Source organism: bacterium (assembly GCA_035308905.1).
GTDB lineage: Bacteria > Sysuimicrobiota > Sysuimicrobiia > Sysuimicrobiales > Segetimicrobiaceae > DASSJF01.
The window spans coordinates 113,632-218,604 of record DATGFS010000030.1 but is presented as its reverse complement, the minus strand read 5'-3'; the positions used below and the strand labels follow the sequence as shown (position 1 = coordinate 218,604).

95 protein-coding genes, 5 tRNA genes and 1 other RNA gene (1 of these 101 only partly in view) are annotated in these 104,973 nt (G+C 70.2%); 87 read left to right on the top strand and 14 right to left on the bottom strand.

What is annotated here, in order from left to right; genetic code table 11:
- The 12 genes from VKT83_09495 to VKT83_09440 all read left to right on the top strand — a co-directional run.
- Nucleotides 1-1,099, top strand: a 1,099-nt coding sequence (locus tag VKT83_09495; GenBank protein ID HLY22684.1) for a hypothetical protein, incomplete at its 5' end; no start/stop codon positions are given.
- Nucleotides 1,100-1,205: 106 nt separating this feature from the next.
- Nucleotides 1,206-2,084, top strand: a complete 879-nt coding sequence (locus tag VKT83_09490) for an ABC transporter permease (GenBank protein HLY22683.1) — start codon at nucleotides 1,206-1,208, stop codon at nucleotides 2,082-2,084.
- A gap of 21 nt (nucleotides 2,085-2,105) precedes the next feature.
- Entirely contained in the window at nucleotides 2,106-3,179 is a 1,074-nt protein-coding gene (locus VKT83_09485) for an ABC transporter ATP-binding protein (GenBank protein HLY22682.1), read from the top strand.
- Between the two features lie 5 nt (nucleotides 3,180-3,184).
- Nucleotides 3,185-4,240 carry an extracellular solute-binding protein gene (locus VKT83_09480; protein HLY22681.1) on the top strand — a complete coding sequence of 352 codons (1,056 nt, stop codon included), beginning with the start codon at nucleotides 3,185-3,187 and terminating at the stop codon, nucleotides 4,238-4,240.
- A 222-nt stretch (nucleotides 4,241-4,462) separates the two neighbouring features.
- Nucleotides 4,463-5,476, top strand: a complete 1,014-nt coding sequence (locus VKT83_09475) for an AAA family ATPase (GenBank protein HLY22680.1) — start codon at nucleotides 4,463-4,465, stop codon at nucleotides 5,474-5,476.
- 14 nt (nucleotides 5,477-5,490) lie between these two features.
- A complete protein-coding gene (locus tag VKT83_09470) occupies nucleotides 5,491-6,519 on the top strand; it encodes a DUF58 domain-containing protein (GenBank protein HLY22679.1) in 1,029 nt (342 codons plus the stop codon).
- Nucleotides 6,498-7,601 (top strand): VWA domain-containing protein, encoded by a 1,104-nt coding sequence (locus tag VKT83_09465; protein HLY22678.1) that lies wholly within the window; start codon nucleotides 6,498-6,500, stop codon nucleotides 7,599-7,601. Before VKT83_09470 ends, VKT83_09465 begins: the two co-directional genes overlap by 22 nt.
- Nucleotides 7,598-8,590, top strand: coding sequence for a VWA domain-containing protein (locus VKT83_09460; protein HLY22677.1), 993 nt, complete (start codon nucleotides 7,598-7,600; stop codon nucleotides 8,588-8,590). Before VKT83_09465 ends, VKT83_09460 begins: the two co-directional genes overlap by 4 nt.
- A gap of 256 nt (nucleotides 8,591-8,846) precedes the next feature.
- Entirely contained in the window at nucleotides 8,847-9,062 is a 216-nt protein-coding gene (locus VKT83_09455; protein ID HLY22676.1) for a hypothetical protein, read from the top strand.
- Nucleotides 9,063-9,088: 26 nt separating this feature from the next.
- Complete coding sequence (locus VKT83_09450) at nucleotides 9,089-9,358, top strand: GlsB/YeaQ/YmgE family stress response membrane protein (protein ID HLY22675.1); 270 nt, start codon at nucleotides 9,089-9,091, stop codon at nucleotides 9,356-9,358.
- A 126-nt stretch (nucleotides 9,359-9,484) separates the two neighbouring features.
- Complete coding sequence (locus VKT83_09445; protein HLY22674.1) at nucleotides 9,485-10,429, top strand: UDP-glucuronic acid decarboxylase family protein; 945 nt, start codon at nucleotides 9,485-9,487, stop codon at nucleotides 10,427-10,429.
- 10 nt (nucleotides 10,430-10,439) lie between these two features.
- A tRNA-Arg gene (locus VKT83_09440) sits at nucleotides 10,440-10,515 on the top strand.
- A gap of 41 nt (nucleotides 10,516-10,556) precedes the next feature.
- Here the strand turns inward: VKT83_09440 and VKT83_09435 are convergent.
- Nucleotides 10,557-12,860 carry a LuxR C-terminal-related transcriptional regulator gene (locus VKT83_09435; GenBank protein ID HLY22673.1) on the bottom strand — a complete coding sequence of 768 codons (2,304 nt, stop codon included), beginning with the start codon at nucleotides 12,858-12,860 and terminating at the stop codon, nucleotides 10,557-10,559.
- A gap of 417 nt (nucleotides 12,861-13,277) precedes the next feature.
- Between VKT83_09435 and VKT83_09430 the strand changes: the two genes are divergently transcribed.
- The 5 genes from VKT83_09430 (at nucleotide 13,278) to VKT83_09410 (ending at nucleotide 20,877) form a co-directional block, all read left to right on the top strand.
- Complete coding sequence (locus VKT83_09430) at nucleotides 13,278-14,147, top strand: hypothetical protein (GenBank protein ID HLY22672.1); 870 nt, start codon at nucleotides 13,278-13,280, stop codon at nucleotides 14,145-14,147.
- Between the two features lie 378 nt (nucleotides 14,148-14,525).
- On the top strand, nucleotides 14,526-15,359 hold the full coding sequence (locus VKT83_09425; protein ID HLY22671.1) for a hypothetical protein: 834 nt from the start codon (nucleotides 14,526-14,528) through the stop codon (nucleotides 15,357-15,359).
- 287 nt (nucleotides 15,360-15,646) lie between these two features.
- Complete coding sequence (locus VKT83_09420) at nucleotides 15,647-17,239, top strand: DUF2167 domain-containing protein (GenBank protein ID HLY22670.1); 1,593 nt, start codon at nucleotides 15,647-15,649, stop codon at nucleotides 17,237-17,239.
- Nucleotides 17,240-17,552: 313 nt separating this feature from the next.
- The gene (locus VKT83_09415) at nucleotides 17,553-19,058 is read left to right on the top strand and encodes a hypothetical protein (GenBank protein HLY22669.1); all 1,506 of its coding nucleotides are present in this window, start codon (nucleotides 17,553-17,555) and stop codon (nucleotides 19,056-19,058) included.
- Between the two features lie 403 nt (nucleotides 19,059-19,461).
- Nucleotides 19,462-20,877, top strand: a complete 1,416-nt coding sequence (locus tag VKT83_09410) for an amidase family protein (GenBank protein HLY22668.1) — start codon at nucleotides 19,462-19,464, stop codon at nucleotides 20,875-20,877.
- Nucleotides 20,878-20,885: 8 nt separating this feature from the next.
- Here VKT83_09410 and VKT83_09405 read toward each other — a convergent pair whose 3' ends face one another.
- Together VKT83_09405 and VKT83_09400 are read right to left on the bottom strand one after the other, a co-directional pair.
- Nucleotides 20,886-21,290: a 4a-hydroxytetrahydrobiopterin dehydratase gene (locus tag VKT83_09405; protein ID HLY22667.1), complete on the bottom strand. Its 405-nt coding sequence runs from the start codon at nucleotides 21,288-21,290 to the stop codon at nucleotides 20,886-20,888.
- Nucleotides 21,291-21,332: 42 nt separating this feature from the next.
- Entirely contained in the window at nucleotides 21,333-21,476 is a 144-nt protein-coding gene (locus VKT83_09400) for a hypothetical protein (protein ID HLY22666.1), read from the bottom strand.
- A gap of 62 nt (nucleotides 21,477-21,538) precedes the next feature.
- Between VKT83_09400 and VKT83_09395 the strand changes: the two genes are divergently transcribed.
- The 5 genes from VKT83_09395 (at nucleotide 21,539) to VKT83_09375 (ending at nucleotide 26,119) form a co-directional block, all read left to right on the top strand.
- Nucleotides 21,539-22,480: a VOC family protein gene (locus VKT83_09395; protein ID HLY22665.1), complete on the top strand. Its 942-nt coding sequence runs from the start codon at nucleotides 21,539-21,541 to the stop codon at nucleotides 22,478-22,480.
- Nucleotides 22,481-22,525: 45 nt separating this feature from the next.
- Nucleotides 22,526-25,459 carry an FAD-linked oxidase C-terminal domain-containing protein gene (locus VKT83_09390; protein ID HLY22664.1) on the top strand — a complete coding sequence of 978 codons (2,934 nt, stop codon included), beginning with the start codon at nucleotides 22,526-22,528 and terminating at the stop codon, nucleotides 25,457-25,459.
- A 14-nt stretch (nucleotides 25,460-25,473) separates the two neighbouring features.
- Complete coding sequence (locus VKT83_09385) at nucleotides 25,474-25,707, top strand: DUF167 domain-containing protein (GenBank protein ID HLY22663.1); 234 nt, start codon at nucleotides 25,474-25,476, stop codon at nucleotides 25,705-25,707.
- A gap of 98 nt (nucleotides 25,708-25,805) precedes the next feature.
- Nucleotides 25,806-25,880: transfer RNA gene (locus tag VKT83_09380), tRNA-His, on the top strand.
- Between the two features lie 23 nt (nucleotides 25,881-25,903).
- The gene (locus tag VKT83_09375) at nucleotides 25,904-26,119 is read left to right on the top strand and encodes a hypothetical protein (GenBank protein ID HLY22662.1); all 216 of its coding nucleotides are present in this window, start codon (nucleotides 25,904-25,906) and stop codon (nucleotides 26,117-26,119) included.
- On the opposite strand, the gene VKT83_09370 is transcribed toward VKT83_09375, so the two are convergent.
- Both VKT83_09370 and VKT83_09365 read right to left on the bottom strand, forming a co-directional pair.
- Nucleotides 26,116-27,330: a cation:proton antiporter gene (locus VKT83_09370; GenBank protein HLY22661.1), complete on the bottom strand. Its 1,215-nt coding sequence runs from the start codon at nucleotides 27,328-27,330 to the stop codon at nucleotides 26,116-26,118. The genes VKT83_09375 and VKT83_09370 overlap by 4 nt on opposite strands.
- Nucleotides 27,331-27,458: 128 nt before the next feature.
- Entirely contained in the window at nucleotides 27,459-27,833 is a 375-nt protein-coding gene (locus VKT83_09365; GenBank protein HLY22660.1) for a hypothetical protein, read from the bottom strand.
- Nucleotides 27,834-27,962: 129 nt separating this feature from the next.
- Here VKT83_09365 and VKT83_09360 point away from each other — a divergent pair, with 129 nt between their 5' ends.
- Both VKT83_09360 and VKT83_09355 read left to right on the top strand, forming a co-directional pair.
- Complete coding sequence (locus VKT83_09360; GenBank protein ID HLY22659.1) at nucleotides 27,963-28,763, top strand: MBL fold metallo-hydrolase; 801 nt, start codon at nucleotides 27,963-27,965, stop codon at nucleotides 28,761-28,763.
- Nucleotides 28,764-28,791: 28 nt separating this feature from the next.
- A complete protein-coding gene (locus tag VKT83_09355; GenBank protein HLY22658.1) occupies nucleotides 28,792-29,004 on the top strand; it encodes a hypothetical protein in 213 nt (70 codons plus the stop codon).
- Between the two features lie 94 nt (nucleotides 29,005-29,098).
- On the opposite strand, the gene groL is transcribed toward VKT83_09355, so the two are convergent.
- Entirely contained in the window at nucleotides 29,099-30,736 is a 1,638-nt protein-coding gene (groL, locus tag VKT83_09350) for a chaperonin GroEL (GenBank protein HLY22657.1), read from the bottom strand.
- A 259-nt stretch (nucleotides 30,737-30,995) separates the two neighbouring features.
- Here groL and VKT83_09345 point away from each other — a divergent pair, with 259 nt between their 5' ends.
- The 3 genes from VKT83_09345 (at nucleotide 30,996) to VKT83_09335 (ending at nucleotide 33,858) form a co-directional block, all read left to right on the top strand.
- Nucleotides 30,996-31,694, top strand: a complete 699-nt coding sequence (locus VKT83_09345) for a DUF881 domain-containing protein (protein ID HLY22656.1) — start codon at nucleotides 30,996-30,998, stop codon at nucleotides 31,692-31,694.
- A 308-nt stretch (nucleotides 31,695-32,002) separates the two neighbouring features.
- On the top strand, nucleotides 32,003-33,262 hold the full coding sequence (locus tag VKT83_09340; protein ID HLY22655.1) for a GH116 family glycosyl hydrolase: 1,260 nt from the start codon (nucleotides 32,003-32,005) through the stop codon (nucleotides 33,260-33,262).
- Nucleotides 33,259-33,858, top strand: a complete 600-nt coding sequence (locus VKT83_09335; GenBank protein HLY22654.1) for a TlpA disulfide reductase family protein — start codon at nucleotides 33,259-33,261, stop codon at nucleotides 33,856-33,858. Before VKT83_09340 ends, VKT83_09335 begins: the two co-directional genes overlap by 4 nt.
- On the opposite strand, the gene VKT83_09330 is transcribed toward VKT83_09335, so the two are convergent.
- Nucleotides 33,855-34,964, bottom strand: coding sequence for a PQQ-binding-like beta-propeller repeat protein (locus VKT83_09330; GenBank protein ID HLY22653.1), 1,110 nt, complete (start codon nucleotides 34,962-34,964; stop codon nucleotides 33,855-33,857). The two genes, VKT83_09335 and VKT83_09330, sit on opposite strands and share 4 nt — an antisense overlap.
- A 191-nt stretch (nucleotides 34,965-35,155) precedes the next feature.
- Between VKT83_09330 and VKT83_09325 the strand changes: the two genes are divergently transcribed.
- The 4 genes from VKT83_09325 to VKT83_09310 all read left to right on the top strand — a co-directional run bounded on the left by VKT83_09325 (nucleotide 35,156) and on the right by VKT83_09310 (nucleotide 38,331).
- Nucleotides 35,156-35,743, top strand: coding sequence for a TetR family transcriptional regulator C-terminal domain-containing protein (locus VKT83_09325; GenBank protein ID HLY22652.1), 588 nt, complete (start codon nucleotides 35,156-35,158; stop codon nucleotides 35,741-35,743).
- A gap of 5 nt (nucleotides 35,744-35,748) precedes the next feature.
- Nucleotides 35,749-36,393, top strand: a complete 645-nt coding sequence (locus VKT83_09320) for a sigma-70 family RNA polymerase sigma factor (GenBank protein ID HLY22651.1) — start codon at nucleotides 35,749-35,751, stop codon at nucleotides 36,391-36,393.
- A 144-nt stretch (nucleotides 36,394-36,537) separates the two neighbouring features.
- Nucleotides 36,538-37,542, top strand: coding sequence for a dihydrodipicolinate reductase (locus tag VKT83_09315; GenBank protein ID HLY22650.1), 1,005 nt, complete (start codon nucleotides 36,538-36,540; stop codon nucleotides 37,540-37,542).
- A 354-nt stretch (nucleotides 37,543-37,896) separates the two neighbouring features.
- Nucleotides 37,897-38,331: an STAS domain-containing protein gene (locus VKT83_09310; protein HLY22649.1), complete on the top strand. Its 435-nt coding sequence runs from the start codon at nucleotides 37,897-37,899 to the stop codon at nucleotides 38,329-38,331.
- On the opposite strand, the gene VKT83_09305 is transcribed toward VKT83_09310, so the two are convergent.
- Entirely contained in the window at nucleotides 38,328-39,245 is a 918-nt protein-coding gene (locus VKT83_09305) for a VOC family protein (GenBank protein HLY22648.1), read from the bottom strand. The genes VKT83_09310 and VKT83_09305 overlap by 4 nt on opposite strands.
- A gap of 193 nt (nucleotides 39,246-39,438) precedes the next feature.
- On the opposite strand from VKT83_09305, the gene VKT83_09300 reads away from it, so the two are divergent.
- From VKT83_09300 to VKT83_09270, 7 genes are all read left to right on the top strand, one after another.
- Nucleotides 39,439-40,335 (top strand): fumarate hydratase, encoded by an 897-nt coding sequence (locus VKT83_09300; protein ID HLY22647.1) that lies wholly within the window; start codon nucleotides 39,439-39,441, stop codon nucleotides 40,333-40,335.
- 15 nt (nucleotides 40,336-40,350) lie between these two features.
- Nucleotides 40,351-40,950: a fumarate hydratase C-terminal domain-containing protein gene (locus tag VKT83_09295; GenBank protein HLY22646.1), complete on the top strand. Its 600-nt coding sequence runs from the start codon at nucleotides 40,351-40,353 to the stop codon at nucleotides 40,948-40,950.
- Nucleotides 40,947-42,695, top strand: a complete 1,749-nt coding sequence (locus tag VKT83_09290) for an FAD-binding protein (GenBank protein HLY22645.1) — start codon at nucleotides 40,947-40,949, stop codon at nucleotides 42,693-42,695. Before VKT83_09295 ends, VKT83_09290 begins: the two co-directional genes overlap by 4 nt.
- Nucleotides 42,692-43,396: a succinate dehydrogenase iron-sulfur subunit gene (gene sdhB / locus VKT83_09285; protein ID HLY22644.1), complete on the top strand. Its 705-nt coding sequence runs from the start codon at nucleotides 42,692-42,694 to the stop codon at nucleotides 43,394-43,396. The genes VKT83_09290 and sdhB overlap by 4 nt, the downstream gene beginning before the upstream one ends.
- Nucleotides 43,397-43,481: 85 nt before the next feature.
- Nucleotides 43,482-44,294, top strand: a complete 813-nt coding sequence (locus tag VKT83_09280) for a hypothetical protein (protein HLY22643.1) — start codon at nucleotides 43,482-43,484, stop codon at nucleotides 44,292-44,294.
- A 101-nt stretch (nucleotides 44,295-44,395) separates the two neighbouring features.
- A complete protein-coding gene (locus VKT83_09275) occupies nucleotides 44,396-45,292 on the top strand; it encodes a DUF5996 family protein (GenBank protein HLY22642.1) in 897 nt (298 codons plus the stop codon).
- Between the two features lie 54 nt (nucleotides 45,293-45,346).
- Nucleotides 45,347-45,601, top strand: coding sequence for a UBP-type zinc finger domain-containing protein (locus VKT83_09270; protein ID HLY22641.1), 255 nt, complete (start codon nucleotides 45,347-45,349; stop codon nucleotides 45,599-45,601).
- Between the two features lie 32 nt (nucleotides 45,602-45,633).
- Here VKT83_09270 and VKT83_09265 read toward each other — a convergent pair.
- Nucleotides 45,634-45,709 (bottom strand) — tRNA-Lys (locus tag VKT83_09265).
- 65 nt (nucleotides 45,710-45,774) lie between these two features.
- Here VKT83_09265 and VKT83_09260 point away from each other — a divergent pair.
- From VKT83_09260 to VKT83_09245, 4 genes are all read left to right on the top strand, one after another.
- Nucleotides 45,775-45,864: transfer RNA gene (locus VKT83_09260), tRNA-Leu, on the top strand.
- A 56-nt stretch (nucleotides 45,865-45,920) separates the two neighbouring features.
- A tRNA-Arg gene (locus VKT83_09255) sits at nucleotides 45,921-45,997 on the top strand.
- 271 nt (nucleotides 45,998-46,268) lie between these two features.
- Nucleotides 46,269-46,502, top strand: a complete 234-nt coding sequence (locus tag VKT83_09250; protein HLY22640.1) for a hypothetical protein — start codon at nucleotides 46,269-46,271, stop codon at nucleotides 46,500-46,502.
- Between the two features lie 96 nt (nucleotides 46,503-46,598).
- Entirely contained in the window at nucleotides 46,599-46,907 is a 309-nt protein-coding gene (locus VKT83_09245; GenBank protein HLY22639.1) for a hypothetical protein, read from the top strand.
- 65 nt (nucleotides 46,908-46,972) lie between these two features.
- On the opposite strand, the gene VKT83_09240 is transcribed toward VKT83_09245, so the two are convergent.
- On the bottom strand, nucleotides 46,973-48,247 hold the full coding sequence (locus VKT83_09240; GenBank protein HLY22638.1) for an ArgE/DapE family deacylase: 1,275 nt from the start codon (nucleotides 48,245-48,247) through the stop codon (nucleotides 46,973-46,975).
- Nucleotides 48,248-48,367: 120 nt separating this feature from the next.
- Nucleotides 48,368-48,511: a hypothetical protein gene (locus tag VKT83_09235; GenBank protein ID HLY22637.1), complete on the bottom strand. Its 144-nt coding sequence runs from the start codon at nucleotides 48,509-48,511 to the stop codon at nucleotides 48,368-48,370.
- Nucleotides 48,512-48,718: 207 nt separating this feature from the next.
- Between VKT83_09235 and VKT83_09230 the strand changes: the two genes are divergently transcribed.
- From VKT83_09230 to VKT83_09200, 7 genes are all read left to right on the top strand, one after another.
- Nucleotides 48,719-49,822: a Zn-dependent alcohol dehydrogenase gene (locus VKT83_09230; GenBank protein HLY22636.1), complete on the top strand. Its 1,104-nt coding sequence runs from the start codon at nucleotides 48,719-48,721 to the stop codon at nucleotides 49,820-49,822.
- Between the two features lie 77 nt (nucleotides 49,823-49,899).
- Nucleotides 49,900-51,201, top strand: coding sequence for a trigger factor (gene tig, locus VKT83_09225; protein HLY22635.1), 1,302 nt, complete (start codon nucleotides 49,900-49,902; stop codon nucleotides 51,199-51,201).
- A 90-nt stretch (nucleotides 51,202-51,291) separates the two neighbouring features.
- Entirely contained in the window at nucleotides 51,292-51,897 is a 606-nt protein-coding gene (locus VKT83_09220) for an ATP-dependent Clp protease proteolytic subunit (protein HLY22634.1), read from the top strand.
- A gap of 23 nt (nucleotides 51,898-51,920) precedes the next feature.
- Complete coding sequence (gene clpX / locus VKT83_09215; GenBank protein ID HLY22633.1) at nucleotides 51,921-53,192, top strand: ATP-dependent Clp protease ATP-binding subunit ClpX; 1,272 nt, start codon at nucleotides 51,921-51,923, stop codon at nucleotides 53,190-53,192.
- Between the two features lie 262 nt (nucleotides 53,193-53,454).
- Nucleotides 53,455-55,923 (top strand): endopeptidase La, encoded by a 2,469-nt coding sequence (gene lon / locus VKT83_09210; GenBank protein ID HLY22632.1) that lies wholly within the window; start codon nucleotides 53,455-53,457, stop codon nucleotides 55,921-55,923.
- Between the two features lie 171 nt (nucleotides 55,924-56,094).
- Nucleotides 56,095-57,075: an ATP-binding cassette domain-containing protein gene (locus VKT83_09205; GenBank protein HLY22631.1), complete on the top strand. Its 981-nt coding sequence runs from the start codon at nucleotides 56,095-56,097 to the stop codon at nucleotides 57,073-57,075.
- Nucleotides 57,075-57,950 (top strand): ABC transporter permease, encoded by an 876-nt coding sequence (locus tag VKT83_09200; protein HLY22630.1) that lies wholly within the window; start codon nucleotides 57,075-57,077, stop codon nucleotides 57,948-57,950. The genes VKT83_09205 and VKT83_09200 overlap by 1 nt, the downstream gene beginning before the upstream one ends.
- 80 nt (nucleotides 57,951-58,030) lie before the next feature.
- On the opposite strand, the gene VKT83_09195 is transcribed toward VKT83_09200, so the two are convergent.
- Together VKT83_09195 and VKT83_09190 are read right to left on the bottom strand one after the other, a co-directional pair.
- Complete coding sequence (locus tag VKT83_09195; protein HLY22629.1) at nucleotides 58,031-59,017, bottom strand: D-2-hydroxyacid dehydrogenase; 987 nt, start codon at nucleotides 59,015-59,017, stop codon at nucleotides 58,031-58,033.
- On the bottom strand, nucleotides 59,014-63,321 hold the full coding sequence (locus tag VKT83_09190) for a DEAD/DEAH box helicase (protein ID HLY22628.1): 4,308 nt from the start codon (nucleotides 63,319-63,321) through the stop codon (nucleotides 59,014-59,016). Before VKT83_09190 ends, VKT83_09195 begins: the two co-directional genes overlap by 4 nt.
- A 385-nt stretch (nucleotides 63,322-63,706) precedes the next feature.
- On the opposite strand from VKT83_09190, the gene VKT83_09185 reads away from it, so the two are divergent.
- The 31 genes from VKT83_09185 to VKT83_09035 all read left to right on the top strand — a co-directional run bounded on the left by VKT83_09185 (nucleotide 63,707) and on the right by VKT83_09035 (nucleotide 98,623).
- Entirely contained in the window at nucleotides 63,707-66,490 is a 2,784-nt protein-coding gene (locus tag VKT83_09185; GenBank protein HLY22627.1) for a valine--tRNA ligase, read from the top strand.
- Nucleotides 66,487-67,536 carry a lysylphosphatidylglycerol synthase transmembrane domain-containing protein gene (locus tag VKT83_09180; GenBank protein ID HLY22626.1) on the top strand — a complete coding sequence of 350 codons (1,050 nt, stop codon included), beginning with the start codon at nucleotides 66,487-66,489 and terminating at the stop codon, nucleotides 67,534-67,536. Before VKT83_09185 ends, VKT83_09180 begins: the two co-directional genes overlap by 4 nt.
- A 67-nt stretch (nucleotides 67,537-67,603) precedes the next feature.
- Nucleotides 67,604-68,230: an SPOR domain-containing protein gene (locus VKT83_09175; protein ID HLY22625.1), complete on the top strand. Its 627-nt coding sequence runs from the start codon at nucleotides 67,604-67,606 to the stop codon at nucleotides 68,228-68,230.
- A gap of 4 nt (nucleotides 68,231-68,234) precedes the next feature.
- A complete protein-coding gene (locus VKT83_09170) occupies nucleotides 68,235-69,008 on the top strand; it encodes an enoyl-CoA hydratase-related protein (GenBank protein HLY22624.1) in 774 nt (257 codons plus the stop codon).
- On the top strand, nucleotides 69,005-69,775 hold the full coding sequence (locus VKT83_09165; GenBank protein HLY22623.1) for a uracil-DNA glycosylase: 771 nt from the start codon (nucleotides 69,005-69,007) through the stop codon (nucleotides 69,773-69,775). Before VKT83_09170 ends, VKT83_09165 begins: the two co-directional genes overlap by 4 nt.
- 28 nt (nucleotides 69,776-69,803) lie before the next feature.
- Complete coding sequence (locus tag VKT83_09160; protein HLY22622.1) at nucleotides 69,804-70,580, top strand: enoyl-CoA hydratase-related protein; 777 nt, start codon at nucleotides 69,804-69,806, stop codon at nucleotides 70,578-70,580.
- Between the two features lie 51 nt (nucleotides 70,581-70,631).
- Nucleotides 70,632-71,834 carry an acetyl-CoA C-acyltransferase gene (locus tag VKT83_09155; GenBank protein HLY22621.1) on the top strand — a complete coding sequence of 401 codons (1,203 nt, stop codon included), beginning with the start codon at nucleotides 70,632-70,634 and terminating at the stop codon, nucleotides 71,832-71,834.
- A 15-nt stretch (nucleotides 71,835-71,849) separates the two neighbouring features.
- Nucleotides 71,850-72,818 carry a PaaX family transcriptional regulator C-terminal domain-containing protein gene (locus VKT83_09150; protein ID HLY22620.1) on the top strand — a complete coding sequence of 323 codons (969 nt, stop codon included), beginning with the start codon at nucleotides 71,850-71,852 and terminating at the stop codon, nucleotides 72,816-72,818.
- 156 nt (nucleotides 72,819-72,974) lie between these two features.
- A complete protein-coding gene (secD, locus tag VKT83_09145; protein HLY22619.1) occupies nucleotides 72,975-74,360 on the top strand; it encodes a protein translocase subunit SecD in 1,386 nt (461 codons plus the stop codon).
- Complete coding sequence (secF, locus tag VKT83_09140; GenBank protein ID HLY22618.1) at nucleotides 74,353-75,399, top strand: protein translocase subunit SecF; 1,047 nt, start codon at nucleotides 74,353-74,355, stop codon at nucleotides 75,397-75,399. Before secD ends, secF begins: the two co-directional genes overlap by 8 nt.
- A gap of 10 nt (nucleotides 75,400-75,409) precedes the next feature.
- The gene (locus VKT83_09135; GenBank protein HLY22617.1) at nucleotides 75,410-75,751 is read left to right on the top strand and encodes a LapA family protein; all 342 of its coding nucleotides are present in this window, start codon (nucleotides 75,410-75,412) and stop codon (nucleotides 75,749-75,751) included.
- A gap of 60 nt (nucleotides 75,752-75,811) precedes the next feature.
- Nucleotides 75,812-79,384, top strand: a complete 3,573-nt coding sequence (gene recJ, locus VKT83_09130) for a single-stranded-DNA-specific exonuclease RecJ (GenBank protein HLY22616.1) — start codon at nucleotides 75,812-75,814, stop codon at nucleotides 79,382-79,384.
- Entirely contained in the window at nucleotides 79,381-81,591 is a 2,211-nt protein-coding gene (locus tag VKT83_09125; protein ID HLY22615.1) for a bifunctional (p)ppGpp synthetase/guanosine-3',5'-bis(diphosphate) 3'-pyrophosphohydrolase, read from the top strand. Before recJ ends, VKT83_09125 begins: the two co-directional genes overlap by 4 nt.
- An 87-nt stretch (nucleotides 81,592-81,678) precedes the next feature.
- Entirely contained in the window at nucleotides 81,679-82,881 is a 1,203-nt protein-coding gene (locus VKT83_09120) for an aminotransferase class I/II-fold pyridoxal phosphate-dependent enzyme (protein HLY22614.1), read from the top strand.
- Complete coding sequence (locus VKT83_09115; protein HLY22613.1) at nucleotides 82,878-84,077, top strand: aminotransferase class V-fold PLP-dependent enzyme; 1,200 nt, start codon at nucleotides 82,878-82,880, stop codon at nucleotides 84,075-84,077. Before VKT83_09120 ends, VKT83_09115 begins: the two co-directional genes overlap by 4 nt.
- 9 nt (nucleotides 84,078-84,086) lie before the next feature.
- On the top strand, nucleotides 84,087-84,563 hold the full coding sequence (dtd, locus tag VKT83_09110) for a D-aminoacyl-tRNA deacylase (GenBank protein ID HLY22612.1): 477 nt from the start codon (nucleotides 84,087-84,089) through the stop codon (nucleotides 84,561-84,563).
- Between the two features lie 14 nt (nucleotides 84,564-84,577).
- Nucleotides 84,578-85,198 (top strand): hypothetical protein, encoded by a 621-nt coding sequence (locus VKT83_09105; GenBank protein ID HLY22611.1) that lies wholly within the window; start codon nucleotides 84,578-84,580, stop codon nucleotides 85,196-85,198.
- On the top strand, nucleotides 85,188-86,486 hold the full coding sequence (gene hisS / locus VKT83_09100; protein ID HLY22610.1) for a histidine--tRNA ligase: 1,299 nt from the start codon (nucleotides 85,188-85,190) through the stop codon (nucleotides 86,484-86,486). The genes VKT83_09105 and hisS overlap by 11 nt, the downstream gene beginning before the upstream one ends.
- Nucleotides 86,483-88,288: an aspartate--tRNA ligase gene (aspS, locus tag VKT83_09095; protein HLY22609.1), complete on the top strand. Its 1,806-nt coding sequence runs from the start codon at nucleotides 86,483-86,485 to the stop codon at nucleotides 88,286-88,288. The genes hisS and aspS overlap by 4 nt, the downstream gene beginning before the upstream one ends.
- Before the next feature lie 88 nt (nucleotides 88,289-88,376).
- Nucleotides 88,377-88,564: non-coding RNA, 6S RNA (gene ssrS / locus VKT83_09090), on the top strand.
- Between the two features lie 167 nt (nucleotides 88,565-88,731).
- Entirely contained in the window at nucleotides 88,732-89,955 is a 1,224-nt protein-coding gene (locus VKT83_09085) for a Glu/Leu/Phe/Val dehydrogenase (protein HLY22608.1), read from the top strand.
- A gap of 86 nt (nucleotides 89,956-90,041) precedes the next feature.
- Nucleotides 90,042-91,379 carry a replication-associated recombination protein A gene (locus VKT83_09080; protein ID HLY22607.1) on the top strand — a complete coding sequence of 446 codons (1,338 nt, stop codon included), beginning with the start codon at nucleotides 90,042-90,044 and terminating at the stop codon, nucleotides 91,377-91,379.
- A 3-nt stretch (nucleotides 91,380-91,382) separates the two neighbouring features.
- Nucleotides 91,383-92,486 (top strand): tRNA 2-thiouridine(34) synthase MnmA, encoded by a 1,104-nt coding sequence (gene mnmA / locus VKT83_09075; GenBank protein HLY22606.1) that lies wholly within the window; start codon nucleotides 91,383-91,385, stop codon nucleotides 92,484-92,486.
- Nucleotides 92,470-92,895, top strand: a complete 426-nt coding sequence (locus VKT83_09070) for a hypothetical protein (protein ID HLY22605.1) — start codon at nucleotides 92,470-92,472, stop codon at nucleotides 92,893-92,895. The genes mnmA and VKT83_09070 overlap by 17 nt, the downstream gene beginning before the upstream one ends.
- Nucleotides 92,879-93,265 carry a YtxH domain-containing protein gene (locus tag VKT83_09065; protein ID HLY22604.1) on the top strand — a complete coding sequence of 129 codons (387 nt, stop codon included), beginning with the start codon at nucleotides 92,879-92,881 and terminating at the stop codon, nucleotides 93,263-93,265. Before VKT83_09070 ends, VKT83_09065 begins: the two co-directional genes overlap by 17 nt.
- 1 nt (nucleotide 93,266) lies before the next feature.
- A complete protein-coding gene (locus VKT83_09060; GenBank protein HLY22603.1) occupies nucleotides 93,267-93,713 on the top strand; it encodes an ATP-binding protein in 447 nt (148 codons plus the stop codon).
- A gap of 4 nt (nucleotides 93,714-93,717) precedes the next feature.
- The gene (locus VKT83_09055; GenBank protein ID HLY22602.1) at nucleotides 93,718-94,512 is read left to right on the top strand and encodes a SigB/SigF/SigG family RNA polymerase sigma factor; all 795 of its coding nucleotides are present in this window, start codon (nucleotides 93,718-93,720) and stop codon (nucleotides 94,510-94,512) included.
- Between the two features lie 64 nt (nucleotides 94,513-94,576).
- Nucleotides 94,577-95,944 carry a CCA tRNA nucleotidyltransferase gene (locus tag VKT83_09050; GenBank protein HLY22601.1) on the top strand — a complete coding sequence of 456 codons (1,368 nt, stop codon included), beginning with the start codon at nucleotides 94,577-94,579 and terminating at the stop codon, nucleotides 95,942-95,944.
- 16 nt (nucleotides 95,945-95,960) lie between these two features.
- Nucleotides 95,961-96,833: a ParA family protein gene (locus VKT83_09045; GenBank protein ID HLY22600.1), complete on the top strand. Its 873-nt coding sequence runs from the start codon at nucleotides 95,961-95,963 to the stop codon at nucleotides 96,831-96,833.
- Nucleotides 96,796-97,623: a hypothetical protein gene (locus VKT83_09040; GenBank protein HLY22599.1), complete on the top strand. Its 828-nt coding sequence runs from the start codon at nucleotides 96,796-96,798 to the stop codon at nucleotides 97,621-97,623. Before VKT83_09045 ends, VKT83_09040 begins: the two co-directional genes overlap by 38 nt.
- A gap of 34 nt (nucleotides 97,624-97,657) precedes the next feature.
- Nucleotides 97,658-98,623: a TIGR03560 family F420-dependent LLM class oxidoreductase gene (locus VKT83_09035; GenBank protein ID HLY22598.1), complete on the top strand. Its 966-nt coding sequence runs from the start codon at nucleotides 97,658-97,660 to the stop codon at nucleotides 98,621-98,623.
- 9 nt (nucleotides 98,624-98,632) lie between these two features.
- Here VKT83_09035 and VKT83_09030 read toward each other — a convergent pair whose 3' ends face one another.
- Nucleotides 98,633-99,304: an HAD-IA family hydrolase gene (locus VKT83_09030; protein ID HLY22597.1), complete on the bottom strand. Its 672-nt coding sequence runs from the start codon at nucleotides 99,302-99,304 to the stop codon at nucleotides 98,633-98,635.
- 88 nt (nucleotides 99,305-99,392) lie between these two features.
- Here VKT83_09030 and VKT83_09025 point away from each other — a divergent pair, with 88 nt between their 5' ends.
- From VKT83_09025 to VKT83_08995, 7 genes are all read left to right on the top strand, one after another.
- Nucleotides 99,393-99,920: a hypothetical protein gene (locus VKT83_09025; protein ID HLY22596.1), complete on the top strand. Its 528-nt coding sequence runs from the start codon at nucleotides 99,393-99,395 to the stop codon at nucleotides 99,918-99,920.
- A gap of 26 nt (nucleotides 99,921-99,946) precedes the next feature.
- Nucleotides 99,947-101,239 carry an asparagine--tRNA ligase gene (gene asnS / locus VKT83_09020; GenBank protein HLY22595.1) on the top strand — a complete coding sequence of 431 codons (1,293 nt, stop codon included), beginning with the start codon at nucleotides 99,947-99,949 and terminating at the stop codon, nucleotides 101,237-101,239.
- 12 nt (nucleotides 101,240-101,251) lie between these two features.
- Entirely contained in the window at nucleotides 101,252-102,553 is a 1,302-nt protein-coding gene (locus VKT83_09015; GenBank protein ID HLY22594.1) for an alpha/beta fold hydrolase, read from the top strand.
- On the top strand, nucleotides 102,525-102,839 hold the full coding sequence (locus tag VKT83_09010) for a putative quinol monooxygenase (protein HLY22593.1): 315 nt from the start codon (nucleotides 102,525-102,527) through the stop codon (nucleotides 102,837-102,839). The genes VKT83_09015 and VKT83_09010 overlap by 29 nt, the downstream gene beginning before the upstream one ends.
- Before the next feature lie 236 nt (nucleotides 102,840-103,075).
- Nucleotides 103,076-103,576 (top strand): ribosome maturation factor RimP, encoded by a 501-nt coding sequence (gene rimP / locus VKT83_09005; protein HLY22592.1) that lies wholly within the window; start codon nucleotides 103,076-103,078, stop codon nucleotides 103,574-103,576.
- Between the two features lie 102 nt (nucleotides 103,577-103,678).
- On the top strand, nucleotides 103,679-104,908 hold the full coding sequence (nusA, locus tag VKT83_09000; GenBank protein HLY22591.1) for a transcription termination factor NusA: 1,230 nt from the start codon (nucleotides 103,679-103,681) through the stop codon (nucleotides 104,906-104,908).
- Nucleotides 104,909-104,912: 4 nt separating this feature from the next.
- On the top strand, nucleotides 104,913-104,973 hold the 5' portion of the coding sequence (locus VKT83_08995; GenBank protein ID HLY22590.1) for a YlxR family protein. It continues 263 nt past the right edge of the window; only the first 61 of its 324 coding nucleotides appear in the window; its start codon is at nucleotides 104,913-104,915; its stop codon lies off the right edge, out of view.

The following is a 104,973-nucleotide window of genomic DNA, read 5'->3' as shown; positions in this document are numbered from 1 at the left end:
CGCGCCGCCCGCAACCGGCGCGCCGCAGACTATCACCGGCACCGTCGTGCAGGTCAACGCGTCGGCGTATCCCGGCCAGCTCACCGTGCAGGGTGCCAACGGCGGGGTGTTCACGTATCAGGTCGCCTCCGGGACCGCCGTCACACGAACCGATACGGCCACCGGGACGAGCGGCCCGGTCGCGCTGAGCGCCATCGCGCCGGGTGACGCCGTCACCGTCACGGCCGACCCGACCGGAGCGGCGCAGACGATTCAGGATATCTACAGCGTCGTGAACGGGACCGTCCGCTCGATCGGATACAACCGGATCGTGCTCCAAAGCGGCCAAGCGTACCCGCTGTCGCCGGTCGTGCGCGTAACCCGTGGCGGCCTCAGTGTCGCCGCCGCGGCGCTTCAGCCCGGAGATGTGGTCGCGCTGCGCATCAGTCCGACCACCGGCCTCGTGTACGGCATCGACGCCGGCCGGGCGGCCGCGGGACCGGCTCCGATTAGCGCCGTGACCATTTCGCCCACCGGGCGTCCGCTCGTGCCGGGCGACGTGATGACCGTCGTGGCCACCGGCCCGTTGGGCGGCGCCGCGACGTTCTCGATCGACGGCGTGCGGGCCGGACTGCCGATGCGGGAGTCGATTGCCCAGCCGGGAACCTACATCGGCACGTATGCGATCCAACCCGGCGATCGCGTCACGAATACCGACGTCGTGGTGTCGATCACGGCGCCCAACAATCGAGTGCTGACGGCGACGGCGCCGATGCAGGTCTCGATCAACTCCGCGGCGCAGGCGCCGGCCGGCGCGCCCATGATCAACAGCCCGACGCCGGGCGCGGGGATCCGGGCGCCGTTCACGGTTGCGGGGACGGCGCCGCCCGGGTCGCTGGTCAGAGTCGGGGCGGATTACGCCGGACCCGGGACGCCGCCCGCCGTGCGCGGTACGCTCGGCACGCAGACGGTGACGGCCGATGCGAACGGCAACTGGTCGGCAACCTTCAATCCGACGCCCCCGCTGCGCGGCGTGACCGTGACGATCTCCGCGGTCCTGGTGGACAGCACCGGCGCGGCGCGGACACCGTCGATGACGATCAACACCACCCTGCAGTAAGGCCGCACGGGTTTCGGTAGCGGACACGGGCCGGGGCGGCCGGCGATGGCCGGCCGCCCCGGCGCACTTTTTCACGCGGCGCCGCGTCAAGTATACTGGCAAGGCGATGGCACGACCGAGGGCGTCCGACATCATAGACCCGCTGGACCGGGCAGAGGCGGATTCGCGTCTCGCCGGGCGCTCTCACGCGGGCGCCGCCGAGGCCGCGCGGGCGTCCCGGCGTCTTCCCGCGATCCTCGCCGCGCTCGGCGCGGTGCTCGTGCTCTATCTCGCGGTTCCGTTCCTCGTCGGCTTCGCCTCCCTCGACCGTGCCGATACGATCGCCGCGGCGCGGGACGCGATCAACGCCGGCGCCGTCGGCGTGTCGGTCGCGACGGCGACCGCCTCGACCGCGATCGCGATGGTCCTAGGAGTGCCGCTCGCCTACGTTCTCGCCCGCGGCGACTTCCGCGGCAAGGCCCTCGTCGCCGGGGCGGTCTACCTGCCGCTCGTGGTGCCGCCGCTCGCCGGAGGGCTGCTACTCCTGACCGTCTTCGGTCCGCGCGGGGTCCTTGGCTGGTGGTTCGACGCCCGGAGCATTCAGATCGCCGACGCGTGGCCGGGTATCGTGCTCGCCCAGGTCTTCGTCGCCGCGCCGTTTCTGATCGTGGCGGCGCAGGTGGCCTTCGCCGGGGTCGATCCGGCGCTCGAGCGGGTTTCGTACGCGCTCGGCGTTCCCCCGCTGCGGACGTTCTTCCGTGTGTCGCTCCCGCTCGCGTGGCCCGGCATCCTCGCCGGCCTGCCGCTTGCCTGGCTGCGCGCGCTCGGCGAGTTCGGTGCGACGGTCATGCTGGCGTATCATCCGTACTCGCTCCCGGTGTACCTATTCGTCCAGTTCGGCGCTCAAGGACTGCGCGCGGCGCTCCCGATCGCGGCGCTCCTCGGGGTGCTCGGGATCGCGGCCCTCGCGGTCGTCCGGGCGGCCGGCGCTGCGGCGCGGCGGTGATGTCTTGGTGAGACGCCGCCCGTGCTGACCGTCGCCGCCGCCTGCCGTCTGGGCAACTTCACGCTTGACGTGTCGTTCCGCTCGGCGCACCGGCGGACCGTGCTCTTCGGTCCCTCGGGCGCGGGAAAGACCATGACGCTGCAGTGTATGGCGGGACTCCTCGTGCCGCCGCGCGGCTACGTCGCCATCGGGAAAACGGTGCTGCTCGACACGGAACGGGGCATCAACGTCCCGCCGTGGCGCCGGCGAACCGGCGCCGTGCTGCAGGGCGACGGCCTGTTTCCGCACCTCGACGCGGCCGCAAACGTCGCGTTCGGGATGCGCCGGGTCTGGCGCGGCCGCGAGCCGACGCGGGCGCTCGCTCTCCTTGCCGCGGTCGGGCTGCCCGGGTACGGAGAGCGCCGGCCGGCCGATCTGTCCGCGGGCGAGCGGCAGCGGGTGGCGCTGGCCCGCGCGCTGGCGACCGACCCGCGGGCCCTGCTGCTCGACGAGCCGTTTTCGGCGGTCGACGCACCGGTGCGCGAGCAGCTGCGCCGCGACCTCATCGCCCTCGTCGAGGCGCGCGACCTGCCGGCGGTGATCGTGACGCACGACTTCGACGAGGCCCACGTGCTCGGCGAGATGATCGTGGTGCTGGTCGCCGGACGGGTCGTGCAGAGCGGGGCACCGGCCGACGTGGCCGCGCGTCCGCGCACCGCCACGGTGGCGCGCCTCGTGGGTGCGGCGAACGTGCTCAGCGGCCGGGTGGTGGGACGGGAGGACGGCGCCGCGGTGGTGCGCGCCGAGCCGTTCCTGCTGCGCCTCGCGAACCCGGCCGGAGGGGAGCGCGTCCAAGTCTGCGTGCGCCCGGAAGGACTGCGGGTTGGGCCCGCCGGCTCCGGGGGTGTGGAGGCGCGCGTTCTCCGAGTTCTTCCGCGGCGCGTCGGCGCGACCGTCTTGCTCGCGGCCGGCGGGACGCAGCTCGAAGCCTGGACCGCGGACCGGCCGCCCGAGCCGGGAACCCTGGTCGACGTATCCATCCCGGATGGCGCGGCCCACGCGCTCGAGCCGGAAGAACCGCGGACGGCGACGATGCAATCAACGCCGGCGAGGTGACACATATGACGGTCCCGCGTGGTGCTCCCGCCCGGCGCACTGTTCTCGTCGCGGCCCTGGTGACGGCGCTTGTGGCCGCGGGACGCGGGGGAGGCGCCGGACACCTGCCGCAGGCGGTGTTCGCGGCGGCCGCGGCGGTGCGGGTCCTCTACGCGGGGTCGCTCGTCAACGTTTTCGAACGCGATCTCGGCCCGGCGTTCACCCGCCGCTCCGGCATTCCCGTCCTCGGCCGGGCCGGGGGGTCGACGGCGCTCGCCCATCTCATCCGGGACGGCCTCACGCCGGCCGACGTGTTCGTAAGCGCCGATCCGGCCGTCAACCGCATCCTGGCCCCCAGGGCCGGGGCGCCATCGGTCCCGTGGTTTTTGACCTTCGGCAGCACGTCGATGGTTGTCGCGTACGCGCCCGGTAGCCGGTTCGCGCCGGCGCTTCGCGGGGCGGCGGATCCCGGGCCGGGCGGGCGGAGCGATCCGACGCTGCGGCGGCGCGCGTGGTTTCGGGTGCTGGCATCGCCGGGACTACGCCTCGGACGTACCGATCCGGCGCTCGACCCCAAGGGCTACCGGACCCTGTTCGTCCTCCGTCTCGCCGAGCGGTATTACCGGGACCCCGGCTTGGCGGGGCGGCTGCTCGGCACCGAGGAGAATCCGCAGCAGATCTTCCCGGAGGAGGCGCTGATCGGCCGGCTCGCGTCCGGGCAGCTCGACGCCGGGTTCTTCTACCTTGTCGAGGCGATCGCCCAGCGGCTGCCGTACCTCACATTTCCCCCGGCCCTCAACCTCGCGGACCCGGCCTTCGCGGCGTTCTACGCGGACGTGAGCTACGTTGACCCGAAGGGCGTGACGTACCGGGGCGCCCCGATCGTGTATACGGTCGCGATCCCGTCCTCCTCGCGCAACACGGACGGGGCGGCGCGCTTTACCGCGTTTCTCCTCGGCCGGGAAGGCCGCGCACTCCTCGCCGGGCGCGGCATCCTCGCCGTCCCGGTCCGCGCCGGAGGCCGGGCCGCGGACGTCCCGGCGTCGTTGAGGCCGTTCGTGGCCGGGCCCTATCATGAATGAAGGCCGGGAGAACGCACGCCGCCGTCCGAGGAGGTTAATGGAAAGACCATCACGACCGGCGGCGGGGCAAGAAACGAAGAGGAAGGGGACGCGCGCCCGACTCCCTAAATACCCGGAGCATCCAACTTCACTGAGGTGATCAACGTGACCGACCAGGCGCCGCGGGAGCGGATGCGTGTCCTCCGCTATCCCACCGAAACCTACACCCAGGCCGCGAGCACCATGCGCAACGTCCTGTACGAGATCAAGAAGGTGATCGTCGGACAGGATCTGATGCTCGAGCGGATTCTCGTCGCGCTGCTTTCGCGCGGGCACATCCTCATCGAAGGCGTGCCGGGGCTCGCGAAGACACTCGCGATCAAGACGACCGCGCAGGTCCTCGACTGCCAGTTCAAGCGCATCCAGTTCACGCCTGACCTCGTCCCGGCGGACCTGGTCGGCACGCGGATCTACAACCAGCAGTCCGGCACCTTTGAGGTCGAACTGGGTCCGGTGTTCGCCAACCTGGTCCTCGCGGACGAGATCAACCGCGCGCCGGCCAAGGTGCAGTCCGCGCTCCTCGAGTCGATGCAGGAGCGGCAGGTGACGATCGGCAAGCAGACGTTCTCGCTGCCCGACCCGTTCCTCGTGCTCGCGACGCAGAACCCGATCGAGAGCGAAGGGACGTATCCGCTGCCCGAGGCGCAGGTCGACCGGTTCATGTTCAAAGTGGTCATCTCCTATCCGACGTTCCACGAGGAGATGACGGTGATCGACCGCGTCACCGATCAGGTCCCGACCGTCAACCGCGTCATCGGCGTCCAGGAGCTCTTCGACCTCCAGAAGGTCGCCGACGCGGTGTACGTCGACCCGCGGCTCCACGAGTACGCCGTAAGCCTCGTCACGGCGACGCGGCGGCCGCAGGAGTTCGGGCTCGGGGAGCTGTCGCGCTACGTCGCCTACGGCAGCAGCCCGCGGGGCTCGCTCAACCTGATCATCGGCGCGAAGGCCCTGGCGCTCCTGCGGGGCCGGGAATACGCGATGCCGGAAGACGTGCGGGACCTTGCGCCGGAAGTGCTGCGGCACCGCTTCCTGCTCTCGTACGAGGCGCTGGCTCAGGACATGACGCCGGACCAGCTGCTGCAGCGGATGATGGACGCGGTGCCCGTGCCGCGCGTCCACATCGGCGATCCGTACGGCGAGACGAAGACCGCCGCGGCCGTGACGTCCCGCGAAGCCGGGACGCTCGAGAAGTAGCCCCGGCGCCGTCCGTGCGTCTCCCGCTCGTCCGCAACGGCCCGCCCGCCCGCCCGCGGCCGCAACGCGCCGCGGGGCACCTCGGCGGCCCGGCCCGCTCATCCGCGCCCGCCCCGGTTGTCCCAGGGACGTCCGGCCCCGGCGTCGAGACCCCGGAGCGCATTCTCCGCCGGCTCGAGTTCAAGGTCGTGCGCCGGCTCGACGGCTTCCTCTTCGGCGACTACCGCGGCATCTTCTACGGGCCGAGCCTCGACCTCGCCGAGGTGCGTGAGTACCAGCCGGGTGACGAGGTCCGCCGGATCGACTGGAACGTGACCGCCCGGATGAACCAGCTGTTCGTGCGGCAGTACCGCGAAGAAAAAGAGCTGACCGCGTGGCTGCTCGTCGATCTGTCGCCTTCGATGCAGTTCGGGACGGTGCGGCAGTTCAAGCGGGAGCTGGCCGTGGAATTCGCCGGCGTCGCCGCCTACATCATCACGCGCCACGGCGACAAGGTGGGCGGCCTCGTGTTTCCGACCCCGACGGGCGTCAGCTTCATTCCGCCCCGCACCGGCCGGCTGCACGCGTTGCGCGTCGTGCGCGATCTCGCCACGGTTCCGGCGATGAGCGGCGGCGGGCAGACGGACCTCGGCGCGGTGCTGCGGCAGCTCGGGCGTCTCGCGAAGCGCCGTGCGCTCGTCTTTCTGATCTCCGATTTCCACGCGCCCGCGGGGTGGGAGCGGCCGCTCGCGGAGCTCGGCCGGCGCCATGAGATCATCGCCGTGCGGATCGAAGATCCGCGGGAGCGCGAGCTGCCGGACGTCGGCGGCGTTTATCTGCACGACCCGGAGACCGGGCAGCAGCTCTGGATCGACACGTCGGACCGGCGCGTGCGGCAGGCGCACCGCGCGCTCGTGGCCGAGCGGGACGCGCATCTCACCGAGGCGTTGACCAGGACCGGGGTCGACCTCCTCACCCTGTCGACCGGGGCGGGCCTCGTCGACGATCTGCTGCGGTTCATCACCCTTCGAAGGCGGCGGCGATGGAGTTTACCTGGCCGGTAATGCTGTGGGCCTTGGCCCTGCTGCCGCTGTCCGTGGCCTGGTACGTCCTCGGCGTGCGCCGGATCCGGCGCACGACCGCGCGGCGTTTTGCGGAAGCGCCGCTTTTTGCGCAGATCGCGGTGCGCCTGCCCGCGGTGCGCCGCCACATCAGCATGGGACTGTACTTCGCGGCGCTCGCGCTGCTGCTCGGCGCCGCCGCGCGCCCTGTCATGGCCGTGCCGCTGCCGGTCAACCGCGCGACGGTAATCCTGGCCATCGACACGAGCGGCAGCATGGCCGCGCCCGATCTGCAGCCGACGCGCCTCGAGGCCGCGCGGCAGGCGGCGCTGGGCTTCCTCGACGCCTTTCCGCCGGGCCCGCGGGTGGGCCTCGTGACGTTCAGCACCTACGCGACGTTGATGGTGCCGCCGACCGACGATCGCGGCGCGATCCGCGACGCGCTCGCGACGATCAAGACGCAGGAAGCCACCGCCATCGGCGACGGCATCGCGGTGTCGCTGCGGGCCATCCCGGGCCGGGCGTCGAGCGTGCCGGGATCGTCCGGACCGGCGCCGGGCCAGGGCCAGCCGCCGCTCGGACAGTCCCCCTTCGGCCAGTCGCCGTTCGCGGCGCCGCCGGGGCAGACGCAGCCGCCGGCCGCGACCCCGGGGCCGGGGCAGTCCGGCCCGTCGGGGCAGCCCGAGGACATGCCGCCCGCCGCGGTCATCTTGTTGACCGACGGCGGACAGAACGCGGGCACCGCCGACCCGATTCGCATGGCGGCGCTCGCCAAACAGCTGAAGGTGAAGATCTACACGATCGGGCTCGGCACGCCCGGCGGCGGCGTCTTCCAATATCAGGGGCAGATGGTGCTGGTGCCGTTTGATCCGACGCTGCTGCAGCAGGTCGCCGCGATCACGGACGGCAAGTTCTTCATCTCGCCCACCGCGGGCGATCTGAAGCGGATCTACCGCGAGCTCGGCCAGACGATCGGGTGGGAGAAGCGGAAGACCGAGGTCTCGGCCCTCTTCGTCGCCGGCGCCGGGACGCTCATGCTGGGCGGCGGCGCGCTGTCGCTCTTGTGGATGGGACGCCTGCCGTGAGCTTCCTCTGGCCGCGCCTGCTGTGGCTGTACGCGATCGTGCCCGTGCTGGTGCTGACCTATGTCTGGATCCTGCGCCGTCCGGCGCGGGAGCGCGTTCAGTACCCGACCCTGGATCTCGCGCGCATCGCCGCGGCCGCGGGCGGACGGTGGCGCCGCCACGTCGCGGCGGTCCTGTACCTCCTCACGCTCTGCGCGGTGATCTTCACCGTGGCGCGGCCGGTCGCGCCGGTCCCAGTGCCCGACAACCGCGCCGTGGTGATGCTGAGCATCGACGTAAGCCGCAGCATGATGGCGCGCGACGTCGTGCCGACCCGGCTGGACGCCGCGAAAAAGGCGGCGCTCGAGTTTGTGCACAACCTGCCGCGCGGCGCGAAAGTCGGCTTGGTCTCGTTCAGCAGCTATGCGACTCTGATCACGCCGCCCACGGACGATCACGACCGGGTCGTCCAGGCGATCAACAGCCTGAACTTGGAATTCGCGACGGCGATCGGCGACGGATTGCTCGAGGCGGTGTACGCGCTGCCCGGCCGGCCGCGGCCCCCGGCCAGCCTGCTGCCCGGGCTCCCGCCGCCTCCGCCGCCCGACGCGGACCGCCTGCCGCCGGCGACCGTCGTGCTGCTGAGCGACGGCCAAAGCAACCGGGGCACGCCGCCCGAAGACGCGGCCACGGTCGCGCGGCAGCTGCACGTGCGGGTCTACACGATCGGCCTCGGGTCGCCCGAGGGAACGTTCCTCGAGCTCGGCGGCCGCGGCATTTTCGTCCGGCTCGACGAGGAGACGCTCAAGCAGATCGCGGAGGTCACCGGCGGCGCCTACTGGCGCGTCTCCTCCGCGGCCGAACTGAGCCGCGTGTACTCACGACTCGGCCGTGTGATCGGCTGGCGGCGCACGCCCGTGGAAGTCAGCGGCCTCGCCGCGGTCGGGGTCGCCGCGCTCTTCCTCAGCACCGTCGCGACGTCGCTCTTCTGGATGCACCGTCTGGGGTAGCCCTCCCAAGCCCCGCATCCTCGCACGAAAAATCCGTCTACGCCCTGGTTCGGCCCGTGTCCCGCGCGGGAAGAATACGCCCGAGAACGAGCTTTTGGCCGCGTGGAACACGATCGTGGCGGAGCTCGAGCCCGGCGCGCTCGAAGTGGAGGAAACCGAGATGGACGACAGCACGGAGGGCCCGTCCTCGGGGCCGAAAGCCGCGGGGCACCGAGGGGTAAAACCTGTCGGGGAGCAACGATGAGGGGTAGCCCGCATGATGCACGGCCGTCCGTTCTACCTGCTGCATTACGAATGCGCGAAGTGCCAGACTCCGTACGACGTCGTATGGGACTCGATGCGGGAGCAGGAGCCGCCGTCGCGGTGCCCGGCGTGTGGAAGCCCGGTGCGGCGGTTCGTCGGCTCCTCGTACCGCGCCCGGCCTGAGGAACGACGGTCGGTCCGGGCGAAGCCCGAACGGCGGACGGCCTAGCGCCGGCCCGGAAGGGAGCAGTACTCATGAGTCTTCTGGCGTGGATCGTCGTCGGCATCGTTGCCGGCTGGCTCGCGAAGACGGTCGTCCCCGGAGAGGGGCCGGGGGGCCTGCTCGGCGATCTGCTGATCGGCGTGATCGGCGCGGTGATCGGCGGCTGGATCTTCCGGACCTTCGGACACGCCGGCGTCACCGGGCTGAACCTGTGGTCGATCGTCGTGGCGGCCGTCGGCGCGATCGTCCTGCTGTGGCTCTTGAGGATGTTCACCGGCAGACGGCCGATCCGCACGCTGTAGCTGGATAGATCCTGACGCCGGCGCCCGGTCTCCGGGCGCCGGCTCGCGTTTCATCGATGCCGGCCGCCGGCGCGGCCGGCATCGGGCTGTCTCGCGCCCGCCCGAAGGTGTTATGATGGCTGCGGCATGAAGGTCGTCATCACCGGCGGCGCCGGGTTTGTCGGATCGCACCTATGCGAGCGTCTGCTCGCCGACGGCGCGAACGTCCTGTGCCTCGACAACCTGCTCACCGGGCGCCGCGAGAACATCGCGCACCTTACGAGTCCGCGCTTCGAGTTCCGTCACCACGACGTCACGACGCCGGTCGAGATCGCGGGCCCGGTCGACTTTATCCTGCACTTCGCGAGCGCGGCCAGCCCCGTCGACTACTTGGCCCATCCGATTCAAACCCTGAAGGCTGGAGCGCTCGGCAGCTGGATCACGCTCGGCCTCGCGCGGGCGAAGGGCGCGCGGTTTCTCCTGGCGTCCACCTCGGAGGTCTACGGCGATCCGGCGGTGTCGCCCCAGCCGGAGACGTACTGGGGGCACGTCAACCCGGTCGGGCCGCGCGGCTGCTACGACGAGGCGAAGCGGTTCGCCGAGGCCATGACGATGGCGTACCATCGGTCCCACGGCGTCAATACCGGGATCGTCCGCATCTTCAACACCTACGGACCGCGGAATAGGCCGGACGACGGCCGCGCGGTGCCGGCGTTCATCACGCAGGCGATCCGCGGCGAGCCGCTCACCATCCACGGCGACGGCACACAGACCCGCAGCTTTTGCTACGTGTCCGATCTCGTCGACGGGATCGTGCGGCTCATGCGCTCAGAGGTTCACGATCCGGTGAACATCGGCAACCCGGAGGAGATCCGCGTCCTCGATCTGGCGCGGCTCGTGCTCGACATCACCGGGAGCCGCAGCGCGATCGTCCACCGCCCTCGGCCGGAAGACGATCCCTCCCGGCGGTGCCCGGACACGACGCGGGCGCGCACGCTGCTTGGTTGGGAGCCCCGCGTGCCGCTCCGCGACGGGCTCATACGGACGTGGGAGTGGTTCGCGAGTTGTCGGTCCGCCCGGACCGGGGTATGATGATCGCAACGCGCCCGTAGCTCAGGGGATAGAGCAGCTGCCTTCTAAGCAGCGGGTCGCAGGTTCGAATCCTGCCGGGCGCGCCAAGTCTTAATACACTCGCGTGTCCAGCGGGCCGGTCTCTTGGTTATTCAGCATTTCCGTCTGATGTCAGCAGGCCGTGCTCCACTGCCCACACGGCGATCTGCGCGCGAGAGTTGACGCCGAGTTTGTTCAAAATGTGCTGTACGTGGGTCTCGGCGGTTCGCTCTGCAATGAACAAAGCCCGCGCGATCTGCCGGCTCGTCTTCCCCCGCGCGATGAGCGCGGCGACTTGTTGCTCCCGCAGGCTGAGGGTCCCTGGCAGCCTATGAAGCGAGGCCGGGCCCTTGGCTTCCGTCGTGACCGATTCTCCGACGCCGACCGCATACTGAATGGCTTGATCCGGCCGCATCGCCGCGCCCTTTGCCCACGCGGCGGCAATGTCCGCCTCGCTCAAGGCAGCACGGGCGGCAGCGAGCGTACGCTCGAGATCAGCGCGCTCCGACGGTGTGAGCGGCGTGTTGATGACCTTGCGCAGCGCATCCGCCGCGCCCAGCAGACGCGCCGCTCGTTCGTGGTCCCCGGCCGTTACCGCGACCGCCGCCAGCCCTTCGAGGTTCCAGGCGATGCCCCATTGATCTCCGAGATCTCGGGCGAGGCCGAGGCTGTCGTTGAAATGCTTGGCCGCCGGGACGGCATCCCGCTGATGCAGCGAGACGACGCCGAGACTGGTGTGCAGCAGGCTCACGAGCCAACGGTCTCCTATGCCGTCGGCAAGGCGCAGGCCTTCGTCCAGGTGCTGACGCGCGAGCGCCGGATCGCCGCGGCGATCCACCGTGCGCCCGAGAATATTGAGGACCAGGCTCACAAGCCACTTGTCCTGCAGCTCACGCGCCAGACGAAGGCTCCGGTCGAGACACTGGGCCGCCTCCTCGAGGTCGCCCTTGAGATACGCGTGTAGCCCCAGGCTGGCGACTCCGAAGGCGATGCCGTATCTGTCCCCGAGATCTTGCGACAGCGTCAGACTCTGCTCGGAGAGCTGCTTCGCGCGCTCATAGTCGCCCTGGATCCAGAGCAGGTGGGCGAAGCCGCGGAGGGTTTTGGCTCGTATCAGCGTTGCGTCGGCCGTCGCCGCGAGGACCCGCTCCGCCCACATCCTCGCCTCCGCATAGTATGCTTTCATGAGCCAGAATCGCATGAGCGTTGCAACCAGCCGCAGCGCTGTCTGCGCCTCAGCGCGTCCGAGCGCCCATCGCAGCGCCGCCCTGAGGTTATCGTGCTCGCGCTCGAGCCAATCGAGCCATGCGGGCTGTGCGGCCGTCGCCAGCCCGACCTCGGCCCGCTCGGCGACCGTGATGAAGAACGCGGCGTGGCGCTCTCGCACGGCCTCGAACTCTCCGGTCGCGCGCAGGCGGTCCAATCCGAATTCCTGGATCGTTTCGAGCATGCGGAACCGCGGCTGGGCGGCTCCGCCTGCCTCTTGCTGGAGGAGGCTCTTGTCGATCAACGACCTCAGAATGTCCAGGGTATCGGCCCGATCCTGAGCGTCGGCAGTGCAGACCGCTTCAATCCCGTCAGACGGACAGCCGCCCATGAATCCGGACAGTCGATTGAACCACGTTTTCTCGGTCGGATCCAGCAGGTCGTAACTCCAGGCAATCGCCCTCCGCAGCGTTTGCTGCCGCGCGGGCAGATCCCGGGTGCCGCCCGTCAGAAAGTCGAGTCGGCTCTCGAGCCGCGTCAAGATCGCCGGCGGCGGCAATTCTTTGATACGTGCGGCCGCCAGCTCAATGGCCAGTGGAAGTCCGTCCAGGCGCGCGCAGACCCTCGCCACCGCCTCCGCGGTCGAGGCGGTCAGTCGAAACGAGGGGCTTACCGCGCGGGCACGCTCCACAAAAAGCGCGATTGCGGGATACTCGGACATGATATCCGCGCCGGGCAGATGGGCCGGATCAGGCACGCCCAGCGGCGGGACCGGGAACTCGTGCTCCCAACTCAAACGCAGGGCGGCCCGGCTCGTCACCATCATTTTCACTGCCGGACATGCTTCCAACAGGTCGGCGAGCTCAACGGCCGCGCCGGTCACCTGCTCAAAATTGTCAAGGACGAGAAGATTGTGTTTGTCGCGCAGGTCCCGTTTCACGAGCTTCAGCAGCGCCTGCGGAGCGGCTTCCCGAATGCGTAACACGTGCGCGATCGCCGGCACGACGAGCGCGGAATCGGCGATCGAAGCCAGGTCCACGAACCACACGCCGTCCTCGAAGCGGTCCCGCACGTCCGTCGCGACGGCAATCGCCAGGCGCGTCTTTCCAATACCCGGTGGCCCCGTCAGCGTGAGGAGGCGTACCTCCGGACGCAGCAGTTCCTCACGCACCAAGGCGATTTCCTTATCACGGCCGATGAACGGCATGGGCCGTGCCGGCAGCCCGACGTCCGGTTGGCGAGAAGGAGCGTGCGCAGAGGCAACGCCGGTCCCATGACGGCGCCGGCGGATGTCGAGGCGCCGCCGCGCGGTGCGGCGACGGAGACGACCGGATGCCATTATGGACGCCAGGCTCTCCTCCCGCGCGTCTAATTGATCGTATCGGCCCGGGTCTCCTCCGCCGCCCGGCCCGCAAATTACGTACCGCCGTTACGTATTTCTGTCGATTTCCCGCGCCCGCTGACCGAGTACGCTGATCGCGCTTTCAAAAAAGTCGGCCAGGCCAAAAACGATGTGTGCGGGGTGGGGGGTATGCGTCGCGTCAGCACGGTCCTGACATGCTTGTTCATCGCCGCTCTCTTGTCGGTGTCGGCCGCCGCCGGTTCCGCGGCGGAGACCACGTCTATGCCGCAGGATCCGTTGATCACGTATCTGGAAACGATTGTTGTCCCGGCGATCAAGGGCCGGCCTCTCAGCGACGAGACGCTGAAGGCGTTCTACACCGAAGGTCTTCTGCCGAGCACGCATGTGCGGGTGGCCGAGGACCAGTTTGCCCAGTATTGGAAGAATGCCGCCAAATCCCATACACCGGGGGCCATCTATACGGCCGACGTTCGCTACACATTGGCCGAGCCTGTGTTCAATGACGCGAATGACGAGGCCGACATCAATTCGGACATGACGGTCACAATGTCGCAGAATCCGGCACTGACCTTCCTGGCGATCTTAGTGGTGACCGTGTGCGCCGCGAGTGGAGAGTACTGCCCTCCAATGGCGATCGGCGGAAAGCGCGAGACGACCACGGCCAGCACATACCATCTCATCAAATTGCACGGAAAGTGGAGACTCGATCTACCGCCAAAAGCCGTCAGCGAGATGCGCAAACTCGCAACGGCGGATACCGCGACGCGATACGCGCCGAACGCCTCCGTGGCCGAGGGGGGGCTGACCCTGTGGGCGCCGGACGTCGCCCTGGCGCGTGATGGCACCACCGTGCATCTGACCGTTGAGAACGGCACCGACGGCGAGCTGAGCCTCTTCACCGCGGCGGCTCTCGCGACGCTCACGGACGAGCACGGGAAGACCTATGGGGTGCGCGCATTGCGCACGTTCTATCCGGACCACGTGCCGCCGCAGGATTCCATCGAGGGCGATTTAGTCTTCGAGCCCGTGCCGCCCGGAACGAGCAAACTGCTGCTCGCGCTTCCCGACGTCGCCGTGGCGGATCGCATGCTGACCTTGACGCTGGAAATCACGTTGGCGCCGGAGCGATAGTGTGTTACGCCAGGCCCGTGACGCGGCCTGCGAGGAGACAGGCAGTGGTGTGGAACTCGGCCAGCACTGTCTTTGGGTCGACCCGGGACGGTGCCGATCAAATTTACGTCATGAATGCCGACGGCTCAAATGTTTGGAGACCCACGCCGCCCTGGCTACAGCGGGTATCCGAAGTGCAGTCCCGATGGCCGGACGATTGTGTTTCATCATGCCAACCGCACGAGCAGCGAGGGCGCGCAGGTATACGTCATGGACTTTGGCGGGAAGTTCACCAGGATCGATGTACCCGGCGCGACTGTGCGACGATCCCCGGCCGTGTCCGAGCGGTGAAACAGCGGGGGATGGATAATGCGGCGATCTTGGGCTTGGCTGGGGATCATGATCGTCTGCTGCACGCTCGGTGTCACGCTTCCAGCCCAAGCAGTTTCACTAACGTTTGTCACGATCGATGTCCCGGGGGTGGCAGCGACCAGTGCCAGCGGCATCAACGCTGCCGGGCAAATCGTGGGCGTGTTCTGGGACGTGAGTGGCAAGACTCATGGCTATCTACGCATAGCCGAGAGCACCTTCACGACGATCGATCCTCCGGGCTCGACGGCGACCCTTGCCACTGGGATCAACGCCGCCGGACAGATCGTGGGATCCTTCAGGGACGCGGGCGGTAAGTTCCATGGCTTTTTGCGAACCTCTGCGGGCACCTTTACCACGTTGGATGTTCCGAAGGCAAGGGGGACCGGTGCCGCGGGCATCAATACCGCCGGGCAGATCGTGGGCGTCTTCAACGACGCGGGCGGCAAGACCCATGGCTACCTGCGCACCTCCGGCGGCACCTTTACCACGTTCGATGTTCCCGGCGCGATGGCGACCTTCGCCTACGGGATCAACGACTCGGCGGAGATCGTGGGCGAGGTTGCGGACGCAGGCTTTTTGCGAACTGCTGGGGGCACCTTCACTACGATCGATGTTCCAGGCGCGGCCTGGACCGATGCCGCCGGGATCAATGACGCCGGACAGATCGTGGGCGAGTTCAAGGACGCGGACAACAAGACCCATGGCTACCTGCGGACCTCCGAGGGCACGTTCACCACGTTCGATCCCCCGGGCTCGACGGGGACCTCTACCAACGGTATCAACGCCGCTGGACAAATCGTGGGATCCTTTAGGGATGCGGGCGGCAAGGAGCATGGCTATATCGCAACCCCAACTCCATGATGCAGGGTGTTCTCTCTTCGTTTCCAGCACAATGCCGGTTGGGAGCGTTCGCTGCAACCCGGCGACTGAATACTGATATGGAGTGTGCTCGCATGTGGAAAATGTCGATAATAGGCTGAGGAGTCGAATGCGGTGAACGATGTCGGAATGCAACTCAACGGATAGCGAGGAAGCAAGGGCGTTTCAACTGAATTGAGCTGACAGGTTAGCGCTGGCGAGATCGTACGGTCAGTAAGGTCTTCTTGATTGGCCGCTCCCCGGGGAGAGGGGTTCACGTCGATGGAGTGGTGGCCGTCTATCGTCTTGCTGATTTTTTAGTGACTCTCTCGTTCGCCAGGACGTACCGGAGAGCGTTACGGGAAGAAACGGATGCCAAGAGCAAAAACTATGCAATCGTAGGGAAGAAAACGATGCCCTACCCGCGCGGCGATGCCGCTGTCGGTATGGACTACCGCTACGTTCGAAGCCACCTTGAGTGGACAGCAGGGAGATATAAGATTTTCGGCCAGACGCAACGATACTTGCCTGTGAAATTCGAACGTGGCTTGACAGACCAAGAACTCGACGACCTCGAGCGCAAATTTGACTTCCGCTTTCCTCCTGACTTGCGACTATTTTTGTCTCTGGGCTTGCCTGTCGACACGCGGATGAGCAAACCGCGAGGTCGGTTGTCGGGATGGCTGAACTGGCGACGGGCGAGTGAGGCGGAGATTCGCGAAAGACTAAATCATCCGTATGAAGGCATCTGCTTTGATGTCAAAAACGGCATTTGGCTTGAGGCATGGGGGGAAAAACCGCCAATCTTAGAGGACCGCTTGGGAAAAATCAAGCAATTGATGACCGAAGCGCCAAGATTGATTCCCATCTACGGCCACCGGTACATTCCCGATCGCCCGCACGAAGAGGGCAACCCCATATTTTCCGTCTGGCAGACGGACATAATCCATTGCGGTTCAGATCTGGAAGGCTACCTGGAAAACGAATTCCCGTATCGTTTCGGGATCTCTTTGGAAACGCATACCCAGACGCCTTCTCTCAAGAGGCCTGCCAAAGCGATTGAGTTTTGGGCAGACATCGTTGACGCCAATACGCCCGCGGCTCGGCCGGACTACCAGGAAGAACCTTCTGTCTCTTCCTCTCCGGGTGTCCCGAAGACGGATGCCGAGCGACAGAATGTTCTGCAGCAGCTGCCGTGGCAGCGGGGCGGCACGTTCCCTCTCACTGAATCAAGGGCGACGCTCATTGTCGACGAAAGCCGGGCTGTGCTTACCGGGGCGGCGGCTACCGCCCGCTTTTGGATGACCACCCAGGGCATCGGACCTTTTCGGCAGACGGCCCAGGGCACACGATTCAGGTTGCCCACGGATGTCGTCGTTCTCAATCGAGAAACAGGGGAGTTTGTCACGTTCCGGCACGTCAGAGGCGGGTATGTCCGCCTGGACGATTGGATTGGGAACACCCTCGATGCCGGCGGCATCCTCAAGAGAGTAAATGCGGCGACCAAAGCCAACAACAAAAGGCGGGCAGCCAAAGGACTGGGTCCGTATGAACTCATCGGTTGGCGGGACAAGCCGACTCTTGATCTGGAGACCCACAGTGTCCACTGGGCCATAAGTACGAGAGACGCCGACACGGGCACGATTCTTACCGATGCGGTGACGGTCGTTTTGGGCCGGTTCGAATATGAGGAACTGAGATGGTTTGGAAAAGCCGGCCAAGATCCAGCAGTGTTTCTGGCGGAGATGCGCCACGGTTTTCACTTCGACCCCGGAGCGCAATATGCGGACTTCCAGCCCGGCGATGTGACGCACCCATCTGGTATTGCCGCGCTCGTCGCCGTGTTGGCAGGGGCAGAGGTCACGGAGAGGCCCGATCCTTAGCACCCATAATGGGGCATTTTGAAGCGATTGGGCTCTTTAGCTGATGCCCACTCATTTATGTCATGGCCCCCCAGCGATCAGCGGCGACGGTAGGAGAATTGCGGGAGCGGACATCATGAGAGTTTTTCTGGACGAACTTGTCTTCTGCATTCAGTGGTTGCTGGCGACTGCTGGGGGCCTAGTCGCCGGTGCTGTATGGATGTTAGTAGTATCCCTCCTATTCCCCGCGCTCGGATACAACGGCGTCGTCTTTGCCGTGGCTCTCGGAGCCACTGGGAGCGGACTCCCTGTTGCAGGCGCCGCGGTGGGAGTAATGCAATGGCTTGTCATCCGGCGACGGCACGCCCTCCGGTGTTCGCCGTGGCTGGCTGCGAATGCCTTGGGCTTTGCAGCAGGCGATTACGCGAATCGTCTTCTAGGCACGCCCTTAGCTAACTGGCTAGCCCATATCGTCCATGCAGGCCATATGGGAGATTGGGCATACTGGCCAAGTTATGGCTTCCTCATAGGGTTGGTCGTCGGGACTCTCGAAGGACTGGTCCTCCGCTGGCAGCTTTCCCGGGCAGGTCTGTGGGTGTTGGCGAATGTCATCGGCTTCGCTGCGGGTTACGGTGTTGGAATCGTCATTGGCTTTGGTACCGGCGTTCGCTACGGTGCGAACATAGGCGAGCTTGCGGGCTATGCCGCGGGCGGAGCAGTAATGGGGGCGGTCACGGGGATCGCCTTCGTGCTGCTGTTGCGGCGCCCCGGCTGGATCTTGTGGACTGAACGTTGGGGGCCAGCCATTGCTTGGAGGGCGACGGCATCTCTGGCGCTGCTGGTCGCCTTGATGGAGAGCCCCCTCTGCGGGGTGCAGGGACCCTTGCTGGTCGGACACACCCGACCGGTCCCGGGGCGCATCGTTTTCTTGTCTGATTGTGACGGGAGCTCCCAGTTCTATGTCATCAATGCGGACGGGTCCAGCCTGGCCCGCTTTCCCAGGGTTCCCGATGTTCCTAAACAAATTGCGTTCAGCCCCGACGGTCGCAGGATCGCCTTCACCTCCGGCCAGAACCGGATCGGCCGAACCGATCAAATCTACATCATGGGTGCGGACGGGTCGCATGTGACCCGCCTGACGACTCCTCCCAGAACAAACGACAACCCGACGTTCAGCCCGGATGGCGCGAGGATTGCGTTTGACTCCGATCGAGACGGGAGCACGCAAATCTATATGATGAACGCCGATGGCTCCCGCGTAGTCCGCTTGACATCCCCCCCGGGGAGCAGCTCTTCTCCTGAGTTCAGTCCGGACGGTCGGAAGATGGTGTTCGACTCCGATCGAGGCGGAAGCACCCAGATCTATATGATGAACGCTGATGGCGCCAACGTAGTCCGCTTGACCGACCTGCGCGGAAAAACCAACTCCCTTCAATTTAACAGTGTTTCACTCAGTCCGGACGGTCGGAAGATAGCATTCACCTCGCAGCGCGATCGAGGACTGCCCGAGATTTACGTCATGAGCCTCGACGGAACGAATGCGATCTTGCTGACCAAGACCACGGGCGGAGGTTTTGAACCCGTGTTCAGCCCGGATAGTCGCCAGATCGCGTTCCTCTCTTGGAACGATGGGCAAATCCACGTGATGAATACAAATGGCACAAAGGACACACGTCTCACTAACCTCCACGAAGTTGACGCGCCCATATTCAACCCAGACGGCACCAAAATAGCGTTCACGGCTTGGTCGCACATCTACATGATGAATACAAACGGATCGCATTTGATTCGCCTAGACACACCACCAGGGAACAGCTGGAGCCCCGCTTTCAGCCCATGATGGAAACTTCAACCGAAGCGATGAACATCTGACAACTCTGGGGGTGGTGACAGAAATCGTGCTTTCGTAGACTGACACGTTTGACCCAAAGACCGGAAGACCCATCTGGCTCTTCCGGATCACGGTCGGGCTGATACTGGTTGAGATCATGATGCTGGCGTGGTGGGTCAGGTCCGACTGCCCCTTCGCGCGGTTTGCGGGTGGAAGAACGGTGAGCCAGGTTCTCCGGAAGATTCGAGTACTCGTCGCCGACGACGAGAATATGTTTCGCCATGCCCTTGCGAGCCTGCTGACCTTGACGCTGGAAATCACGTTGGCGCCGGAGCGATAGTGTGTTACGGCGGGACATGTGATTGCGACGGTAGAACCACGGTGGCAGCCAGCGTGGGCTATGGAGGCATCTATGGCGGCGAACGATCTGTGCTTCACCCCCGTGCTCGAACTGGACCGTCTCATCCGGGCCGGCGACGTCTCGCCGGTCGAGATCACGGAGGCGGTGCTCGCGCGGATCGGGCGCGTCAATCCCGCGCTCAACGCCTACATCACGGTGACCGCCGACCTTGCCCGCGCCCAGGCGCGCGACGCGGAGGCACGCGCGCGGCGCGGCGAGCGCAAGGGACCGCTCGACGGCATTCCGTACTCGGTGAAGGACCTCGAGGACACGGCCGGCGTGCGGACCACCTACGGCTCCCGGTGGTTCGAACGCCACGTCCCATCGACAGACGGCGCGGCGGCCGGGCGGCTGCGCGCGACCGGCGGCGTGCTTGTCGGCAAGACCAACACGCCGCACTTCGGGCACAAGGACATGAGCGACAACTTGATCGGTCCGCCGTGCCGCAATCCGTGGGGGCGGGATCGGACGTCCGGCGGATCGTCGGGAGGCGCCGCGGCCGGGGTCGCGGCCGGGCTGGGGCCGCTGGCCCACGGTTCGGACGGCGCCGGCTCAATCCGGTGCCCGGCGTCGCTGTGCGGCGTCGTCGGTCTCAAGCCCTCGTTCGGCCGGGTGCCGTACCACCCGAGTCCCGATTACTGGGCGTCGCGCTCCCACAACGGACCGATCACGCGAACCGTGCGCGACGCGGCGCTCATGCTTGCCGCGCTCGCCGGCCCGGACCCGCGCGATCCCTTATCGATCGACGCGCCGGCCGAGGACTACGTCGCTGCCTGCGATCGTGATCTTCGCGGACTGCGGGTCGCGTGGAGCGCGGACCTCGGCTGTCTTCCCGTGGACCCGGAGGTGCGGACGATCACGGAGACGTCGGCGCGCCGGTTCGCCGATTTGGGCTGCGCGCTCGACGCGCCGGATCTCGGATGGCCGGACATGCGCGAGCCGCACCGGTACATCTGGCACGTCGGCGTCGCGGCGCGCCATCAGGATCGGGCGCGCGAGCATCCCGACTGGATCGAGCCGTCGCTCATGCGCATGATCGTCGACGCCGGCCGCATGAGCGCGCTCGACTACGGCCGCGCCCTGCTCGCCCGGGCGCCGTTCTACCAGGCGGTGGGACGGTTGTTTGAGGACTACGATCTGCTGCTGACGCCGACGATGCCGGTCGCGGCCTGGCCGGTCGAACCGGACAGCGGCGCCGTCATCGACGGCCGCCCGGCGCCGACCCTCTTGGAGCGGCTCACGTTTACCTTTCCGTTCAACCTGACGGGGCACCCGGCCGTGTCGGTGCCGTGCGGATGGACGCGGGCGGGGCTGCCGGTGGGACTGCAGATCATCGGCCGCTGGCACGCCGACGCGACGGTGCTGTGCGCCGCCGCCGGGTTCGAGGCCGTTCAGCCCTGGGCCGGCCGGCGCCCGCCGCTCGATTAGCGCCGGAGCTAACTTCCGCCCGCCGCGGCGGACGGCCGCGCGTAGACCCGGTCGATCTTCGCCGCCATCACGAAGTCCGCTTCGCTGAGGCCGTTGATCTTGTGCGTCCACAACTCCACCCGCACCTGTCCCCAGCTCACGCGCAGGTCGGGATGGTGATTTTCCGCCTCCGCCACCGGCGTGATCGCGTTCACAAACTCGACGGCCTGGACGAAGTTCTTGGACCGGAAGACCTTCACGAGCATCCGCTCGTCCTCCACCTGCCACCCGTCGAGTTGCGCGAGCAGGGGCGCGAACTCGGCGCGGGTGAGCGGCGGCGTGCCTCCCTGGCAGGGGACGCACCGCCGGTCGGCCAGACCGGTTGCGCCGGCCGGCTGGTTTGTCTGTCCGCGCTTCGCGGGATCCGTCGCCATGGATCAATCACTCCTTTCGCGGTGGACCGCACACGCGGTCCGTCAGACGTCTTCGGGATCGACGTACTCTTCCTCGTCGGGCACGAACCGGCGGTGACAGTGCGGACATTCGACGGGCTCGTCCCCGTCCGGCGCCTCGAGCCGCAGAAACTGCACGCCGCAGTGCGGGCAGACGAGGCGAATCATGGCCGGGCGCCCGCGGCCCGAGGCCGGAGGATGGGGCCCGCGCCACCGCGAACGCCACCGTAATGACCGAGACGCTGCTCGATCCCCGAACGACCGTCGGACACGTGCACCTGCGCGTTGCCGATCTCGACCGTGCGTTGGGATTTTACCGCGATGTGCTGGGGTTCCGTGAGGCGTGGCGCGGCGATGAGACGGTGATGCTGTCGGCCGACGGCCGCTACCCGTTCGCACTCGGGCTCACCGCCACCGCGGACCCGGCGCCCGGGCCGCGCCGGCGCTCTGGACTGTACCACGCGGCGTTTCTGCTGCCCGGCCGCGCCGCGCTCGGACGCCTGCTGCGGCGTCTTCTCGAGCACGACGTCGCGCTCGACGGGGCATCCGACCATCTCGTCAGCGAGGCCCTGTACCTGCGTGATCCGGAGGGCAACGGCCTGGAGCTCTATGCCGATCGGCCCCAGGAGCAGTGGCCCTGGAACAGCGACCAGGTGGACATGACCACCCGTGAGCTCGATCTGCGGGACCTGCTCGCCGCGGGCGGCGATCGGTCCGCGCCGGCCCCCGAAGGCACCCGCCTCGGACACGTCCACCTGCGGGTCTCCGATCTCCGCCGCGCGGAGGCCTTCTATCACGAGGCGCTCGGCTTCGACGTGACGCTCCGGCGATATACGGGCGCGCTGTTCCTGTCGGCGGGTGGCTACCATCATCACCTCGGGACCAACGTGTGGGCGGGGCAGGGCATTCCACCCGCGGCGCCCACCGGCCCGGGCCTCTGGTACTTCACGGTCCGGCTCCCCGGGGCGGACGACCTCGCTCGCGCCGCGGCGCGGCTGCGGGCGCACGGCGTCACACCCGGGCCGACCGCCGACTACGGGCCGTGTCTCGGCGTCGGGGCGGCCGACCTCGACGGCATTCTCGTGCTGCTGACCGCGGATCACTCGCCGCTTCCCAACCGACTCACCTGGAGCCCGGCCCGCGAGCCACTCGGTGCCGCCCGCGCGACCTAGTTGAGCTTCACCCGCCGGGCCACCACGGCTGCGCCCGTCGGAGCGGTGCCGCCCGCCGACCTGCGCGATCTCGTCCACGACCTTCGCCGGCGCGTACGGGGCGAGGTACGGTTCGACGCGGTCTCGCGCGCCCTCTACAGCACCGACGCCAGCATCTACGAGATCGAGCCGCTCGGCGTCGTCCTGCCGCGCGACGCGGACGACGTGCAGGCCGTGATCGAGGCCGCGCGCGCCGCCCAGGCGCCGCTCTTGCCGAGGGGCGGCGGCACCAGTCTGGCCGGCCAGACCGTCGGCCGCGCGATCGTGCTCGATTTCTCGAAGTACATGAACAGCGTCGTCGAGATCAACGCCGAGGCCGGGTGGGCCCGCGTGCAGCCCGGGGTCGTGCGACACGAGCTGCTGCGGGCGCTCGCGCCGAGCGGGCTCATCTACGGCCCGGAGACGTCGACGAGCAGCCGCGCGACGATCGGCGGGATGATCGGCAACAATTCCTCCGGTTCCAGGTCGATCGTCTACGGAAAGACGGTCGACACGCTGCTCGCGATGCGCGCGTGGCTGGCGGACGGCACGCCGGTCGTCTTCGAGGACATCCCGCCGGACGAGGCGGCGCGGCGGGCGCAGGGCGGCGGCGCGGAAGGACGGCTCTACCGCGAGGTCGCCCGGATCGTGGCGGGCGCCCGGGACGAGGTCGCGCGGCGATTTCCGCGCATCCAACGGCGGGTCGGCGGCTACAATCTCGACGAGTTTCCCGCGGGCGGCGCGGTGAATCTCGGCAAGCTGGTCGCCGGCTCCGAAGGGACGCTCGCGATCGTGACCGAGGCGACGGTGCGGCTGGCGCGCCGGCCGCCCGCGACCGTGCTCGCGGTGTTTCAGTTCGACGACCTCGTGCCCGCGCTCGAGTACACCCCGGAAATTCTGTCGACGAAGCCGGCGGCGGTGGAGCTCACGGACCGGTACATCGTGGAGCTCGCCCGCCAAACAGGCGAGCTGAGTCAGCGCCTGACGTTCGTCGACGGGAACCCCGGCGCGTTGATCGCGGTCGAGTACGCCGGCGAGAGCCAGGCCGCGCTGGCGCCGGCGCTCGACGGCCTGGAGGCCCGAATGCGCCGGGAGGGCTACCGGGGGACGATGCGGCGGATCCTCGACCCCGCGGCCCAGGCCAACCTTTGGGCGGTTCGCGAGGCCGGCGTCGGACTGCTGCTCGGCATGAAAAGCGCCCGCAAGCCGGTCGCGTTCGTCGAGGACAGCGCGGTCGATCCCGCCCGCATCGCCGAGTACACGCGCCGCTTCCGGGAGATCGTGCGGCGCCACGGGACCGACGCGTCGTTCTACGGCCACGCGAGCGTCGGCCTTCTGCACACCCGTCCGATCCTCGACCTCCATGAGCCCCGGGACGTCGCGGAGATGCGTCAGATCGCCGAGGAGATTGCCGCCCTCGTCGCCGAGTTCGGCGGGGCGCTGAGCGGCGAGCATGGCGACGGCCTGTCGCGCGGCGAGTTTGTGGAGAAGATGTTCGGCTCCCGGCTCTACGCCGCGTTCCGCGGGATCAAGGCAGCGTTCGATCCGGAAGGCCGTATGAACCCCGGGAAGATCGTCGATGCGCCGCCGATGACCGAATCGCTGCGGTACCGGCCGGAGCCCGGGCCCGCTCCCGCGACGGTCCAGGACTTCAGCCGCGACGGAGGGGTGCGGGCCTCGATCGAGCTCTGCAGCGGTATCGGCGCGTGCCGGAAGCCGCGCGGCGGGACGATGTGCCCGTCTTACATGCTCACGCTCGAAGAGGCGCACAGCACGCGCGGCCGCGCCAACGCGCTGCGGGCGGCGATCTCCGGTGTGCTGCCGGCGGGGTCGCTGACGAGCCGCGAACTGTACGACGTGATGGATCTCTGTATCGGCTGCAAGGCGTGCAAGGCCGAGTGTCCCAGTAACGTCGACATGGCCAAGCTCAAGCACGAGTTTCTCGCCGGATACTACGCACGGCACGGGCTGCCGCTGCGGGCGCGGCTCTTCGGCCACGTCGCCGCGCTCGGGCCGCTCGGCTGCGCGGCGGCGCCCCTCGCGAACCGGCTGCTCGGCAGCGCGCCGGTACGGTGGGCGCTCGAGCGGATCGCGGGCATCGACGCCCGGCGGCGGCTGCCGCCCTTCGCGCGCCGCCGCTTCACGCAATGGTGGCGGGAGCGCGCCCCCTCGTCCGCCGGCGCGCCGGCAGGAGCGGGATTCCTCGGGGTGCCGGGGCAGGGACGGGTCGCGTTGTTCGTGGATACGTTCACGGAGTACTATTACCCGTCGATCGGGCGGGCCGCCGTACGGGTGCTCGAATCGGCCGGATGCCGCGTCGAGCTCGTCCCGCTGTCGTGCTGCGGGCGCCCGATGATCAGCAACGGGATGCTGCGGCAGGCCCAGCGGCTCGCCGCCCGCACGATCGAGCGGCTGCGGCCGTTCGCCGAGGCCGGCATGCCGATCGTGGGACTGGAGCCGTCCTGCATCGTGACCTTCAAAGATGAGTACCCGGATCTGCTGCGCGGCGGTGCCGCGGACGCGGTCGCCCGGGCGACCTACGCGTTCGAAGAGTATCTCGGCGTGCTCGATGCGGCGGGAATCCGCCCGCCGTACACGCCGGCCGACCGGCGTGTGCTGATGCACGGCCACTGTCATCAGAAGGCGATGATCCGGACGGGCCCGGCCCTCGCCGCCCTGCGGGCGGTGCCCGGCGCGTCGGTCGACGAGATCGACTCCGGCTGCTGCGGCATGGCCGGCTCCTTCGGCGTCGAGCGCGAGCATTACGACATCTCGATCGCTATGGGCGAGCGCGTGCTGTTCAAGACGGTGCGGGCGGCGCCGGCGGAGACGCTGCTGGTCGCATCGGGCACGTCGTGCCGCCAGCAGATCGCCCACGGCACGGGCCGGCGCGCGCTGCACCTCGCGGAAGCGCTGGCGCTCGCGCTGCCCGGCGAGACGCCCGCCGCCCGGGACGCCTGACGGGGGAGCACGCCGTGCGTATCACGGTCCACGTCACGCCGCGGGCGCGCCGGCCCGGCGTCGAGCGTCGCGCCGACGGGACGTTTCACGTGGCCGTGAGCGCGGCGCCGCACGAGGGTGAGGCCAACGAGGCGGTCGTCGCCGCGCTGGCCGGCCACTTCGGCGTCGGGCGCGGCCGCGTGCGTATCGTGCGCGGACACCGCGGCCGCCACAAGCTCGTCGAGGTCGACGCGGCCGTCGCTCCCTAACGGGGACTAGGCCGCGGTATGCGCGGCCGTCGCCCCCTAACGGGGACTAGGCCGCGGTATGCGCGGCCGTCGCCTGAATGCTACAATCACGTCACGTGGTGGCTGTAGCTCAAAGGCAGAGCACCAGACTGTGGCTCTGGGGGTTGCGGGTTCGATTCCCGTCAGCCACCCCACGACGCACCGGCGGAGGGTCCTCATGCTCGACGAGGAACGCGCGGAGATGACGGGCGTGGTGGTGGAGTGGGACGCGGCCAAGCGCCGCTGGGTCGCCGCGTGTGACGATCCCGCGGGAGAAGAGCGGCTGGTCGTCAACGGCGTCACGCAAGAACAGGCCGAACGGCTCCTGGACGAGCGCTGGCGCGCCCGCCTGGAGCAGATCGACCGCGAAGCCGAGGACGAACGCACCGGCTAACGCGCTTCGTTCGGAGCTGGTCGAGGCTCGTGCGGGACGGCGCGGTCCAGCCCGAGCAACAGCATGATTGGCCGCATCAACAGCCCCTGACCGACCAGCGTCCAGACGACCGTACCCAAGATGCCCGCCGCCACGGCTTCGCGCTGCGGCAGCATCGGCGGCAGCGCGAGGACGAGCGCCACCGCGACCCCGCCGCGTAACCCGCCCCAGACCATCAGGTGCCGCCAGACCGTCGGGAACGGCGCGGCGCCGCGCGCCAGCAGCGCGGTAAAACCGTAGACGATAAGGGCGCGGGACGCCAGCGCGGCGAGGACGACAACGGCAATCAGCCCGCCGTAGCGGGCCAGCAGCGGCAGCGGGACGACGAGACCGACCAGCAGAAACAGCGCCGAGTTCGCCAGAAACGCGATGACGTCCCAGACGACGCGCACCGTTTCCGATCCGGCGGGCGTGAGACTCTGGCCGGCCAGCTCCGCGAACGCCAGTCCCGCGGCGACGACGCCGATCACGCCGCTCGCGTGGACCGTCTCCGAGACCACGTAGGCGGCGACGGCGGCGACGAGGCTGCCGATCGCTTCGACGACGGGGTCGGTGATGCCGCGCAGCATGTACGCCGCCGCCGCCCCGACGGCAAACCCGGCGGCGGCGCCCGCGGCGAGAAGCCAGACGAACGACGCGGCGGCGGGGCCGACGTCGGGCGGCGACGCCATGGCCAGACCGAACAAGACGATCGCGACGGCGTCGTTAACGACCGCTTCACCTTCGAGGACGGTCCCGAGCCGCTCGTCGAGGGCCGCCTCCCGCACAAGCGCGATCACGCCGGCCGGGTCGGTCGCCGCGCAGACGGCGCCCAACAGGAGCGCGGCGCGCCACGGCACATGGCCCAGCAGCGCGGCGCCGGCGATGGCCGCCGCGGACACGACGGTGCCCGGGACGGCGAGCGCGACGATCAGTGGCGCGTAGGTCCTGAGGTGACGCCGCGGGATCCGGACCGCGCCCTCGAAGAGCAGGGGAAGGATCAGCGCGGTGACGATCACATCGGGTCCCACGGTGATCGGCGGTACGAGGTGCGCCGTTCCCGCCGCGAGCCCCACCACGACGAGGGCCACCGTGTAGGGCAGCCGGGCGCGCGCCACAACCGCGGAGACGAGCGCGGCCGTGGCGAGGAAGCCGAGCGCGAGATAGAGGGGGGGCACGACAGAACTCACCATTCGCCCGGCGCCGCAACGGCGCCTGCGATCGTGGCCCGGACGCGCCGGTGCCCGCGCCGTAGGGCGCGGGCACCGGCCGTGAGGCTGTCGTGCCGGAGGCGGCCGAAGGCCGCGCCCGGCACGAGGCGCTACATCCCTGATTGCCGGTCGTCACTCGACGGGCTTGCTCCGGGTTTCACGAGGATGGTCGCGGCCGTGGCCGTATTGCCCGAGTCCGACGCCGTGTAGTCGATCCGTACGCGATCGCCGGCCTCGATCGCGGTCACCGGCACGCGCGCGCTGCCGTACCCGATCCGGGCGCCGGTGGGGATGAAGATGCGCGTGATGTACCCGGATCCTGCTCCGGTCGAGACGTCGACGACGCCCGAGCACGTATCGGGCACCGCGCCGAAGCAGTGGATGGTGATCGTCTGAACCTGACCTTCAACAGTCGGCTGGGCAAACGCCGTCGACGCCGAGATCGCGACGGCCGCCGCGACCAGTCCCACCTGGAACAGTCTCATCGATTCTGTCACCTCCTGGCGATGACTACGTCCAGTAGAGCCTCAGTTGCCGTCTTTCCCCTGAGGAGCGGCGTTTTATCGGCCGCGGCAGGGATGCGCCGGTGCCGATCCGAATTTCGCTTCCTGTCCATGGCCTCGACGCCCGCGTTACCGTTTCGGCCCGCGTTTCGCACCGTCACCGCCGCCAACTCGTCAGCGTTCACGCTCGACGGCACCAATACGTACCTGGCCGGACGGGATCGCGTCATTGTCGTCGATCCCGGACCCGACGATCCGGCGCACGTGAACGCGGTGCTCGAGGGTGCGCGCGCCGGCGGCGGAGACGTCGCGTTGATCCTCGTCACCCACGGTCACCGCGACCACCTCGGCGCCGCCGCGGCGCTCGCGGCCGCGTCGGGCGGGAGCGCGCCGATCCGGCGGTGGGAAGGGGGCGGCGCCCCGCTCGCGGACGGCGAGACGGTGGAAGAGGGCGGCGTCGCGCTGCGCGCGCTGCACACGCCCGGCCACGCGGCCGACCATGTCGCGTTCTACTGGGCCGCGGAGCGGGTGTTGTTTTCCGGCGACCTCATCCTGGGCGCCGGGACGGTCGTCTTGGAGCCGCGGGAGCGCGCGCTCGAGGAATATCTCGCGTCCCTCGAACGGGTCGCGCGGCTCGACCTCGTGCTGATCGCCCCCGGACACGGACCGCTGATCGAGGATCCGGCCGCGCGTGTGGCCGAGTACCTGGCCCATCGGCGCATGCGCGAAGGGCAGGTGCTCGACGCGCTGGCCGGCGGCGCGCGGACGCCCGGCGAGATCGTCGGCGTGATCTACCGGGATCTGGATCCCGCGCTGCATCCCGCCGCCGAGAACACGGTGCGGGCCCATCTGTTGAAGCTTGTGCGGGAAGGACGCGCCAGGCGCGAAGGGAATCGGTATCACCGGCCGTAGAGCCGGGGAACAGGGGAGGGGGCATGAGATGGCGGTGCCGGCGGCAGCGCAGATGACCGATCGGCAGGGGCGGCCGATCCGGGTCGGTGACAAGGTTCGCGCGCCCGGACTCGACGCGCCCGCGGTCGTGCAGGTGGTGGATCCGCGGTACGGCACGATGGTTGTCCTGGTGGCCGGCCGCGCGAACCAGCAGATGGGCCGGATGCTGCGGGCGGCCGAGGTCGAAGTGACGGAGTCGTGAAATCCCGCGGTCTGACGGCGACGAGGCCGGGGCGTTCGCCCCGGCCTCGTCGCCACCCGCACCTTCCGCCGCCTGCCCGCGGCGTCCGGCGATCCTACATGTCCATGTCGTCGGGATTGTAGCCGCCGCCCGGAGCCGGCGCCGCGGCCTTCTTCTTCTCGCGCTTCTCGACGACCAGCGCCTCGGTCGTAAGCAGCAGGCTCGCCACGCTCGCCGCGTTCTGGAGGGCGAGGCGCGTGACCTTGGTCGCATCGATGATTCCGGCCTTGACCAAGTCCTCCATCTTGCCGGTGGCGACATTGTAGCCGACGCCCGGCTTTTGAGCCCGGATGTGCTCGACGATGACGGCGCCCTCGACGCCCGCGTTCGCGGCGAGCCACTTCGCCGGCTCCTCGATTGCCCGGCGGATGATCGAGACACCGATCTTCTCGTCGCCGTCGTCGGCGTCCACCTTGTCGAGGGCCTTCGCGATGTTGAGCAGCGCGGTGCCGCCGCCCGGCACGATGCCCTCCTCGACCGCGGCCTTGCTGGTGCTGAGGGCGTCCTCGAAGCGGTGCTTCTTCTCTTTGAGCTCGGTCTCGGTGGCCGCGCCGACCTTGATCTGGGCGACGCCGCCGGAGAGCTTCGCGAGACGCTCCTGGAGCTTCTCGCGATCGTAGTCGGAGGTGGTCGTCTCGATCTCTTTCTTGATCTGGGCGATGCGGCCCTGAATGTCCTTGCGCGCGCCCTTGCCCTCGATGACCGTGGTCTCTTCCTTCGCGACCCGCACCTTGGCGGCGCGGCCCAGCATTTCGATCTCCACGTTCTCGAGCTTGATGCCGATGTCGTCGCTCACGACCTTGCCGCCGGTCAGGACGGCCATGTCGCCGAGCATCGCCTTCCGCCGGTCGCCGTAGCCGGGCGCCTTCACCGCGACACACGGCAGGATGCCGCGCAGCTTGTTGACGACGAGCGTCGCCAGCGCCTCGCCCTCGACGTCTTCCCCGATCACGACGAGGGGCTTGCCGGACCGCATCACCTTCTCCATCAGCGGGACGATGTCTTTGACGGCGCTGATCTTCTTCTCGGTGATGAGAATGTAGGGATCCTCGAGCACCGCTTCCATCTTCTCGGCGTCGGTGATCATGTACGGGGAGATGTAGCCGCGGTCGAACTGCATGCCCTCGACCACTTCCACGGCCGTTTCGATGCCCTTGGACTCCTCGATCGTGATCACGCCGTCCTTGCCGACCTTGTCCATGGCCTCGGCGATGATCTGCCCGATCTCGGGGTCGTTGCCGGCGATGCTCGCCACGTGGGCGATATGCTCCTTGCCCTCGAGCGGCGTGCTGATCTTCTTGAGCTCGGCCACGAGCGCGTCGACCGCCTTGTCGATGCCGTGCTTGACGATCATCGGGTTGGCGCCGGCGGCGACGTTCTTGAGGCCCTCCTTGACGATCGCGTGGGCCAGCACCGTCGCGGTGGTCGTCCCGTCACCGGCGGCGTCGTTCGTCCTGCTGGCGACTTCCTTGACGAGCTGCGCGCCCATGTTCTCGTAGGGATCCTCGAGCTCGATCTCCTTCGCCACCGTGACGCCGTCCTTGGTGATCGTCGGAGATCCCCATTTCTTCTCGAGGACGACGTTGCGGCCTTTCGGGCCGAGCGTCACGCGCACCGCGCTGGCGACCTTCTCGACGCCGCGCTCGAGCGCCTTACGCGCGTCCTCGTCATACAACAGCGACTTTGCGGGCATACCGGCTCCTCCCCATTTCTGGTGTTTTAGCACTCTCAGGGCTGAAGTGCTAACCAACTACATTCTCGTAAGATTAGCGTGCCATATCAAGAACATGAGATTGAAGAAAAGCCCAATTTTAGCGTATTATATCGTCAATGCTTGAGATTTCACGGTTTTTCTCCCGTTATCAGCTATACGTGGACCCCGTTGCCTGGGAGATGGTCAACTCCCATGCGGTGGGGCCGTATTCATATGACGCTGCAGTGGGAGAGAGCAGGTGAAGCGGCAGTGGCAGGTCGGTTTCGCGATTCTGCTGCTGTTGGCGGGGTTTCTGTTCGTCCTGCAGATTCGCGCCAACCAGGCGTTGAGGGCCGGCGCGGCGCTTCCATCGCGGCGCCTCGAGGATCTCAGCGTGCTGCTGCGCCGGCAGCAAGAGGCGGATCGCAGCCTGCGCGACGAACTGGCGTCTCTTCGAAAGAAGCTCGACGACTATCGCACAGCGGAGGCCGGCGGCGAGAGCATGACCGCGCAAATGCGGCGCGAGGTGACCGACCTGTCGTTCGTGCTCGGCCGCCAGCCGGTCGGGGGCCCCGGCCTCGTCGTGACGGTGGCCGCCTCGCCGCGGCGCGTGGTCACGCCGCAGGCTCAGGATCTCTCCGCGGTGGTGAACGAACTGTGGGCCGCCGGTGCGGAGGCGATGTCCGTAAACGGGGTGCGGGTCCTGGCCGTGGAGGGTTTCGCCGCGGCTCGGGGCGGCGTGCGGGTCCGCCGGTGGGTGCTGCGCGACCCCTTCAAGATCGTGGCGATCGGCGACCCCGCGACGCTCGAAGGCGCGCTCCTCGTGCGGGGCGGGATCGTGGACGGTCTCGACGGCGTTGGGCTCAACGTGACGATCTCGCGATCGGCCCACCTCGACGTCCCGCCGTCGGACGCGCCGACCGGGTTCCACTACGCCCGTCCGGCCGGGCCGCCCTAGGATCCGTGCGCGCGTTCGCCGGGGCGCGCCCAAAACGATCGGCGGCCGCCGCCGAGTGCGAGTGCACGCTCGCTCTTGGCTGTCACAGCCGCCGATATCCCCGCCCTAGGGACGCATCCGCGCTTTGGGCCCGAACTGTGTCGTACTCTTGTAAACCGCGTCCGGGCCTTGCGGATCGCCCTCGTCGAGACGGGAGCAAACTGTAGCATGCGCGGGAGACACTGTCAATGGCCGGCCCCGGCTCCGCCGCCTACTCGTCCGAGCGAGGGAGGGCCCGTCTCGTACCCATCCGAACCCCTTCAGCGGAGATGATGGCAGACGATCAGGCCGGCGCGGCCGGCGCTGATGATAGTGGCGCCGGTCAGGTGCCGGCCGGGAGCGCGGACCGGACCGAGACGCTGTTGCATGCCTACCGCATCGCCGTACGCGATCTGCGCGCGTGCTACAATCCCGACGGCATCGTGGCGGGCCGGCTCAAATTCAACGCCTATTGGGCGCGCGACGGGCTGTGGGCCGTGTTCGGCGCCCTGGCGCTCGGCGACGCGGCGCAGGCCCGGGCGCAGCTCGAGATGTTTGCGCGCTACCAGCCGTCGTCCGGCAGCATCCCCGTCCGCGTCGAATTTGTGGGCCACCACCTCAGCGGCTACAACACGCTGCGCAGCCGCCCGAAAGTGGTCGGTCGCGCGGGGGGGATCTTCCGCGATCCCGTCGATACGGCGGCGGTCTACGTGCTGGCGGTGCACGAGTATTTTCTTCGGACCAACGAGGGCGGGGTGTGCGAACGGCTCCTGCCCGCCGCGGACCGGGTGCTCGGCTGGCTGCGCACGCAGGACCGCGACGAGGACGGCCTGCTCGAGACGCACTACCTCGCGGACTGGATGGATTCGATCATGAAGCGCACCAAGGTCTTCAATATCAACGTGCTGTACTATGCGGCGCTGCGCGCGTTCGCGGCGCTGGCCCGGGCGCTCGGCGACCCGGAGGCGGGAGGCCGCGCGTCGCAGGCGGCGGACGCCGTGGCGTCGCGTCTGCAGTCGGTTTTCTGGAACGGCGACTACTTCGTCGATTGGGTGCACGGTCCGCGCCGCGGCGCGTTTTCGTCCGACGGCAACGTCGCCGCGGTCTTCTTCGGCGCGGCGACCGACGAACAGGCGCGGCGCATTCTTGCCTACATCGCCGCGCGCGGCCTCGACGCCGGCACGCCGCTTCGCACCTGCGATCCCGTCTATCCGTGGTGGCAGGTGTATCCGATGTACTATCTGGCGGGCATTCCCGACTACCACCGCACGCTCATCTGGCCGTGGCTCGGCTCGCTCAACGCGGTCAACAAGGCGCGGCTCGGCGATCGCGAGGGCGCGGTGCGGGATCTCGAGCGGATCGGCAAGTGGTACGTGCGCAGCGGAGCGGTCAACGAGGTGTACCTGCCGGCCGGGATTCCGCTGATGCGCCGGTTCTATTCGTCCGAGGTGCCGTTCGTCTGGAATGCCGCCTTCTACGTGTACGCGCTGCACGCGTTGGGGCTCGTGAGCGCGCAGTCGCCGCGGACCGCCATGACGGCGGCGCCGTGAGCCGCGGCTTGGGCCGCTGGGCCGCGCTGCTGCTGCCGGTCGTGGCCTTGGTGGCGCTTCTCGCCGCCGCGTCCGTGCGCCGCGATCGCGCCCTCGCGATCGGGGCGGCCCTCGCCCGCGGAGAGACGCCGCCCGTGCCGGCGTTGGTGCTGCAGAGCCTGCCGGCGGGGGACGCGGTTCGGCCGCAGGCCGGCGCGGCCGCGCCGCGCGCGGTGGCGCTGCGCGATCTGCGGGGCCACGCGGTGGTCCTCAACTTTTGGGCGTCGTGGTGCGTGCCGTGCCGGGAAGAAGCCCCGCTGCTCAGCGGCGTGGCGCGCGACTACCGGTCCCGCGGCCTGCTCGTCGTGGGGGTGGATACGCAGGATCTCGAATCCCCCGCGCGCGCGTTTCTCGCCCAGTACAAAGTGACGTACCTCAACCTGCGCGATCCCGACGGCAGCGTGGGCCGGCTGTTTGGGACGACGGGGGTGCCCGAGACGTTCTTCATCGACGCGGACGGACGGATCCAGGGCAAGTTCCCCGGCGAGCAGCTCGATCCCGCGGTCTGGCGCCGCGCGGTGGACGCGGTGCTGGCCGGCCGCCGCCCGGTGCCTTAGTAGCCGTTGCCCGGGTAGCTCCAGAGGTGGCGTCCGATCGAACCGCGGACCCCGGGCGTAACCCCCGCGGGCAGGACGTCCACGCCGTCGGGGACGTTGAGATAACCGGGCGCGCTGCCCGGGACTCCGGTGTGTCCATACTGCCACACGATCTTGTTCGTCTGCGGGTCGATCACGATGACGCGGTGGTTGAAATCGTCGTTGAGCAGCACCATGCGGTTGGGCAGCTGCACGGCGAGCGACGGATGGTTCAGCCGGCCCTCGCCCGAGAGGACGCGGTACCGCCACAAGAGCGTGCCGGCGGGCGACATCAACACCACGGCGCCGGGATTTGTATAGAAGGCGCAGATCACGTTGCCGTCCGGCGTGAAGTTGGCGTCGGACGGATACGAGAGGGTCCCAGGAAAACGCAGCGTCCAGACGACCCGGCCGTCGCGGTCGAGCAGGATCGCGTCGTTCCCGTTGATCTGCGTGACGAGCATGCCGCCGTCCGGGGCGGGAAAGTCGCCGTTTGGGGCTGAGAAGTAAGCCGGCGGGGCGATCCGCATGACGCCGGTGTGCCCGTACTGTTTGACGATGCGCTTCGTCCCGCGGTCGATGAACAGGATCCGCTGATTCTTGATGTCCGCCACCGTGATCAGGCCGCCGTCCCGATCGTAGAGAAACGCGTCGTCCGGGGTGTTCAGGAACCCCGGTGCGGTCCCGGGCACCCCGGGATGTCCGTAGGACCAGACGATCCTGCGCGTCTTGAAGTCGATGATCGAGATGAGATGATGGTCCTCTTCGTTCGTGATGATTTCGTCCCAGTGCGGTCCGAAGAACACGTCATCGTCGTCCCGAAGCGGGGAGGGTTGCCCGGTCTCGGGCATCTGCCAGACGATGTGCTTGTCCGGCGTGACGAGCAGGATGCGGTTGTTCGCGGCATCCGCGATGAGGACGTCGGCGGGCAGGTACTTGTTCGGCTCCCGGCTCCCCCAGGGCAGCGAGGAGACGGATGGCGCCGGCGCCGCGGCCGGCGGCCGGGCACCGCTTGGTCCAGGGTGCGGGCCGGCGGGACGGGTGGTGAGGGGTCGGGTGCAACCTGCAACTAGGGCCAGGGCCGTCATTACCGCAGGCAGAAGGCCGGATCGCCAGGCTCTCATCGGACATCGCCCACGATAGCACAACTCTGCGCCTGGCAGCGACCGTTGACATTGTTTAGGCGAACACTTAAGATTGACTAGGACGGATCAGTCCTAGGTTCGAATGGTCCTAGGGAGGCACGATCGGCGTGGGCGGCACGCGGACGCCGGGGACAATGAAACGAGATTGTGGCAATCGGGAGCGTATCCTAGAGGCCGCGGCGCGGCTGTTTCATGAGCGCGGCTTCCAGCCGACGTCCCTCGACGAGATCATCGCCGCGAGCGGGGTGTGCCGCAGCAATCTGTACTACCATTTCGCCAGTAAGGAAGAGTTGGGACTTGTGGTGCTCGACCACCTGGCCGAGCGGTTTCGTGTAAGCGCGATCGAGGGAACGCTTCAAGATAGGCGGCGTCCGGCCCGGCAGCGCCTCGAACAGTTTCTCGCGGCGATCACCGACGGGCTCGAAGCCGACGCCTGCCGGCGGGGGTGTCCCTTCGGGAATCTCGCCGCCGAGCTCGCCGGTGATCATCCAAAGTTTCGCGAGCGATTGAGCGGGCTGTTCCGGCGCTGGGAGGCGGCCGTTGTGGTCTGCCTTCACGACGGCGTCCGCAGCGGCGAGTTCCGGTCCGACCTCGACGTCGACCGGATCGCGACCGCGCTGGTGAGCCAGGTTGAAGGCGCCGTGCTGCTCAGCAAGGCCTACGGTCACGCGGGTCCGGTGCGGGCGGCGCAGGCGACGCTGATACTTCTCGAGAGCAGGTGAACATCGTGGAACAAGTACGCGAAGCGCAGACGAACCAGAACGACGTGGTACGGACGCTGCTGCCGCGCGGACGGCTCGGCAATCCTGCGCCGTCGATCCCGGACACCCGGGTCTCGCCGGAAGCGGCGCTGCTCGAGGAGATGGTAAAAGCCCACCTCGACGCGTTGTACCGCACCGCGCTGCGGCTGACGGGCCGGCCTCAGGACGCCGAGGACCTCGTACAGGAGACGTTTCTGCGCGCGTGGCGGTCGCTGCACACCTACCGCGCCGGCACCAACCCGAAGGCGTGGCTGTTCCGGATCCTCCACAATGCGCACATCGACCGCTACCGCGCGACGACGCGCACCGTGCCGACCGTGGACGAGATGGAGGGACAGGATCCCGCGTTCGTCGTGCACGAGACGCCGGAGACCCTCGTGGCCGACACGGTGATGGAGGCGGAGGTCCGCGATGCGCTGATGAAGCTGCCGGAGGTCTTCCGGGCGTGCGTAGTGCTCGCCGACCTCGAGGGCTTCAGTTATCAAGAGATCGCCGACACGCTCGGCATCCCCCGCGGCACCGTGATGAGCCGGCTGTTCCGCGGGCGCCGCGCGATGCGGAAGGCCCTCGCCGGATACGGCCGCACGCACGGCTTGGATCGACCCAACTAACAGCGGCGCGCGCACGACCCACCGACGCCGGCGGCGCACACCCTGCCGTCCGTTCCGCTGCCGGCCACCATGTAATTGAAGCCGGCGTGGAGTTTCTTGACGGCGCACCGTCCGTGACGGATTATTCACGGGGGGTGGTCGGAGATGGCCATTCGTGTCGCGCACTACGGGCTCGGCCCCATCGGCATCGGGATACTCCGGCAGGTCACGGCCCGCAAGGGCTTCAAGGTTGTCGCCGGCATCGACATCGATCCCGCGAAGGTGGGCAAGGACCTCGGAGACATCGCGGGCTTGGACCGGAGGGTCGGCGTGCGGGTGACGGACGATCCCGCCGCGGCGATCCGGAAGTCCAAACCCGATGTCGTGGTGCTGTGTACCCGGAGTTCTCTCCGGTCCGCGATGCCCCAGATCGAGACGGTGCTCAGGCTTCGCGTCCCCATCGTCTCGACGACGGAAGAATTGGCCTACCCGTACCGCACGAACCGCCCGCTGGCGAAACGGATTGACGCGCTCGCCAGGAAAGCCAAGGTGGCGGTCGTCGGCACCGGCGTCAACCCCGGCTTCGTTATGGATACGCTGCCCATCGTGCTGACCGCCGCCTGCGAGCGTGTCGAAGCGGTCCGCGTCGACCGGATCCAGGACGCCGGCATCCGGCGGCTGCCGTTTCAGCAGAAGATCGGGGCCGGTCTCAGCGTCGCCGCGTTCGAGGAACGCGTCGCCGCCGGCACCGTCCGCCACGTCGGCCTGACGGAGTCCATCGCCATGATCGCCGACGCGCTGGGCTGGAAGCTCGGCCAGATCACCGACACGATCGCGCCCAAGGTGGCCGAGAGCCGGGTGGCCAGCGAGTATCTTACCGTGCAGCCCGGCCAGGTCTGCGGTCTGATCCAAGACGGCATCGGATACGGGAAGAACGGTTCCCCTCTGATTACGCTGCACATGGAAGCGTATCTGGGCGCGCCGGAGTCGTACGACGCGGTGACCATCACCGGCCATCCGAACCTCGCGTCGCGGGTGCAGGGCGGATTCCACGGAGACGTGGTGACGGCCTCGATCGCCGTCAACACGATCCCCAAGATCCTCCTGGCGCCCCCCGGCCTGCGCACGATGCGCGACATGCCGCTGCCCTCGTTCTTCGGCGGGAGGTGATCCCCGCTGTGCTTGGCGCCTAAGTTCGGCGTCGGCAGGCAGGAGCCCGGAGGCGCCCCGCGAACCGGCGCATCGAACCCATCGCACCCAACCTCGCAGCGACGCAGTTCCCGAAGGGCCGCGCGGCTGAAGGCTGCGTGATCCGCCGTCCGATCCGGACGGCGGCACGGGGGGGGCGCGATGACCACCATGGAGCTGTTGGCCGACGTTCTCCGGAACCAACAACGCTTTGCCAGGCTGTCGTACCGGTATCAGGAAGCGCGCATTGAATGTGCGGCATCGTACGCCAGGCTTCTTCGCGCGATCGAACCGGCGGGCCGGCGGCCGTCCGGCCCCCGTGACACTGATGACGCCGTGCCTCCCGCGTTCCCGCTGTATACGTTTGTACGTGTCCGCGGCGGCGCGCTGCGCATGGTCAGGCGGCACCGCATCGCCGGCGCGGCAGGCGGCGCGCCGCTTTACTGCTGGCTGGAGACGCTCTCGGAAGCCACCGTGGTCCACGTGGAGGGCGAAGTCGATATCGCGACCGCGCCGCGTTTCGCCGACGCTGTCGCCACGGCGTTTCTCTGGTGCGCGCGGGCCATCGTCGATCTGGCGGACGTGACATACATCGACGGCTCGGGGCTCGGCATCTTGAAGCGCGCCGGTGAGGCCAATCCCGCGCGGCTGGCGGTGGCGGGACTGCGCCCGCACGTCCGCCGGCTCTTCGATGTGCTTGAACTTACCACCGTCATCCCGGTGGTGGGATCCCTCGCGGCGGGGCAGGCGTACTTCCAGCGCGGCAATTAGCCGGCGGAACGCCGCGGGTTCGGGAGCGGCGTGAGCACGCGCTCCAGCTCGGCGCGGAGCTGCGCGAGTGACGGCGGGAGCGACAGCGATTCGCCGAGACGCTCCAATGGCTCATCGACCGCAAACCCGGGACCGATCGTGGCGATCTCGAAGAGCACGCCGCTCGGCTCCCGGAAGTAGATCGAGCGGAAATAGAAACGGTCGATGATCGGGGTGGGGTGGCCGCCGCCGCGCGATACCCGCTCGCGCCACGCTTCGTGATCCTCGGACCGCGACGCCCACGCGACGTGGTGAACCGTGCCGGCGCCGCCGCTGCCTCGACGCGGGGCCGGGTCGTAGGCGTAGAAGGATCCGCGGCGCTCTCCCCGCACGTCAAACCCTCCGGATCCGGCCGCGGCGAACCCCAGACTTGCTTCCAGGAAGGTACGGCTCCCCTCCGGCTCCACGCTGTAGGCGCGGACGCCGTCGAACCCCCGCAGCGCGACGTCCGCGGGGATCTCCGGATGCCGGGCGACCAGCGGCGCGTCCTGCGTCTCGACCGCGCGCAGCTCGAACCCCAGGCCCTCCGGATCGTCGAACCGCAGATGATCGCCCTCGCGGGCGACCTCGAGGCCCGCGCGGCGCAGCCGTCCGGCCCAGAACGCCAGGGCCGTCCCGGAGGCGACGCGCCAGACGATCCGGTGCACCATGCCGGCGCCGGTCCGGCCGCGTTCGACGCCGGGGTATTCGAAGAACGTGAGGTCTGCGCCGGCGCTGCCGTCCTCGTCGCCGTAGAACAGGTGGTACGCCGTCGGGTCGTCCTGGTTGACCGATTTCTTGACCAGCCGCAGCCCGAGCACGCCGGTGTAGAATTCCAAGTTTCGCCGCGCGTCGGCCGTGATCGCGGTGATGTGGTGGATGCCTTCGAGCCGCATGTACGCACCGTCCGGTCGTCGTGGTCCGCGAGGACGCGGTTCTCCGCGGCCCATCTGTCTGTCAACTATGTCAACGCCCGAGCGGGGGCCTGCGAATCCCGTGCCCGCCGCAGGAGGAGCGTGCTCTCCGGCAGCAGAACCCCGCGCAGTCAGGTGCGGGCCGACGTCATTGGGGTAACGCCGGAGTGATCGTATGGATGGGACTGCGACGCTCGTGAACGCGGACGCGCTCTTCGAAGACCTGGGGCGGCGGCTGTACGTGGAGGCCCAGATCGACATTCCTCCCGACGTGCGCGACGCGCTGCGCCGGGCCGCCGAGCGGGAGACGCAGCGGGGTGCGCGCGGCATGCTGAACACGATGCTGCGCGCGATGGAGGTGTCCGACCGCAAGCAGACGCTCGTCTGCCAGGACACCGGCATCCCCATTTTCTGGATCACGATCGGCCGGGGCATCGCGGTCGACGGGGCGGCGATGCTGGACGCGCTGCGGCGAGGCGTGGAGCGGGCGACGCGCGAGACGCCCCTCCGGTCGAGCATCGTGTCGCCGATCGCGCGCGAGAATCGTCAGACCAGCAGCGGCGAGGGGATCCCCGTCTTCCACATCGAGTTCTCGAGCGCGATCGACCACATCGACATCGTGATGATGCCGAAGGGCTCCGGCTCGGAGAGCATGTCGTTCCTCAAGATGCTGCTGCCCGCGGACGGCGAGGCCGGGGTCAAGAAGTTCATCCTCGAGACCTGCGTGGCGGCCGGGGGGCGGCCGTGCCCGCCGACCATCGTCGGTGTCGGGATCGGCGGCTCGTCGGACCTCTGCATGACGCTGGCCAAGAAGGCGACGCTGCGTCCGGTCGGGCAGCGGCATCCCGACCCCAAGACCGCCGCGCTGGAGGTGGAGCTGCGGGACGCCCTCAACAGCACGGGCATCGGCCCGATGGGGCTCGGCGGCGACACGACCGTGCTGGACGTGCACATCGAGACCGCCTGGACGCACATCACGCTCAACCCCGTCGCCGTGAACATGCAGTGCTGGCGCGGCGAACGCCGGCGCGCCCGCGTCTACGCCGACGGGCGCGTCGATATCGGGTACTGAGCCCGCGAGCCGCCGATGGACTACCGGCTGCGGACGCCGCTCTCTGAAGATGACGTCCGGCGCCTTCGCGCCGGCGACAGCGTGACGCTCGACGGGATCATCTGGGGGATCCGTGACGCGACGCTGATCCGGATCTTCGACCGCGGGCAGGCGCCGCCCGCCGACCTCCGAGGCGGCGTGCTGCTGCACGTCGCGCCCAACGTCCGCCGGTCCGCGGCCGCGCCGAGCGGTTACGAGCCGATGACGATCGGCACCACCACGAGCACGCGGATGGACCGCTTCACGCGGGGGCTCCTGCACGACTACGGCGTCCGCGCGATCATCGGGAAGGGCGGCCTGGGCGACGACAGCAGCGCCGCGTTCCGCGAGTTCGGCGGCGCGTATTTCGCGATCGTCGGCGGCGCCGCGTCGGTGGAGACGGAGCAGGTCGAGGCGATCGAGCACGTCTACTGGGAAGACCTGATGCCGGAGTGCCTGTGGGAGTTCCGCGTGCGGGCGTTCGGGCCGCTGACGGTCGCGATGGACTCGGAAGGCGCGAGCCTGTACCGCGACGTCGCCCGCACCGCGCAGGCGCGCCTCGCCGAGATCTACGCGAAGCTGGGACTCGCTCCGTGACGGCGCCGTGGGAGACGCTGCGGTGTGACATTCTGATTCTCGGCAGCGGCGGCGCCGGGCTCATGGCCGCGCTGCACGCCTACGATGCCGCTCCCAGCCTCCGCATCGTCGTCGCCAGCAAAGGCCCGATCGGAAAGAGCGGCTGCACCCGCCTCGTCCAGGGCGGCTTCAACGCCGCCCTCGATCCACGGGACTCGCCCGAGCTGCACTTCCGCGATACGATCCTTGGGGGCCAGTTCCTGAACGACCAGGAGCTGGCCTGGGTGCTCGTGTCCGAGGCGCCGGAGATCGTCCGGCGGCTCGAGACGAAGATCGGCGTCTTCTTCGACCGGCGCGAGGACGGGCGCATCCACCAGAAGGCGTTCGCCGGCCAGTCGTTCGACCGGACGGTGCATCGCGGCGACCTGACCGGCATCGAGATCGTGAGCCGCCTTCACGACCAGCTGTTCGCGCGCGACATTGCTCTCCTCGACGAGACCCGCGCGGTCGACCTGATCCACGACCGTCCGGGAGGCGGAATCTCCGGGGCGCTGCTCCTCCGGCACGCGACCGGGGAGTTCATCCTGGCGCAGGCGCGGGTGGTCGTGCTCGCGACCGGGGGCGGTCCGAGGATGTACACGTTCTCGGCACCGTCGCTCGAGAAGACCGGAGACGGGTACGCGATGGCGTACCGGGCCGGCTGCGACCTCATCGACATGGAGATGATGCAGTTCCACCCGACAGGGCTGCTCGCCGGCGCGTCGCGCCTGTCGGGCATGGTGCTCGAGGAGGGGCTGCGCGGCGCGGGCGCGCACCTCCTCAACGCGCAGGGCGAGCGGTTCATGGCGCGCTACGATCCCGAGCGGATGGAGCGCGCGACGCGCGACGTCGTGGCCCGCGCGAGCTACCTCGAGATCATGGCCGGACGCGGGACGCCGGCGGGCGGCGTGCTGCTCGACGCGTCCCATCTCGGCGCCGAGTTCGTCCTCCGGACCTTTCCCGGGATGGCGCGGCGCTGCGCGGAAGTCGGCTACGATCTCGCGCGGCGGCCGGTGGAAGTGACCCCAACGGCGCATTTCCACATGGGCGGGGTGCGCATCGACCCCGGGTGCCGGACGGCGATGTCGGGGCTGCTCGTCGCCGGCGAAGATTCGGGCGGCGTGCACGGCGCCAACCGCCTCGGCGGCAACGGAGTGGCGGAGTCGTGCGTCTTCGGGACCCGCGCGGGGCTCACCGCGGCGGATCTGTGCGCCGCCGGTGCCGACGCGCCCCTGGACGAGCGCGAGGCGGAGGAAGCGCACCGCGCCGCGACCGGGCCGCTCGGCCGCGGGTCCGGCGAGAGCGCCTTCGCGATCCGCGACGCGCTCCAGCGGACGATGTGGCTCGACGCGGGGCTCGTGCGCGATGAGCCCGGACTCCGGCGCGCGCTCGATGCGATCGGCGGCCTCGAGGACCGGCTGGCGCGTGCTGGCGCTCCGGCCGGGGTCCGCGCGAACCTGGCATGGCAGCAGGTCCTCGACGTCCGCAACCTCCTCACCGCGGCCCGGCTCACTGTCGCGGCGGCCCTGTACCGGCGCGAGAGCCGCGGCTCCCACGCGCGGCGGGATTTCCCCGAGCGCGACGACGCGCACTGGCTGGTCAACATCCATCAGGCGGCGGGACGCGAGCCGTGGACGGAGCCCGTGCGCCTGCCGCGCCTCAGGCCGGCCGACGTGCAGACGCCGCGGGAGCAGGGAGCCGGCCGGCCGGGAGCCGCCCGCACGTGATCGTTCGCGTCAGACGCTACGACCCGGCCGTGGACCGCCGGCCGCGCTGGCAGGCCTACGCGGTCGAGGCGCGCCCCATGATGAGCGTGCTCGACGCGCTGTTTTGGATTCTCGAGTCCCTCGACCCGACGCTGGCGTTCCGGTACTCGTGCCGGGCCGGTATGTGCGGATCCTGCGCGATGGTGATCAACGGCCGCGAGGGCCTCGCCTGCCAGCGCCGCCTCGAGAGGCTGAGGGGGCCGGTCAGCGTCGAGCCGCTGCGCTCGCTTCCGGTGACGAAGGACCTGCTGGTGGATCTCGGTCCGTTTTTCGAGAAGTACCGGGCGGTGGATCCTTTCTACGTCGGCGAGACAGGCTCGCTCATCGGCGCGGCGCCCGAGCCCGCGGTCGTGCCCCCGGGCGATCCGGTGCGCGGGGTCATCAACCGGCAGATCGACTGCATTTCCTGCGGCGCGTGCTACTCCGCGTGTCCGGTGGTGGGCATCGTCCCGGAGTTTCTCGGCCCCGCGGCGCTCAACCGCGCCTATGCGGTCGCCGCCGACACCCGCGACAGCGCCGGGCTCGAGCGGCTGCGGCGCGTGGCCGCGGACGGCGGCGTCTTCGGCTGCCACAGCGTCGGCAACTGCGTCACCGCCTGTCCCGTCGGCGTGAACCCGCTGCTCTCTATTCAGTTGCTCCGAAAGGGCGCCGTCCATCGATAGGCCGCGGCCGGCAGGAGGGCGCGAAGGCGGCCGGAGGCCTTGCGCAGACGGGGTCCGGCAGTCGTTCGCGTGGTACTACCTCCGGGTGAGCGGCCTGCTCATGGTCGCGCTCGTGTTCATCCATCTATTTGTCGTGCACTACGCCTCGGCGCCGTCCGCGACGACCTCCGCGTTTGTCGCCGCGCGCTGGGGCCCGCGGGACGGGGCCGGCGCCTGGCGCGTGTTCGATTGGACGCTGCTTCTGCTCGCGCTCACGCACGGCGTCGCCGGCGTCCACGGCATGGTGCGGGACGTCGTCCGGCGCGCGGGCGCGCGGGCGGCCCTGGATGCGGCGGCCGGCGCCGCCGCGGCCGGCTTCCTTGCCCTCGGCACCGCGGCCGTCCTCGCCGGCTCCCCGGTCCACCGCGACGCCGGACCGCTGTCCTCGCAGACGTGGATCCCGGCCGCGCTGGTCGGCGGCCTCGTCGCCGTCGCCACGGCGACCTACGCCGGCGTGGCGGCGGCCGTCGCGGTCCTGATCTGGCGAATCACCCGGCGCGAGCCGATCGGCCGCTGGAGCTATTCGGGGCAGTGGGCGTTCGCGCTCAACCGCGCCGCCGGCGCCGGGATTCTCGGCTTCCTCTTGCTGCACGTGCTCGACGTCGCGTTGTTCCCGTTCGCGCCGGCGCTCTACGACCGGACGGTCGCGGCCTACGCGATGCCGTACCTCGTCCCGATGGAGGTCGGGCTGGTCGCGGCCGTCGTGTACCACGCGCTGGACGGACTGCGCCTCATGACGCTCGAGGTCCTCGATCGCCGCGGCGAGGCCGCGGCAGCGCCGTCGTTCGTGGCGGTCGTGGTGCTCACGGTGTCGCTGTCGCTGCCGGCGCTCGCGGTGCTGCTGGGCTGGCGTCCGTAGCCGCGCAGGCGGTTTCAGCGAGGGAGAGCGCGAGACAGGGCAGGAGAGAAGGCCGCGTAACGGAAGGCAGGGTGCGACTCGGCCGGTTAGGAGGACTCTCGATGGACGGGACGGAGGCATGGCCCGCGCTGCCCCTCGAGGCATGGCAGGAGACGCGCGATACGCTGCACATGTGGACGCAGATCCTCGGCAAGATCCGCCTCAAACTCACGCCGCACGTCAATCATTGGTGGCAGGTGCCCTTCTACCTGACGTCGCGCGGCCTGACCACGACGCCGATCCCATACGGCGACGGCACCTTCGACGCGACCTTCGATTTCATCGATCACGTCCTGGTGCTTCAGACGAGCAACGGACGGACCGAGACGATCGCGCTGCGGCCTCGATCGGTTGCCGATTTCTATCACGACGTGATACGGGCGCTCCAGGGGCTCGCGATCGATGTCAGGATCTGGACGAAGCCATCGGAGTACCCGAACCCGATTCGCTTTGAAGAGGACACCCGGCACGCCGCGTACGATGCGGCGTACGCGCATCGATTCTGGCGCATCCTGCTGCGGGCCGACACCATCCTCAAGGAGTTTCGGGGGCGGTTCGTCGGCAAGGCGAGTCCGGTCCATTTCTTCTGGGGCGGCTTCGATCTGGCCGTGACGCGCTTTTCGGGCCGCCGCGCGCCGCCCATTGCGGGCGCCGATTCCATGACCCGCGAAGGATATTCGCACGAAGTGAGCAGCTGCGGCTTCTGGCCCGGGAGCGGCGGCGTGACCGGTGCGGCGTTTTATTCGTACGCGGCGCCCGAGCCGCCCGGCTTCAAGGAGGCCCGCATCCGCCCCGCCGCGGCGTCCTACAATAAAGAGTTCTCCAATTTCATACTGATGTACGATGACGTGCGATCCGCGGAAGACCCGCGGGCCGTCGTGCTGGACTTTCTGCAAAGTACATACGAGGTGGCCGCGACGCTCGGACACTGGGACCGCGAGAACCTGGAATTTCGATAGGACGGCCGGCGTAGCGGTTATCGAAGAAGCGACGGCTGACGTCCCGGAGGCGGTATGGCGACCTGCACGCATCAGAATCAAATACACAACGTGACCCCGTCGGGCAAAGGGTGCAAGGAATGCCTCGAGATGGGCGACACCTGGGTGCATCTCCGGCTGTGCCTCACGTGCGGACACGTCGGTTGCTGCGACGACTCGAAGAACCGTCACGCCACCAAGCATTTCCACGCCGTCCGGCATCCGATCATCCAATCGTTCGAGCCGGGTGAGAACTGGCGCTGGTGCTACGTGGACGAAATGTTCCTGTGAGAACGCAGCACGCGGGCGGCTGATCGGAGAAATGGTGGGCCGTGTAGGACTCGAACCTACAACCTTGGGATTAAGAGTCCCCTGCACTGCCAGTTGTGCTAACGGCCCCCGCGTCATTCTAGCGTGTTTGACGGCGACCGACAAGCGGCCGTAAAATCGGAACGCGTCGGACCGCGGGCGTGGCGGAACCTGGCAGACGCACCAGGCTTAGGACCTGGTGGGCCGCGAGGCTCGTGGGGGTTCAAATCCCTCCGCCCGCACCACATTGGATCGATCGTCGTCCCCTTGCGGGGACCAGGCGGCGGAACGCCGTCGTCGCGCGCCCGTAGCTCAGTCGGAGAGAGCGGCTGCCTTCGAAGCAGCGGGCCGGGGGTTCGAGTCCCTCCGGGCGCACCAATTATCGTCCTTGCGTTCATGCGCGAGTAAGCGCATACTTAGCGTGTTCTCCTCTCTTCCGTGTGGCTCCCGAACAATCCGTCCCCAAGGATTGGCGCCTCGGAGGCTCACTACTCGGGGCAAGGCTGAGTCGGGGAGCCCATCATCCGTGCCTCGGGCTCCCGTTGATCCCTGCAAGAAATCTTAGGCGCACGTGCAACTCCGGGGTCACAGCGATTGTGACCGACCCCGGCTTATGGTGTGCTGTCCAACTGAGACAAGGAGGATCACCGTGGCCATAGACGATGACCGGAACCGCGTGTTGGCCTTGGTCCGCGATGAGCCGCACGGCACCGATAGTGCGACGCTGGCGAAGAATCTCGACTTGGCGAAAGATGTGGTGGAGCGCCATCTACTCTATTGCGCGGACTACGCGCTGGTGGCGTGGAACAGGCACGTCAAGGGAGCGGGACGAGCCCTGATCACCATCCGTGGCCGCGATTACTTGGCGCGGCAGCGGCTGTGATGCCGCGGCCTGTCCTTGTTTCACTCGATAACGGTACCACCGCACCACGAACCGCTGGACAGATCGACTCCCTATGAAGAGACGGAGGTAGGAGCCATGCACGCGAGTGTCCGCCGCTACGAAAAGGTATCCCATCCCCGCGAGATTGGACGGCATGTCCGCGAGACGTTCATGCCGTTGATCAGCGCGGTCCCTGGGTTCGTCGGGTACTACTTCACGGACGCTGGAGACGGCACGATGTTCTCTACGAGCCTCTTTCAGGACAAAACCGGCGCTGAGGAATCGAACAGGGTGGCAGCGGAGTGGGTCAGGAAAAATCCGGGCACGCTGCCGACTGCCGCGTCGGTGACGACGGGCGAAGTGATCGGCCACAAGCTGGCAGGGGAACTGGTCAAGGCTAGGTAGCCTGTAGGAGCCATCTACGGCTGCCATGCCAAGGGGGACCGGGGCTTCCCGGTCCTCCTTTTCGCTTAAGTCCCCGGCACAGCCCCGCACCACCTCATGATCATCAGCGCGATGACTTTCGTCGACTGCATGACGCTGTCGAGGTCGGTCCACTCGTCGACGCCGTGGTTGTTGTCGCCGCGGTGGCCCCAGCAGACGCCGGGGAACCCGAAGTAGTGCGCGAAGCGCGAGTCGACGCCGGAGGTGCGGCTGAACGTCTCGATCGGATGTTCGAGCACGTCGCGGCCGGCTTCCCGCAGCGTCGTAATAAATGGATGACGCTCGTCTTCCTGCCAGGGCTCGGCGTCCCAGCCGAACCACTCGATCGCCGGCGGATGCTCGCGCATCCAGGGATCGCCGGCCACGGCGTCCCGGCACGCCCGTTCAACTTCGGCCCGCACGTCCTCGCGCGTCTCGCCGGGCAGGTAGCCGACGCGCGCCTCGATCTCCGCCGAGCCCGCGACCGTTGACGGCCAGTCGCCCGCGCGCACGGAGCCGACGCTGAGATGACACGCGCGGCCGCGCGACCCGTCCGCGAACGGCGAGCCTTCGTGCCGCCGGGCGCGGGCCTCGTCGAGCCGGCCCAGCGCGAGCAGGATCGGCGCCGTCTTGACGGCGGCGTTGACGCCGAGGTGGGCGTTCCCGGCGTGCGCGGTCTTGCCCTCGACCCGCACGCGGAAGTACATGATGCCGCCGTTGCCGATGCGGATGCGGTGCGCGCACGGCTCGGTCGCGATGAAGCCGTCCGCGGTGTGGCCGGCGAGGAGCACGGCCAGCGCGCCGCCGCCCCCGCCGGCCTCTTCCTCGATCGTCGAATGCAGCTGCACGGTGCCGCGCGGGCGCAGGCCGGCGTCGAGGATCGCACGGAGCGCGACGTAGTTGGCGACGAGGCCGGCCTTCATGTCGTTCGCGCCGCGGCCGTACATGCGGCCGTCCACGACCGTCGGATTCCACGGACCGTACGTCCACCGCGACTCCGGCTCCGCGGAGACGACGTCCATGTGGCCGTTCAGGATGAGGCTTTTGGCGCTCGGGTCGCCCGGCAGCACGCCGATCACGTTGGGGCGGCCTTTGTAGGCGGCCGCCTCGGCCTTCCAGCCGCAGTAGGCGCGGTGGCGCCTCACGGCGTCGAAATCGACCGGGAGGAGCCGGGTCTCGAGCCCGAGCGCCCGGTAGCGCTCGGCGATCCACGCCTGGCCGGGTCCTTCGTGCCCGACGACGGTGGGGATCCGCACCAGCGCGGCGAGATCTTCGATCAGCGCGTCGCGAAGCGCGTCGATGCGCGCCGTTACCGCGGACACGCGCTCCGGGGTCAAGGCGCGCGCCGCACGCCGCGGCCTTCCTCGCCCGGCCGGGTTTGCCCCGCGGCCGGCCCCTGCGGGATGACCTCGCAGACCGCGTTGTAGTCGGGCTCCCCGCAGCTAGGCATAGGAGAGCTGATCGCGGTTCTCCCGCAGCGCCCTGGCCATCTCCAGATAATGGTTGGGCTTGGTGTACCCCAGCCCGATCGGCGACGCGCCGACGTGCCGGCGGGATGACCTCCGTCGCCGCGATGTGCCCGTCATCGGCTCCCTTCCGGGTGCCGGCGCTCTCGGCGCGTGCACCTCGTGCGGTCTTCAGAAACGTCGCGCGGCCTCCTGCCCCGTCTGCGCAGGACCTCCGGCCGCGCGCGTTGCCGCGCGGCCTCCTGCAGGCGGTTCCGGTGGTCCGGGTGAACCCCCCACGCGGCGGGCTGCGATCCTCATCCGCGCGCGTCCAGGGAGGCTCGGCCGATGAAGTCCAAAGCCGCGGTGCTGTTTGAAGCGGGCCGGAAGCTCGAGATCCACGACATTGAGGTCCGGCCGCCGAAGGCGGGGGAAGTCCTGATCCGCATGGCCGCCGCCGGCGTCTGCCACAGCGACCTGCACGTCATGACGGGGCATCTCTTCGCGCCGCTGCCCGCGGTCCTGGGGCACGAAGGGGCGGGCGTCGTCGAAGAGACCGGCCCCGGCGTCGCGTCGCTCCGGCCGGGCGACCACGTGATCCCGCTGTGGCGGCTCAGCTGCGGCGAATGCGAGTACTGCACGGCGGGCCGCCCGGCGCTGTGTCCGTCGGGGACCGCGGTCCGCATGACGGGCTATCTCCCGGACGGCACCACGCGCCTCGCGCTCGGCGACACCGAGCTCAAGCATTTCGCGGGCGTCTCGAGCTTCTCGCAGTACGCGGTAATGCCGGAGAAGGCGCTGCTCAAGATCCCGAACGATCTGCCCCTCGACCGCGCGGCATTGTTCGGCTGCGCCGTGATCACCGGCGTCGGCGCCGTGGTCAACGCCGCGCAGGTCCGGCCGGGGACGAGCGTCGCCGTGTTCGGCGCGGGCGGCATCGGGCTCAACGCGATCCAGGGGGCCGCGCTGGCCGGCGCCGCGACGATCGTCGCCGTGGACGTGTTGGCGCGGAAACTCGAGTACGCGCGGCAGTTCGGCGCGACCCACACGGTCGACGCGTCGGCCGAAGATCCGGTGGTCCGCATCCGGTCGCTCACCGGGGGCCGGGGCGTGGACTACGCGTTCGAGGCGATCGGGGTGCCGCGGGTGATGCGGCAGGCCTACGACGTGCTGGCGAAGCGCGGCACGGCCGTCATCATCGGCGTGACGCCGATGACGACTGAAGTCTCGGTCCCCGTGATGTCGCTCGTGTTCGAGGAACGGGTGCTCACGGGCTCCGTGTACGGGTCGAGCCGTCCCCGGGTCGACATTCCGAAACTGATCGACCTCTATCGCGGCGGCCGCCTCAAGCTCGATGAGCTGCTCACGCGCACGTATCCGTTCGAGGAAATCAACACGGCCTACGAAGCGTTGGAGCGGGGAGAGGTGGCGCGCAGCGTCGTCGTCTTCTAACCGCGGTGATCCTTGACCGTCGGCGGGACGCTCAGTACACTGCGTCCGGACCCACGGATCAAGGAGCGTCTCGTGAGATGAAAGTGGAAATGCGGACCGAACCCGCGAGCCGCGTCGTGCTCGAGATCGACGTGGCGGAGGACGCCCTCGCCCGCGCGATGGACCGGGCCTACACACAGCTGGTCCGCCGCGTGCAGGTGCCGGGCTTCCGGCGCGGCAAGGCGCCCCGGCCGATTCTCGAGAAGCACGTCGGCGCGGAGACCCTCCGCGAGGAGGCGCTGCGCCAGCTCGTGCCCGAGCAGTATTCGGAGGCGGTCGCGCAGACCGGCGTGTCGCCGATTACGCGGCCGTCGATCGAGGTCAAGGACGCCGCCGACGGCAAGGGGCTGCACCTCACCGCCATCGTCGACGTCTACCCTGCGATCACGCTGCCGGACTACCGGCAGATCCGGGTCGCCGCCGAACAAACCCCGGTCACCGACGCGGACGTCGACCGCGCGATCGAGGACATCCGCGCGCGCCACGGGCGGCTTTCGAGCGTTTCCGAGCCGGCGCGCCGCGGGGATTTTATACTGCTGACCGTCGTCACCGCCCCGGAGGGGCACGAGCGGCTGCAGGCGGGTAAGGAGCTCCTGGTCGAGGTCGGGGGCGGCCTCTTGCCCGAACCGGTCGAGGCGGCGCTCGAGGGCGCCTCGGCCGGAGAGGAACGCACCACGGCGCTTCCCGGCTCCGGGCAGGCCGTGGTGAAGATCGGCGACGTGCGCCGCAAGGAGCTGCCGGCGCTCGACGACGCGTTCGCCCGCACGGTCTCCGACCGCCAGACCCTGGCCGAACTGCGCGACGGCCTCCGAGAGCGCCTGACGGCGGAGCGGACGGCGGAGGAAAACCGCGCGCACCGCGAGCGGGTCCTCGACGCGGTGCTCGCCCAGTCCACCTTTGACGTGCCGGAGAGCCTCGTCGCGCACGAAGTGGAGCACATGCTCCACGACCTCGCGGATACGCTGCGCAGCCGGGGGCTCACCCTGGACTCCTACGCGCGCGCCGTCGGCAAGGACGAAGCGGCCCTGCGCGCGGACATGCGCGAGGGGGCGCTGCGGCGCGTGCGCAGCCGGCTGCTCCTCGAAACGGTCGCGGAACGCGAGGCGCTGAGCGTTTCCGAGGAGGAGATGCGCGCCGAGGTCGAGAACCTCGCTGCGGAGTTGAAACAGGACGTCGCGAAGGTGCAGGCCTGGCTGGCCGAGGGCGGCCGGCAGGAGGGCCTGCGGGAGACCCTGCTGCGGCGCAGAGCGATGGCATTTCTGGTCGACGCGGTTTCAGGCGCCGGGACACCCGCGGCGGCGGGTGCGGCCCCTGAGCCGGCCCCTCCGAGTTCCCCGTGATTGCCCGCGCAGGAGGCCGCTTTGCGGCTGGAGGTCCTGCATTCGACAGGGCCCCCCGAACGGAGGATAATTGAACCCGTGTACGTGCCCATGGTTGTCGAGCAAACGGCGCGCGGCGAGCGGGCCTACGATATCTACTCGCGGCTGCTCAAGGAGCGCCTCATCTTCATCGGCGGCGGGATCGAGGATGAGATGGCCAATCTCATCATCGCCCAGCTGCTGTATCTCGACTACGAAGATCCGGAGAAGGAGATCCAGCTGTACGTGAACAGCCCCGGCGGTTCCGCGACGGCCGGGCTCGCGATCTACGACACGATGCAGTACCTGCACTGCCCGGTCTCGACGATCTGCGTGGGACTGGCGGCCAGCGCGGGCGCGATCATCCTCGCCGGGGGAACCAAGGGCCGGCGGTTCGCGCTTCCCTATTCGCGGATGATGATCCACCAGCCGTGGGGCGGGGCGCAGGGATCGGTGGCGGATATTAACATCCAGACCAAGGAGTTTATCGCGATCCGCCAAATCTTGGATGAAATCCTGGCGAAGCACACGGGCCAGCCGCGGGAGCGGATCGAAAAGGACACGGACCGGAACTTCTGGATGAGCGCGATGGAAGCGAAGGAGTACGGTCTGGTGGACGACGTGATTCAACCCCGGCAGCCGAGTCCGCCGGGGCAGCTCGGACAGCCGGTGCGGTAGCGGGCTCTAGGGGGAGACGCGCCATGTTCAAGGCGGGGGACGAGCGGGACCGCACGAAGTGCTCGTTTTGCGGCAAGACCCAGGAGCAGGTCGGCACGCTCGTGGCCGGCCCGGGCGTGTACATCTGCGACGAGTGCATCGAGCTCTGCAACGAGATCATCGAGGAGAAGCTCGCGGGGCCGCAGCCGGCGCAGAAGCCGCGGGCGATTCCGAAGCCGCACGAGATCTATCAGACCCTCTGCCAGTACGTGATCGGCCAGGATCGCGCGAAAAAGGCGCTCTCCGTCGCCGTCTACAACCACTACAAGCGGATCGCCTCGCACACGAAGCGCAGCGGCGAGGTCGAGCTCCAGAAGAGCAATATTCTATTAATCGGGCCGACGGGCTGCGGCAAGACCCTGCTCGCGCAGACGCTGGCCCGGATCCTCGACGTGCCGTTCGCGATCGCCGACGCCACGTCGCTGACCGAGGCCGGCTACGTCGGCGAGGACGTCGAGAATATCCTGCTGCGCCTGATCCAGGCCGCCGACTACGACGTCAAGCGGGCCGAGCGCGGCATCGTCTACATCGACGAGGTCGACAAGATCGCGCGGAAGTCGGAGAACCCGTCGATCACGCGGGACGTCTCCGGCGAGGGCGTGCAGCAGGCGCTCCTCAAGATCCTGGAGGGCACGACGGCCAACGTCCCGCCCCAGGGCGGCCGCAAGCATCCGCACCAGGAGTTCATCCAGATCGACACCACGAACATCCTGTTCATCTGCGGCGGGGCCTTCGACGGCCTCGACCGGATCATCGAGTCGCGCACTCGGGTCGCCAGCATCGGTTTCGGGGCGGAGATCCGGCCGAAGCGCGAGCACCGGGTGGGGGCGCTGCTCGCGCAGGTGATGCCCCAAGACCTGCTGCGGTACGGGCTGATCCCGGAGTTCATCGGCCGGCTGCCGGTGGTCACGCCGCTCGAGCCGCTGACCGAGCCGGACCTCGTGACGATCCTCGTCGAGCCCCGCAACGCGCTCGTCCGGCAGTATCAGAAGATCCTCGAGATGGACGGGGTCGAGCTGGTGGTCGCGGACGACGCGCTGCGCGCGATCGCGCGTCAGGCGATGACGCGCAACACCGGCGCCCGCGGCCTCCGGACGATCATCGAGGAGATCATGCTCGACATCATGTACGATATCCCCGAACGCGGCGACGTCAAGCGCTGCGTCATCACGCGGGAGACGGTGGACAAGCGCTCCGAACCGATCCTCCTGACCGCGGCGGATCTCAAGAAACTGGCCAAGGAGAAACCTGCCTGAGACGCCGATCGGCGCCGGGATTACACGGTGGCCGGCCGCCAAGTCGGCCGGGCAGAAGTCGATACGGACTCGACCGGGACGGGGCCTCACGGCTCCGTCTCCGTTTTTCGGGGTATGAAGGCCGGTTAGGATGACATGGCTGCCGGCCGCCACGCCGGCCGGCGGGAATCGCCGCGCGGGCGGCGCGCGTATACGTATGTAGATAGTAGGGCACATGGGATGGTAATGGGAACCCGACATCGCCGAACCCAGGGAGGCATTCATGTCCGAGCATAAGCCGGAGCAGAAATCGGAGCTGAAACCCGAAAAAATCCAAGCCGCGCCGGAGGCATCCAAAACACAGGAGCCGGTCACGTACCCGAGCGTGCTGCCGCTGCTGCCGCTCAAGGGGACGGTCGTGCTTCCGGGCATGGTGGTGCCCCTCGGCGTCGGTCGGCCGAAGTCGCTGGCTGCGCTCGAGGCGGCCCTGACCGCCGAGCGCATGATCCTGCTCGTCGCACAGAAGAAAGACGACGAGGAACAGCCGGAACCGGACGGCCTGTACACGATCGGCACGTTCTGCCGGATCCTCCAAGTCGGCAAGCAGCCCGACGGCACGGTGCAGGTCGTCGTCGAGGGGCTCGTGCGCGGGGCGATCACCGAGTTCGTACACACCGCGCCGTTCTTCAACGTCCGCGCGGAGACGCGGCCCGACTCGACGGAGAAGCCGCTCGAGATCGAGGCCCTCATGCGCGGCGTGAGTTCGCAGTTCGAGCGCTACGCCCGCCTGTCGCGGTCCGTTCCGCCCGAGGCGTTCATGCTCGTGATGTCCACCGAGGAGCCCGGCCGGCTGGCCGACCTGGTGGCGCAGCATCTGCAAACCCGCGTGGACACGCGGCAGCGCCTGCTCGAGGCCCCGCCGCGCGAGCGGCTCGAGATCCTGAGCGGCTCGCTCACCAAGGAGATCAACATCCTCGAGCTGGAGCGCAAGATCCAGAACCGCGTGCGCAAGCAGATGGAGAAGAGCCAGCGCGAGTACTTCCTCAAGGAGCAGATGAAGGCGATCCAGCAGGAGCTCGGCGAGAAGGACGAGCGTACGGCCGAGGTCGACGAGTACCGCAAGAAGATCGAGGACGCCAAGCTGCCGGAGAAGGTCAAGGAGAAGGCGCTCGAGGAGCTCGGCCGGCTGGAGAAGATGCCGCCGATGGTGGCGGAGGCGGTCGTGGTCCGTACCTACCTCGACTGGATGCTCGCGCTGCCCTGGAACACGCGCACCGAGGACCGGCTCGACACGAAGGCGGCCCGCAGCATCCTGGACGAGGACCACTACGGCCTCGACAAGGCCAAGGACCGCGTCGTCGAGTACCTCGCGGTGCGGAAGCTCGCGCCCGAGTCGAAGGCGCCGATCCTGTGCTTCGTCGGGCCGCCCGGCACCGGCAAGACCAGCCTCGGCAAGTCGATCGCGCGGGCGCTCGGCCGGAAGTTCGTGCGGGTGTCGCTCGGCGGCGTGCGCGACGAGGCGGAGATCCGCGGACACCGCCGGACGTACGTCGGCGCGCTGCCCGGCCGCATCGTCCAGGGCATGCGCACGGCCGGCAGCCGCAACCCGGTCTTCATGCTCGACGAGATCGACAAGCTCGGCATGGACTTCCGCGGCGATCCGTCGGCGGCGCTGCTCGAGGCGCTCGATCCGGAGCAGAACAACGCGTTCAGCGACCACTACCTGGAGCTGCCGTTCGATCTGCGTGAGGTCATGTTCATCACGACGGCCAACATCCTGGACACCGTGCCGCCCGCCCTCCGCGACCGGCTCGAGGTGATCCGCTTCTCCGGCTACATCGAGGAGGAGAAGCACCACATCGCGACCCAGTTCCTGCTGCCGAAGCAGCTCAAGGAGAACGGGCTGACGCCGGAGCAGGCGTCGTTCACCGACGACGCGCTGCGCCATGTCATCCGGGAGTACACCCGCGAAGCGGGGGTGCGCAATCTCGAGCGGGAGGTCGGCACGATCTGCCGCAAGATCGCCCGCGAAGTCGCCGAGGAGGAAACGACCGCGGAGAAAGTCACCGTGCAGAACGTCCACAAGTTCCTCGGGCCGCCGAAGTTCCGGTACGGCAGCGCGGGACTGGAGGACGAGGTCGGCGCGGCGACGGGACTGGTCTACACGGAGCAGGGCGGCGACATCATCACGGTCGAAGCGTCGCTCCTGCACGGCGACGGGAAGCTCACGCTCACCGGGCAGCTCGGCGACGTGATGAAGGAGTCCGCGCAGGCTGCGATGAGCTACATCCGCGCCCGGGCCCGGCGGCTCGGGGTCGACGAGGCGTTTGCCTCCCGGCACGACCTGCACATCCACGTGCCGGCGGGCGCGGTCCCCAAGGACGGGCCGTCCGCGGGGATCACCATGGCGGTTGCGCTGGCGTCGGCCGTGACCGGCCGGCCGGTGCGCAAGGACGTCGCGATGACGGGCGAGATCACGCTCCGCGGCAAGGTGCTGCCGATCGGCGGCCTCAAGGAGAAGGTGATCGCGGCGCATCGCGCCGGGATCAAGGTCGTCGTGATGCCGAAGGAAAACGAGAAGGATCTCCACGAGATCCCGAACAACGTGCGCAAGAAGCTGCGGTTCGCGCTCGTCGAGCACATGGATCAGGTGCTGGAGGAGGCGCTGGGCGAAGGCGTGGTGCTGCCGGTGCTGACGACACCGCCGGTCGCGGTGCGCCGGCCTCCGTCGCAGCCGTCGATTCAGGCATAACGAACGCGCACACGCGTCGGATACGGCGGCGGGATCCAGGTCTCGCCGCCGTTTTCCGTCGCCGCCGGGCGGTCTTCACATCATCTCCATCCGGCCTCCATCGACGATCCATACCGCGGCGGCACCCTACAGCCCATCGCATCGCGCGGACCGCGGGGGAAGATGTAAGAGATGGAGACGCCGATCATCGACGTACAGGACCTCATCAAGCGCTTCGGACCGATCGAAGCCGTGCGCGGCGTGACCTTTTCCGTCGCCGCGGGCGAGATTTTCGGCTTCCTCGGTCCGAACGGCGCCGGAAAGACCACGACGATCAAGGTGCTGGCGACGCTGTTGCGGCCGACGTCGGGCCGCGCCTCGCTCGCCGGCTACGATGTGGTCACGCGCCCCGGCGACGTACGGCGGTCGATGGGCATCGTCTTCCAGGACCCGAGCCTCGACAACCGCCTCACCGCCGAGCAGAATCTGCGATTTCACGCGATGCTCTACGGCGTGCCGGCCGCGGAGGTCGAGCCGCGCCTTCAGGCCGTGCTCGAGATGGTGGAGCTCGGCGAGCGGCGGCGGGCGCTCGTCGCGACGTACTCCGGCGGGATGAAGCGGCGCCTGGAGATCGCCCGGGGCCTCCTGCACAAGCCCAGGGTGCTGTTCCTCGACGAGCCGACGCTGGGGCTCGACCTGCAGACGCGCAACCACATCTGGGAGTACGTCGTCGACCTCCGCCGGCGCGAAGGCGTGACGGTTTTCATGACGACGCACTACATCGAGGAGTCGGAGCACTGCGATCGGATCGCGATCATCGACGGCGGCCGCATCGTCGCGCTTGACACGCCCGACGCGCTGCGCCGGCAGGTCGGAGGCGACGTGATCACGATCACCTCGCCGGACGCCGCGGCGCTGGCCCGCGAGATCGAGGCGCGCTTCGGCGCCGGCGCGCGCGCCGCGGACGGCCGCGTGGTCGTGGAGCTGGAGCGGGGGGCGGAGTTCGTGCCGCGGGTGGCCGCGGCGTTTCCGTCGCTCGTGACCGCGGTTGCGGTCAAGCAGCCCACCCTGGACGACGTCTTTCTCAAGCTGACCGGCCACGCGATCCGGGACGAGTCGGCCTCCGCGACGGACCAATTGCGGACGATGGCGCGGGCCTGGGGGCGCCGCTGATGGCGAGCGCCGCACGCCCGGTGCCGCCCACCGAGCCGGGGCGGGCCACCATGCCGCCGCGGCCCGGCGCGGCCGTGCCGTCGACCGGCTGGCGTCACGAACTCCGCGCCGCGTACGCGATCTGGCTGCGCGAGCTGATCCGGTTTGTGTCCGAGCGCGCCCGCATCCTCGGGGCGCTCGGACAGCCGCTGATCTACCTCGCGATCATGGGGACGGGATTCGGGGCGACGTTCCGGTCGGCGGCGGTGCCGCGCGGCTTCAGCTACCTCGAGTTCATGTACCCGGGCGTCCTCGGAATGACGGTGCTCTTCACGGCGATATTTTCCGCGATCTCGATCATCTGGGACCGCGAGTTCGGGTTTCTGAAGGAAATCCTCGTCGCGCCGGTGGCACGGGGCAGCATCGTGGCCGGCAAGGTCGCCGGCGGCGCGACCGTAGCGACGCTCCAGGGCGTGATGCTGCTGATCCTGGCGCCGCTCGTCGGCGTGCACCTCAGCCTCGTCCAGATCGCCGGCATCGCGCTGGTGATGCTGCTGGTCGCCGCGTCCCTGACAAGCTTCGGACTCGTCATCGCCTCCCGCATGCAGACGATGGAAGGCTTTCAGGTGGTGATGAACTTTCTCGTGCTGCCGCTGTGGCTGCTCTCAGGCGCGTTTTTTCCGCTGCGCGGCCTCCCGCTGTGGATGGCGGTGCTGACGCGGATCGACCCGCTGACGTACGCCGTCGACGCGCTCCGCGGCATGGTCTACGCCGGCTCACCGCTGGCGCAGGCGCTCGTCGCGCACCCGTACCGGCTGAACCTCGCCATCATCGTGCTGTTTCTCGCCGTGATGCTCACAGCGGCCGTCGTGACGTTCCGGTCGCGGGAGGACTAGACGCCGGCAGCGCGACGAGTCCGATACATCCCGAGGCTGAGGCGCCGACCGTCGTTGGATGACGGGATTCTTGCGCGACCTCAGTAACCGCGTGCAACGTCGATAACGTTCGCGAGCGGTTCGCCCTTCACGTAGCGCTGAATATTCTCTGCCATGATCGCCGCGATGCGCTCGAAGAACTTCGGCGTGATCCCGGAGACGTGCGGCGTGATGATCACCTGCGGGAACTCGTACAACGGGTGGTCGCCGGGGAGCGGCTCGGTGTCGAACACGTCCAACCCGGCGCCGGCGATCCAGCCTTCGCGCAGCGCCCGGATCAACGCCGCCTCCTGGACGATCGGCCCGCGCGACACGTTGATAAAGAAGGCGCCCGGCTTCATCAAGCGGAACTCGCGCTCGCCCATGCGGCCTTTCGTTTCCGGCGTGAGCGGCAAGAGCGTCACGACGTAGTCGGCTTCCCGGAGCAGCTCGTCGGTGCGCTCGGGCGGCAGGACGAGATCGAGATGCGGCACCGGCCCCGGCGTCCGCTTGGTGCCGATCACGCGCATCCCGAACGCCGCCGCGCGCGCGGCCAGCGGTTTCCCGATCTGTCCCAGCCCGAGGATGCCGAGCACCGTGCCCGCCACGTCCCGGCCGATCCCGGCCGGACGGTCCCACACCCGGTTGGCCTGGTTGCGTATGTCGAGGTGTAGCCGCCGCGCAAACGCGAGGACGAGCGCCATGACGTGGTCCGGCAGCGCCACGTGCGCGCCGACCGTCCGCGTGAGCACGACGCGGCGATCGCGAATGCCCGGAAGGGCCACGAATCCGTCCACACCGGCCGTGAACGCGTGCACCCACTGGAGCCGCCGCCCGTGCTCGAGTACCCCGGCCGGCAGGGACCACCCTGTGGCGATGTCGGCCTCCGGGGCCAGGGCGACCGCCTCGTCGCGGGTTGCCGGCATGAGAATGCGCGCGCCCGGCGCCGCGGCCTCCGCGGCGGCGCGGAACCGTTCCCGCGCCGCCGCCGGCACGTAGGCGTCGATCATCATGAGGATCGTCAGGTCCGACGGGTTCCGGCCGCTCACGACGCGGGCGCCGCGGTCCGGGCCGCCATCTCCGCTGCGGCCCGCCGGCTCGCCAGGAGCGCGCCGTACGGCCCGGTGTCCGCGATCACGCCGTTGCGAAGGACAATCGCGAGGCCGGACAGGGGAGAGATGCGCTCGCCCGGCAGGAGGATGCCGGCCAAGTTGAGCGGATCCGCCGCCGAGATCACCACGTCGGCCGTCTCGTCGGGCTCGCGACGCACGGCCCGCAGCGTCTCGACCGCGCCCGGCAGCGCGTATTGCTCTCCCGCGACGCCGGCGACAAAGCGCCCCCCGCGCACCTGGCCCTGCGCTTCCCAGCGCCGGTAGACGTCAAGCAGCCGCCGCCACGGCGGCAGCGCCCGCTCGCGGGCGAGGAGATCTCTGAACACGACGCCGTACCGGCGGAGGAGCTGACGGGCCACGACCGCGTCGCGCTCGTCCGGCTTCAGCGCGATGTCGCCCGGCCGCCAGACGGCCCACCGGCCGGCCGGCAGCGCGCGCCGCGCAGGACGCCCCACGTGCCCGATGTTGATTTGAAGGTACCGGCGGCGGCGATTCGGATCGCTCCGGTCGATGAGCCGGCGCAATCCCGCGAACCCGTCGCCGCTGACGAGGCCCTTCGCGACCAACTCCCAGAGCGCCGTCTCGGTGTCGGCGGGCATGCGGCCGATCCCGCGCGCGACGTCGGTCAAAAACGAAGCGCCCCGCTCCGCGAGATATCGGAACACGTCGGCCGCCGCGCCGCGCAGGGCCGCATCGCCGTGCCCGCCTCCGTCCGGCTCGACGAACGCGCCGAGGTCTTCGCGCAGCAGAAGCGCGATCGGCGCCGACCGCGACAGCGACGTCCCGCGCTTGGCCGGGGTCCCGTTCGGCGCGCCCTCGCCGCTCGGGCCCGCGGTCGGGCCGGCGCTCAGACGTCCCCAGGTGACGAGACCGTTGAGGCAGAGCGCGTTGAGATCCTCCGGATCGTACAGGCGCACCCGGCCGGGGAGGACGTGCTCGTCCCAGGCCGGGGCCGGCACTTCGAGGCCCTGGAGAATTCCCACGACCTCCGCGACACCGTCCCGTCCGTGCAGTTGGGTCCCGGGCTGAAGATGCTGCCAGCGCAGGAGGAAGCGCATGAACGTCGCCGGGGAGACCGCGTCGATCTCACGCCGGAGCCGCCCGAGGGTGAGCCGGTGAATCCGCGCGAGGAGGCGCCGGTCGCACCACTCCTCGTCCGCCGTCCCGGGGGTGAACCGCCCACGCAAGATTACGCCGCTCCCCTCGAGCGCGGCCAGCGCGGTCTCCACGGATCCGTGCGAGAGGCCGAGGCGCGCGGCGAGCGCCGCGGACGTGAACGGTCCGACGCACTGCACCCAGCCGTGAACGATCAGCCGCGCGGCTTCGGACGGTTCGAGATCGTCCGGCGTCACGCCGAGCGGCGGCGGCTCGGGCTCGAAGCGCACCTCGCCGAGGGCCCGAGCCACGTCGGGCGCCCGATCGGCCGCGACATAGGCCCGGCGCTCGCGCCCGAAAGCGTCGTGCCATACGGCCACGGTGGCGCGCCGATCCGCCGCGAGCGTGCGCGCCTGCGCGTCCCACGGCGCCGCATCCTCGAGCGGCAGGAGGCGCACGGTGAGCAGGTGGTCGTGCAGATCGTCGGCGCCGCGGATGTCGGGCCAGGCCTGAGCGGCAACGTCGGCGATCGCGGCCGCGTCAAGTACGCCCGGTCCGTCCGAGGCGCCGGGGCCGACGTGCCGCAGCGCGACCGCGCGGGCGCGGCGCTCCTCGAGCGGCGCGTCGTCGAGAAAGGCGTACGGGTTGGCGTTCAGGATCTCGTGCGAGATCGGTGAAGGCGCCGGGGTCTCCACGGCGGCGGTACGGATCGCGCCGCGCTCCATCTCCCCGAGCACCGCCGCGAGCCCGGCCATGTCCATGGCCTCGTTGAGGCAGTTGCCGATCGTCTCGTTGACGAGCGGGTGGTCGGGCGGGGTGATCGGCCCGGCATGGTTGTCCTGACACGCGACCTGATCGGGAAAGACCGCGGCGAGCAGATCCTCGGCGCGCATGCGCTGGATCGGCATCGGCACGCGCCGGCCGCCCTGGTACCGCGGGACGGCGAGTGAGCGGGCCGCGTTCCACCGCCACCGGGTGGTGAACAGCGGCGAGGGGAGCACCGCCTGAATGATGTCGTCGCGCAGCATCGCCGGCCGGACGAAATGAAACACCGTCTCCAGCGGAAAACTGTGTTGCGGGCCGAGCGACAGCACGATGCCGTCGTCCGTGGCCGCCGCCTGCAATTCGAAATCGAACGTCAGGCAGAAGCGCTTGCGCAATGCGAAGCCCCACGCGCGGTTGATCCGCGCGCCGAACGGCGTGTGCAGAACGAGCTGCATGCCGCCGGCTTCGTCAAAGAAGCGTTCGGCGACGATCCAGTCCTGCGCCGGCACGCCGCCGAGGGCGGCGCGCGTCTCGGTGAGGTACTGGACGGCCTGGGCCGCGCCGTCGGCGTCGAGGGCGGTCTCGCGGCTGAGCCACTCCTGCGCCGCGGCCGGATCGCCGAGCCGCGCCTCGATCGCCGCGCGCAGCGCCGACACCGCGGCCGACAACTCGCGGCTGCGGCCGGGCGATTCGCCGAGCCAGAACGGCACCGACGGGGGCGCGCCGTGGGCGTCTTCCACCCGGACGCGCCCGGCCTCCACGCGGCGGATGCGCCACGACGTGTTGCCGAGCAGGAAGACGTCGCCCGCCATGCTCTCGACCGCGAAGTCTTCGTTGACCCGGCCGACGAGCACGCCTTCGGGATCGTGGATCACGTCGTAATCGGCCGTGTCCGGAATGGCGCCGCCCGAGGTGATCGCGGCGAGGCGCGCGCCCCGGCGGCCCCGCACCGTCCCGCGGGTGCGGTCGCGGTGAAGATACGCGGCCCCGCGGCCCCACCGCCGCGCGACGCCTTCGGCCAGCATGTCGACGAGCTGGTCGAACTCCGGCCGGCCGAGATCGCGATAGGCGTGCGCGCGCCGGACGAGCGCGTACAACTCGTCCTCGGCAATCTCCTCGGCGGCGGCCACCGCCACCATCTGCTGCGCGAGGACGTCGAGCGGTTTCTCGGGCAGCACGACCGTGTCGAGCTCCCCCGCCCGGGCGGCGCGCACCGCCGCGGCGCACTGCAGCATCTCGTCTCGCGTGAACGGGAAGAGGATGCCGCGGGAGACGCCGCCCACCGTGTGCCCGGCCCGGCCGACGCGCTGGAGGAGGACGGCGATCGACGATGGCGTGCCGAGATGGCAGACGAGATCGACGTGGCCGATGTCGATGCCAAGCTCGAGCGAGGCGGTCGCCACGACGACGCGCAGCTCCCCGCTCTTGAGCCGGCGCTCCGCGTCGAGCCGGAGGCGCCGCGAGAGGCTGCCGTGGTGCGCGGCCACCTGCGACTCGCCGAGGCGCTGGCCGAGCTGATGGGCGACCCGCTCCGCCAGCCGCCGGGTGTTCACGAACACCAGCGTGGTCCGGTGGCTCTGCGCGAGCGCGGCGAGCCGGTCGTAGACGGCGTCCCGCACGTCGTTCGCGACGATCGGTCCCCGCGGCGGGCCGGGCACCTCGATGGACAGGTCCCACGGGCGGCGGTGGCCGGCGTCGACGATCGCGCAGTCGCCGGCGGTGCCGGTGAGCAGCCGGCCGATCTCCTCGACGGGTTTCTGCGTCGCGCTCAACCCGATGCGCTGGAGGCGCCGTCCCGCCAGGCGGTCGAGCCGCTCGAGCGAAAGCGTGAGGTGCGCCCCGCGCTTGTCCTGCGCAACCGCGTGAATCTCGTCCACGATGACCGTGCGGGCATGCTTGAGAAACGTCCGGCTGCCGTCCGCGGTCAGCAGGATGTAGAGCGACTCCGGCGTTGTGATCAGGATGTGCGGCGGCCGGCGGCGCATCCGCGCGCGGTCGGCGGCCGGCGTGTCGCCGGAGCGAACCGCGACGCGGATTTCGGGCAGGACCGCACCCGCGGCGGCGGCCCGCTCGCGAATCTCGGCGAGAGGACCGACGAGGTTGGCGTGGACGTCGTTGCCGAGCGCCTTGAGGGGCGAGACATACACAACCGCCGTCTCGTCGGGCAGATGACCGCCGGCGCCCCGCATCCCTTCGAGCAGCAGGGCGTTGACGGCCCACAAAAAGCCGGCGAGCGTCTTGCCCGATCCGGTGGGCGCGGCGATGAGCGTGTCGCGGCCGGACGCGATCGCCGGCCAGCCGCCGGCCTGCGCCGGTGTCGGCGCGCCGAACCGTTCGGCGAACCACTCCGCGACGAGTGGATGGAAGCGGTGGAGAGCCATGGGAATCTCCTGATATGTTATAATACGCGCAACGCAAACGCGAGGACGGGGAGGAGTAGGTCCGAGCGGCGTCCGAAGCGAGGGGAGGGTTGGTGAGAGCTCCCCGGGCCGCACGAACCGAACGTCGCCCCTGAGCAGCGGATCGTCGGCCGTTCGCCCCGCGCCAGACGGGGCGTCCTGACGCCGCGGATTCGCCGGGTGCGCCCGAGACAGCGCGTCGAGCCGCGGCCCCTTCGGGCCGTGGGATGAAGGTGGTACCGCGAAGCGCCGCTTCGCCCTTTGGGGTGAGGCGGCGTTGATGTTACAGGAGGCCGCCGGATGGCGGCCGGAAGGCCCTGGGCCTACGGCGTGAGCCAGGGCGCGAGACGGGCAGGGGGCGGGCTGGATGGCGGACGGACCGAAGACGGCAGGAGGGCGCGAAGGCGGCCGGAGGTCCCGCGCAGACGGGGCAGGAGGGCGCGAAGGCGCTCGGGGATCCCGCGAAGACGGGGCGGAGCTGCCGAAGACGTACGATCCGGCGGCGACCGAGGAGCGCTGGTACCGAACCTGGGACGCGCGCGGCTACTTCCGCGCCGTTCCCGACCCGTCGCGCCGGCCGTACACGATCATGATGCCGCTGCCCAACGTGACCGGCGAACTGCACATGGGCCACGCGCTCAACAACGGCGTGCAGGACTGCCTGATCCGCTGGAGCCGCATGCGCGGCCACAACGCGCTGTACCAGCCGGGGATGGATCACGCGGGCATCGCCGTGCACGTGGTGATGGATCGGCGGCTGGCCAAAGAGGGCCTCACACGGTTCTCGCTCGGCCGCGAGCGGTTCCTCGAAGAGACGTGGAAGTGGCGCGAGGAGATCGGCCAGGCCATCCTCGGTCAGATGCGGCGCCTGCTGCTCTCGTGCGACTGGAAGCGCACCATCTTCACGATGGATCCGGGGTACTCGCGCGCGGTGGCGGAGTGTTTCATCCGCCTGTACAACAAAGGCTTCATCTACAAGGGCAAGCGGATGATCAACTGGTGCCCGAAGGACCAGACGAGCATCTCGGACCTGGAAGTGGAGTACGTTGAGGAGCAGAGCACCCTGTATTACGTGCGGTATCCCGGCGCCGGCGGGGACGACGGTGTCGTGATCGCCACGCAGCGGCCGGAGACGATCCTCGCCGATGTCGCCGTGGCGGTGCATCCCGGCGACGAACGCTACAAGAAACTGGTGGGCACGCAGGTCGTCGTGCCGATCGTGAACCGCCCCGTGCCGGTGATCGCCGACCGCCGTGTCGAGCGCGGCTTCGGCACGGGCGCGGTGAAGATCACCCCGGGCCACGATCTGCTCGACTACGAGATCGGCGTGGACCACAAGCTGCCCGTCCTGATCGCGTTCGATCCCCACGGCCGGATGACCATGGGCGGCCCGCGCTACGAGGGCCTCGACCGGATGGAGGCGCGGCAGGCGGCCGTGGATGACCTCCGGTCCGCCGGCCTGCTGGTGCGCGAGGAGCCGTACACGACGAACATCGGCCGGTGCGACCGCTGCAAGACGACGATCGAACCGTACATCTCCGACCAGTGGTTCTGCCGGATGAAAGCACTCGCCGCCCCGGCGATCGGGGCGGTGCGCGACGGACGGGTCCGGTTTCATCCCGGGCGCTGGACCAAGTTTTTCCTTGATTGGATGGACCAGATCCGGGACTGGAACATCAGCCGGCAGCTGTGGTGGGGGCACCAGATCCCGATGTGGCACTGTGAGTGCGGTGAGATGATCGCCGGCATCGAGCGCCCGAAGTCGTGTCCGAAGTGCGGCGGCACGGAGCTCACGCGGGATCCGGACGTTCTCGACACCTGGTTCAGCTCGGCGCTGTGGCCGATGGCGACGCTGGGGTGGCCCGACGAGACCGCCGATCTCGAGTACTTCTATCCGACGAACACGCTGGCGACGGCGCGCGACATCATCTTCCTGTGGGTGGCGCGCATGATCATGTTCGGCCTGGAGCTGCGCCACGAGATCCCGTTCACGGACGTCTACATCAACCCGACCGTGCTCAACATCGAGGGCCGGCGGATGAGCAAGAGCCTCGGCACCGGGATGGACCCGCTGCTGCTGATCGACCGCTACGGCGCCGATTCGCTGCGGTTCGCGCTCCTCAACCGCTGCACGGGGGAGCAGGATCTGCGCTTCTCCGAGAAGATGGTCGAGGACACCCGCAACTTCGCCAACAAAATCTGGAACGCCGCCCGGCTCGCGCGCCTGCACCTCGAGGGGCACGACGTGCCGGCCGGCCGCCCGCGGGGCGCGCGGACGCTGCCCAACCGCTGGATCCTCGACCGGTTCGCGCGCGCCGCCTCCGACGTCACCGCGGCCCTCGAGGCCTACGAGTTTCACACGGCGTGCCACCGGCTGTACGAGTTCATCTGGAGCGAGTTCTGCGACTGGTACCTCGAGATGGCGAAGGTGGATTTGGAGCGGGCCGCCGAGCAGCCGGCCGCGGAGACGCGCCACGTCCTCGGCTGGGTGCTCGGACAGACGATGGCCCTGCTGCACCCGGTGATGCCGGCGATCACGGAAGAAATCTGGCAGGCGCTGCCGCACGAGGGCGAGACGGTCATGCGGGCGCCGTGGCCCGAGCCGCCGGATGCGTGGCGCGACGCGGCGGCCGAGACCGCGATGGCCGAGGTGATGGAGATCGCGGGCGCGGTACGCGGCATCCGCGCGGAACTGGGTCTTGCCACACAGCCGGTGGACGCCTCGCTCCACGTTGCCGACGGCGACCGCGAGCGGGTGGACCGCCTGCGGCCGTACCTCGCCCACCTCGTTCGCCTGGATCCGGACCGGCTGCCCGTGCGGGGCCTCGACGAGCACGGAGCGTTCGGCATCTCCTCGCCGTACGGGCGGGGCCGGATCGAGATCCACGTCGAGGCGCCCGAGTTGCGCGCCAAGGCGCGGGAGCGGTTCGAGAAACAGCTGACCTTGCTGGAGCGAGACCTCGCCGGGGTCACCCGGCGGCTCGAGGATCCCGCGTTCGTGCAGAAGGCGCCGGCGGAGGTCGTGGCCGCGGACCGCGCGCGGGCGCAGGGCCTCGTGGAGCGGCGCGGGACGCTGCGCCGGTATCTGGCCGATCTTGCCCCGCCGTCCCGCCCCGCACCGCCGGGGTCCGGCGGCGTGAGGCCGCGGTGAGTCCGACCGAGTCGGGCGCCCCCATCGCCGCCGCGGCGCCGCCGGCGCCGGCCCGCGCGATGACCCATCCGTCGGCGCGCTGGATCACCTACGCGCTCTCGGCCGGCGGCGTCGTCATCCTGGTCCTCTTCGGCGCGACGACGAATCTGCAGGCGGCCGTCCGCGCGCTGCGGGACGTCCGGCCGTTCCTCTTCGCCCTCGCGGTGCTGGCGGTGCCGGCGCAGATCGTGGTCCGGGCCGTGCGGTGGCGGTATATGGTCCGCCGCCTGACGGATACCACAATCTCGGGGCGGTTCGCCGCGGTGTCGGTCGTCTGCGGAGTCGCGGCCGGCAGCATGACGCCCGGGCGGAGCTTCGAACTGGCCAAGGCCGTCATGCTCCGCGATGCGTACGGCGTCGGGCTCGGGCTGTCCGTGTCGGCGATGCTGATCGAGCGGCTGCTCGACATCGTCGCGCTCGTCGCGGGCCTGCTGCTTGCCGCGGTCATGTTGCCGCGGCAGACGGTCCTCGCGAACACGGCGCTGCCGGTGCTGATCGCGGTGATCGTTCTCGGCACGGCGCTGCTCGCCGGGGCGCCGGATCACGTCCGGGCGGGCGCGGCCGTGCTGCTTCGCGGCGTGCCGTTTCGCGCGCTCCGCAACCGGGCGCTGGCGTTCGTCGATCTCCTCTGTACGAGCATTGCCGTCTCGCGCCGCCGGCACACCTTGGGCGCGCTGCTCGCGTTGACCGCGCTCGGCATCGCCCTCGACTTCGCGCGCGTCATCGCGGTCTTCGGGGCGCTCCGCGTTGCGCTGCCGCCCCAGGTCCTCGTCTTCACCTACGTCGGCGCCATGATTCTCGGGATGGCCCTGCTCGTCCCGGGCGGGGTGGGCGTGACGGAAGTCTCGCAGGCGGGGCTCATCGCCGTGCTCGCCCCGCACGCGGTCGCCACCGCCGTCGCCCGCAGCGGCGTCCTGATCGATCGCATCGTGTCCTACTACGCGGTGCTGGTCGCCGGCGGCATCCTGCTGATGGCGTATCACCGCTACCACCGCGTGATCCGTTGAGCGGCGACAACCGGCCCGCCGGGGGCAGGAGGGTTCGCGTCGGGGCCGCGAACAGGGGGGTGCTGTGATGGTACGCCGGGGCATCCTGATGCTCTTCCTGGCGGCCGGCCTCTTCGGCGGGTCGATCGCGGCCGGGTTCCTGCTCGCGAAGGGAGCCTTTCGCCACGTTCCTGGGGCGGCCGCGACCGGATCGCCGGACGCGTCGAGGTCCGCGGTCGCGCCACCCGCCCCCGCAGTCCGGGGCGGGGGAGTGACGGCCGGGCCGGTCACCCGAACCCCGCCCGCCGCCGGAACCGCGACACCCCCGCCTGCCTCGCCCGTGCCGGGCGCCCAGACGGCCGCCGGCGCGTCCAGTATCGGGGGGCCGGCCCAATCCGCGGCCCAGCCCGGGGCGGCGACCCCGATGCCCGCACCGTCTGCGCCGAGCGCGGTTCCTACGGCGCCGGCGCCGCGCCCGTCCCAAACCGTGCCTGTTGTTCCGGGACGATTCCACGTGCAGGTGGCGGGTTTCCCGGAGCTGCAGAACGCGCAAGCCCTGGCGCTGCGGCTTCGCGCCCGCGGCTACGCGGTGACGGTCACGGACGGGCCGCCGTATCGGGTGTGGGTCGGCGGCTATCTCGACCGGGCGACGGCCGAGCGCCTCGCGACGTACCTTCGACAGAGCGGGCTGTCGCCGACGCTCGTTCCGCAGTAAACTGATGGCCGGCGACCAAGTTCTGCTGACCCTCGACGGCGGCGTCGCCCTCGTCACGCTCAACCGGCCGGAAGTGCTCAACGCGTTGAGCCAGGCATTGATGGAAGAGCTCGCCGCGACGCTGGAAGGCTGCGACCGCGACGCGGCGGTGCGCTGCATCGTGCTCTGGGGCGGTCCCCGGGTGTTTGCGGCCGGCGCCGACGTGCGGGAAATGGCGGAGGCGACGACCGCCGACGTCATCAAAGCGTACCGGTTCGAGCAGTGGATGCGCATCCGGCGGATCGCCAAGCCCGTCATCGCCGCGGTATCGGGCTACGCGCTCGGCGGCGGCTGCGAGCTGGCGATGCTGTGCGACATCATCGTCGCCTCGGAGAGCGCCCAGTTTGGGCAGCCGGAGATCCGGCTCGGCCTGATGCCCGGCGCCGGAGGAACGCAGCGGCTCACCCGCGCGGTCGGCAAGTCGCGCGCCATGGAGATGGTGCTGACGGGACGTGCCCTGACGGCGCCGGAAGCCCTCGCGGCCGGGCTCGTTTCACGGGTGGTGCCGCCGGAGCTGTGTCTGGACGAAGCGAAGCGCCTCGCCGCGGAGATCGCGCGGCAGGCCCCGATCGCGGTCCGGCTCGCGAAAGAGGCGGTGCTGCAGGCCTACGAATCCTCGCTCGAAGCCGGCCTCGTGTTCGAGCGCCGGTGCTTCCAGGCGCTCTTCAGCACAGACGACAAGCGCGAGGGCGTCCGCGCGTTTCTCGAGAAGCGCCGGCCGGAGTTCCAGGGCCGGTGACCGCCGCGTCCACCACGCCGACGGCTTCGATTTCACGGCTGCCGGCGGCGAGCCGGCCGGCACGCCCGCTCCCCGCGCGGGGCGACTCGCTGCGCGCGGTGGCGCGCGAGGTGGTGGCGTGCGCGCGCTGCCCGCGTCTGCGCCGCCACTGTGAGGCGGTGGCGGCGGTCCGCAAACGTGAGTTCTCGGCGTGCACCTACTGGGGGCGTCCGGTCCCCGGCTTCGGCGATCCCGCCTCGCGCCTGCTGATCGTGGGGCTGGCGCCCGCGGCGCACGGGGCGAATCGCACGGGCCGGATGTTCACCGGCGACCGCTCCGGCGACTGGCTGTTCCGGGCGATGCATCGCGCGGGGTTCGCCAGCCAGCCGACGTCGGTGCGGCGAGGAGACGGACTGCGCCTGATCGATGCATACCTGACCGCGCCGGTACGCTGCGCGCCGCCGTTGAACAAGCCGGCGCCCGCGGAGATCGCCCGCTGCCTTCCCTTCCTCGAACGAGAGCTCGCGCTGCTGCGGCGGGTTCGGGTGGTCGTCGCCCTGGGCCGCATCGGGTTCGACGTCTGCCGGCGCGTGTTCGCCTCGCGCGGGGTGCCGACGCGGTCGTTGCGCTTCGGGCACGGAGCCGCCTACAACCTCGGGCCGCACGGGCCGGTGCTCATCGCCTCGTATCATCCGAGCCGGCAGAACACCAACACCGGCAGGCTGACCGAACCGATGCTCGACGCGGTCTTCGAGCGGGCCCGCGCGGTCCTCGAAGCGGGGGCGTAACGAGCAGCCGATGGGAGGGAACCCGGCGATGTACGAAACGGTGCTGACCGAGGATCGCGAGGGCGTGCGGGTGATCACGCTCAACCGGCCCGACGTGCTCAACGCCTTCGACGCCAAGCTGGGCGAGGAGCTGTTGGACGCGCTCGCCAAGGCCGACGGCGACGCGCAGGTGCGCTGCGTCGTGCTGACGGGCGCGGGCCGCGCCTTTTGCTCCGGCGCCGACCTGCGCGGACACACGCCGGGGGAAACCTCGCTCGGCGCGCTGCTGCGCGCGCGGTATAACCGGATCATCCTCCGTCTGCGGACGACGGAGAAGCCCGTCGTCGCCGCGGTCAACGGCGTCGCCGCCGGCGCAGGCTGCAACCTCGCGCTGGCCGCCGACCTGCGCGTGGCGTCGGACCGGGCCAGCTTCATCGAGGTGTTCACGCGGGTCGGCCTGATTCCGGACTCGGGCGGCACGTGGCTGCTGCCGCGGTTCGTAGGCGTCGGACGCGCGCTCGAGATGATGTTCTTTGCAGAGCCGGTGGACGCGGCCGCCTCCGAGCGGCTGGGGCTCGTGAACCGGGTGGTGCCGGCGGACGACCTGATGCCGCGCGCGCTGGAGTGGGCCGCGCGGCTCGCCCAGGGACCGACGCGGGCCTACGGGCTGATCAAGCGGGGCGTGGACCGCGCCCTCGCTCTCGACCTGCGCGGGGCGCTCGAATACGAGGCCTACCTTCAGGAGATCGCCGGCCGGTCCGAGGATCACCGCGAGGGCGTGGCGGCGTTCCTCGCCAAACGGGCGCCGGCGTACGTGGGACGCTAAGGCGCGCCGGGCGCGCGTGGACGGCCGGAGAATCGTGGAGGGACGCGACACATGCGGGACGTGGTGATTGTCGACGGCGTGCGGAGTGCGATCGGCCGCTACGGCGGCGCGCTGCGCGACGTCAGGGCGGACGACCTCGCGGCCAGGATGATCGAATCGATCGTCCAGCGCAACACGCTCGACCCGGCCGAGATCGAGGACGTCGTGATGGGCTGCACCAATCAGGCGGGCGAGGACAACCGCAACGTCGCGCGCATGGCGGTGCTGCTGGCCGGCCTGCCGGACGGCGTCCCCGGACAGACCGTCAACCGGCTCTGCGGATCGGGGATGCAGGCCGTCCACGCCGCGGCGCGTGCGATCGCCGGCGGCGACGGCGACGTGTATCTCGCGGGCGGCGTGGAGAGCATGACCCGCGCGCCGTTCGTGATGGGCAAGCCGGCGCACGCGTTTCCCCGCGGCACGCAGGTCCTGCAAGATACGACGATCGGCTGGCGCTTTCCGAACCCGCGGCTCGAGGAGCGCTTCCCGCTCTACAGCATGGGCGAGACCGCGGAAAACGTGGCGGAGCGGTACGGCATCTCGCGCGAGGAGCAGGACGAGTTTGCCGTGGAGAGCCAGCGGCGCGCCGCCGCCGCGCAGCGGGAGGGCCGCCTCGCGGAAGAGATCGTCCCGGTCACCGTCGCGCGGGCCCGCGGCGACGCCACCGTCGTCGACACCGATGAACATCCGCGGCCGGACACGACCTTCGAGACCCTTGCGACGCTGCGCCCGGCGTTTCGGCCGGCCGGCACCGTCACGGCGGGCAACTCCTCGGGCATCAACGACGGCGCCGCGTGCCTGCTCGTGACCTCCGCGGAATGGGCGGAGCGGCACGGCCGCCGGCCGCTCGCGCGGATCGCCGCGATGGCCGCCGCGGGCGTCGATCCATCGTATATGGGCATCGGCCCGGTGCCCGCGACGCAGAAGGCGCTGATCCGCGCCGGGCGCACGCTCGACGAGATCGATCTGATCGAGCTCAACGAGGCGTTCGCGTCGCAGGTGCTGGCCTGCGTCCGCGATCTTGGCATCGACCGGTCCCGGCTCAACGTGAACGGCGGAGCGATCGCCCTCGGCCATCCGATCGGCGCGAGCGGCGCCCGCCTGCTCCTCACGCTGGTCCGCGAGATGGACCGGCGGCGCGCGCGGTGGGGGCTCGCGACGATGTGCATCGGCGTCGGCCAGGGGATCGCGACGATCGTCGAAGGGCTCGCCTAGCGGCGGGTGGCGCAGATGCCCGCGACGCCGCCCCCCGGTCTTGGCGAGGCGCCCGCGGCCGCGACCGGGATGCACGCCCGGTCGATGCTCTTCACGCTGTTTGGCGACTACGTCCGCCATTACGGCGGCACCATCTGGATCGGCAGCCTGATCACGTTGATGGGCGAACTCGGCTTTACGGGGTCGGCGGTGCGCGCCGCGGTGTCGCGAACGACGCGGCAGGGCTGGCTGGCCGCGATCCGTGCCGGGCGCGCCGGCTACTACGCGCTCACGCCCCGCGGCGAGGCCCGCATCGAAGAGGCGGCGGGCCGCATCTTCAAGCTGCGTCCGGAGCGGTGGGACGGGTTGTGGCGGATCGTCATCCTGCCGGCCGCCTCGGACCGGGAGCGCCGCGCCGCGCTGCGGCGTGAATTGGAGTGGATGGGGTTCGCGCCGCTTGCCCGCGGCGTGCACGTGACGCCCAACGATCTCCTCAATCGGATGCCCGCGCTCGCGGAGCGCTACGCGTTCGGGGCCGGGCCCGCGGAGATGTTTGCGGCCGGGCTCGCCGGCGGCGGCGCGGCGGCATTCGCCGCGCGGCATTGGGACCTGCCGGCGATCGACGCGGCCTACGGCGCGTTCGCAGATGCGTGGCGGCCCCGCCTGGCCGCCTGGCGGGCGGCGGCGGCCCGGACGGGCAGCGGCCTCGACCTCCCGGGCGGGGAGGCGTTCCGCGAGAAGACGCGGCTCGTGCACGAGTTCCGGAAATTTTTGTTCGTCGATCCGGGGCTGCCGGCGGACGTGCTGCCGGAGCGCTGGAACGGCGTCGAGGCGCGCGGCATCTTCTCCGCCGCGTACCATCTCCTCGCGGAGTCGGCGCTCGGGTTCTTCGAGACCCACTACCGTCCGGCGCCGGGGCGCGAAGCCGACGTCCTCGAGGGCCGGCGTAACGCGCGGCGCGATCCGTTTCGCCCCGCGGCCGTCGAGCCGGGCGACCTGCGTTGACGCGGCGGCCGCGGACTCAGCCGCCGGCCCGCCGTCGCGCCCGGCGCGGGGCGCAGGTTTGACACTCGCCGTGCGCCGCCGATATAATGAAACGCGTTCGCAAGGCTTTTTTTGTTTGCGGACGGCTTCGATCACGCTCTCGAGGGGTCTCACAGGGTGAAGCTCGGCAATCCGGTCAGGCTCTTGGGCGTCGTGCTGATCGCGCTGGCTGCGTTCTTCGTCGCGTTTCAACCGGTTCGCCTCGTCGGCGCGACACCGATGCTGCAGACGCCGCGGCCGCACCTGAACCTCGGGCTCGACCTGCAGGGCGGGAGCCACATCGTGCTGCAGGCCGAGCCGACCGCGCAGACGCAGGTCACGAACGATGCGATGGACGGCGTGCTGCGCATCATTCGCAACCGCGTCGACCAGCTCGGCCTCGCCGAGCCCGCGATCACCCGCCAGGGCCCGAACCGCATCCTCGTCGAGCTGCCCGGCATTCAAAATCCGCAGCGCGCCATCGACCTCATCGGCAAGACCGCGCTGCTGGAGTTCGTCGACACCGGTCCGGTCTCGCTGCCGGCGGGGACCACGTGGCAGGGCGTCGACACCTCGGTGCTCCCGGATAAGACGACCCAGCACGTCCCGAAGAAGGTGATCCTCACCGGCGCCGACCTCAGCGACGCGCAGGTCCAGTTCGACCAGTTCGGGCGCCCCCAGGTCGGATTTACGTTCAAGAGCTCCGCCGCCAAAACGTTCGAAGACTACACGACGAAGAACGTCGGCAAGTACCTCACGATCGTGCTCGACAACGTCGTCATCAGCTCGCCGGTGATTCAGTCCCCGATCCCCGGCGGAAAGGGCGTGATCGAAGGCGGGTTTACGCTCGAGTCCGCGCGCGAACTCGCCGTGCTGCTGCGCGGCGGCGCGCTGCCGCTGCCCGTGCACGTGGTGGAGAACCGGACCGTCGGCCCGCTGCTCGGGCGCGACTCGATCGACCGCAGCGTGCACGCCGGCTACGTCGCGATCGTCATGGTCGGGCTCTTCATGCTGCTGTACTACCGGCTCGCCGGCATCCTCGCCGACCTGGCCCTCGTCGTCTACACGCTGATCCTGTTCGCGCTGCTGACGGCACTCGGCGCCACGCTCACGCTGCCGGGCATCGCGGGGTTCATCCTGTCGCTCGGCGTCGCGGTCGACGCGAACGTCATCATCTTCGAAAAGGTCAAGGAAGAGCTGCGCGGCCACAAGACGCTCCGCGCCTCCGTGTCGACGGGATGGAACCGCGCGGTGGTCACGATTTTCGACTCGAACACGACGACGCTGATCGGCGCGGCGGTCCTCTTGTGGCTGGGCACCGGCCCGGTGCGCGGCTTCGCCGTGACGCTGATCCTCGGCATTCTCACCAGCATCTTCACCGCGATCGTCGTGACGCGCGTCTTCGTCGATCTCATCCTGGAGACGAGCCTGGCGCGCTACATTCAGTCGCTGGCATGGACCGGCCGGTCGCGGGAGCCGTCGGTCGTGGCCGCCGGGGGATCCGGGGGCGGGGCCGGTGAGTAACGTGCGCGCCTTCGACATCATCGGCCGGCGGCGCTGGTGGTACGCCCTGTCGCTCGCCGTCATCCTCCCCGGGCTGATCGCGCTCTACGCCCACCACGTGCACGACGGGCACGCCCTCAACTGGGGCGTCGATTTCACCGGCGGCAACTCGCTCGAGCTGCGGATCACCCAGCCGTTCACGGTGGGGGACGTCCGATCGGTGCTCGACCGGTTCGGGCTCGGCGACGCGGTCATCCAGAAGTCCGGCGACACCGAGGTGTTCATCCGCACCCGCCCGCTGTCGCAATCGCAGATGAACGACATCGTCGACGCGGCGAAGACGCGGTGGCCGTCGACGGCGATGCTGCGGGAGGATACCGTCGGCCCCGAGATCGGCGCCGAACTGCGCAACGTCGCCATCCTCGGCGTCGCGATCGGCCTCGTGCTGCAGGTCATCTTCATCTCGATCCGGTTCCGTTCGGTGCGGTTCGCGATCGCGGCGGACATCGCGCTGCTCCACGACCTCCTGGTCGTCATCGGCGCGTTCGCGCTGACGCAGCGGGAGGTCAACTCGTCGTTCCTGGCCGTGCTGCTGACCGTGGCCGGCTACTCGATCAACGACACGATCGTCATTTTCGACCGGATTCGCGAGAACCTCGGCATGCGGACGCGCGAGCCGTTCGAGCACCTCGTCAACCGCAGCGTTCTCGAGGCGCTGGTGCGGTCGATCAACACCGCGATGACGGCCGTGCTGGCGATCGGCGCGGTCTACGTCTTCGGCGGGGAAACGATCCGCGACGTCGCCTTCGGCCTGGTCGTGAGCATCGTCACCGGCGGCTACTCCTCGATCTTCAACGCGAGCTGCATTCTGGTCGACTGGCACAACTGGGGCGAGCGGCGGGCTCCCGCGGCTCCCGGACGCGGGCCGCAGCGGGTCGAGACGCCGCGCGAGGTTCGGGCCGCCGCGGACGGCGCGGGCACGCCCGACGAGGCGCCCGCGGTGGTACCCGGCGCCGCGCGCGCCGTGACGTCGCGCCGGCGGCGCCGGCGCCGCCGCTAGAGGACCCCGGATGCGGAGCGCCGCGGTTCTGCTCATCCTCGTCTGCCTCGCGGCCACGGTGTTCGCGCTCAGCAACACCACCCCCGTCACCGTGATGTTCTGGCAGTGGCCGATCTACACCGGGTCGCTGGCGCTCGCGATCGTCGGCGCGGGCATCCTCGGGGCACTGCTGACGTTCCTGCCGTCGATGGCCCGGCACGCCCATCTGGCCGGCCGCCTGCGCGATCTGGAGCGCCGGCTTGCGGCCCATCAAGCGGCCGTGGCCCCCGTCGCGCCCGACGTCCCGCCGGCGACCGCTCCGCCCGCCTCGCACACATCGTCCGACCTCGGTCAAACGCGCCGTCTCTGGTAGGAGACCGGGCCCTGTCCTGACCGGCGACGATTTTCCCGAACGCGCTATAATAGTTGGATAATGGCTGTTCTCGACCGGCCGGCGTGGGACGTCGCGCCCGCGGACGCGGGTGCCGCGGAGTTCGCACGCGCCCTCGGGGTGTCTCCCCTGGTCGCCGGGCTCCTGCGGCGCCGCGGCGTGACCACGCTCGAGGCGGCGCGGGCGTTTCTGTCGCCGTGCCTCGACGATCTCGGCGATCCGTCACGAATCCCCGGGATGGAAGGGGCGGTCGCGTTGGTGGCCGGCGCCGTCCGGTCCGGCCGGCCGATCGCGATCCACGGCGACTACGATGTGGACGGGATTACCGCGACGGCGATCCTCGTGCGCACCCTGCGGGCGCTCGGCGCTTCGCCTTGTGCGCGCCTGCCGCACCGGATCCGGGACGGCTACGGCCTCGGGGTGCCGGCGGTCGAAGCGCTCGCGGCCGAAGGCGCGGGACTGCTGATCGCCGCCGACTGCGGCATCACCGCGGTGGACGCCGTCGGCCGGGCGCGCGCGCTCGGTCTCGAGGTCGTCGTCCTCGACCATCACGAACCGGCGCCGGAACGGCCGGCCGCGGCCGTTGTCGAACCGGGCGTGCGCGGAGACGAGGACGCGGCGCCGTGCGCGGCCGGCCTCGCGTTTCTCTTCGCGTGGGCACTGCGTCGTGAGCTCGGCTGCGCGCCGGCGATGCCGGCCGGGCTTGTGGCGCTCGCCGCGCTCGGAACGGTGGCCGACGTCGTGCCGCTCACCGGCGACAACCGCCGGCTCGTCGCCGCGGGACTTCACCAGATGCGGACGGAGCCTCCCCTCGGCGTACGGGCGCTGCTCGAGGAGGCGGCGATCGCGGGCCCGGTGGACGCCTGGCACATCGGATGGCAGCTCGCCCCGCGCCTCAACGCGCCGGGCCGCCTCGGGGACCCCACCCCGTCGCTCGAGCTTCTGCTGACGGACGATCCCGCGGAGGCGCGTGCGCTGGCACACGCGCTCGACGACGCGAATCGCGAGCGGCAGATGATCCTCGACCAGGTGCTGACGGACGCGGTCGCCCAGGTCGAGAGCGCGGCCCGGTCGGAGGGTGTGCCGGCGGGCATCGTCGTCGGGGGCGAGGGATGGCATCCCGGCGTCGTCGGATTGGTCGCGGGACGCCTCGTCGAAGCGTACCGGCGCCCCGCGGTGGCGATCGCCCTGTCAGGAACGGGCGGCCGCGGGTCTGCGCGCAGCGTGGCCGGCTTCGATCTCGTGCGCGCCATGGCCGCCTGCGGCGAGCACCTTGTGGCCTTCGGCGGACACGCCATGGCCGCCGGGCTGTCGATCGAGGCCGGCGCGATCCCCGCGTTCCGCGTCTGCTTCGCGGAGCGCGCCGCCGGGGCGCTGGCCGGCCGGCCCGCGGAGCGCGTGCAGGTCGACGCGGAGGTGACGCTCGGTGACGTGACGCCGGCGCTCGTCGCCGAGCTCGGCCGGCTGGCGCCGTTTGGTCTCGGCAATCCGAGCCCGGTGCTCGGTGTGCGTGACGTCCGCCCCCTCACACGCCGGCTCGTCGGCGACGGGGCGCACCTCGGAATCGGCGTGACGGACGGGACGACGTTTGTCGATGCGATCGGGTTCTCCATGGCGGGATGGATCGACGTGCTTACCCTGACCGGCGCGGCCGTCGACCTTGCGTTCACGCCGGAAATCGACCGGGGGGCCCCCTCAGGCGAGCGCGTGCGTCTCCGCCTGCGCGCGCTCGACGTCCCCGGGATCGACTTGGACGCCGTGCTGCGCGATACCGGTCTCGTCGTGGACCGCCTGTTCCGGCGCGCGGACGACTTTCTCGGTGAAGCCGGGTACGAGGCGGTGGAAGACGCGGCCGCGTTCTACACCAAGGCCGTCGGCGTCACGTTCGGCGACCGGCCGGCCGTGGTGGCGGCGCTGCGGGCGGGCGACCGCGTGCGGCTGCGCCGGGAACCCGCGAACCCCCACGATCCGCACGCGGTGCAGGTCTGCACCGAGGACGGCGGCGCGGTCGGATACCTCAACGCGCGGCTTGCCGGACGTCTCGCGCCGCTCATGGATGCCGGGGTGCGCTACGTCGCGTCCGTCGCCGGCGTGACCGGCGGCGGCGAGCGCGCGGCCGGCGTCAACCTGTTCGTCGAGCGCGCGCCGGAGGAGCTCGCCCCGCCGGCGCCGGCCGGGGCGGCCGATTCGCGCCCGGGAGCGGCGGTCCGCGGATGGCGGGCGGGAGGCGTACGGGACGCACTCGCGCGGCTTCCTATTTACTTGAACGGCGGCCGGCCGTTTCGGACCGGGCTGGCCGAAGCGCTCGATCTGCTCGCCGGCGGAGGACGGGTGGCGCTCATGGTGCCGCCGGGACGCGGCCGGGCCACCGCGATCGCCGGGGCCGCCGCGCTGACCGCCGCGGGCGGCCGCGGCGCGCTCGTGGTCGTCCCCACCAAGAGCCACGCCGTGCATCGGGCCGGGCAGCTGGCCTCGCGCCTTCGGCCGCTCGGCGTCTGCGTCGAGACCGCGCACGGGCTTCTGCCGCTGACGGCGCGGGACCGGCTCGACGAGATGCTGCGGCGCGGCGCGGTCGACGTGCTCGTCGCCACCACGGAGGTGCTGCGAGAACCCGGCCGCGTGTCGGCGTTTGCCCCTCGCGTCGGGACGGTCGTGGTGGACGGCGGCACCGCCCCGGACTGGCGGGCGGCCGTGTCGGACTTCGCCGGCGCGGCCGTGTTTGCCGTGGGCAGCGGCACGCTCTGCCGCGGCATCGCACGCGTGTGCCCGGCAACGGCGATCGTGCACGAGCAGGCGCCCCGGGCGCCGCTGACGATTGTCGACCGTCGCGGAGACGGGGGGCCCGGGGCGCTGTGGCCGATTCTGGAGCAGGCGCTCGCCCGCGGGGAGAAGACGGTGGCGATCGTCGCGCCGCGCGCGGCCGCGGTCGGGCTGGCCGCCCTCGCGCGCGACCATCAGGCGGCCGCCGCGCCGGCTTCCGGAGGCATCGCATATCTGCACGGCGGCCTGCCGTTCCGGCTGCGCGAGATCGTCACGCAGGCCTTCCGCGAGGGACGGCTCGACGTGCTGGTGACCACGGTGGCCCTCGACGAAGAAGCGCTCCCGCCGGACGTGCAGCATCTCATCGTGGGCGCCCTCGCGCCCGATCTCGATTGGTGTCTGGCCGCCTGCGGCGCCGCGCTCGCCGGCCGCCGGCCGGTGACGATCACGCTCGCCGCCGGCGCGGACGACCGGGACCGCTACCGCCGCGCGCTCGACGTCCAGGCGCCCGGGCGCGAGACGCTCGTCGCCGTCTACCGCGCCCTGCGCGAGTGGCGCGGGGAGCGGCCGTTTTTGTGGCCGGCCGACGACGCGTGGGCGCGCCTCAGCGCGGCCGTGCCCGGGCTCAACCGCGCCACCGTGGAGGCGGCGTGCGACGTCTTCGTCGAGGCCGGACTCGCCACGCGCGAGACCGTGCCGGACGGATCGCAGATCCAGTTGAGCGCCGGCGCAGGGCGCCGGGACCTCGCGGCCTCGCTGCGCCACCGCGAGGGCCGCCGCGCCCGCGAAGCGTTCGAGGCCGGCGCGGCGTGGATGCTCGGCGTCCTGCCGTCGGAGGTCGAGCGCAGCCTATGAGCGGAGTCCCGGTCCGGCCGGACACCCGCGAGAGCCCGCTGCCGGCGGACGTCGCGGATCTGCTGCGCCGCGTGCGCGAGACGATTCCGCGCGGCGACCAGGACCTCATCCTGCGCGCGTACCACTACGCCCAGGACGCCCACGCCGGCCAGACCCGCGCCTCCGGCGAGCCGTTCGTCAGCCACAGCGTCGCGGTCGCCTCCATACTCGTGGGCCTCAGGCTCGACACGGCCACGATCGCCGCGGCGCTGCTGCACGATGTTCCCGAGGACACGGCGCGATCGATCGACGACGTCCGGGAGGCGTTCGGTCCGGAGATCGCGAGCCTCGTCGACGGCGTCACCAAGCTCGGCCGGATCGAGTGGAAGAGCCGCGAGGAGCGCCAGGCGGAGAACCTCCGCAAGATGTTTCTGGCGATGGCGAGCGATATCCGGATCATCCTCATCAAGCTCGCCGACCGGGTGCACAACATGCGCACGCTCGAGCACCTCCCGGAGTGGAAGCAGAAGCGCACGGCGCGGGAGACGCTCGACATCTACGCGCCGCTCACCGAGCGTCTCGGCATCGGCACGATCCAGCGCGAGCTCGAGGACCTCTCGTTCCGCATCCTCGAGCCGGAGGCCTACGGGTCGATCAGCGGGGACATCGACCGGACCAGCCACGCGCAGGAGGCGATGCTCGCGCGCGTCCTCGACACGCTGTACCAGGAGCTGACCCGCGCGGGGATCCGGCTCGACCGCGCCAGCCTGAGCGCGCGCCCGAAGCACGTCTACAGCATCTACCAGAAGATGCAGCGTCCGAAGTATCAGGGGCAGGGCGTCGGACGCATCTACGACCGCATCGGCGTGCGCGTAGTGGTCAACGACATCCGCGAGTGCTACGAGACCCTTGGGATCGTGCACTCGATGTGGAAGCCGATTCCCGGCGAGGTGGACGACTACATCGCCAACCCCAAGACGAGCGGCTATCAGTCCCTGCACACCGCGGTGATCTGCGAGGGCCAGCCGCTCGAGATCCAGATCCGCACCCCGCAGATGCATCGCGACGCCGAGCACGGCATCGCCGCCCACTGGCGGTACAAGGAAGGCGGCGGGCGCGCGGAGGGGGCGTTCGCGCAGAAGCTCTCCTGGCTTCGCCAGCTGCTGGAGTGGCACCAGGAGATGCAGGACGCCCGCGAGTTCATGCACTCGGTGAAGATCGACCTGTTCCAGAACGAGGTCTTCGTGTTCACGCCGATGGGCGACGTGATCGACCTGCCGGCCGGCGCGACGCCCGTGGACTTCGCCTTCCGCATCCACACCGACATCGGCTACCGGACGACCGGGGCCAAGGTCAACGGCCGGCTCGTGCCCCTCAGCCAGCGCCTCCAGTCCGGCGACATCGTGGAGGTGGTCACGAGCAAGACCGCCGCGGGACCGAGCCGCGACTGGCTCGCTTTCGTCCAGACGACGAACGCGCGCACGAAGATCCGCCAGTGGTTCAAGCGCGAGCGCCGCGATGAGAACATCGTCCGCGGACGGGAGCTGCTCGAGAAAGAACTGCGCCGGGGCGGGGGCGGCGTCGGCCTGGCCAAGCCGGACGCGCTGCGAGACGTGGCGGGACGCTTCGGGCTTCCCGACGACCAGGAACTGCTCGCCGCGGTCGGCAACGGCGACGTGTCGCTCCTTCAAGTGGTCCAGGCGCTGCGGGGCGCGCCGGCGGAGGAGGAGGCGCCCGAGGCGCCGCCGGTGCCCGCGCCGCCGCCGCCGGCGGGGGCGGCCACCGGCATCCGCGTGATCGGCGTCGACAACGTGCTGATGCGTTTTGCGCGGTGCTGCAGCCCGCTGCCGGGCGACCGCGTCGTCGGGTACACGACGCAGGGCCGCGGCGTGACGATCCACCGCGCCGACTGCCCGAACCTGCCGTTCCTCCGCGCCCACCCCGAGCGGATCCTCGACGTGGAGTGGGAGCCGACGTCCGACGGGACGTACCACGTCGCGATCGAGGTCGAAGCCGCGGACCGCGTGGGGCTGCTCAAGGACATCCTCACCGCGATCGCCGAGCACAAGACGAACGTCGTGTCGATCAACTCGCGCGTGCGCAAGGACAAGGTGGCCATCACCGGCATCGTAATGGACATCCGCAACGTCAGCCAGCTGACCGCGGTGATGCAGCGGATCGGCCAGGTCAAGGACGTGCTGAGCGTCGAGCGCGTGGTGCCGCACTAGGCATCCCCGGAGCGGGCGGGAAGGGGGGATGCGCACAGCGTGGAACCGTAGCCAAAGCGCTGGACGGGGATCCGAGAGGGGGACGAAATGATCTTAACCGCCGCACGCGTCGGGGTCTTCACCGAATCCGTGATCCGTGAGATGACGCGGCTCGCGATGGAGCACGGCGCGATCAACCTGGCCCAGGGCTTCCCGGACTTCCCGGCGCCGGCGGATCTGCTGGCCGCGGGCGCGCAGGCGCTCGCGGACGGGCACAACCAGTACGCCGTCACCTGGGGGGCCCCGCGCCTCCGGCAGGCGATCGCGGAGAAGGTGCGGTGGTTCAACGGGCTCGAGGTCGAGCCCGACCGCCACATCACGGTGACGTGCGGCGCCACGGAGGCAATGATGGCGACCATGCTCGCCACCATCAATCCCGGCGACGAGGTGATCGTGTTCGAGCCGTTCTACGAAAACTACGGCCCGGATGCGAAGCTGTCCGGCGCGGTCCCGAAGTTCGTGCCGATCCGCCTCGCCCCCGGCTTCCCGATCGATCTCGACGACGTCAAGGCGGCGATCACCCCCTACACCAAGGCGATCATCCTGAACACGCCCCACAACCCGACCGGCAAGGTGTTCACGCGCGAGGAGCTGGAGGGCGTCGCGGACCTCTGCCAGCGGCACAATCTGCTGGCGTTCACCGACGAGGTGTACGAGCACATCATCTACGACGGCGGGCGGCACGTCAGCCTGGCGGCGCTGCCCGGGATGCGCGAGCGCACCGTGGTCGTGAACAGCATCTCCAAGAGCTACAGCGTGACCGGCTGGCGCATCGGCTGGACGATCGCGCCGCCGAACATTACGGACGGGATCCGCAAGGTCCACGATTTCCTGACGGTCGGCGCGGCCGCGCCGCTGCAGGAGGCGGCGGTGACGGCTCTCGGATTCCCGCGCACGTACTACGCGGAGCTCGCGGCGATGTACCAGCGCAAACGGGACGCGCTGCTGGAGATTCTGCGGGAGGCCGGGTTCGAGTGCCTGGTTCCGGGCGGCGCGTATTACATCATGTGCGACATCACGGCGTTCGGCTTCGAGAGCGACGAGGCGTTCACCAAATACCTGATCGAGCAGGTCGGCGTGGCGCCGGTCCCCGGGTACTCGTTCTTCCACGACCCGGCGGCGGGGCGGCGCTACGTGCGGTTCGCCTTCCCGAAGCGCGACGAGACGTTCGCGGAGGTCCGGCGCCGCCTCGGCGCGCTCCGTCCGCGCGCCGCCGTGCCGGCCGACGGCGGGGGCGGAGCCGGAGCGTGAGCGACGGCGCCTCGCCGCGCCAGATGTCCCGGGCGCCGGCCCCGGCGGCTCCGCCGCCCGGGCCGGCCGCCTCCTGGGCGGCGTACCGCGCGGAGTTTCCGATCTTCGAGCGCGCGACGTACCTCAACACCTGCTCGCTCGGCGCACTCGGCGCGCGGGTCCGGGCCGCGGTCGGCCGGTTTCTGGACCTGTGGGACGCGTGGGGCGCCTCGGCCTGGTACGGTCCGTGGTGGGAGGAGCTCGACGCGCTGCGGGCGTCGTTCGCCGGCGTGATCGGCGCGGAGGCGGCGGAGGTGGCGCTCGCGCCTTCGATCACCGGGGCCATCACCGCGGTGGCGAGCTGCTTCGACTACGGCGCGCGACCGCGGGTGATCGTTTCCGACATCGACTTTCCGACGGTGCCGTATCAGTGGCTCGCGCGCCGCGGCGTCGAGGTCGTCTACGCATCGAGCCCCGACGGACTGTCCGTGCCCGTGGAAACCTTCGAGCGGCTGATCGACGAGCGAACGCAGCTCGTCGTCGCCTCGCACGTCTATTTCCAGAGCGGCGAGATCCAGGACGTGGCCGCGCTCGCCCGGCTCGCGCATGCGCGCGGCGCGCGGCTCCTCGTCGACGCGTACCAGTCGGTGGGCCAGCTGCCGGTCGACGTGCGCGCGCTCGGCGTGGACTTTCTCGTCAGCGGCGGCCTCAAGTGGCTGCTCGGCGGACCGGGCATCGCGTACCTGTACGTGCGGCAGGATTTGATCAAGGCGCTGGCGCCGTCGGTCGTCGGATGGTTTGCGCACGGCCGGCAGTTCGCGTTCGACACGCGGCGGTTCGAATACGCGGACGACGCGCGGCGATTCCAGGCCGGCACGCCGTCCGTCGCCGCGATCTACGCGGCGCGGGCCGGCCTCGAGTACGTGCATGAGATCGGCCCGGGGCGCCTCCGGGCGCGGCAGGTGGAGCTGCTGGCCGATCTGGCCGGCGGTCTCCGCGAGATCGGCGCGGCCCCCCGAATGCGCGGCACCGTGCAGGACCTGGCCGGGATCCTCACCGTGCCGGTGGCCGATCCTCCCGCCGCGGTCTCCGCCCTGCGCGGCGACCGGGTGATCGTGGACGCGCGTCCGGGCGTGATCCGGCTCTCTCCCTACTTCTATAATAGCGCCGAGGATCTGGAACGCGCCCTCGCGGCGCTGCGGCGACATCTCACGTAGGTCACCGGCATGCGGGCACTGGTCCAACGTGTGCGGCGGGCCGCCGTGTACGTGGTCGACGGCGGCGGGTCCGGGGCCCCCGGAGAACCGGTGGGGCGGATCGCGCAGGGGTTTGCCGTCCTCCTCGGCGTGAGCCGGACCGACACTCCGGAGGAGGCGCGGGCGCTCGCGGGGCGCGTCGCGACGCTGCGCGTGTTCGATGACGAGGCCGGCCGGCTCAACCGCTCGGTGACGGACGTCGGCGGCGAGGTGCTGAGCATTCCGCAGTTCACGCTGTACGGCGATACGACCGGCGGCCGGCGGCCGAGCTTCGTCGAGGCGGCGCCGCCCGACCAGGCCGAGCCCCTGTACCGGCTGTTCAACGAAACATTGGAAGCGGCCGGCGTCCGGGTCGTGCCGGGCCGCTTTCGGACGCGCATGCTGGTCGAGATCCACAACGACGGCCCGGTGACGTTGATGCTGGAGACGGGGAACCGGTCGCGGTGAAGGACGCTCCGACGGTGTGGGAACTGATAGGCGCGGGCCTCGCGATCGGCGGGACCGCCGTGTGGGCGCTCGCCGCGGCCGCCCGCGTGGGAGTGCTGCGCGTCCTCCTCGAGCTGTTCCCGCGCGCCTCATGGGATGCCGTCACCTGGGTGTTGATCCCGGCGCTGCTGCTCGCGCCGATCGTGATCCAGGGCATCGCCGTCGCCGCGTTCGGCAGGCGCGCGCCGGCGGCCTGGGCGTGGACCGCGGCCGGCGCCGCGGCCGGATCCGTGCTCGCCCTCGCGGTCTTCGGCACGGCGCTCCTGGTCGGGGTCCGGCAGCTGCCGCGAGACCCCCAGGTCTGGCTGGGACGCACGGCGCCCGAAGCCCTCATCATCGCGTTCAGCGGCGCGGTGGCGGCCGGATGGCTGATCGTCGCCGCGCGTCTTGCCGGGGCGGCCTGGCTCCGCCGGGCGGCGGTGCCGATCGCCGCGGCGGTGGTGGCCGTCGCGTGGATGCGCGCGCATCACACGATCGTCGCCCTCAGCTATGTGCTGGACCGGCCCGAGGCCAACGGATTCTTTGCCGCGGTCGCGGTCGGCGGCGCCGTGGGCTCGGCATGGGCGGCGCGCCGGGGAGCGGGACATGGAGATTAGAGCCCCGCGCGGCATGCAGGACATTCTGCCCGACGCCACCGGCCGGTGGCAGTGGGTGGAAGCCCGGATGCGGGATCTGGCCCGGCGGTACGGCTGCCGCGAGATTCGAACGCCGGTCGTCGAGCACACGGAGGTTTTTCAGCGCGGGGTCGGCGCCGGCACGGACATCGTCGACAAGGAGATGTACACGTTTGCAGACCGCGGGGGCCGCAGCGTGACGCTGCGCGCCGAAGGCACAGCGCCGGTCGTCCGGGCCGTGCTCGAACACAACCTGGCCGCGACCCCGCCCGTGCGCGTCTACTACATCTGCCCGATCTTCCGCTACGACCGTCCGCAGGCCGGCCGGTACCGCCAGCACACGCAGTTCGGCGCGGAGGTGATCGGCAGCGCCGAACCCGGGGCGGACGCGGAGGTGCTGAGCCTGGCCGTGCGGCTTGTTGAGACCCTCGGTCTTCGCGACGTGGACGTCCGCCTCTCCAGCGTGGGCGACGCCGTCTGCCGGCCCCATTACGAAGAGGTGCTGCGGGCCTATTACGCGCCGCGGCTTCCGGAATTGTGCGACGATTGCCGCCGGCGGTTCGAGACCGCGCCGATGCGCCTGCTGGACTGCAAGCGGGAGCACGACCGCGAGGTGGCGGCGGGCGCGCCGCGGATCCTCGACTACCTGTGCGACCCGTGCCGGCAGCACTTCGCGGGCGTGCGCGCGCACCTCGACGCGATGGGGATCGCGTACACCGTCGACCCGCTCATCGTCCGCGGGCTCAACTACTACGCGCGAACCGCGTTCGAAGCCGTCTCCGGGGGGCTCGGCGCGCAGAACGCCGTGTTCGGCGGCGGCCGGTACGACGGTCTCGCGGAGCAGATGGGGGGACCGCCGACGCCGGGCGTGGGATTCGGCATGGGCATCGAGCGCCTGCTGATCGTGTTGGAGGCGGGCGGCGCCGCGGTGCCCGCGGAGCGGGGGATCGACGTGTTCGTCGCCACCGCGGGGACCGGCTCCCCGCATGCGCTGGCGATCGCCGACCGCCTGCGCACGCGGGGCCTCAGCGTCATGACGGACGTCATGGGGCGCGCGCTGCGGAGCCAGATGCGCCAGGCCGACCGCGCCGGCGCCGCCTGGGTGCTGCTGCTCGGCGAGGATGAGGTCAACCGCGGCGTGGCCATCCTGCGCGAGATGGCGACCGGCGCGCAGGTGGAGGTGCCGCTCGAACGCGTCACCGACGACGTCCCGGCGCGGATCCGCTCCGCGGGCGGTCCCAGACCGGACGGGGCGGGTGTGGCGAGATGATCGACGAGCGAGACCGCACGCCGTCCGCCGGCAGCAGCGAACTCGGCGACTGGCGCCGCACCCACACCAACGGCAGCCTTCGGACCGGCGACATCGGCCGCGACGTCACGTTGATGGGCTGGGTGCAGGGCCGGCGCGACCTCGGCGGGCTGATCTTCATCGACCTGCGGGACCGCACCGGCGTGACGCAGATCGTCTGCAACCCACAGGAGGCCGCCGGCGCCGCGGCCGTGGCCGGGGCGGTGCGCAGCGAGTACGTGCTGGCGGTGCGCGGCGTGGTCGCATCACGCCCCGCCGGGACCGAGAACCCGCGCGTCGCGACCGGCGCCGTCGAGGTGCGCGCCCGCGAGGTGCGGGTGCTGAACCCCGCCGACACGCCGCCGTTTCCGATCGACGCGGACGTCGAGGTCGACGAGACGGTGCGTCTCAGGTCCCGCTACCTCGACCTGCGCCGTCCGAAGATGCAGGCGAACCTGGCGCTCCGCCACCGGCTGGCGAAGGCCGTCCGCGATCATCTGAGCGGCCGGGATTTTCTCGAGATCGAGACGCCGATGCTCATCAAGAGCACGCCGGAAGGCGCGCGCGACTTTCTCGTGCCGAGCCGCGTGCATCCCGGCAAATTCTACGTGCTGCCGCAGTCGCCACAGCTGTTCAAGCAGCTGCTGATGGTCGCGGGGACGGACCGGTACTTCCAGATCGTCCGCTGCTTCCGGGATGAGGATCTGCGGGCCGACCGGGCGCCCGAGTTCACGCAGATCGACATCGAGATGTCGTTTGTCGGCCCCGACGACGTGCAGGCGCTCGCGGAGGAGATGGTGGCGTACGCCGTGCACGAGGCGCTCGGCGTCGAGGTCGGGCGGCCGTTTCCCCGCCTCACCTACGCGGACGCGATGCGGCGCTACGGCAGCGACAAACCCGACCTGCGTTTCGACCTCGAGATCGCGGACTGCGGCGACCTGTTCGCGGACAGCGCGTTCCGGGTCTTCAGCGGGGCGGTCGCCTCGGGCGGCGTCGTACGCGCCCTCTGCGCGCCCATGGCCGGCGGCTACAGCCGGCGTGAGGTCGCCGAACTCGAGGAGATCGCCAAGGCCGCGGGGGCCGCGGGCCTCGTCCCCGTGCACCTCGACGCCGGCGGCGCGCGGGGGCCGCTCGCGCGGCATTTGTCGGCGGAGACCCTGGCCGCGCTGCGCACGCGCTGCGGCGCCGGCAGCGGCGATCTGCTGCTGGTGGCCGCGGGGCCCGCGGAAACCGTCGCGCCGGCGATGGGCCGGGTGCGCCTCGAACTGGGGCGCCGGCTCAACCTCGTCCGCGACGGATTCGTCTTCGAGTGGGTGGTCGATTTCCCGCTGCTGGAGCGGTCGGCCGAGGGCGGATTCGCGGCCGTGCACCATCCGTTCACGTCACCGCTGGACGAAGATCTGCCGCTGCTCGAGCGCGAGCCGCTGCGCGTCCGCGCGAAGGCCTACGATCTCGTCCTCAACGGCGTGGAGCTCGGCGGCGGCAGCATCCGGATCCACCGGCGGGAGCTGCAGCAGCGGATGTTCGCGCTGCTCGGCATCTCGCCGGAGGCCGCGCGCGAGCGCTTCGGCTTCCTCCTCGACGCGTTCCGCTATGGGGCGCCCCCGCACGGCGGCATCGCCTTCGGATTCGACCGCTTCGTCATGGTGCTCGCCGGCGAGAGTTCGATCCGCGAGGTCATCGCGTTCCCAAAGACGCAGAGCGCGACCGACCTGATGACCGGCGCGCCCTCCGAGGTGGATCCGGCGGCTCTCGCCGAGGCGCATATCGAAATCCGCCGGTGATCATCCCGCGAAACCGGCGGCGGGTGCGCCGGACGCCGGCGGAAGGCCCGTGTGTTGAGCGCGGTGGGCGTTGGTGGTATCATCATAACGGCTCCTGTGATACGCGCTAGGTATACGTGGTCCCGACCAACAGCAAGACGTAGGGAGCCCGGCTCCGGACGGTGACGGCACGGCCCCGTAGGGCCGGCTCGTGGGGCTAGTCGGATCCGCTCGGGAGGGCACCCACCTGTGAGCGACAGGTTCGGGGACCGCGGCCGGCGGTATCGCAGGAGCCGCTTGCCTCTCGGTACTCCTTTCATCAACCGATGCACAGCCGGACCCGTCAACCGATGAACGGCGCCCAGACCCCGTCTCCGCGGGACGAGGCCGCCGTGCCGCCTTCTTTGGGGACCGGCCCGCGGGATGCACAGGCGGCGCCGGCCGTTCACGACGACCCCTGGGAGATGGCGCTGCGGCAGTTCCGCGTCGCGGCCGACCGGACCACGCTCACGCCGGCGGTGCGGGACGTGCTCGAACATCCGGAGCGCGAGTTCACCGTCAATTTTCCGGTGGCGATGGACGACGGGAGCACGCGCGTGTACACCGGCTACCGCGTCCTGCACAGCACCGCCCTCGGTCCAACCAAGGGCGGCCTCCGCTTCAGCCCGCAGGTCTGGATCAACGAGGTGCGCGCGCTCGGGATGTGGATGACCTGGAAGTGCGCGCTCGCGCACTTGCCGTACGGCGGCGCAAAGGGCGGGGTGGCGTGCGATCCCGGGGCGCTCTCCGTGCCGGAGCTGGAGCGGCTGACCCGACGGTTCGCGACGGAGCTGCGCCCGATGATCGGAGCGCGCATCGACATCCCGGCGCCGGACGTCGGCACCAACAGCCAGGTCATGGCGTGGTTCATGGACACCTACAGCATGCACGAGGGGTATTCGGTCCCGTCCGTCGTCACGGGGAAGCCGCTCACGATCGGCGGGTCGGCCGGCCGGCAGGACGCGACGGGCCGCGGCGTCATGATCGCGGCACGGGAGGCGGCGCGGATGCGCGGCGTCCCCTTCGCCGGCGCCCGCGTGGTGGTGCAGGGCTTCGGCAACGTCGGGGCGACCGCCGCGGTCCTCATGGCGGCCGAAGGCTGCCGGATCGTGGGCGTGAGCGACGCGTTCGGGGGTCTCTACAATTCCCGCGGCCTTGACCTCGACGCGCTGCGGCGCCACGTGGCCGCGACCCGGCGCGTCGAAGGGTTCGCGGGCGGTGAGGCGGTGACCAACGCCGAACTGCTCGAGCTGCCCTGCGACTTTCTGGTCCCCGCCGCGATCGAAGGTCAGATCACCGCGCGCAACGCCGCGCGTGTCAACGCGCAGATCGTCGTCGAGGGGGCGAACGGTCCGACCACGCCCGACGCCGACGCGATTCTCGAGGAGCGCGGCATCCTGGTCGTGCCGGACATCCTCGCCAACGCCGGCGGCGTGGTGGTCTCGTACTTCGAGTGGGTGCAGGATCTGCAGGCGTACTTTTGGAGCGAAGCGGAGATCAACGCGCACCTCACGCGGATCATGGTCGACGGCGTGGCGCGGGTCGCGTCGGTGGCCGCCGTCGAACGGGTGTCGCTGCGAACCGCGGCGCTGCTCGTCGCCGTGCGCCGGGTCGCGGCGGCCCTCGAGCAGCGCGGCATCTATCCGTAGCGCCGGCGGCCCTCCGACCCGGGAGCGGGGCCGCGGCCGGGCCGGCTTTCTTGACACCGTCGCCCGCCGGGCCCCATGATAATGTCATGGAGTTGTTCGAGCAGAGCCGGCGCGACGAGATCGCGCGCACAGCGCCGCTGGCCGCGCGCATGCGGCCGCGGGCGCTCGAGGAGCTCGTGGGGCAGGCCCATCTCCTCGGCCCCGGACATCTCCTGCGCCGCGCCATCGAGACCGACACCCTGACCTCGGCGATTCTCTATGGGCCGCCCGGGACGGGCAAGACATCGCTCGCGCGCGTCATCGCCGCGGCGACGCGGGCCCACTTCGAGCCGGTGAACGCGGTCACGGCCGGCGTCGCCGACATCCGTCGCCTCGTCGAGGAGGCGCGGGAGCGCCGCGCGCTGCACGGCGTCCGCACGATCCTCTTCGTCGACGAGATCCATCGGTTCAACAAGGCGCAGCAGGACGTGCTCCTGCCGCACGTCGAGGACGGCACCGTCATCTTGATCGGCGCGACGACCGGCAACCCGTTCATCGACGTGACCCCGACGCTCGTGTCGCGCTCGCGCGTCTTCGCCCTCGAGCCGCTCGCGCTCGCCGACCTCGAGACGATCATCCGCCGGGCGCTTGCGGACCCGCGCGGCCTCGCGCCTCAACACGTCGAGGCGGCGCCCGATGCCGTCGCGGACCTGGCGCGGGCGGCGAACGGGGATGCGCGGGCCGCGCTCAACATGCTGGAACTGGCCGCGATGGCGGCGACGCCGGACGCACACGGGGTGCGGCGCGTCACGGCGGCGGAGGTCCAGGAGGCGGTGCAGCGCCGCCTGGTGCCGTACGACCGCGGCGGCGACCAGCACTACGACGTGATTTCGGCGTTCATCAAGAGCATGCGCGGCGGCGATCCCGACGCGGCGGTGTACTGGCTCGCGCGGATGCTTGCCGGCGGCGAGGATCCGCGGTTCATCGCCCGCCGCATGGTCGTGCACGCGGCCGAAGACGTCGGGCTCGCGGACCCGCAGGCGCTGCTGGTGGCGGTCGCGGCGGCGCAGGCCGTCGACCTGGTCGGCCTGCCGGAAGCCCGCATCCCGATGACCGAGGCGGCGGTCTATATCGCGACGGCTCCGAAAAGCAACGCGGTGATCCGGGCGATCTCCGCGGCCGCGCAGGACGTCGAGCGCGAGGAGGCGCAGCCGGTGCCCCAGGCGCTGCGGGACGCCTCGACCCGCGGGGCGCGCGGGCTCGGGCGCGGCCGGGGATACGTCTACCCCCACGATCAACCGGGGGCGTTCGCGGCGCAGCAGTACGCGCCCGACAATGTCAAGGACCGCGTTTACTACGAGCCGACCGACGCCGGATCCGAGCACGAGATCCGCCGCCGCCTTCGGGCGTGGTGGGCCGGCGTGAAGCGGTACGCCGGAGAGTAGGCGATGGCGCGCGTCGCGGTCGCGATGAGCGGCGGGGTGGACAGTTCCGTGGCTGCGGCCCTCATGGCCGAGGCGGGGCACGACGTCGTCGGCTTCACGATGAACCTGTGGCCGGACTGGGTGCCGCCGGCCGACGACGGGCCGGGGTGCTGCGGTCTCGGCGCGATCGACGACGCGCGGGCCGTCGCGCGCACGCTCGGGATCCGGCACTACGTCCTCAACCTCCGCGACGTGTTCGAGCGCGCGGTGATCCGGGAGTTCGCCGGCGAGTACGCGCGCGGCCGCACGCCGAACCCTTGCATCGCCTGCAACCGCGCGATCAAATTCGCGCTGCTGCTGGACAAAATCCGCGCGCTCGGCATGGAGCGGCTCGCCACGGGCCACTACGCGCGCGTGGAACCCGCCCCCGGCGGCGGGGTGCGCCTCCTGCGGGCCGTGGACCGCCGGAAGGATCAGTCGTACGTGCTCGCGGGCGTCCCGCCCGCGCAGCTGGCGCAGGTCGTCTTTCCGGTCGGCGCCTACACCAAGCCGGAGATCCGGGCGATCGCGCGCCGGTACGGGCTGGGGGTGGCGGAGAAGCCGGACAGCCAGGAGATCTGCTTTGTGCCGGGCGGCGACCACGGCGCGGTCGTGGCGCGGTACGCGCCGCAGGCGGTCCGGCCCGGCCCGATCTACGACGGCGAGGGGCGGCAGGTCGGCGCACACCACGGCGTCGCGCGGTATACTGTGGGGCAGCGCCGCGGACTGGGCGCCGCCGGGGGCCGCCCGCGCTATGTCGTCGCCATCGACACGGAGCGCAACGCGCTGCGGGTCGGCGACGGGGCCGCGCTGCGGTGCCAGGAACTGATCGCGGCCGACGCCAATTGGATCGCCGTCACCGGCCTTCGCGAGGAGCTCGCCGTCACGGCGCGAATCCGCCACGGCGGGACCGACGTCCCGGCCGTGATCGAGCCGGCCGCGGGGAACCGGGTGCGGGTCCGGTTTCTCGAGCCGCCCCGCGCGGCGGCGCCGGGGCAGGCGATCGCCTTCTACCAGGGGGACGTCGTCGTCGGCGGGGCGGTGATCGACGAGGTGCGCAGCGGAGACGCTCATGCCGTCGATCGCTGACCTGAGCCTCGCGGTCATCGCCGTCGCGTCCGTCGTCGCGCTGCTGGCGGCCGTGCCGGTGCTCGTTCAGCTCCGCCGGACCGCCGCGCGGGCGGAGTCGGTGCTGAGCCGGGTGGAGGGCACGCTGCCGGCGCTGATCACGGAGCTGCGCGAGGCGACGGCCAAGGCGGAGCGGACGATGGACGCGATCGGCGGCCTTGCGGAGGCGGTCGAACGCATGGATCGTCTGACCGCGGCGACCGCGCGGACCGTGGAACTTGCCGGCGCCGCGATGCGCTACATGGCGGCGGATGTGGTGGGCCCGTCCGTGGCCAGCGCGGCGGGGTTACTTACCGCGCTGCGCGAGGGTATACAGTTCTTATGGCCTCGACGCGAGAGGAGGAGGGCTACGCATGACCGAACGCCGTGACTTTGCCGTCGGGATCTTCATTGGCGGGATGATCGGACTGGCGCTCGGACTGCTGTTCGCGCCTCAGACCGGCAGCGAGACGCGGGACCGCATCCGGCGCGAGGGCGAGCGGCTCCGCGATCGGGCGAGGACAACGGCCGACGACGTCGCGGAACAGGCCCGGCAGGCCGCCGGAGATTTCGCCGACCGCGTGCGCACCGGCGCCGACGATTTCGTGTCCCGTGCGCGGGACGCGGCCGGGGAGGCGGTGTCGCGCGGGCGGTCCGCGTTTGAGGAACGGACCGACCGTCTGCGCCGCGCGTTCGACGCGGGGCGCGGCGCCGCGGGGGGCATGGAGGAGCCAACACACTTTGGCGAACCGGAGAACTGACGTGGCGCCCAAAGGGCAGACGCGCGAGGGGCACGAACGCGTCGAGATCTCGATTCCCGTCCGCCCGGAGTTCGTCAGCGTGGCGCGGCTGACCGCCGCGACCGTGGCGGCGCGGCAGGGGTTCACCTACGACGAGATCGAGGATCTCAAGATCGCCGTGGGCGAGGCCTGCACCGCGTTGATCGTCGCGGGGCCCGACGGGACGCAGCCGCTCACGACGGCCTTCGTCCTGGCGCCGGGCGCTATCGAGGTGCTCGTCTCGGCGAGGGTGCCGGCGCCGGCTTGGGCGAGAGACGGAGCGGGCGCGGCCCACGGCGGTGACACGCCGATCGATGAGAGCCGGCTCGGGCTGTTCCTCATGCAGTGCCTCGTCGACGAGGTCGACGCGCATCACGACGCGGCGTCGGGCGTAACCGAGCTTCGGCTCCTCAAACGCCGCCAGGCTTAGCCGGATGGCGACGCGGCGGCGGGGCCGTCGGCTCCTGGACAAGGACCAAGTCCGGGCCCTCTTCCAAAAGTTTCAAGAGGACCGCAGTCCCGACGTCCGGGAGGAGCTGACCCTCGCCCACGAGAGTCTCGCCATCTATCTCGCCCGCAAGTTCGCGGACCGCGGCGAGCCGCTCGAGGACATCATTCAGGTCGCGCAGATCGGCCTGCTGAAGGCGATCGACCGGTACGATCCCACCCGCGGCATCGAGTTCACCACATACGCCACGCCGACGATCGTCGGCGAAATCAAGCGGCACTTCCGGGACAAGCTGTGGGCGATCCGCGTCCCCCGCCGGCTGCGCGAACTCAACTACACGCTGATGCGGGCGATCGAAGAGCTGTCTCAACGCCTCGGCCGGTCGCCGACGATCCCCGAGATCGCGCAGTTCACCGGAGTTGACTTCGAAGACGTGATCTCGGCGCTGGAGGTCGGGCGCGCCTACAGCCTCGTCTCGCTCGACGCGGAAACCAGCGACGGCGACGAGGAACACAGCGTCTCGCTCCTCGAGTCCGTGGGGGACGAGGACGTGGCGCTCGAGCGGCTCGAAGACCGCGCCACGCTCGACTGGGCGCTCGCCCGGCTGCCCGAGCGCGCGCAGCAGATCATCCGCATGCGGTTCTTCGACGATCTGTCACAGGCCGAGATCGCGCGGCGGCTCGGCATCTCCCAGATGCACGTCTCACGCATCCTCCGCGAAGCCCTCGCGCGCCTGCGTGCCCTCGTCAGCGACCGCCGCTCCGCTCCCGAAGAACCGTGATCGCGACCGCGCAGGAGGCCGCCGGAGGACGGCCGGAGGTCCTCCGCCGGAGAGGGTAGCCGCGGTGCCCACGTTCGCGTCGGCGGCGGCGATCGTGGCGCGGCTTCGGGACGCCGGGTTCGAGACCTACCTTGCCGGCGGATGCGTCCGCGACCGGCTGCGGGGGCGGCCCGCCGCGGACTACGACATCGCCACCGCGGCCCGCCCCGAGCAGGTCGTTGCGCTGTTCCCGCGCACGGTCGACGTCGGCGCGGCGTTCGGCGTGATCCGCGTGGTCGCGGACGACGGGGACTACGAGGTCGCGACGTTTCGGACGGAAGGTCCGTACCTCGACGGCCGGCATCCGTCGTCGGTGCGGTACGCGGGCCCGCGCGAGGACGCGCTGCGCCGCGACTTCACGATCAACGGCCTGTTCTACGACCCGGCGGCCGGCGCGGTGCTCGACTTCGTGGGCGGCCGCGCCGATCTCGCCTCACGCCTCGTGCGTGCGATCGGCGACGCCGCGGCGCGCTTCGCGGACGACCGGCTGCGCATGCTGCGCGCGGTGCGCCTGGCCGCCGAGCTCGACTTCACGATCGACCCCGACACCGTCGAGGCGATTCGCGGCCACGCCGCGGACGTGCGTACCGTGAGCCCGGAGCGCATCCGCGACGAGCTCGTCCGCATGCTGACCGGACCCGACCCCGGGCGGGCGCTCGCGCTGCTGCGGGACGCGAGACTGCTCGCCGTCGTGCTGCCGGAGGTCGCGGCCGAGATCGGCGTGCCGCAGCCGCCGAACTTTCATCCGGAAGGCGACGTGTTCGAGCACACGCGGCAGGCGGTCGCGGCGCTGCGCCATCCATCGCCGGCGCTCGCGATGGCGGCGCTCCTGCACGACGTCGGCAAGCCGGAGACACTCGAGTACGCCCCGGACCGGATCCGCTTCAGCCGCCACGACGAGCGGGGCGCCGCGATCGCGGAGAGCGTGATGGAGCGCCTCCGGTTCCCGCGGCGCGACACCGACCGCGTGACGGCGCTCGTCGGGCGCCACATGATCTTCAAGGATCTTCCGCAGATGCGCGAGGCGAAGCGGCGCCGGCTGTTCGCCGATGAGATCTTTCCGGAGCTCCTCGAGCTGCACCGCGCCGACTGCGCGGCGAGCCACGAAGACTTCACGCTCTACGAGTGGGCGCGCGCCGAGGCGGAGCGGGCCGCCGCGGCCCCGCCGCCGCCGGCCCGCCTGGTCTCTGGCCACGACGTGCTGGCCCGCGGGGTCCCGGCCGGGCCCCGGGTCGCGGCGATCCTCGAGGCCGTCGAAGACGCGCGGCTCGAGGGACGGCTCCGCACCCGGGACGAGGCGCTGGCCTTCATCGACGGCCTGCTGGCGCGGGGAAGCGGGGGCGCCGAGACCGCCGGGAACGCCGGCCCGGGTTCCGGCGGAGGAGAACGCTGAGCCGCGGCGAACATGCGTGCGACCGGCAGGGAGCAACGGCACGGAGGACGGGGACCTGGGCGCAGACGGCACGACCACGGCCCGCGTCATCGCCCTCGTCAATCAAAAGGGCGGATGCGGCAAGACGACCACCGCGGTAAACCTCGCGGCGTGCCTTGCCGTCAGTAAACGCCGGGTCCTGCTGATCGATCTCGATCCGCAGGCCAACGCCACCGTCAGCCTCGGCACCGATCCCGCGGCGCTCACGCGCACGATGTACAACATCCTGGTCGAGGACGCGCCCGCGAACGGCCAGTCCGCGGACCTCGCGAGCATCATCGCGCCGTCGAACGTCCCGAACCTGGACCTCGCGCCGTCCTCGATCGACCTCGCCGCCGCGGAACTGGAGCTGTCCTCGCGGATCGGCCGGGAGAACACGCTGCGCAAGAAAGTGGCGCCGCTGCGGGAGCGGTACGATTACATCATCATCGACACGCCGCCGTCCCTCGGCCTGCTCACGCTCAACGCGCTCGTCGCCTGCAACGAGGTGATCATCCCGATTCAGACCCACTACTACGCGCTGCTCGGGATGCGGCAGTTGCTGCGGACGCTCAAGGCGGTCCGGGAAGAGGCGGGCCACGAGGTGGAGATCGCCGGTGTGGTGCCGACGATGTACGATGCCCGCACCAGCATCGGCAAGGAAATCTTAAACGGCATCCGCGACTATTTCGGCGAGAAGGTGTTCGCGAGCGCGATCCATTTCAACATCAAACTGGTCGAGTCGAGCATGATCGGCGTGCCGGTCTTCGTCCATCTGCCCTCCTCGCGCGGGGCGGCCGAGTACATGAGCCTCGCGAAGGAAGTGATGGCCCTTGAACAAAAAGCGGGACGCGCTCCGGCGCGGAATTAGAGACCTCATCGAGGACACGTCGCGCGATCTCGTGGCCTTCGAGGGCCGCGAGCCGGCGCCGCGCGGTGCGGCGCCCGCCGGCGCCGGGACGACCAAGCCCGAGGCCGTCGACGCGGAGATCCGCGAAGCCGCCGACCCGGCCATCACGCCCGCCGGCACGCCGGCGTTGAACGGTGGACCGGTCGAGGTCGCCGGCGACCGCCCGTCGCCGGCCGCCACGACATCAAAGCCGGCCGCGCATGATCCAGGCGAAGACTCATCACCGCCCGTGCAGGCCGGCGCACCGGGCACCGCCTTGCCGCGCGAGGCCGCGCCCGCAGACGCACCGGCGCCGTTTGAACTGACCTCGGGGACGGCGTTTCTCCGGCCGGCCGACAGGGCGAGGGACGCGTCGGGCACGGGACGGCCCGCGTCACGCCCGGCGCCGCCGCGAGAGGCGGCGAAGCGGCCTGAGGTCCCCGGCCCCGCGGCGAGGGCCAAAGATGCTCAGACGGCGAAAAAGGCCAAGCCCGCACAGCGCCCCGGCGGCCGGGCCGCCGGAGGTCACGCGCGAGACGCGGCCGCACCGGCCGCGGACGATCTCGAGGCGGACGATCCGGGTCCCGCGACCGCCGAACCGCGCACCGGCGTCTGCCGATCCTATTTCGTCAACCACGACTGCTGGCGCGTGCCGAACGCCTACTGCAACACCGCCTTGCAGGTCTGCGTCATCAGGAACTGCCCCGTCTACCACCTGCACAAGGACGCCCTCGAGCGCCGCTTCGCGAAGAAGTTCAAGCACCTCTGGTAGGCCCGCCCCGCGATCCGTTATAAGGAGGACCCCCGTGGCACACGTCGGGCTCATGATCGAAGGGCAGGAGGGTCTCACGTGGGATCGCTGGCGCCGGCTGGCCGAGGCGGCCGACCAATCGGGCTTCGAGTCGCTCTGGCGGTCCGATCACCTCTTTTCACTCTTCGGCGTCGCCGACCGCCCGGGGCTCGACTGCTGGCCCTCGCTGACCTACCTCGCGAGCGCGACGCGGCGGATTCGCTTCGGACCGCTCGTTTGTCCGATCACGTTTCGGCACCCCGCCATGACGGCCCGCGAGGCCGCGGCCGTGGACGCGCTGTCCGGCGGACGCCTCGAGCTCGGTCTCGGGGCCGGGTGGCACGACGGCGAGCACAAGGCGTTCGGCATCCCGTATCCGCGCGTCGGCGAACGGATCCGCCGGCTCGACGAAGCCGTTCAGGTGATTCGCGCGTTGTGGGCCGGCGGGCCGGCGCGCTTCGAAGGCAGGTACTATCAGCTCGACGGCGGGACCGCGTGGCCGAAGCCGGCGCAGCGGCGGATTCCGCTCGTCATCGGCGGCAAAGGGCCAAAAGTCCTCGAGGTGGCCGCGCGCTACGCGGACGAGTGGAACTGCGGCGGCGCGCAGAAGCCGGCCGGGGTGCGCGAGCGTACCGCGACGCTGGAAGCCGCCTGCCGGAAGGTGGGGCGCGACCCGAAGACGATCCGGCGGTCCTGGATGGGCGGAATCCTGATCGGTGAAACCGGCGCCGCGCTCGAGCGGCGGGCGCGGAGCGTTCAAGAGTACGCTATCACCCGGGCCGCGACCCCGCCGGCGGAGCTGCCGCGGGAGCTGCGAAACGCCGGGTGGCTGGTCGGCGCGCCGGAGGAGATCGCGGAGCAGATGCGCGGCCTGACCGCGGAGGGCATCAGCCGGTTCAACCTGCAGTTCTTCACGCTGGACGATCTCGACGCGGTCCACCTGATCGGCGAGCGGTTGATCCCCGCCGTCGCTTCGCTCTAGGACCGGCGTCTACGGCTCGACCGCGCCGAAGTCGATCGCGAGCAGCTCCACGAGGTGGTTGATCACGCGCCACGGGCGGACGCCGTGCGACTGGAGGTCGTCGGCCGTGCGGCGGTAGGCGACGAAGCGCGCGCCCGCGCCGCCGGCTGCGGCGCCGTCGATCCATGAATCGCCGATCACGTAGGCGCCGCCCGCGGCGCCGAGGCGGCGGAGGGCCTCCACGACGCCGTCGGGGGCCGGCTTCATCGACCGGACGTCGTCGCGCGTGATGACGGTCTCCGCGGCGTGCGCCAGCCCGGCGGCTTCGAGCGCGACGGACGCGCCGGCGCGGCTGTTGTTGGTAAGGATCGCCACGCGATAGCCGCGCGACCGCAGCGTTCCGAGCACGCCGGCCGCGCCGTCGAGGGCCGCGGCGTCCCGCAGGCCTTGCGTCTCGTGCGCGGTGATGATCTCCCACATCCGGGGCGCCATCGCGGTGCCGCGCGCGGCGTCGTGCGCGGCGGCGTGGGCCACCAGCTCCCCGATCGCAAGACGCCGCAGCGCCTCGTCGGACTCGTCGGTCGCGCCGGTCTCGCGCAGCATCGCGCCGAGGGTGCGGCGGATCGCGGCGAAGTCGATGTGCGACCCCAGCACGGTGTTGTCCATATCGAAGACGAGCGCGATCTCGCGCGGCGGAATCACAGCCGCATTGTAGGACGGGACACCGGTGCGCCGCAACCGCGGGCCGGCCGGCGGAGGACTCGCGCGGCGATGCGCCGTAGGCAGGGGCGTGATGCGACGGAGGACGGCGCTGCAGCTCCTGGCCGCCGCGGCGGGCGCGGTCGTCCTGCCCCGTTTGCGCGGGACCTCCGGCCGCATGCGCGGCCTCCTGCCCGCCGAAGCCTCGCCGCCGCCGCCGGCGGGCCTGAGTCCGGCGACCGCGTTCGTCACCGTCGACGGTCACGGACGCACGGTGCGGCTCGACGCGCGGCGGGCCCGCGAGGCGCTCGACGCGGTCTGGCAGGTCCTCGGGGACGTCGCGACCGTTGCGCCCGTCGCCGGCGGGCCGCGCCTGCTCGCCGCGCTTCGCCTCAGCGAGCAGGTTCTCGGCGTCACGATCTGGAAGGCGCAGACGCTCGTCGTGGCCGCCCGCCGTCTTCCGAACGTCTCGGCCATCGTCTTCCCGGTCACCGGCACCTGGCGGCATCGCGTGCTCATCGTGCAGATGGGGCGCGTGGTCGCCTCACCGCGGCTGATCGACAGCACGGCGGTGGCCGCCCTCGACAACGCCGTGCGGAGGGCCGTCGGGCCGCGATGAGCGCAACGGGAGAGGAGTTCGGGCGCATGTCCGCGGTACCGATCGAACGTCTCGCCGCGCACGCCGGCGAGACGGTGGAGATCCACGGTTGGCTCTACAACCGCCGCAGCAGCGGCGCGATCCATTTCCTGCTCGTACGGGACGGGACCGGGCTCGTCCAGGCCGTCGCGGCGCGCGCCGACGTCCCGCCGGACGTGTTTGCGACGATCGGGACGCTCACCCAGGAGTCTTCGATCGTCGCACAGGGCGCCGTCCGCGAGGACCGCCGGGCGCCGGGGGGCTACGAGCTGTCGCTGCGCGACCTGCGCGTCGTCCAGCTGGCGGCGCCGTACCCGATCACGCCGAAAGAGCACGGCGTCGACTTTCTGATGGACCACCGGCACCTCTGGCTGCGCAGCAGCCGGCAGTGGGCGATCCTCCGCGTACGCGCGGAGGTCGAGCGGGCGATGTGCGACTACCTCGACGAGCAGGGCTATCTGCGGGTGGACACGCCGATTCTCACGCCCGCCGCGTGCGAAGGGACCTCGACGCTGTTCGAGACGCCCTACTTCGAGACCCACGCGTACCTTACGCAGAGCGGGCAGTTGTACAGCGAGGCGAGCGCGGCCGCCTTCGGCCGCGTGTACTGCTTCAGCCCCGCCTTCCGCGCGGAAAAGTCGAAGACGCGGCGGCATCTGACCGAATTCTGGATGATCGAGCCGGAGGCCGCCTATCTCGATCTCGACGGCTGCATCGCCCTCGCGGAAGGCCTCGTGGCCTCGGTTGTCGCCCGCGTCCTCGAGCGCCGGGAGCCCGAACTCCGCGCGCTGGAGCGCGACCGGGTACCGCTCGAACGCGTGCGTCCGCCGTTCCCGCGCATCACCTACGACGACGCGGTCGAGCGCCTCCGCGCCGCCGGACACCCCATCGCGTGGGGCGACGATTTCGGCGGCGACGAAGAGACCGTGCTCGCGAACGCCTTCGACAGGCCGGTGTTCGTCACGCACTACCCGGCGCAGTGCAAGGCGTTCTACATGCAGCCGGATCCTGGGCGGCCGGAGGTCGTGCTCGGCGTGGACCTTCTGGCGCCGGAGGGGTACGGCGAGATCGTCGGCGGCGGGCAGCGGATCCACGATCTCGCGCTGCTCGAGCGCCGGCTCGAGGAGCACCGGCTGCCGAAAGATCAGTATGCGTGGTATCTGGACCTGCGGCGGTATGGATCGGTCCCGCACAGCGGCTTCGGCATCGGCGTCGAACGCACCGTGGCGTGGATCTGCGGGCTCGAGCACGTGCGCGAGACGATACCGTTCCCGCGCCTCCTGAATCGGCTCTATCCGTAGCCGAATCGGCTGATGGCGATGCGAAGAACGGCGCTCTTCCTCGTCGGCGCCGTTCTCGCGGCCGTGCTGGCCGGCGCCGAAGGGCACGAGGAGGCGCAGTTCGTCGTCCGCATCTCGGCGCCCCACATGCTCAGCCCGGGCCGGCTGGGGGCCGACGTGATCGTGGAAGGCCTTCGACCTGAGCCTCAACCGACCATCGAATGGACGGTTGCCGTCGGCGGGCAGGTGGTCCGCCGGCCGACGCATCCCTTGATCGCGCCGCGAGTTCCCGCCTCGATTGATCTGCCGGCGGGCCGGATTCGCGTCGGCGGCGATGTGTCCGTCGCGGAGTTCACGCCCGTGCCGCCGCTCGAAGAGAATCTCCCGATCAGCGTCGAGATCGTCGTGCGCCAGGGAGACACGACGGCCGTCGCCCGGCAGACGGTCGTGATGCGCTTGCCTACCGTGATCGTTCCCGGATACTTGAATGACATCGCCGAGGCCGCCGATCCCGAGGTGATGTCGGGGTTCGAGCGGCGAGGGTTCTCCGCGGCCGGTCCTTCTCCGGACCTGTTTTGGTTCACGTATCGATCCCGAGCGCTCTCGCTGCGCGACGCGGCCGCGGCGCTGGCGGCGTACGTGCGGAACGTCGTGCTTCGCGCCGCATACGCGGCGCGGATCAACGTCGTCGGGTACAGCCTCGGCGGGCTGATCGCCCGATGGAACATCGCCTTCGAACCGGGCTGGAGCCGTCTGGTGGACCGATTGATTCTGGTGGCCACGCCCAACGAAGGATCGGTCGCCTCCTACGTGTACGCCTGGTACCCCGCGGGGATTCTCGCGCGGACACGCGCGGCGCGGGAATTGCTGCCGACGTTCCCGTTCTGGCGTCCGGATCCCCAGTCATCGTGGACGATCCCGCCCGACGGCCGGAACCCGACGCTCGCGGAACTCAACGCGCATCCGTTGCCCGAATCTGTCCGCGCGTACGCGCTGTACGGCCGCCGAGAGGGCGGCACGATGTCCGGGGTCACCGGCCGATTCCCGAACATCGGGTTCTCGTTCGGGCCGGGCGACGGCGTCGTGCTGACCGCAAGCGCGCTGGGGTTGCCTGTAAACGGCGGCGGCGGGGTGCCGGGACTTACGGATCGGTTTGTCGCCGCCATCGACCTGGGGCCGCAGAGACACCTCCAACTGCTCGTCGTCGCCGCTCCCAAGATCGCCGACATGCTGATCGATCGAACGACGACATATCGATTCGGCCCCGTCCCGTGCGCATGCCGGTCCCGGGTCCAGGAGGCGCCGCGTGTCCTTCCACTTCTTGACTCACTTTGACCCGCCGCCGAAAGCGGCGGCGGAGTTTCGCACCGAACTGCGGCGTGTCGCCGGACCGACGCGGGCCGAGGCGGGATGCCTCCGGTACCAGGCGTTTGAATCCGTGCGGGAACCGGCCGCCTTCGCCGTGCACTCCGAGTGGGTGGACGAGGCCGCGTTCGAGGCGCACAGCCGGCTGCCGCACACCGTGCGCTTCGTCGCCGCGGCGGAGCGGCTGCTCGGCCGCCCCGTCCAGGGGCTGCGGGCGCGGCCGCTCGGCGGAGAACTCGACCCCGCCGCGCCGTGACGGCGGAGCGCCGCGTGATCCGGCCGGTTGTTGGCCCGGGCCGCATGTGGTATACTTTTTTTCGGCAGTTCGAGCAGAACGCAGAGCCCGGGGGGTAGCGCCGGCGTACGCTGCACGACCGGGCGTAGGCCTCGGCGAACGGGCGTGCGGTAGTAACGGCATCAAGTCGGCGCGTCTGCGAGGAGTGGGTAGGACACCCACTCTTTCGTTTCTTCGGGGCGTCGAAGGGGCTGAAGGTGAGCAGGCGGCAGGAAATTGCAGGCCAGGTCGAGGCGCTGGCGGCGCCGATCGGAGCCCACATGGGGCTCGAGATCGTCGACGTCGAGTTGGCCGGCGACGCTCGGCGTCCGGTGCTGCGCGTCCTGGTCGAGCGAGACAGCGGCGGGGCGGGGATCGAAGACTGCGCCCGGCTCAGCGAGGCGCTCAGCCGTGAGCTCGACTTGTACGATCTGCCGATCGGGCGTTACACGCTGGAAGTGGCGAGCCCGGGGCTCGATCGGGCGCTGCGGAAGCCGGCGGAGTTCGTCCGGTTTGCCGGACGAACCGTCGCGGTGACGGCGCATGCGCCCCTCGATGGGCAGCGGCGGTTCCGGGGCCGGCTGCTGGGCCTGGTGGACGGGCGGGTTTCGGTGCAGTTGGAAGACGGGCGTGAGGTGCGTTTCGGCATGGACGAGATCGCGCAGGCGCGCCTGGTGGTCGATGAAGAGGTGCTGCGGCAAGATCTGCGGCGCTCATAAGTCCGGGGAACGCCGGCCGGGTGGCAGGCGCGGGCGGGCGATGAGGTTCATGGCGGCCGGCGAGTTCGCCGTCAGGCGGTGCGCCGGCGGTGGAGGTGCCTGGTGAACAATCAGGAGCTGATTCGGGCGGTTCGGCAACTCGAGGAGGAAAAGGGCCTCAGCACGGACGTGCTGGTGGAGGCCATCGAGGCCGCGCTGCTCTCGGCATATAAGAAAAACTTCGGGCAGGCGGCGCAGAACATCCGCGTCGAGCTGGACCGTGAGACGGGCGAGCAGCACGTGTACAGCGTGCGGACGATCGTCGGCGAGGTGACCGATCCCAACACCGAGGTCCCGATCGCCGAGGCGCGTCAGTGGGACCCCGACAGCCAGATCGGCGACATCGTCGAGGTCGAGGTGACGCCCAAGGACTTCGGCCGCATCGCCGCGCAGACCGCGAAACAGGTGATCGTGCAGCGCATCCGGGAAGCGGAGCGCGACATGGTCTACCGCGAGTTCCGCGACCGCGAGGGCGACATCGTCACCGGGACGGTCCAGCGCGTGGAGCGGCGGAACGTGTACATGGATCTCGGCCGCATCGAGGCCGTGCTGCCGCCGACGGAACAGGTGCCGCGCGAGGGCTACCGGCAGAACGACCGGGTGAAGGCCTACGTGGTCGAGGTCAAGCAGGGCAACCGGGGCCCGCAGATCGTCGTCAGCCGGACGCACCCGGGTCTGCTCAAGCGGTTGTTCGAGCTGGAAGTGCCGGAGATCTACGAGGGCATCGTCGAGATCAAGGCGATCGCGCGCGAGGCCGGCGCCCGCAGCAAGGTCGGGGTCGTCTCGCGCGACCGCAATGTCGACGCGGTCGGCGCCTGCGTGGGCCCGAAGGGGACGCGCGTCCAGTCGATCGTCGACGAGCTGCGCGGCGAGAAGATCGACATCGTTCCGTGGTCGCCCGATCAGGCGACGTTTGTCGCGAGCGCGCTGAGCCCCGCGAAGGTCATCCGCGTCGAGATCAACGAGGAGACGAAGACGGCGCTGGTGATCGTGCCGGACAACCAGCTGTCGCTGGCGATCGGCAAGGAGGGCCAGAACGCCCGCCTCGCCGCGAAGCTGACCGGCTGGCGCATCGACATCAAGAGCGAGTCGCAGATCAAGGAGCTCGAAGCGCGCAAGATCTTCGCCGATCTGCCGGCGGAGGAGCCCGCCCCGCAGCCGGCGGCGGCCGCGTCCGGACATCTCGAGTCCGCGCCGCAGCCCGGAGCCCAGGCCGAGGACGGTCCGGCGGCCGACCCCGTGCCCGCCGACAAGCCGGTCCAACACGTCGGCGAGCGGGCCGGCGGAGACTAGCCGGGTGCCGAAGGTCCGCAAGATCCCGCAGCGGCAGTGCGTCGCCTGCGGCCGGGTCCGGGCGA

What these genes read in the sequence shown, in the direction of transcription:
- VKT83_09155 (HLY22621.1), top strand. Translation starts at nt 70,632, where the DNA reads ATGCGGGACGTGGTGATTGTCGACGGCGTGCGGAGTGCGATCGGCCGC.
- VKT83_09270 (HLY22641.1), top strand. Translation starts at nt 45,347, where the DNA reads ATGGCGACCTGCACGCATCAGAATCAAATACACAACGTGACCCCGTCG.
- VKT83_09230 (HLY22636.1), top strand. Translation starts at nt 48,719, where the DNA reads ATGAAGTCCAAAGCCGCGGTGCTGTTTGAAGCGGGCCGGAAGCTCGAG.
- VKT83_09305 (HLY22648.1), bottom strand. Translation starts at nt 39,245, where the DNA reads ATGCGGCTCGAAGGCATCCACCACATCACCGCGATCACGGCCGACGCG.
- recJ (HLY22616.1), top strand. Translation starts at nt 75,812, where the DNA reads ATGGCTGTTCTCGACCGGCCGGCGTGGGACGTCGCGCCCGCGGACGCG.
- VKT83_09185 (HLY22627.1), top strand. Translation starts at nt 63,707, where the DNA reads ATGGCGGACGGACCGAAGACGGCAGGAGGGCGCGAAGGCGGCCGGAGG.
- VKT83_09160 (HLY22622.1), top strand. Translation starts at nt 69,804, where the DNA reads ATGTACGAAACGGTGCTGACCGAGGATCGCGAGGGCGTGCGGGTGATC.
- VKT83_09410 (HLY22668.1), top strand. Translation starts at nt 19,462, where the DNA reads ATGGCGGCGAACGATCTGTGCTTCACCCCCGTGCTCGAACTGGACCGT.
- VKT83_09125 (HLY22615.1), top strand. Translation starts at nt 79,381, where the DNA reads ATGAGCGGAGTCCCGGTCCGGCCGGACACCCGCGAGAGCCCGCTGCCG.
- clpX (HLY22633.1), top strand. Translation starts at nt 51,921, where the DNA reads ATGTTCAAGGCGGGGGACGAGCGGGACCGCACGAAGTGCTCGTTTTGC.
- VKT83_09235 (HLY22637.1), bottom strand. Translation starts at nt 48,511, where the DNA reads ATGACGGGCACATCGCGGCGACGGAGGTCATCCCGCCGGCACGTCGGC.
- VKT83_09360 (HLY22659.1), top strand. Translation starts at nt 27,963, where the DNA reads ATGGCCTCGACGCCCGCGTTACCGTTTCGGCCCGCGTTTCGCACCGTC.
- VKT83_09070 (HLY22605.1), top strand. Translation starts at nt 92,470, where the DNA reads ATGCCGTCGATCGCTGACCTGAGCCTCGCGGTCATCGCCGTCGCGTCC.
- VKT83_09175 (HLY22625.1), top strand. Translation starts at nt 67,604, where the DNA reads ATGGTACGCCGGGGCATCCTGATGCTCTTCCTGGCGGCCGGCCTCTTC.
- VKT83_09055 (HLY22602.1), top strand. Translation starts at nt 93,718, where the DNA reads ATGGCGACGCGGCGGCGGGGCCGTCGGCTCCTGGACAAGGACCAAGTC.
- VKT83_09275 (HLY22642.1), top strand. Translation starts at nt 44,396, where the DNA reads ATGGACGGGACGGAGGCATGGCCCGCGCTGCCCCTCGAGGCATGGCAG.
- VKT83_09425 (HLY22671.1), top strand. Translation starts at nt 14,526, where the DNA reads ATGATCGTCTGCTGCACGCTCGGTGTCACGCTTCCAGCCCAAGCAGTT.
- VKT83_09375 (HLY22662.1), top strand. Translation starts at nt 25,904, where the DNA reads ATGCTCGACGAGGAACGCGCGGAGATGACGGGCGTGGTGGTGGAGTGG.
- VKT83_09315 (HLY22650.1), top strand. Translation starts at nt 36,538, where the DNA reads ATGGCCATTCGTGTCGCGCACTACGGGCTCGGCCCCATCGGCATCGGG.
- lon (HLY22632.1), top strand. Translation starts at nt 53,455, where the DNA reads ATGTCCGAGCATAAGCCGGAGCAGAAATCGGAGCTGAAACCCGAAAAA.
- VKT83_09080 (HLY22607.1), top strand. Translation starts at nt 90,042, where the DNA reads ATGGAGTTGTTCGAGCAGAGCCGGCGCGACGAGATCGCGCGCACAGCG.
- tig (HLY22635.1), top strand. Translation starts at nt 49,900, where the DNA reads ATGAAAGTGGAAATGCGGACCGAACCCGCGAGCCGCGTCGTGCTCGAG.
- mnmA (HLY22606.1), top strand. Translation starts at nt 91,383, where the DNA reads ATGGCGCGCGTCGCGGTCGCGATGAGCGGCGGGGTGGACAGTTCCGTG.
- aspS (HLY22609.1), top strand. Translation starts at nt 86,483, where the DNA reads ATGATCGACGAGCGAGACCGCACGCCGTCCGCCGGCAGCAGCGAACTC.
- VKT83_09340 (HLY22655.1), top strand. Translation starts at nt 32,003, where the DNA reads ATGATGGCAGACGATCAGGCCGGCGCGGCCGGCGCTGATGATAGTGGC.
- VKT83_09190 (HLY22628.1), bottom strand. Translation starts at nt 63,321, where the DNA reads ATGGCTCTCCACCGCTTCCATCCACTCGTCGCGGAGTGGTTCGCCGAA.
- groL (HLY22657.1), bottom strand. Translation starts at nt 30,736, where the DNA reads ATGCCCGCAAAGTCGCTGTTGTATGACGAGGACGCGCGTAAGGCGCTC.
- VKT83_09150 (HLY22620.1), top strand. Translation starts at nt 71,850, where the DNA reads ATGCCCGCGACGCCGCCCCCCGGTCTTGGCGAGGCGCCCGCGGCCGCG.
- VKT83_09450 (HLY22675.1), top strand. Translation starts at nt 9,089, where the DNA reads ATGAGTCTTCTGGCGTGGATCGTCGTCGGCATCGTTGCCGGCTGGCTC.
- VKT83_09475 (HLY22680.1), top strand. Translation starts at nt 4,463, where the DNA reads ATGCGCAACGTCCTGTACGAGATCAAGAAGGTGATCGTCGGACAGGAT.
- VKT83_09135 (HLY22617.1), top strand. Translation starts at nt 75,410, where the DNA reads ATGCGGAGCGCCGCGGTTCTGCTCATCCTCGTCTGCCTCGCGGCCACG.
- VKT83_09245 (HLY22639.1), top strand. Translation starts at nt 46,599, where the DNA reads ATGCACGCGAGTGTCCGCCGCTACGAAAAGGTATCCCATCCCCGCGAG.
- VKT83_09065 (HLY22604.1), top strand. Translation starts at nt 92,879, where the DNA reads ATGACCGAACGCCGTGACTTTGCCGTCGGGATCTTCATTGGCGGGATG.
- VKT83_09365 (HLY22660.1), bottom strand. Translation starts at nt 27,833, where the DNA reads ATGAGACTGTTCCAGGTGGGACTGGTCGCGGCGGCCGTCGCGATCTCG.
- VKT83_09455 (HLY22676.1), top strand. Translation starts at nt 8,847, where the DNA reads ATGATGCACGGCCGTCCGTTCTACCTGCTGCATTACGAATGCGCGAAG.
- VKT83_09480 (HLY22681.1), top strand. Translation starts at nt 3,185, where the DNA reads ATGACGGTCCCGCGTGGTGCTCCCGCCCGGCGCACTGTTCTCGTCGCG.
- VKT83_09325 (HLY22652.1), top strand. Translation starts at nt 35,156, where the DNA reads ATGAAACGAGATTGTGGCAATCGGGAGCGTATCCTAGAGGCCGCGGCG.
- VKT83_09430 (HLY22672.1), top strand. Translation starts at nt 13,278, where the DNA reads ATGCCGCAGGATCCGTTGATCACGTATCTGGAAACGATTGTTGTCCCG.
- VKT83_09200 (HLY22630.1), top strand. Translation starts at nt 57,075, where the DNA reads ATGGCGAGCGCCGCACGCCCGGTGCCGCCCACCGAGCCGGGGCGGGCC.
- VKT83_09445 (HLY22674.1), top strand. Translation starts at nt 9,485, where the DNA reads ATGAAGGTCGTCATCACCGGCGGCGCCGGGTTTGTCGGATCGCACCTA.
- VKT83_09465 (HLY22678.1), top strand. Translation starts at nt 6,498, where the DNA reads ATGGAGTTTACCTGGCCGGTAATGCTGTGGGCCTTGGCCCTGCTGCCG.
- VKT83_09415 (HLY22669.1), top strand. Translation starts at nt 17,553, where the DNA reads ATGCAATGGCTTGTCATCCGGCGACGGCACGCCCTCCGGTGTTCGCCG.
- hisS (HLY22610.1), top strand. Translation starts at nt 85,188, where the DNA reads ATGGAGATTAGAGCCCCGCGCGGCATGCAGGACATTCTGCCCGACGCC.
- VKT83_09085 (HLY22608.1), top strand. Translation starts at nt 88,732, where the DNA reads ATGGCGCTGCGGCAGTTCCGCGTCGCGGCCGACCGGACCACGCTCACG.
- VKT83_09205 (HLY22631.1), top strand. Translation starts at nt 56,095, where the DNA reads ATGGAGACGCCGATCATCGACGTACAGGACCTCATCAAGCGCTTCGGA.
- VKT83_09370 (HLY22661.1), bottom strand. Translation starts at nt 27,330, where the DNA reads ATGGTGAGTTCTGTCGTGCCCCCCCTCTATCTCGCGCTCGGCTTCCTC.
- asnS (HLY22595.1), top strand. Translation starts at nt 99,947, where the DNA reads ATGTCCGCGGTACCGATCGAACGTCTCGCCGCGCACGCCGGCGAGACG.
- VKT83_09435 (HLY22673.1), bottom strand. Translation starts at nt 12,860, where the DNA reads ATGCCGTTCATCGGCCGTGATAAGGAAATCGCCTTGGTGCGTGAGGAA.
- VKT83_09120 (HLY22614.1), top strand. Translation starts at nt 81,679, where the DNA reads ATGATCTTAACCGCCGCACGCGTCGGGGTCTTCACCGAATCCGTGATC.
- VKT83_09295 (HLY22646.1), top strand. Translation starts at nt 40,351, where the DNA reads ATGGACTACCGGCTGCGGACGCCGCTCTCTGAAGATGACGTCCGGCGC.
- VKT83_09405 (HLY22667.1), bottom strand. Translation starts at nt 21,290, where the DNA reads ATGGCGACGGATCCCGCGAAGCGCGGACAGACAAACCAGCCGGCCGGC.
- dtd (HLY22612.1), top strand. Translation starts at nt 84,087, where the DNA reads ATGCGGGCACTGGTCCAACGTGTGCGGCGGGCCGCCGTGTACGTGGTC.
- VKT83_09300 (HLY22647.1), top strand. Translation starts at nt 39,439, where the DNA reads ATGGATGGGACTGCGACGCTCGTGAACGCGGACGCGCTCTTCGAAGAC.
- VKT83_09015 (HLY22594.1), top strand. Translation starts at nt 101,252, where the DNA reads ATGGCGATGCGAAGAACGGCGCTCTTCCTCGTCGGCGCCGTTCTCGCG.
- VKT83_09330 (HLY22653.1), bottom strand. Translation starts at nt 34,964, where the DNA reads ATGACGGCCCTGGCCCTAGTTGCAGGTTGCACCCGACCCCTCACCACC.
- VKT83_09400 (HLY22666.1), bottom strand. Translation starts at nt 21,476, where the DNA reads ATGATTCGCCTCGTCTGCCCGCACTGCGGCGTGCAGTTTCTGCGGCTC.
- VKT83_09170 (HLY22624.1), top strand. Translation starts at nt 68,235, where the DNA reads ATGGCCGGCGACCAAGTTCTGCTGACCCTCGACGGCGGCGTCGCCCTC.
- VKT83_09220 (HLY22634.1), top strand. Translation starts at nt 51,292, where the DNA reads ATGGTTGTCGAGCAAACGGCGCGCGGCGAGCGGGCCTACGATATCTAC.
- VKT83_09490 (HLY22683.1), top strand. Translation starts at nt 1,206, where the DNA reads ATGGCACGACCGAGGGCGTCCGACATCATAGACCCGCTGGACCGGGCA.
- VKT83_09395 (HLY22665.1), top strand. Translation starts at nt 21,539, where the DNA reads ATGACCGAGACGCTGCTCGATCCCCGAACGACCGTCGGACACGTGCAC.
- VKT83_09355 (HLY22658.1), top strand. Translation starts at nt 28,792, where the DNA reads ATGGCGGTGCCGGCGGCAGCGCAGATGACCGATCGGCAGGGGCGGCCG.